The organism is Streptomyces sp. NPDC039423, from assembly GCF_055598725.1.
Genome location: NZ_JBVKAH010000005.1, coordinates 1 through 92,690 on the forward strand (window position 1 = coordinate 1; position 92,690 = coordinate 92,690).

The 92,690-nt window shown below is 73.4% G+C and carries 79 protein-coding genes and 1 pseudogene; 27 read left to right on the forward strand and 53 right to left on the reverse strand.

The window, feature by feature from the left end; translation table 11 throughout:
* From ACZ7LK_RS17285 to ACZ7LK_RS17355, 15 genes are all read right to left on the reverse strand, one after another.
* A partial coding sequence (locus ACZ7LK_RS17285) for a flavodoxin-dependent (E)-4-hydroxy-3-methylbut-2-enyl-diphosphate synthase (RefSeq protein ID WP_471141586.1) occupies positions 1-680 on the reverse strand: 680 nt, incomplete at its 3' end.
* Between the two features lie 4 nt (positions 681-684).
* Complete coding sequence (hpnH, locus tag ACZ7LK_RS17290; RefSeq protein WP_392273877.1) at positions 685-1,707, reverse strand: adenosyl-hopene transferase HpnH; 1,023 nt, start codon at positions 1,705-1,707, stop codon at positions 685-687.
* A gap of 5 nt (positions 1,708-1,712) precedes the next feature.
* Positions 1,713-2,414 (reverse strand): phosphorylase family protein, encoded by a 702-nt coding sequence (locus ACZ7LK_RS17295; RefSeq protein ID WP_471141589.1) that lies wholly within the window; start codon positions 2,412-2,414, stop codon positions 1,713-1,715.
* On the reverse strand, positions 2,414-4,423 hold the full coding sequence (shc, locus tag ACZ7LK_RS17300) for a squalene--hopene cyclase (protein ID WP_469464231.1): 2,010 nt from the start codon (positions 4,421-4,423) through the stop codon (positions 2,414-2,416). The genes ACZ7LK_RS17295 and shc overlap by 1 nt, the downstream gene beginning before the upstream one ends.
* A 117-nt stretch (positions 4,424-4,540) precedes the next feature.
* Positions 4,541-5,641: a polyprenyl synthetase family protein gene (locus ACZ7LK_RS17305; RefSeq protein WP_392273880.1), complete on the reverse strand. Its 1,101-nt coding sequence runs from the start codon at positions 5,639-5,641 to the stop codon at positions 4,541-4,543.
* Positions 5,638-7,038: a hydroxysqualene dehydroxylase HpnE gene (gene hpnE, locus ACZ7LK_RS17310; RefSeq protein WP_471141593.1), complete on the reverse strand. Its 1,401-nt coding sequence runs from the start codon at positions 7,036-7,038 to the stop codon at positions 5,638-5,640. The genes ACZ7LK_RS17305 and hpnE overlap by 4 nt, the downstream gene beginning before the upstream one ends.
* Positions 7,039-7,142: 104 nt before the next feature.
* Entirely contained in the window at positions 7,143-8,063 is a 921-nt protein-coding gene (hpnD, locus tag ACZ7LK_RS17315; RefSeq protein WP_392273882.1) for a presqualene diphosphate synthase HpnD, read from the reverse strand.
* Between the two features lie 26 nt (positions 8,064-8,089).
* Entirely contained in the window at positions 8,090-8,995 is a 906-nt protein-coding gene (gene hpnC, locus ACZ7LK_RS17320; protein WP_471141596.1) for a squalene synthase HpnC, read from the reverse strand.
* A 363-nt stretch (positions 8,996-9,358) separates the two neighbouring features.
* Entirely contained in the window at positions 9,359-10,171 is an 813-nt protein-coding gene (locus ACZ7LK_RS17325; protein WP_392273884.1) for an ABC transporter ATP-binding protein, read from the reverse strand.
* The gene (locus ACZ7LK_RS17330) at positions 10,164-11,093 is read right to left on the reverse strand and encodes an ABC transporter permease (RefSeq protein WP_392273885.1); all 930 of its coding nucleotides are present in this window, start codon (positions 11,091-11,093) and stop codon (positions 10,164-10,166) included. Before ACZ7LK_RS17330 ends, ACZ7LK_RS17325 begins: the two co-directional genes overlap by 8 nt.
* 116 nt (positions 11,094-11,209) lie before the next feature.
* Complete coding sequence (locus tag ACZ7LK_RS17335; protein WP_392273886.1) at positions 11,210-12,082, reverse strand: glycosyltransferase family 2 protein; 873 nt, start codon at positions 12,080-12,082, stop codon at positions 11,210-11,212.
* Positions 12,083-12,090: 8 nt separating this feature from the next.
* Entirely contained in the window at positions 12,091-12,870 is a 780-nt protein-coding gene (locus ACZ7LK_RS17340) for a CDP-alcohol phosphatidyltransferase family protein (protein WP_392273887.1), read from the reverse strand.
* The gene (locus ACZ7LK_RS17345; RefSeq protein WP_392273888.1) at positions 12,848-13,909 is read right to left on the reverse strand and encodes an iron-containing alcohol dehydrogenase family protein; all 1,062 of its coding nucleotides are present in this window, start codon (positions 13,907-13,909) and stop codon (positions 12,848-12,850) included. The genes ACZ7LK_RS17340 and ACZ7LK_RS17345 overlap by 23 nt, the downstream gene beginning before the upstream one ends.
* The gene (locus ACZ7LK_RS17350; RefSeq protein ID WP_392273889.1) at positions 13,897-14,646 is read right to left on the reverse strand and encodes a phosphocholine cytidylyltransferase family protein; all 750 of its coding nucleotides are present in this window, start codon (positions 14,644-14,646) and stop codon (positions 13,897-13,899) included. The genes ACZ7LK_RS17345 and ACZ7LK_RS17350 overlap by 13 nt, the downstream gene beginning before the upstream one ends.
* Positions 14,643-16,559: a DUF5941 domain-containing protein gene (locus tag ACZ7LK_RS17355; protein WP_471142208.1), complete on the reverse strand. Its 1,917-nt coding sequence runs from the start codon at positions 16,557-16,559 to the stop codon at positions 14,643-14,645. Before ACZ7LK_RS17355 ends, ACZ7LK_RS17350 begins: the two co-directional genes overlap by 4 nt.
* Before the next feature lie 272 nt (positions 16,560-16,831).
* On the opposite strand from ACZ7LK_RS17355, the gene galE reads away from it, so the two are divergent.
* From galE to idi, 4 genes are all read left to right on the forward strand, one after another.
* Positions 16,832-17,821: a UDP-glucose 4-epimerase GalE gene (gene galE, locus ACZ7LK_RS17360; RefSeq protein ID WP_392273890.1), complete on the forward strand. Its 990-nt coding sequence runs from the start codon at positions 16,832-16,834 to the stop codon at positions 17,819-17,821.
* Positions 17,822-17,985: 164 nt separating this feature from the next.
* On the forward strand, positions 17,986-18,927 hold the full coding sequence (locus ACZ7LK_RS17365; protein WP_471141605.1) for a cation diffusion facilitator family transporter: 942 nt from the start codon (positions 17,986-17,988) through the stop codon (positions 18,925-18,927).
* 208 nt (positions 18,928-19,135) lie between these two features.
* On the forward strand, positions 19,136-20,392 hold the full coding sequence (locus tag ACZ7LK_RS17370; RefSeq protein ID WP_471141608.1) for a GNAT family N-acetyltransferase: 1,257 nt from the start codon (positions 19,136-19,138) through the stop codon (positions 20,390-20,392).
* Positions 20,393-20,493: 101 nt separating this feature from the next.
* Positions 20,494-21,087 (forward strand): isopentenyl-diphosphate Delta-isomerase, encoded by a 594-nt coding sequence (gene idi, locus ACZ7LK_RS17375; protein WP_392273893.1) that lies wholly within the window; start codon positions 20,494-20,496, stop codon positions 21,085-21,087.
* Between the two features lie 121 nt (positions 21,088-21,208).
* Here the strand turns inward: idi and ACZ7LK_RS17380 are convergent.
* Positions 21,209-21,661, reverse strand: a pseudogene (locus tag ACZ7LK_RS17380) (ATP-binding protein); the annotation flags it as partial.
* Between the two features lie 197 nt (positions 21,662-21,858).
* Between ACZ7LK_RS17380 and ACZ7LK_RS17385 the strand changes: the two are divergent.
* Positions 21,859-22,605, forward strand: coding sequence for an enoyl-CoA hydratase/isomerase family protein (locus ACZ7LK_RS17385; protein WP_392273894.1), 747 nt, complete (start codon positions 21,859-21,861; stop codon positions 22,603-22,605).
* On the opposite strand, the gene ACZ7LK_RS17390 is transcribed toward ACZ7LK_RS17385, so the two are convergent.
* Both ACZ7LK_RS17390 and ACZ7LK_RS17395 read right to left on the reverse strand, forming a co-directional pair.
* Complete coding sequence (locus ACZ7LK_RS17390) at positions 22,589-23,266, reverse strand: DJ-1/PfpI family protein (protein WP_392273895.1); 678 nt, start codon at positions 23,264-23,266, stop codon at positions 22,589-22,591. The two genes, ACZ7LK_RS17385 and ACZ7LK_RS17390, sit on opposite strands and share 17 nt — an antisense overlap.
* Before the next feature lie 138 nt (positions 23,267-23,404).
* A complete protein-coding gene (locus ACZ7LK_RS17395; RefSeq protein ID WP_392273896.1) occupies positions 23,405-24,373 on the reverse strand; it encodes a GlxA family transcriptional regulator in 969 nt (322 codons plus the stop codon).
* A gap of 140 nt (positions 24,374-24,513) precedes the next feature.
* Between ACZ7LK_RS17395 and ACZ7LK_RS17400 the strand changes: the two genes are divergently transcribed.
* The 3 genes from ACZ7LK_RS17400 (at position 24,514) to ACZ7LK_RS17410 (ending at position 28,214) form a co-directional block, all read left to right on the forward strand.
* Positions 24,514-25,380 carry an SCO6745 family protein gene (locus ACZ7LK_RS17400; protein ID WP_471141613.1) on the forward strand — a complete coding sequence of 289 codons (867 nt, stop codon included), beginning with the start codon at positions 24,514-24,516 and terminating at the stop codon, positions 25,378-25,380.
* Positions 25,381-25,552: 172 nt separating this feature from the next.
* Positions 25,553-25,684 carry an LPFR motif small protein gene (locus ACZ7LK_RS17405; protein WP_471141616.1) on the forward strand — a complete coding sequence of 44 codons (132 nt, stop codon included), beginning with the start codon at positions 25,553-25,555 and terminating at the stop codon, positions 25,682-25,684.
* A gap of 85 nt (positions 25,685-25,769) precedes the next feature.
* Positions 25,770-28,214 carry a Tex family protein gene (locus tag ACZ7LK_RS17410; RefSeq protein WP_471141619.1) on the forward strand — a complete coding sequence of 815 codons (2,445 nt, stop codon included), beginning with the start codon at positions 25,770-25,772 and terminating at the stop codon, positions 28,212-28,214.
* A gap of 337 nt (positions 28,215-28,551) precedes the next feature.
* Here ACZ7LK_RS17410 and ACZ7LK_RS17415 read toward each other — a convergent pair whose 3' ends face one another.
* A complete protein-coding gene (locus tag ACZ7LK_RS17415) occupies positions 28,552-29,316 on the reverse strand; it encodes a GbsR/MarR family transcriptional regulator (RefSeq protein ID WP_471141621.1) in 765 nt (254 codons plus the stop codon).
* A 232-nt stretch (positions 29,317-29,548) separates the two neighbouring features.
* Between ACZ7LK_RS17415 and ACZ7LK_RS17420 the strand changes: the two genes are divergently transcribed.
* Entirely contained in the window at positions 29,549-30,220 is a 672-nt protein-coding gene (locus ACZ7LK_RS17420) for a DUF4097 family beta strand repeat-containing protein (RefSeq protein WP_392273900.1), read from the forward strand.
* Positions 30,221-30,229: 9 nt separating this feature from the next.
* On the opposite strand, the gene ACZ7LK_RS17425 is transcribed toward ACZ7LK_RS17420, so the two are convergent.
* Together ACZ7LK_RS17425 and ACZ7LK_RS17430 are read right to left on the reverse strand one after the other, a co-directional pair.
* Entirely contained in the window at positions 30,230-31,870 is a 1,641-nt protein-coding gene (locus ACZ7LK_RS17425) for an ABC-F family ATP-binding cassette domain-containing protein (RefSeq protein WP_392273901.1), read from the reverse strand.
* An 18-nt stretch (positions 31,871-31,888) separates the two neighbouring features.
* Positions 31,889-33,040: an oxidoreductase gene (locus tag ACZ7LK_RS17430; RefSeq protein WP_471141625.1), complete on the reverse strand. Its 1,152-nt coding sequence runs from the start codon at positions 33,038-33,040 to the stop codon at positions 31,889-31,891.
* Between the two features lie 44 nt (positions 33,041-33,084).
* Between ACZ7LK_RS17430 and ACZ7LK_RS17435 the strand changes: the two genes are divergently transcribed.
* A complete protein-coding gene (locus ACZ7LK_RS17435; protein ID WP_471141628.1) occupies positions 33,085-34,125 on the forward strand; it encodes an FAD-dependent oxidoreductase in 1,041 nt (346 codons plus the stop codon).
* Between the two features lie 97 nt (positions 34,126-34,222).
* On the opposite strand, the gene ACZ7LK_RS17440 is transcribed toward ACZ7LK_RS17435, so the two are convergent.
* The 3 genes from ACZ7LK_RS17440 to ACZ7LK_RS17450 form a co-directional block, all read right to left on the reverse strand.
* Entirely contained in the window at positions 34,223-35,968 is a 1,746-nt protein-coding gene (locus ACZ7LK_RS17440; RefSeq protein WP_471142211.1) for a BCCT family transporter, read from the reverse strand.
* 115 nt (positions 35,969-36,083) lie between these two features.
* Positions 36,084-37,490: a M14 family metallopeptidase gene (locus ACZ7LK_RS17445; protein ID WP_471141631.1), complete on the reverse strand. Its 1,407-nt coding sequence runs from the start codon at positions 37,488-37,490 to the stop codon at positions 36,084-36,086.
* Positions 37,487-39,517 carry a Xaa-Pro dipeptidyl-peptidase gene (locus ACZ7LK_RS17450; RefSeq protein ID WP_471141634.1) on the reverse strand — a complete coding sequence of 677 codons (2,031 nt, stop codon included), beginning with the start codon at positions 39,515-39,517 and terminating at the stop codon, positions 37,487-37,489. Before ACZ7LK_RS17450 ends, ACZ7LK_RS17445 begins: the two co-directional genes overlap by 4 nt.
* Positions 39,518-39,728: 211 nt before the next feature.
* On the opposite strand from ACZ7LK_RS17450, the gene ACZ7LK_RS17455 reads away from it, so the two are divergent.
* On the forward strand, positions 39,729-41,231 hold the full coding sequence (locus ACZ7LK_RS17455) for a M1 family metallopeptidase (protein ID WP_471141637.1): 1,503 nt from the start codon (positions 39,729-39,731) through the stop codon (positions 41,229-41,231).
* A gap of 213 nt (positions 41,232-41,444) precedes the next feature.
* On the opposite strand, the gene ACZ7LK_RS17460 is transcribed toward ACZ7LK_RS17455, so the two are convergent.
* Positions 41,445-41,876 (reverse strand): DUF3995 domain-containing protein, encoded by a 432-nt coding sequence (locus tag ACZ7LK_RS17460; protein ID WP_392273907.1) that lies wholly within the window; start codon positions 41,874-41,876, stop codon positions 41,445-41,447.
* Between the two features lie 313 nt (positions 41,877-42,189).
* Between ACZ7LK_RS17460 and ACZ7LK_RS17465 the strand changes: the two genes are divergently transcribed.
* A complete protein-coding gene (locus ACZ7LK_RS17465; RefSeq protein WP_392274359.1) occupies positions 42,190-43,239 on the forward strand; it encodes a LacI family DNA-binding transcriptional regulator in 1,050 nt (349 codons plus the stop codon).
* 10 nt (positions 43,240-43,249) lie between these two features.
* On the opposite strand, the gene ACZ7LK_RS17470 is transcribed toward ACZ7LK_RS17465, so the two are convergent.
* A complete protein-coding gene (locus ACZ7LK_RS17470) occupies positions 43,250-46,048 on the reverse strand; it encodes a glycosyl hydrolase (RefSeq protein ID WP_471141640.1) in 2,799 nt (932 codons plus the stop codon).
* A 269-nt stretch (positions 46,049-46,317) separates the two neighbouring features.
* Here ACZ7LK_RS17470 and ACZ7LK_RS17475 point away from each other — a divergent pair, with 269 nt between their 5' ends.
* The 4 genes from ACZ7LK_RS17475 (at position 46,318) to ACZ7LK_RS17490 (ending at position 51,002) form a co-directional block, all read left to right on the forward strand.
* Entirely contained in the window at positions 46,318-47,652 is a 1,335-nt protein-coding gene (locus tag ACZ7LK_RS17475) for an ABC transporter substrate-binding protein (protein ID WP_392273909.1), read from the forward strand.
* Positions 47,653-47,824: 172 nt separating this feature from the next.
* Entirely contained in the window at positions 47,825-48,751 is a 927-nt protein-coding gene (locus ACZ7LK_RS17480; protein WP_471141644.1) for a carbohydrate ABC transporter permease, read from the forward strand.
* Positions 48,748-49,587, forward strand: a complete 840-nt coding sequence (locus ACZ7LK_RS17485; RefSeq protein ID WP_469464214.1) for a carbohydrate ABC transporter permease — start codon at positions 48,748-48,750, stop codon at positions 49,585-49,587. The genes ACZ7LK_RS17480 and ACZ7LK_RS17485 overlap by 4 nt, the downstream gene beginning before the upstream one ends.
* 44 nt (positions 49,588-49,631) lie before the next feature.
* Entirely contained in the window at positions 49,632-51,002 is a 1,371-nt protein-coding gene (locus ACZ7LK_RS17490) for a GH1 family beta-glucosidase (RefSeq protein WP_469464213.1), read from the forward strand.
* On the opposite strand, the gene ACZ7LK_RS17495 is transcribed toward ACZ7LK_RS17490, so the two are convergent.
* Entirely contained in the window at positions 50,974-51,858 is an 885-nt protein-coding gene (locus ACZ7LK_RS17495; protein ID WP_471141648.1) for an oxygenase MpaB family protein, read from the reverse strand. The genes ACZ7LK_RS17490 and ACZ7LK_RS17495 overlap by 29 nt on opposite strands.
* A gap of 224 nt (positions 51,859-52,082) precedes the next feature.
* Between ACZ7LK_RS17495 and sph the strand changes: the two genes are divergently transcribed.
* Complete coding sequence (gene sph, locus ACZ7LK_RS17500; protein ID WP_469464234.1) at positions 52,083-53,093, forward strand: sphingomyelin phosphodiesterase; 1,011 nt, start codon at positions 52,083-52,085, stop codon at positions 53,091-53,093.
* A gap of 80 nt (positions 53,094-53,173) precedes the next feature.
* Positions 53,174-54,199, forward strand: a complete 1,026-nt coding sequence (locus tag ACZ7LK_RS17505) for a cation diffusion facilitator family transporter (protein WP_392273914.1) — start codon at positions 53,174-53,176, stop codon at positions 54,197-54,199.
* Between the two features lie 42 nt (positions 54,200-54,241).
* Here the strand turns inward: ACZ7LK_RS17505 and ACZ7LK_RS17510 are convergent, their stop codons facing one another.
* Positions 54,242-54,721 (reverse strand): macro domain-containing protein, encoded by a 480-nt coding sequence (locus tag ACZ7LK_RS17510; protein WP_392273915.1) that lies wholly within the window; start codon positions 54,719-54,721, stop codon positions 54,242-54,244.
* A gap of 112 nt (positions 54,722-54,833) precedes the next feature.
* Here ACZ7LK_RS17510 and ACZ7LK_RS17515 point away from each other — a divergent pair, with 112 nt between their 5' ends.
* On the forward strand, positions 54,834-55,586 hold the full coding sequence (locus ACZ7LK_RS17515) for a MerR family transcriptional regulator (protein ID WP_471141651.1): 753 nt from the start codon (positions 54,834-54,836) through the stop codon (positions 55,584-55,586).
* Between the two features lie 98 nt (positions 55,587-55,684).
* On the opposite strand, the gene ACZ7LK_RS17520 is transcribed toward ACZ7LK_RS17515, so the two are convergent.
* Genes ACZ7LK_RS17520 through ACZ7LK_RS17535 form a run of 4 tightly spaced genes read right to left on the reverse strand, consistent with a single transcriptional unit; the run spans position 55,685 to position 61,425 of the window.
* Positions 55,685-57,862, reverse strand: a complete 2,178-nt coding sequence (locus tag ACZ7LK_RS17520) for a 3-hydroxyacyl-CoA dehydrogenase NAD-binding domain-containing protein (protein ID WP_471141653.1) — start codon at positions 57,860-57,862, stop codon at positions 55,685-55,687.
* 43 nt (positions 57,863-57,905) lie between these two features.
* Positions 57,906-59,120, reverse strand: a complete 1,215-nt coding sequence (locus tag ACZ7LK_RS17525; RefSeq protein WP_469464209.1) for an acetyl-CoA C-acetyltransferase — start codon at positions 59,118-59,120, stop codon at positions 57,906-57,908.
* Positions 59,121-59,143: 23 nt separating this feature from the next.
* Positions 59,144-60,286 carry an acyl-CoA dehydrogenase family protein gene (locus ACZ7LK_RS17530; RefSeq protein WP_392273919.1) on the reverse strand — a complete coding sequence of 381 codons (1,143 nt, stop codon included), beginning with the start codon at positions 60,284-60,286 and terminating at the stop codon, positions 59,144-59,146.
* Positions 60,283-61,425 carry a CaiB/BaiF CoA transferase family protein gene (locus ACZ7LK_RS17535; RefSeq protein ID WP_392273920.1) on the reverse strand — a complete coding sequence of 381 codons (1,143 nt, stop codon included), beginning with the start codon at positions 61,423-61,425 and terminating at the stop codon, positions 60,283-60,285. Before ACZ7LK_RS17535 ends, ACZ7LK_RS17530 begins: the two co-directional genes overlap by 4 nt.
* A gap of 174 nt (positions 61,426-61,599) precedes the next feature.
* Here ACZ7LK_RS17535 and ACZ7LK_RS17540 point away from each other — a divergent pair, with 174 nt between their 5' ends.
* A complete protein-coding gene (locus ACZ7LK_RS17540; protein ID WP_392273921.1) occupies positions 61,600-62,790 on the forward strand; it encodes a saccharopine dehydrogenase family protein in 1,191 nt (396 codons plus the stop codon).
* 179 nt (positions 62,791-62,969) lie between these two features.
* On the opposite strand, the gene ACZ7LK_RS17545 is transcribed toward ACZ7LK_RS17540, so the two are convergent.
* The gene (locus ACZ7LK_RS17545; RefSeq protein WP_471141658.1) at positions 62,970-63,659 is read right to left on the reverse strand and encodes an endonuclease V; all 690 of its coding nucleotides are present in this window, start codon (positions 63,657-63,659) and stop codon (positions 62,970-62,972) included.
* A gap of 103 nt (positions 63,660-63,762) precedes the next feature.
* On the opposite strand from ACZ7LK_RS17545, the gene ACZ7LK_RS17550 reads away from it, so the two are divergent.
* Positions 63,763-64,062, forward strand: a complete 300-nt coding sequence (locus ACZ7LK_RS17550) for a YciI family protein (RefSeq protein WP_471141661.1) — start codon at positions 63,763-63,765, stop codon at positions 64,060-64,062.
* Positions 64,063-64,096: 34 nt separating this feature from the next.
* On the opposite strand, the gene ACZ7LK_RS17555 is transcribed toward ACZ7LK_RS17550, so the two are convergent.
* Positions 64,097-65,239, reverse strand: coding sequence for a WD40/YVTN/BNR-like repeat-containing protein (locus ACZ7LK_RS17555; protein WP_469464232.1), 1,143 nt, complete (start codon positions 65,237-65,239; stop codon positions 64,097-64,099).
* 159 nt (positions 65,240-65,398) lie between these two features.
* Here ACZ7LK_RS17555 and ssgD point away from each other — a divergent pair, with 159 nt between their 5' ends.
* The 5 genes from ssgD to ACZ7LK_RS17580 all read left to right on the forward strand — a co-directional run bounded on the left by ssgD (position 65,399) and on the right by ACZ7LK_RS17580 (position 72,495).
* Positions 65,399-65,815: a spore wall synthesis regulator SsgD gene (gene ssgD, locus ACZ7LK_RS17560; protein WP_392273924.1), complete on the forward strand. Its 417-nt coding sequence runs from the start codon at positions 65,399-65,401 to the stop codon at positions 65,813-65,815.
* A gap of 245 nt (positions 65,816-66,060) precedes the next feature.
* Positions 66,061-67,695, forward strand: a complete 1,635-nt coding sequence (locus tag ACZ7LK_RS17565) for an ABC-F family ATP-binding cassette domain-containing protein (RefSeq protein WP_471141665.1) — start codon at positions 66,061-66,063, stop codon at positions 67,693-67,695.
* Positions 67,696-67,867: 172 nt separating this feature from the next.
* A complete protein-coding gene (locus ACZ7LK_RS17570) occupies positions 67,868-70,150 on the forward strand; it encodes an ATP-binding cassette domain-containing protein (protein ID WP_471141668.1) in 2,283 nt (760 codons plus the stop codon).
* Positions 70,151-70,370: 220 nt separating this feature from the next.
* Positions 70,371-71,342, forward strand: a complete 972-nt coding sequence (locus tag ACZ7LK_RS17575) for an acyl-ACP desaturase (RefSeq protein WP_392273927.1) — start codon at positions 70,371-70,373, stop codon at positions 71,340-71,342.
* 211 nt (positions 71,343-71,553) lie between these two features.
* The gene (locus tag ACZ7LK_RS17580) at positions 71,554-72,495 is read left to right on the forward strand and encodes a chitosanase (protein ID WP_392274362.1); all 942 of its coding nucleotides are present in this window, start codon (positions 71,554-71,556) and stop codon (positions 72,493-72,495) included.
* Here the strand turns inward: ACZ7LK_RS17580 and ACZ7LK_RS17585 are convergent.
* The 4 genes from ACZ7LK_RS17585 to ligD all read right to left on the reverse strand — a co-directional run bounded on the left by ACZ7LK_RS17585 (position 72,467) and on the right by ligD (position 76,307).
* Entirely contained in the window at positions 72,467-73,819 is a 1,353-nt protein-coding gene (locus ACZ7LK_RS17585; RefSeq protein ID WP_471141672.1) for an SDR family NAD(P)-dependent oxidoreductase, read from the reverse strand. The genes ACZ7LK_RS17580 and ACZ7LK_RS17585 overlap by 29 nt on opposite strands.
* A gap of 83 nt (positions 73,820-73,902) precedes the next feature.
* On the reverse strand, positions 73,903-74,154 hold the full coding sequence (locus tag ACZ7LK_RS17590; RefSeq protein ID WP_392273929.1) for a WhiB family transcriptional regulator: 252 nt from the start codon (positions 74,152-74,154) through the stop codon (positions 73,903-73,905).
* A gap of 282 nt (positions 74,155-74,436) precedes the next feature.
* On the reverse strand, positions 74,437-75,234 hold the full coding sequence (locus ACZ7LK_RS17595; protein WP_392273930.1) for a VOC family protein: 798 nt from the start codon (positions 75,232-75,234) through the stop codon (positions 74,437-74,439).
* Positions 75,235-75,296: 62 nt separating this feature from the next.
* Positions 75,297-76,307, reverse strand: coding sequence for a non-homologous end-joining DNA ligase (gene ligD, locus ACZ7LK_RS17600; RefSeq protein ID WP_392273931.1), 1,011 nt, complete (start codon positions 76,305-76,307; stop codon positions 75,297-75,299).
* A gap of 74 nt (positions 76,308-76,381) precedes the next feature.
* Between ligD and ACZ7LK_RS17605 the strand changes: the two genes are divergently transcribed.
* Positions 76,382-77,458 carry an ATP-dependent DNA ligase gene (locus ACZ7LK_RS17605; RefSeq protein ID WP_392273932.1) on the forward strand — a complete coding sequence of 359 codons (1,077 nt, stop codon included), beginning with the start codon at positions 76,382-76,384 and terminating at the stop codon, positions 77,456-77,458.
* Here the strand turns inward: ACZ7LK_RS17605 and ACZ7LK_RS17610 are convergent.
* The 15 genes from ACZ7LK_RS17610 to ACZ7LK_RS17680 all read right to left on the reverse strand — a co-directional run bounded on the left by ACZ7LK_RS17610 (position 77,435) and on the right by ACZ7LK_RS17680 (position 92,543).
* Complete coding sequence (locus ACZ7LK_RS17610; protein WP_471141677.1) at positions 77,435-78,787, reverse strand: lytic transglycosylase domain-containing protein; 1,353 nt, start codon at positions 78,785-78,787, stop codon at positions 77,435-77,437. The two genes, ACZ7LK_RS17605 and ACZ7LK_RS17610, sit on opposite strands and share 24 nt — an antisense overlap.
* The gene (locus ACZ7LK_RS17615) at positions 78,784-79,521 is read right to left on the reverse strand and encodes a hypothetical protein (protein ID WP_392273934.1); all 738 of its coding nucleotides are present in this window, start codon (positions 79,519-79,521) and stop codon (positions 78,784-78,786) included. Before ACZ7LK_RS17615 ends, ACZ7LK_RS17610 begins: the two co-directional genes overlap by 4 nt.
* An 11-nt stretch (positions 79,522-79,532) precedes the next feature.
* A complete protein-coding gene (locus tag ACZ7LK_RS17620; RefSeq protein ID WP_392273935.1) occupies positions 79,533-80,057 on the reverse strand; it encodes a hypothetical protein in 525 nt (174 codons plus the stop codon).
* A gap of 27 nt (positions 80,058-80,084) precedes the next feature.
* Positions 80,085-80,753: a hypothetical protein gene (locus tag ACZ7LK_RS17625; RefSeq protein WP_471141680.1), complete on the reverse strand. Its 669-nt coding sequence runs from the start codon at positions 80,751-80,753 to the stop codon at positions 80,085-80,087.
* Between the two features lie 14 nt (positions 80,754-80,767).
* Entirely contained in the window at positions 80,768-81,259 is a 492-nt protein-coding gene (locus ACZ7LK_RS17630; protein WP_471141682.1) for a hypothetical protein, read from the reverse strand.
* Positions 81,256-82,452 carry an MCE family protein gene (locus tag ACZ7LK_RS17635; RefSeq protein WP_392273938.1) on the reverse strand — a complete coding sequence of 399 codons (1,197 nt, stop codon included), beginning with the start codon at positions 82,450-82,452 and terminating at the stop codon, positions 81,256-81,258. The genes ACZ7LK_RS17630 and ACZ7LK_RS17635 overlap by 4 nt, the downstream gene beginning before the upstream one ends.
* The gene (locus ACZ7LK_RS17640; protein ID WP_471141685.1) at positions 82,452-83,642 is read right to left on the reverse strand and encodes an MCE family protein; all 1,191 of its coding nucleotides are present in this window, start codon (positions 83,640-83,642) and stop codon (positions 82,452-82,454) included. Before ACZ7LK_RS17640 ends, ACZ7LK_RS17635 begins: the two co-directional genes overlap by 1 nt.
* On the reverse strand, positions 83,639-84,727 hold the full coding sequence (locus ACZ7LK_RS17645; RefSeq protein ID WP_392273940.1) for an MCE family protein: 1,089 nt from the start codon (positions 84,725-84,727) through the stop codon (positions 83,639-83,641). Before ACZ7LK_RS17645 ends, ACZ7LK_RS17640 begins: the two co-directional genes overlap by 4 nt.
* Positions 84,724-85,764 carry an MCE family protein gene (locus ACZ7LK_RS17650; protein ID WP_471141689.1) on the reverse strand — a complete coding sequence of 347 codons (1,041 nt, stop codon included), beginning with the start codon at positions 85,762-85,764 and terminating at the stop codon, positions 84,724-84,726. Before ACZ7LK_RS17650 ends, ACZ7LK_RS17645 begins: the two co-directional genes overlap by 4 nt.
* A complete protein-coding gene (locus ACZ7LK_RS17655; protein WP_469464196.1) occupies positions 85,761-86,792 on the reverse strand; it encodes an MCE family protein in 1,032 nt (343 codons plus the stop codon). The genes ACZ7LK_RS17650 and ACZ7LK_RS17655 overlap by 4 nt, the downstream gene beginning before the upstream one ends.
* Positions 86,789-88,027 (reverse strand): MCE family protein, encoded by a 1,239-nt coding sequence (locus ACZ7LK_RS17660; protein ID WP_471141692.1) that lies wholly within the window; start codon positions 88,025-88,027, stop codon positions 86,789-86,791. Before ACZ7LK_RS17660 ends, ACZ7LK_RS17655 begins: the two co-directional genes overlap by 4 nt.
* Positions 88,024-88,830 (reverse strand): MlaE family ABC transporter permease, encoded by an 807-nt coding sequence (locus ACZ7LK_RS17665; RefSeq protein ID WP_471141695.1) that lies wholly within the window; start codon positions 88,828-88,830, stop codon positions 88,024-88,026. The genes ACZ7LK_RS17660 and ACZ7LK_RS17665 overlap by 4 nt, the downstream gene beginning before the upstream one ends.
* Positions 88,831-88,832: 2 nt before the next feature.
* Positions 88,833-89,807, reverse strand: a complete 975-nt coding sequence (locus ACZ7LK_RS17670) for an MlaE family ABC transporter permease (RefSeq protein WP_471141698.1) — start codon at positions 89,805-89,807, stop codon at positions 88,833-88,835.
* Positions 89,804-90,787: an ABC transporter ATP-binding protein gene (locus ACZ7LK_RS17675; protein WP_392273946.1), complete on the reverse strand. Its 984-nt coding sequence runs from the start codon at positions 90,785-90,787 to the stop codon at positions 89,804-89,806. Before ACZ7LK_RS17675 ends, ACZ7LK_RS17670 begins: the two co-directional genes overlap by 4 nt.
* A 187-nt stretch (positions 90,788-90,974) precedes the next feature.
* The gene (locus ACZ7LK_RS17680; RefSeq protein WP_471141701.1) at positions 90,975-92,543 is read right to left on the reverse strand and encodes a DUF6801 domain-containing protein; all 1,569 of its coding nucleotides are present in this window, start codon (positions 92,541-92,543) and stop codon (positions 90,975-90,977) included.
* Between the last annotated feature and the right edge of the window lie 147 nt (positions 92,544-92,690).

Here is a 92,690-nt window from a genome sequence, read left to right on the forward strand (position 1 = left end):
CCCTGGAACGCCGGACCCGCCTCGGTGACCCCCAGATGCAGCGGATAGTCGCACCGCGCCGCGAGCTGCCGGTAGGCGTTGACCATCACCACCGGGTCGTTGTGCTTCACCGAGATCTTGATGTCCCGGAACCCGTGCTCCTCGAACAGCGACGCCTCCCACAGCGCCGACTCCACCAGCGCCTCCGGAGTGGCCTTGCCGTACTTCTCCAGCAGCCTCCGGTCCAGCGACCCGGCGTTCACCCCGATACGGATCGGGGTACCCGCCTCACCGGCCGCCTTCGCGATCTCCCTGACCTTGTCGTCGAACTGCTTGATGTTGCCCGGGTTCACCCGCACCGCCGCACACCCCGCGTCGATCGCGGCGAACACGTACTTCGGCTGGAAATGAATGTCCGCGATCACCGGGATCTGCGACTTCTTCGCGATGGTCGCCAGCGCGTCCGCGTCGTCCTGGGTCGGACACGCCACCCGCACGATCTGACAGCCCGACGCCGTCAGCTCGGCGATCTGCTGAAGCGTGGCACCGATGTCCGAGGTCCGCGTCGTCGTCATCGACTGCACCGACACCGGCGCGTCACCACCGACGGCCACCGAACCGACCTGGATCTTGCGACTGACACGGCGGTCGGCCGGCCGGGGCACCGGCACGGGCAGCCCGAGGTCCACGGGTTCCGGCATCACCTCACCCCCGGCTTCCGGAGACCGTCTCGCGGGCGGCGCGCAGGGACTCCTTCAGCGAGCCCATGGTGGCGAGGACGGCGGTCGGCTCGTAGCCGCAGTGCGCCATGCAGTTGGCGCAGCGCGGGTCCTTGCCGCGGCCGTACTTGTTCCAGTCGGTCTCCTCGATGAGCTGCCGGTACGTCGGTACGTAACCGTCGGCCATCAGGTAGCAGGGGCGCTGCCAGCCGAAGAGCGAGTAGTTGGGGATCGCCCAGGCGGTGCAGGCGAAGTCGGCCTTGCCCTCCAGGAAGTCCAGGAAGAGCGGGGAGTGGTTCAGCCGCCAGCGCCGGCGGTTGCCGCCGGCGAACGACTTCCGGAACAGTTCGCGGGTCTGCTCGACGCCCAGGAAGTGCTCCTGGTCGGGCGCCTTCTCGTAGGCGTAGGCGGGCGAGATCATCATCTCGTCGACCTTGAGGTCGTCGTTGAGGAAGTTGAGCACCTCGATGACGGTCTGCGGGGTGTCGGTGTTGAAGAAGGTGGAATTGGTGGTGACCCTGAAGCCGCGCCGCTGGGCCTCCTTGATGGCCTCCACCGCCTCGTCGAACACGCCCTCCTTGGCGACCGACTCGTCGTGCCGTTCGCGCAGGCCGTCGATGTGCACGGCGAAGGCGAAGTAGGGCGAGGGCGTGAACAGGTCGATCTTCTTGCGCAGCAGCACGGCGTTGGTGCACAGGAAGACGTACTTCCTCTTGGCGACGAGCTGGCGCACGATCTCGTCGATCTGGGGGTGCATCAGCGGTTCGCCGCCGGCGATGGACACCATCGGGGCGCCGGACTCCAGGACGGCGCCGACCGCCTGGGCGACCGGCATGCGCTGCTTCAGCACCCCGGCCGGGTGCTGGATCTTGCCGCAGCCCTCGCACGCGAGGTTGCAGGCGTAGAGCGGCTCCAGTTCGACGATGAGCGGGAACTTGTCACGCTTGCGCAGCTTCTGTTGGAAGAGATACGTCCCTACCCGGATGGTCTGGCGAAGCGGCATGGCCATCTGGCTCACCTCCTGGGGAGCAGCAAAGAACGGTGCCATTCGAAGAATGCGGGGAGCACGGAGCGAAGAACACGGAAGGCCGATATTCCCCCGCGCACCGTGCCGATGCGGACGAGTTCGTGCTCGGGGGCGTCCACGATCACCCGTACGGCCGCGACGGGGCGGGACCGCACCCCCGTGCTGAGCGCGCTGCGGAGGGTGGCGGCGGACTCCATGTCGACCGCGATCGCCCCCGTGCCGCGCAACTGGACGCGCTCCTGGCCGCGCACCACGTGGTCGGAGCCGGTCAGCGGGCCGGTGTGGACCGTGCGGCCGGGGACCGCCCGCTCCAGGGCCTCGACCAGCAGCTCGGTGCCCGTGCAGGGGGTGGTGCCACCGGGGCCGCGGGTCTCGTCGGCGACCACCAGGTCGCCCGGGTGCATGCCGGGCTCCAGTCCGGCGCAGAAGCCGGACGCGACGACCGCGGCGCCCCGCAGGTCGCCGCCCTCCAGCGCCCGGGTGACGGCCCGCTGGGCGTTCGCGGGGCCCATGCCCGTACGGAGCACGGTGACCGGGCCGGGTGACGCCGAGCCGTGGCGGCGGCGCCCGCTGCGCAGCGCGAGCTGCTCGATGCCGAGCGCGCAGGCGATGAGCATCGGCGCCCCGGCCGGGGCGGGTACGCGGCCGGGCGCGGAGGCGGAACCGGAGGGCTCCCGCCCAGCCGCCATCACGCCCCCTCGCCGAGCCGGCCGACCACCGGTCCGCCGTTGACGTACCGGCCGAGCGCGGTCAGCGGGAACACCTGCCGGTAGAGGTGGTAGTTGATGGAGAAGTCCCAGGGGAAGCCGGTGCCGGTGAAGTACGGCTCGTCCCAGGATCCGTCCTCCCGCTGCGTCGCGGTGAGCCACCGCACGCCGCGCTCCACGGCCCCGGACGCCCGCTCCCCGGCCGCCAGCAGGGCCAGCAGCGCCCACGCCGTCTGCGAGGCGGTGGAGGCGCCGTGCCCGATCCACTCCTGCTCCCGGTAGGACCGCAGGTCCTCGCCCCAGCCGCCGTCCTCGTTCTGGACCGATTCCAGCCAGGTGACGGCGCGCCGGATGGCGGGGTGCGTCGTGGGCAGCCCGGCGGCGGTGAGGGCGGGCACCACGGAGCCGGTGCCGTAGACGTGGTTGACGCCCCAGCGTCCGAACCAGGCGCCGCTGGGCTCCTGTTCGGCCAGCAGCCAGGCGACGCCGCGGCGGGTGCGCGGGTGGTGGGCCTTGCCTTCGTGCGCCAGCATCTCCACCACGTGCGCGGTCACGTCGGCGGACGGTGGGTCGATGACCTCGCCGAAGTCGCAGAACGGGAGCCGGTTGGGGAAGGGGCTGGTGTTGTCGGCGTCGAAGGCGGCCCAGCCGCCGTCCCGTGACTGCATCCCGGCGGTCCAGGTGGCGCCGCGCCGGACGGCGGCCTCGATCTGTTCCGGGTGGGGGTGGCGGACCCGGCGCAGGGCGAGGATGACCTCGGCGGTGTCGTCGATGTCGGGGTAGTTGTCGTTGTGGAACTCGAACGCCCAGCCGCCGGGGGCGAGTCCGGGCCGGCGGACGGCCCAGTCGCCCGGGCGGACGATCTCCTCGCCGAGCATCCAGTCGGCGGCCTTGACCAGGGCGGGGTGGTCGGGGCGCACCCCGGCGTCGGCGAGCGCGATCACGGCCAGGCAGGTGTCCCAGACGGGCGACTGGCAGGCCTCGACCATGCGGGCGCCGTCGTCGCGCCGTACGGCGAACCGGTCGAGCGACTCCAGGCCCGCCCGCATCACCGGGTGCTCCAGGTCGTAGCCGAGCAGGTGGAGGGCGATGAGGGAGTACACGGCGGGTGGCTGGATGCCGCCCCAGCAGCCGTCGTTCTCCTGCCGTTCGACGATCCAGCGGGCGGCGGTGTTCATCGCGGCGCCGCGCAGCCACCGGGGGGCGACGCGGCGGTAGGCGTGCAGTGCCTTGTCCAGCCGCTGGAAGGCCCCTTCCCAGGTACCCGCCGGGGCGAGCCGCCGGGGCGGGTTGGGGACGCCGGGGTCGGTGTGCAGTTCGTCCAGCGCGAAGGGCGCGGGGCGCACGGGGCGCTTGGCGGAGACGACGGTGAGCGGCACGATCGTCTGCCGGGCCCAGCAGCCGAAGTCGTAGATGTTGAGGGGGAACCACGGGGGCAGGAAGATCAGCTCGGGTGGCAGCTCGGGCAGGTCCTCCCACTTCCACCAGCCGAAGAGCGCCAGCCAGATGCGGGTGAAGACGCGGGCCGCCGCGATGCCGCCCCGCTCCCTGATCCAGGCGGCGGCGCGCGCCATGTGCGGCTCGTCGGGGCGGTCGCCGGCCAGGCGGAGGGCGACGTACGCCTCGACGGTGGCGGACAGGTCGCCGGGGCCGCCGTAGAAGGTGGCCCAGGTGCCGTCGCCGCGCTGCCGGCCGCGGATGTGCAGGGCGGCGGCGTGGGTGGTCGCCTCGTCCTCGATCCCGAGGAACTGCCGCAGCAGGAGGTCCTCGGCGTCCATGGTGACGTTGGTCTCCAGGTCGCCCTTCCACCAGCCCTCGTCGTCCTGGCGGGACAGGAGGTGGTCGATGGAGCGCTGGGCGGCCCGCGCGGCGGCTTCCCGGACGTCGCTCGCGCCGGGGGCGGTGGTGGTGGTCGTTCCGGTGGTGGTCCCGGTGGCCGAGGGTGCGTGGGGGCCCAGGGCCCCGGTGCTTCCGTCGGTCGTCGCTGTCATGGCTTCCCCTTCGTGCAGTGGGCGTGCTGCGGCTGCGGGTGGGCCGTCGGCCGGTGCGCGGAGGCACCGGCCGGCGACTAGCGATTCATATGGTGCGGGTGTGCTTCCTGATGGTGGTCATCGCTTTCGTACGACGACGAAGTCCGCGAGCGCGGTGAGCTGGGCGCGGATCCGTTCCGGCATGTCGACGTGGTGGAGCGCGTCGATCGCGACGCTGTGCTGGCGGCGGGCCTCCTCGGAGGTCCACTCGCGGCCGCCGGCCTCCTCGATGAGGGCGGCGCGCATGGCGAACTCCTCCTCGGAGAAGCTGTCGAGGTCGGGGTTCTTGGCGTCGGCCGCGAGCAGTTCGCCGAGGCGCTCGGAGGCCTCCCCGCCCGCGGCGAGCGCGGCGACGACCGGCAGGGACTTCTTGCGCTGGCGCAGGTCGCTCCAGGTCTGCTTGCCGGTGGTGACCGGGTCGCCCCAGATGCCGAGCAGGTCGTCGACGGCCTGGAAGGCCAGGCCCAGGTGGTAGCCGTAGGCCTCCAGGGCGTCGGCGGTGCGGTCGTCGGCGCCGCCGAGGACCGCGCCGATGGAACAGGCGCAGGCGATGAGGGCGCCGGTCTTGTTGCCCTCCATCATCAGGCACTCCTCGACGGTCACCCGCTCGCGGTGCTCGTAGGAGATGTCCTGGGCCTGGCCGTCGATGAGCTTGCGGGTGGCGGTGGTGAGCCGGCGGGTGGCGCGGCCGGCCTCCACGGTGCCGAGCTCCAGCAGCAGCTCGTTGGCGAGGGCGAACAGCGCGTCGCCGACGAGGATGGCCTGCGCCGGGCCGTGGACCTTCCACACGGTGTCGCGGTGGCGGCGCTGCTCGTCGCCGTCCATCAGGTCGTCGTGCAGCAGCGAGAAGTTGTGCACGAGCTCCACGGCGACCGCGCCGGGGATGCCGACCTCGGGGGCCGCTCCGGCCGCCTCCGCGGACAGCAGGGCGAGGGCGGGGCGGACGGCCTTGCCGCTGTCGCCGTCGGCGGGCCGGCCGTGGGCGTCGATCCAGCCGAAGTGGTAGGCGGCCACGGTGTCCATGGGCGGCGCGAGCCGCTGCACGGCCGTGCGCAGGACAGGGGTGGACATGGTCCGGCCCCGCTCCAGCAGTGCGGTCACGTCCGCGGTGTCGACGGCCGGGTTCGCCGGGGGCACAGTCGGCACGGTCTCTCCTCTGGTTCCAGTACTCAGGCTCATGCCGCCTCCTCGAGCGGATGTACATGGGGGCGGCCGAGGGCCGAGAGGGCCGCGCCCGCGGCGGTGAAGCCGCTGCGTACCGCGCCCTCCATGGTCGCGGGCCAGCCGGTGGCGGTCCACGCACCGGCCAGGTGGAGGCCCGGCGCGTTGGTGCGGGCGCCCGGCCGCAGCCGGCCGACGCCGGGGGCGGGGGCGAACGTCGCTGTCCGCTCCCGGGTGACGAAGAAGTCCCGGACCTTCGCGCCGCGTGCCGCGGGCAGCAGCCGCTCCAGTTCGGGCAGGTAGCGCTCGCGGAGCACGGAGACGGGCTCGTCGATCTCGTCGCCGGCGGCCGACTGGGACAGCGCGAGGTACTGGCCGTCGGTGTAGCCGGAGGCGTCGGTACGGTCGAAGACCCACTGGACCGGGGAGCCGAGCGCGGCGAAGAACGGGCGGCGCAGCACCGCGCGGTCGTAGAGGACGTGCACGTTGAGGATCGGGGCGGTGCCGATGTCCAGGAGCGCGCCGGGGTCGTCGAGCGCGCCGTGCGGCAGCAGGTCGTGCGCTTCGCGCTGGGGTACGGCGAGGACGACGGTGTCGGCCTCCAGCCGTTCGCCGGGCACGTCGACGGCCCAGCGGCCGTGGGCGCTGGGCAGGACGGCGGTGGCCTTGGCGCGCAGTTCGGTGCGGACGCCGGCGGCGTCGAGGGCCTTGCGGGCGAGGGTGTCGTGCAGGTCGCCCAGGGGGACGTGGGCCCAGCCGATGTCGGCGGCGCCGGGGTCGGTGAGCAGGGCGGTCTTGAAGACCATGGCGGCCAGGCCCATGGAGGAGTGCGGGGCGGTGGCGTTGAGGGTGGCGACGCCGATCAGGTCCCACAGGGCTTCGACGGAGCGCGCGGACTGGCCCTGGCGGGTGAGCCAGGTGGCGAAGTCGATGCCGTCGAGGGCGGGGTCGGCCGGGTCGAGCCTCTTGAGGGCGAGGGCGGCGCGGCCGACGGCGGCGCGCTCGGCGAGCGAGAGGTGCGGGTAGCCGGCGAGGCTGGCGGCGAGGTGGAGCGGTACGGGCAGGGCGGTGCGGCGCAGCCGGCCGAGGCGGGGGCCGCGGGGGTGGGCGACGTCGAGGACCGGGACGTCGAGGCGGTCCTGGAGGGGCGCGAGGTGGCTGCCGCCGACGCGGTCGAGGAACCAGCGGTAGGCGGTGCAGCAGCGGAGGTAGACGTGCTGGCCGTTGTCGACGGTGAGGTCGCCGCGCTTGAAGGAGAACGCGAGGCCGCCGAGGCGGGGCCGGCCTTCGAGGAGGGTGACGCGCAGTCCGGAGTCGGCCAGGCGCAGGGCGGCGGTGATGCCGGCGAGGCCGCCGCCGACGACCACGGCGTGCCGCCGCGCGGCAGCGCCCGGTGTCGGGTCGTCGTCGCTCATGCGGTCTCCCGTCGGGTCGTCGCAGTCCGGGACGCGGTGCGGTGGCGGAGGGTTGCGCGCCGATTGTGCCGGTTCGCGCGCCGGGTGTCCGGCATGGTGGCCATCTAGGCGCGCCTCCTGGTCCGCTGCCGGGAGGCGGTGCGGGCGTCGAGGCCGGAGAGGCCGCGGACGGCGACGTACGCCTTCTCGTGTCCGGGCAGGGAGACACGACCGCGCAGCACGGCCCGGGGGTCGCGTTCGATGCGGTCGAGGAGACGGTGGTAGATGCCGGCCATGGCGGCGACGCAGGCGCCGCTGCGCCGGTCGAGCATGGGCAGCAGCCGGTAGCCCTCGGCGAACAGGGCCCGGGCGCGCCGTACTTCGTAGTGGACGAGGCCGGTGAAGTCGGCGCCGGGGGGCGGGGTGGCGGTGCGGAAGCCGTCGGAGCAGCCGAACTTGGCGAGGTCGTCGGCGGGCAGGTAGGTGCGGCCGGTCCCGGCGTCCTCGCGGAGGTCGCGGAGGATGTTGGTGAGCTGGAGGGCGAGGCCGAGCGTATCGGCGTACTCGGGGGCGCGTTCGGCGCCGGGCGCGCCGGGTGTGGTGCCGAAAACGGCGAGGGAGAGGCGGCCGATGGCACCGGCGACGCAGCGGCAGTAGACCTTGAGGTCGTCCCAGGTCTCGTAGGTCTCGCCGCGCACGTCCATCAGGACGCCGTCGATGAGCTCGTCGAGGCTGTCGAGCGGCAGCGGGAAGCGGCGTGCGGCGTCGGCGAGGGCGACGGCGACCGGGTCGGTGTCGTCCTCGCCGACGGCTCCCTTGCGGATCCGGTCGAGCAGGTCGCGGGTGGTGCCGAGCCGGTCGGCCTTGGCCTCGGGGCCGAGGGCCCCGTCGCCGATGTCGTCGACCCGGCGGGAGAAGGCGTACAGCGCCGACATGGCCAGCCGCTTCTCGGCCGGCAGGAGCCGGATGCCGTAGGCGAAGTTGCGGGCCTGCCCGCCGGTGACGGCCTCGCAGTAGCTGTAGGCGGCGGCCACCGGCGCGGACATCCGCGCGTGTCCTTCCACGGTCCCGTTCACCCCTCTCCACGCGCTCTGCGCCATACGGCTCCCACCGCGCGCAGCAGGTTCGGTCCGCCGGCCCTGGGGGGTCCGGGGAGTACGTCGTGTCCGGCGGCCGTGATCGCGTCCAGGGCCGCGTGTCCGCCGCCGACGAAGCCGGCGAGGAGGAGCCGGAGCCTGCCGTGCACGCCGGCGACGAGGGGGATGCCCTCGTCGAGGAGCCGGCGGGCGCGTTCGGCCTCGTGGGCGATGAGGGAGCGGACCGGCGCGCCGGCGGCGGGGCGGGCGAGGTCGGCCTCGGTGACGCCGAACCGTTTCATGTCCTCGGCCGGGAGGTAGATCCGGTCGCGGGCCAGGTCCTCGGCGACGTCCTGGAGGTGCTCGACGATCTGAAGGGCGGTGCAGACGGCGTCGGAGCGGCGCACGCGTTGGGGGCTGGTGGTGCCGGTGACGGCCAGGACGAGGCGGCCGACGGGGTTGGCGGAAAGTTCGCAGTAGGCGACGAGGTCGTCGTAGGTCTCGTAGCGCCGTACGAGCTGGTCCTGGCGGTTGGCCGCGATCAGGCCGAGGAACGGCTCGGGGGTGAGCGCGTGGCGCCGCACGGTGGGTCGCAGGGCGCGCAGCAGCGGGTGGGACGGGGTGCCGTCGAAGACGCGCCGCAGGTCGGCCTCGAAGGCGTCGAGGAGGGCGAGGCGGTCGGTCTCGCCCTCGGCGCCCAGATGGCGGGCGTCGGCGCCGCCGGGGGCGAGGTCGCCGTCGCCGATGTCGTCGACGAGCCGTGCGAAGCCGTAAACGGCCATCAGGTCGCCGCGCCAGGCGCGGGGCAGGAAGAAGGGGGCCACGGGGAAGTTCTCGTGCGCGGCCTTGTCGAGTGTGGTGCGCGAGGAGGCGTCGCGGCGCACCTGCCGGGTACCTGTCACTGCGGACGACCCGGCGCGGGGACGGCGGGACCCTCGTGGACGCGGGGCTGGGGATTCACCGTCATTGCCGTCACGTCTCCCGTTCTACACTGCTGACCCAAAACATCCTATTTCGGACACGCCGCCGGTGCCGCGAGTGAGCCGCCGCCCCGGCCCGGGGGCCCCAGGGGGAAATCGCCCCACTTGCCGCGAATCAGCACCGGTACAGCTTACGTTGTACAACGTCCGGGGCCGTGCCGGGGTGTCACACGCACGCGAACTGTCCCGTTCGCGACGCCAACCGCCCCTTCGGGGGCGGTACTTGACCGGAACGGGACGTCCGGGAGCGCGGGTACGACCCGCGCGTGCCCGCGTGCGGCGGGGTTACCTGCCGGTCTCCTTCTCGTACGCCCGCAGGACCTCGTCCGTGGGGCCGTCCATCAGCAGCTCGCCCTTCTCCAGCCACAGGACGCGGTCACAGGTGTCCCTGATCGACTTGTTGCTGTGGCTGACCAGGAAGACCGTGCCGGCCTCCTTGCGCAGCTCGCGGATGCGCTCCTCGGAGCGGATCTGGAACTTGCGGTCACCCGTGGCCAGCGCCTCGTCGATCATCAGGACGTCGTGGTTCTTGGCGGCGGCGATGGCGAAGCGCAGCCGGGCGCCCATGCCGGAGGAGTACGTCCGCATCGGCAGGGTGATGAAGTCGCCCTTCTCGTTGATGCCGGAGAAGTCGACGATGTCCTGGTAGCGCTCCCGGATCTCCTCGCGCGACATGCCCATGGCCAGACCGCCCAGGATCACGTTGCGCTCACCGGTGAGGTCGCCCATCAGCGCCGCGTTGACCCCCAGCAGCGAGGGCTGGCCATCGGTGTAGACCTTGCCCGACTCGGTGGGCAGCAGGCCCGCGATGGCCCTCAGCAGGGTCGACTTGCCCGATCCGTTGGTGCCGATGAGGCCGATGGCCTCACCCCGGTACGCGGTGAAGGACACACCCCGGACGGCGTGCACCTTGCGCACCCCGCGGGACTCGCCCGTGTCGCGGCGCAGGATCCGGCTGAGCGCCGCGGTGGCGCTGCCCTTCCCGCCCCCGCCGCCGTTGACGCGGTACACGATGTGCACGTCGTCCGCGATGACGGTGGGGATCCGCGCGCCGCCGGCCACGGCCGCCGCGGTGACGTCCTCGGTGTGCTCAGCCACGGCCGTACCGCTCCTCTGCCTTCCAGAAGTACACGAAGCCCGCCGCGCCGACCAGGACGGCCCACAGCAGGGCGGCCGGCCAGACGTGCGCGGGCAGGTTCTCCGAGCCGTACCCGTCGATCAGCGCGAACCGGATGAGGTCCATGTAGATCGCCGCCGGGTTGTACATCAGGACGTCCGCGATCCAGGCCGGCTTGTCTTTGAGCATGATCGGGATGGAGAACATGACGCCCGAGCCGTACATCCAGGTGCGCATGATGAAGGGCATCAACTGCGCGAGGTCGGGCGTCCTGCTGCCGAGCCTGGCCATGATCAGCGACAGGCCGACGTTGAAGAGGAACTGGAGCGCCAGTGCCGGGACGATCAGCAGCCAGGCGAGCGAGGGGTAGCTGCCGAACACCGCCGCGATGACGAACAGCACGATCATCGAGAACAGGAGCTGCTGGAGCTGCTGGAGCGCGAAGGAGACGGGCAGGGAGGCGCGCGGGAAGTGCAGCGCCCGCACCAGCCCCAGGTTCCCGGAGATCGCCCGGACCCCGGACATCACGGAGGTCTGGGTGAACATGAACACGAAGACACCCGTCACCAGGAACGGGATGTAGACCTCCTTGTCCATGCCCCGGCCGGCGTTCAGGATCAGGCCGAAGATGAGGAAGTAGACCGCCGCGTTGAGCAGCGGGGTCGCCACCTGCCAGAGCTGGCCGAGCTTGGCCTGGCTGTACTGCGCCGTGAGCTTCGCCTGGGAGAACGCCAGGATGAAGTGCCGGCGGCCCCACAGCTGACGGACGTACTCGGCCAGGCCGGGCCGGGCACCACTGACCGACAGGCCGTACTTGGCGGCGAGCTCCGCCGGGGACAGGCCCGCGTCCACGGATGGCGGGGCGGTCACGGCGATCGCTCCGTCATGGGTTGTCTCACTCACAGGCTGAAACTTTCGTGTCCAGATGCGCGGCAGATGGGGGGCGGGCGGGTCAGGTGGCGGCCGGGCCCCGGGTGCCCCGTGCTCGTCGGTGACGAGCGTGTCGGATTCCGAGCTTGTCAGATGACGGGCGGGCGGCCCAGTCTCGTCAGGCGCCACACCGTACGCCACCTCATGGGCCGGCGCGGCCCGCACGGAGAGGTCCAGCCCTCCCGGAACCCGCCGAACCAGGCCTTGAGCGCCGGCACCGACGGGCGCCGGGCCAGCGTGAGCAGCAGCCAGACGCCCAGGTACACGGGTACCAGGGGCGCGGGCAGATTGCGGCGGGCCAGCCAGACGCGGTTGCGGGCGATCATGCGGTGGTAGACGGCGTGCCGGGAGGGGGCGGTCGTGGGGTGGAACAGGACCATGTCCGCCCGGTAGTCGATCAGCCAGCCGGCGTCGAGCGCCCGCCAGGCGAGATCGGTCTCCTCGTGCGCGTAGAAGAACTCGTCCGGCAGCCCGCCGACCTCGGCGAACACCTTCGTGCGGACGGCGTTCGCGCCGCCGAGGAACGTCGTCACCCGCGAGGAGCGCATCGGGTCGGAGGCACGCAGCCGCGGCACGTGCCGGCGCTGGGTGACACCGGTGTCCGGGTCGGCGATGCGGAAGCTGATGATCCCCAGCCGCGGGTCGGCGGTGAACGCCTGGCGGACCAGCTCGGCCGTGTCGGGGTTCGGCAGCAGACCGTCGTCGTCGAGGAACAGCAGGGCGTCCACGTCGGTGCCGCCGGGACCGAAGGCCTCGATGCCGGCGTTGCGGCCGCCGGGGATGCCCAGGTTCTCCGGGAGGTCGACGGTGCGCACGCCGTCGGGGACGCCCGTGACGGGGGCGCCGTTGCCGACGACGACGATCTCGACCGGGTCGCCGTCCTGCTCGCGGACGGACTCGATGAGCGCCCGGAGGTCGTCCGGGCGGTTGCCCATGGTGATGATGACGGCGCCCAGTTTCATCGGCGTCCTCACTTCAGCCTGCTCGACGCGAGGATGGACACGAGGTGCAGCACCGTCTGCAGCAGCGCGATGCCGGCCAGCACGGCGACGCCCAGGCGGGAGAAGTACAGGTCGCCCCGGACCGTGTCCAGGACCGCCAGGACCACGATGAGCAGCGACGCCTCGATGCCGAGGACGAGCCGGTGGAACTTCAGCGCCGCGGCGGCCTTGCGGGCCAGCGCCATGCCGGACGAGCGGGGCTCGGCGGCCGACTCCGCGACCGGCGGCAGGCCGCCCTGGTGCCGGGCGACACCGACCAGGTCGGTCTCGGCCTTGATCAGGATGGCGCCGAGCGCGGCGAGGGTGCCGAGGAAGGCCCACAGCCAGTCGATCCGGCCGCTGCCCCACAGGTCGGCGGCGCGCAGGCCGAAACCGGTCAGCACCGCCGCGTCGCACAGGTAGGCGCCCACCCGGTCCAGGTAGACCCCGCCCAGGGAGAACTGCTTCTTCCAGCGGGCGACCTCACCGTCGACGCAGTCGAGCAGCAGGTAGAGCTGGACCATGAGCGCGCCGAGCAGCGCCCCGGGGATGCCGGGGATCAGCAGGGCGGGGGCGGCGAGGACGCCCGCGAGCGTCATCACGTACGTGAGCTGGTTCGGGGTGACCCGGGTGGTGACCAGGAGACGGGTGATGCGCAGGGAGATCTCGCGCATGTACAGGCGGCCGCCCCAGTGTTCGCCGCTGCGACGGTCCTTCACTCCCGCCGGATGGACGACCGGGCGGAGTTCAGCTACGGATGGTCTGGGCATAGTCGGCGTACGCGTCCCTGATCTGGTCGGTGGACAGGTCGAGGTGCTCGAGGATGGTGAAGCGGCCGGGGCGGGTCTGCGGTGCGTACTCCACCGCCGCGACGAACTCCTCCGGGGTGAACCCGATCTCGTCGGGCAGGACCGGCAGGCCGTGCCGGCGGAGGACCTCGGCGAAGAGCCCGGACTCCTCGTGGGCGCCGCGCAGGTGCATCGCGAAGGCGGCGCCGAGTCCGACCTGCTCGCCGTGGAGCGCGGCGCGCGCCGGGTGCAGCAGGTCGAAGGCGTGGGAGATCTCGTGGCAGGCGCCGGACGCCGGCCGGGTGTCGCCGCTGATCGACATGGCGATACCGGTCAGGACGAGGGCCTCGGCCAGCACGATGAGGAACTCGTCGTCCGCCACGGACCCGGGGTGGCGCAGGACGGCCTCGCCCGCCGTACGGGCCATGGCGGCGGCCAGGCCGTCGACCTGCTCGCCCGTGTGCCGGTGGGAGAGCTCCCAGTCGGCGATGGCGGAGATGTTGGAGATCGCGTCGCCGATGCCGGAGCGGACGAACCGCGCGGGGGCCTCGCGGATCACGTCGAGGTCGATGACCATGGCGATCGGCGAGGGGACGCCGTAGGAGCCGCGGCCGTTGTCGTTGTCGAGGGTGGAGACCGGCGAGCAGATGCCGTCGTGCGACAGGTTGGTCGCGACCGACACCATGGGCACGCCGACCCGCGCCGCGGCGTACTTCGCCACGTCGATGATCTTGCCGCCGCCGAGGCCGACCACGGCGTCGTAGCGCTTGCCCTTTATGGCGTCGGCGAGGCGGACGGCGGAGTCGATGCTGCCGTCGGCGACCGGGTACCAGTCGGCGTCCGGCAGCAGCGGCGCGAGCTTCTCGCGCAGCGCCTGGCCGGAGCCGTTGCTGATCGCCATGGCCAGCTTGCCGGAGGCGGAGATCCGCTGGTCGGCCAGGAGGCCGGCCAGGTCGTCCATCGCCCCGCACGCGATGTCGACGACGACGGGTGAGGGGATGAGCCGGGTCAGTACAGGCACGCGATCTCACGGCCCTTCGCGAGGTCGTCGTGGTTGTCGATCTCGACCCACTTGACGTCGCCGATGGGTGCCACGTCGATCTGGAAGCCGCGGTGGACGAGCTCCTGGTAGCCGTCCTCGTAGTAGAGGTCCGGGTCGCGCTCGAAGGTGGCCTTCAGCGCGTCCGCGAGGGCCTCGGCGGCCTCGGGCTCGATGAGGGTGACGCCGATGTACTCGCCGGTGGCGGTGGCGGGGTCCATCAGCTTGGTGATCCGCCGGACACCCTGGCCGTCGGCGGTGATGACCTTCATCTCCTCGTCGGCGAGCTTCTTCACCGTGTCGAGGGCGAGGATGATCCGCCGGCCGTCGCCGCGGGCGGCGAGCAGGGTCCGCTCGACGGAGACCGGGTGCACGGTGTCGCCGTTGGCGAGGATCACGCCGCGCTTCAGCACGTCACGGGCGCACCACAGGGAGTAGGCGTTGTTCCACTCCTCGGCCTTGTCGTTGTCGATGAGCGTGAGCTTCAGCCCGTACGTGGCCTCCAGCTCGGCCTTGCGCGCGTAGACCGCTTCCTTGCGGTAGCCGACGACGACGGCGGCCTCGGTGAGGCCGACGGCGGCGAAGTTGGCGAGGGTGAGGTCGAGGACCGTCTTCTCGCCGGTCCCGGCGGGGTCCACCGGCACGAGGGCCTTCGGGAGCGTGTCGGTGTAGGGGCGCAGACGCCGTCCGGCACCGGCTGCCAGTACAAGGCCGATCATGCGGGTTCTCCTTCGTCGTGTACCGCGGGCGCTCCGGAGGACACCCAGAAGCGGATGGACTCCACGAGCACGACCAGTGCGACGGCCACCGCGAGGGCGGTGAGCGCGAGGGTGAAGCCGTTCCCGGACGCCAGGACCGCGGCGAGGACCGCCACCACCAGCGTGCGGCCCTCGTGGCCGCCGATCGTCCGCACCAGCCACGCGGGCGGCGCGCCGGTGCCCCCGCGGATGCGGTAGACCGTGTCGTAGTGATGGTAGGCGACGGCCGCCACCAGGCCGAATGCGGCGGGGAGGGCCTGCGGGGCGTCCGAGCGGGCGGCCAGGACCAGGACCGTGACGTACTCGGCGGCCCGGAAGACGGGCGGGACGAGCCAGTCGAGGGCGCCCTTGAGGGGGCGGGCGACGGCGATGCCGGACGTCAGCGCGTACCCGAGGGCGGCGACGACGGGCCAGGGGCCGCCGAACGGGGTGAGGGCGGCGGTGGCGACGACGGCCGCGGCGCCGGCCAGGGCGGTGACGGGCGCAAGGGTCCGGGGGGCGTTCCGGAACGCCGCGGCGAAGCCCTGGGCGAGCGGGCCCGAGTCGGCGAGGTCGGCCAGGGCGCGGGCGGCCCGGTCGGTGCGGCGGGCCTTGCGGGTGAGGGAGCGCAGCAGGCGGCCGGCGGTGGTGTAGCAGGCGGCGAAGGCGCAGCCGATCAGCAGGGCCCAGAAGACGACGCGGGGGGTGGTGACGGCCGTCAGGACGGCGATCATGGCCCAGCGTTCTCCGATGGGCAGGACTATCATCCGGCGCACCCAGACCGTCCAGCCCCGGCTGTCGAGCTTGTCCGACAGGGCGGCGGTGGGGCTGGTGTTCGCGGTGGCGTCGTGGTTGGCCTCGTTGAAGGAGAAGTCCACGACGTGGCGGCAGGTCTGGAGGACCATCGCGCCGAGGGCCAGGGCCCATACGTCGTCCCCGCCGCGTGCGGCGCCGAGGGCGAGGCCCGCGTAGTAGGCGTACTCCTTGGCCCGGTCGAACGTCGCGTCGAGCCAGGCACCCATGGTCGAGTACTGGAGCGAGTAGCGGGCGAGCTGCCCGTCGGTGCAGTCCAGGACGAAGGAGAAGAGGAGGAGCAGGCCGGCGGCGACGTACCCGCCGCGGGTGCCGGTCGCCGCGCATCCGGCCGCGACGAGCGCGGTGAGGAGGGAGGCGGTGGTGACCTGGTTGGGCGTGAGGCCCCGGCGGGCGCACCAGCGGGCGATGTAGCGCGAGTAGGGGCTGATGAAGAAGGTGGTGAAGAAGCCGTCGCGTGCCTTCACGGCGGAGCGGAGGCGCACGGCCTCGTCGTCGACGGCCGCGACGGCGTCCCGGGTCTCCTTGCGGCTCTGCGGGTCGGCCGGCACGGCGGCGACCAGCGACCCGAGCTCGGGCCGGTGCACGGCCACGCCCTCGGCGCTCAGGGCGTCGGCCAGGAGGTCGGGCAGCGGCCGCGGCTCCCCGCCGGCCGCCCGTACGGGCGCCGCCCCGGGGGCGGTGGCGCCGGGGGTGGCCTCCGGGCCGGTGGCGTCGGGGGCGGTGGTGCCGGGGGCGGCCTCCGGGCCGGTGGCGTCAGGGCCGGTGGCGGTCGCCGGGCCGGTTGCGGCGGTCGCGCCGGTGGCCGGGGTCGGGATCGGGGCGGACCGGTCCGGGGCGTCCGGGCCGGCCGTGAGCGCGCGGACCAGGGCGGGGCGTGCCTCCGGCTGGGCCGTGAGGGCGCCCGGGGCGGTCGCGGCGGGGAAGCGGGGGTCCGTCAGGGCGAGCCGCAGCGCGTGGACGTGGCCCACGAAGCGCGGGTCGACGACCGCGACGCGCTCTGCGGCCGGGACGGCGGCGAGCAGCGCGGCCGTCTCCCGCTCGTCGGCGGCGATCCGGACGTCGAAGCCCAGCGACCGCAGATCGCCCTCGAGCGGCGATCCGGGTACCGGAGGACCGGTGAGGATGGCGGTCGACAGACGAACTCACTCCTTGGAGCTGAACGGGGCTGGTGCACGGCGGCTCGGCCCGGTCACGGGCGGCGGCACGTCGGCAGAGGCTATCGGATGAACGGAAGCGCGAGTTCACTGAGGTTTCCCGGCACCCGGCGGCCGTCCGCCAGGACGCGATCATCATGGTCGATGGGCACCTCGCCCCACAAACCGCCCTCCGGCCACCGCATAGGCTGGCCGCCATGACGTGGTTGATCACAGGCGGTACGGGATACATCGGCGCCCATGTGGCACGGGCGATGACGGAGGCGGGCGAGCGGGTGGTCGTCCTGGACGACGTCTCCTCGGGCGTCCCGGAGCGGCTGCCGGCGGACGTCCCGCTGGTGCGGGGGTCGCTCGGCGACCGCGACCTGGTGGACCGGACGCTGGCCGGGCACGGGGTGACCGGTGTGGTGCATCTCGCGGCGAAGAAGCAGGTCGGGGAGTCGGTCGAGCAGCCGCTGCGCTACTACCGCGAGAACGTGCACGGGCTGACCGTGCTGCTGGAGGCCGTGGTCGCCGCCGGTGTCGAACGGTTCCTCTTCTCCTCCTCGGCCGCCGTCTACGGCGTACCGGACGTGGAGCTGATCGCCGAGGACGCTCCGGCGGTGCCGATCAATCCGTACGGCGAGACCAAGCTGGCCGGCGAGTGGCTGGTCCGGGCGACCGGCCGGGCGCACGGCATGGCGACGGCGTGCCTCCGTTACTTCAACGTGGCCGGGGCCGTGCGGCCGGAGCTGGCGGACGTCGGGGTGTTCAACATCATCCCGATGTTCTTCGACCGGATCACGCGCGGGGAGGCCCCCCGGATCTTCGGTGACGACTATCCGACGCCGGACGGCACCTGCGTACGCGACTACATCCATGTCGCCGACGTCGCGGACGCGCACCTCGCCGTCGCCCGCCGCCTGGGCGAGCGGCGGGGCGACCTGACGCTGAACGTCGGCCGGGGCGAGGGCGTGTCCGTGCGGCAGCTCGCCGACGTGGTGGCCGAGGTCACCGGCCACGGTCTGGAGCCGGTGGTGGAGGCGCGGCGGCCGGGGGACGCGGCGAAGGCGGTCGCGTCGGTCGGGCGGATCAACGGGGAGCTGGGCTGGCGGGCGTCGCTCGGCGTGCGCGAGATGGTGGAGTCGGCGTGGGAGGGCTGGTGCCTCCGCCACCCCGAGGCGCGGGCGGCCGCGGCGCGGCGCTGATCGACGGCTTCCTCCGGCCGACGGTGCCGGCTGTGGCCGCACCGGCCTGACCAGCGGGCATAACCCCAGGTCAGGGTATATGACAACGGTGTTCAGTGCCGGCTTGCGGGTACCCCCCTCCCGTAGTTCACTGGCCGGTGTCGTCGATCAGCGGGAGGCGTCCGATGGGGGCAGGGCACGATCATGGGCACACGCACGGAGGTCCGCCGCCGACCGGTACCGCGGCCGCCGCGTACCGGGGGCGGCTGCGGATCGCGCTCACGATCACTCTCGCGGTCATGGTGGCCGAGATCGTGGGCGGGGTCGTCGCCGACTCGCTCGCCCTGATCGCGGACGCCGCCCACATGGCGACCGACGCGGTGGGTCTGGCCATGGCCCTGCTCGCCATCCACTTCGCGGGCCGTCCGGCCGACCAGCGGCGGACGTTCGGGTTCGCGCGGGCCGAGATCCTGGCCGCGCTGGCGAACTGTGTGCTGCTCCTCGGCGTCGGCGGCTACCTGCTGTTCGAGGCGGTGCAGCGGTTCATCACCCCGGCCGACACCAGGGGCGGGGTGGCGATCGCGTTCGCCCTGTTCGGCCTGGTGGCCAACATGGTGTCGCTCTCCCTCCTGGTCCGCGGGCAGAAGGAGAGCCTGAACGTCCGGGGCGCGTACCTGGAGGTGCTGGCGGACGCGCTGGGTTCGGTGACGGTGCTGATCGCGGCCGGGATCATCCTGGCCACCGGGTGGCAGGCGGCCGACCCGATCGCGTCCCTGGTGATCGGGCTGATGATCGTGCCACGCACCCTGAAGCTCCTGCGCGAGACGCTCGACGTGCTGCTGGAGGCCGCCCCCAAGGGCGTGGACATGGCGGAGGTACGGGCCCACGTACTGGCGCTGCCGGGTGTGGAGGACGTCCATGACCTGCACGCGTGGACGATCACGTCCGGGATGCCGGTGCTGTCGGCCCATGTGGTGGTGCACCAGGAGGCGCTCGATTCGGTGGGGCACGAGAAGCTGCTGCACGAACTCCAGGGCTGCCTGGGCGACCACTTCGACGTCGAGCACTGCACGTTCCAGCTGGAGCCGAGCGGTCATGCCGCGCACGAGTCGAAGCTCTGCTACTGACCGCTGCTAGGGTGTTCGTCCGAACGCCGTACCCGCCGGAGCGCGGGACGGCGCGGGCAGCGGTGAGAGGAGCTGAGGTCGATGACCGTCGCGGTGACGGCCGCCCCGTGCGGCACCCGGTCCAGCATCGACTTCGGCTGCCGGGTTCTCGGCTGACCTCTTCGTACGCGTCGGCCGGAACCCGCCCACACCACAAGGGTTTCCCACGTTGTCCGACAACGACCTGTACGACGCTTTCTTCGCCCTGCACCACGGCCTTCCGCGGCAGGGCCCCGGTTCCGACGACACCACCCGCCGGCTCCTCGCCCTGGCGTCCCTCGCCGGTCCGCGGCCGCGGCGGCCGCGCGTGCTCGACCTGGGCTGCGGCCCCGGCCGGTCCGCGCTGCTGCTGGCCGCCGAGGCCGGGGCGGACGTGACGGCCGTCGACCTGCACGAGCCGTTCCTGGCCGAGCTGCGGGCCGCCGCCGGCGCCCGCGGGCTCGGTGACGCCGTCCGCACCCTCAACGCCGACATGGGCCGGCTCCCCCACCCCGACGGGTCGTTCGACCTGGTGTGGGCGGAGAGCTCGGCGTACTCGATCGGCTTCGACCGGGCGCTGCGCTCCTGGCGCCGGCTCCTCGCCCCCGGCGGGACGCTGGTCGTCACCGAGTGCGAGTGGACCACCGACGACCCGAGCCCGGCGGCACGGGCCTTCTGGGACCGGCACTACGCGCTGCGCACCACCGCGGCCAACACCCGGGCGGCCGTCGACGCCGGCTACCACGTCGTCGGGACGTACCCCCAGCCCGAGAGCGACTGGGACGCGTACTACGGTCCGCTCGGCGAACGGGCCGACGCGGCCGACCCCGCCGCACCCGGGATGGCGGAGGCCCTGGCCGCGACCCGGGCGGAGATCGCGGTGCGCCGCGAGCACGGGACCGAGTACGGCTACACCGGGTACGTGCTGCGGCCGGCCGACCCCCGGTGGCGCACCCGGCCGGAGACGGAGGCGGACACCGCCGCCGTACGGGCGGTCGTCGGGGCCGCGTTCGGGTCGGACGAGGAGGCCCGGCTGGTCGACCGGCTGCGCCGGGACCCGACCGCGTGGCTGCCGGGCCTGTCGTACGTCGCCGAGGCGCCGGACGGCACGGTCGCGGCCCACGCGCTGGTCACCCGGTGCCGGGTCGGGGACGCCCCGGCCGCCGCGCTGGCGCCGGTCTCGGTCGCGCCCGGGTACCAGCGGCGGGGCGCCGGGCAGGCGGTGGTGCGGGCGGTGCTGGACGCGGCGCGGCTCGGCGGCGAGCGGCTGGTCCTGGTGCTCGGTCATCCGGAGTACTACCCGAGGTTCGGTTTCGTGCCGGCCTCGCGGTGCGGGATCGAACCCTCCTTCGAGGTGCCGGACGAGGCGATGATGGCCCTCGACCTGGAAGGTTCCGGGCGAGTGCCGGTGGGCACGATCCACTACCCACCGGCGTTCGGCGTCTGACCCGACATGACGGGCGCGGGTCGTCGTGTGCCGACAAGCGGCTTTTGTACGGCAGACTGAACGTTGCCCCACAGGGCCGAGAACCGAAGCGAAGGATGGTTATGCCGACCACACCAGCCACCGCGGCGAACAGCTCGTCGAACGGGACCGCGCCGTCGATCATGCTCGAACTGGTCGACGAGAACGGCACCACCATCGGCACCGCGGAGAAGCTGGCCGCCCATCAGGCGCCCGGGCAACTGCACCGGGCGTTCTCGGTGTTCCTCTTCGACGAGGAGGGGCGGCTGCTGCTCCAGCGCCGGGCGCTGGGGAAGTACCACTCCCCCGGTGTCTGGTCGAACACGTGCTGCGGGCACCCCTATCCGGGCGAGGCGCCGTTCGCGGCGGCCGCGCGGCGGGTCCATGAGGAGCTGGGGGTCTCGCCGTCGCTGCTCGCCGAGGCGGGCACCGTCCGGTACAACCACCCGGACCCGGCGTCCGGGCTGGTGGAGCAGGAGTACAACCACCTCTTCGTGGGGATGGTGCAGGCCCCGCTGCGGCCGGACCCCTCGGAGGTGGAGGAGACGGCGTTCGTGACAGCGCGTGAGCTGACCGAGCGGCACGCCTCGAACCCGTTCTCCGCCTGGTTCATGACGGTCCTGGACGCGGCGCGTCCGGCGATCAAGGAGCTGACAGGGGAGACCGGGGGCTGGTGACCCCCGGCCCGCCGGGTCTCTCGTCCGGTCTCCCGTCCGGCCCTCCGGGCCCCGGGAGGCCGGACGGGACGGCGGTCGCGAGCGGTACGACGGAGGGGACGGGCACGGCGGGAGCGGGAGCCGCCGCGGGGCCCAGGGGCAGCGCCGCCCAGATGATCTTGCCGCCGGTCGCGGTGTGCTCGACGTCGCACTCCCCGCCGGCCTCCTTGGTCACCTCCCTCACCAGCAGCAGGCCGCGCCCTCCCGTACGGCCGCAGTCGGCCTCCAGCGCCTTGGGGCGGTACGGGTGGTTGTCCTCCACGGACACCCGGATCCACTCGGCGCCGATCGCGATCTCGACCGCGAGCTCGGGCGACAGCAGGGCCGCGTGCCGCACGGCGTTGGTCACCAGTTCGGACACGATCAGCAGGACGGCGTGCGTCACGTCCTCGCCCATCGGCACGCCTTGACGTTTCAGCAGATCCCGGACGGCACGCCTGGCCTGCGGTACGGAGACGTCGACGGCGGGAGCCGTGAACCGCCAGACCCCTTCGTACGAGGGAGGCCCGGCCGGGACGCTCCCGCGGCTCTCGATGGTCCGGTTTCCACCCTCGTGCTCGATTTTCGCCACGTCTCGAGTGTTGGTACCGCGAGGCAGCCGTCAGGCCTACTGACCAGAAGTCAACAGCTATTCGACGGGTTCCGACCGGATACTTACGGCAGGCCCCTGAGTTCGACCGTTACGGCCCCTTCTTGATCGGTCCTCCCACCCCGCCGGATAGCATCCGGCGCATGGAGCAGCCGCAGCTTGAGCAGTCCGTCGCGGACGGTGTCGCCACCGTCGTCATCAGCAACCCCGCCAAGCGCAACGCCATGACGGCCGGTATGTGGCGCGCGCTGCCCGGGCTGCTCGCCTCGCTGGCCGCCGACCGGAGCGTACGGGCCCTGGTGCTGACCGGCGCGGGGAACACGTTCTGCGCGGGGGCCGACATCGCGACGCTGCGCGAGCCGGGCGACGAACAGCAGTCCCTCGCCGTGCGCGCCGAGGAGGCGCTGGCCGCCTTCCCCAAGCCGACGCTGGCCGCCGTGCGCGGCTACTGCGTGGGGGGCGGCAGCCAGCTCGCCGCCGCCTGCGACCTGCGGTTCGCCGAGGAGGGCGCCCGGTTCGGCATCACCCCGGCGAAGCTCGGCATCGTCTACCCGTCGTCCTCCACCCGGCGGCTGGTGTCGCTGGTGGGCCCGTCGGCCGCGAAGTACCTGCTCTACTCCGGCGAGCTGATCGACAGCGGGCGGGCGTTGCGCACCGGGCTGGTGGACGAGGTCCTGCCGGCGGGCGAACTGGGGCGGCGGGTCGCGGAGTTCACCCGGGTGCTGGTCTCCCGCTCGCTGCTGACGCAGTCGGCGGCCAAGGAGTTCGCGGCGGGCCGGACCGACCGGGACGCGCACTGGACGGAGCAGGCGCGCGGCAGCGGCGACACCGCCGAGGGCATCGCCGCCTTCCTGGAACGGCGGGCACCGCGCTTCACCTACGGGGGGTGACGTCCCCGGCCGCCCCCGCCGGGGAGGTCACCGGCCTTCCCGCCGTCTCGGCGCGCCAGAATGCGACGATTTCGGCCGGGGCCTTGTCCGGGGAGCCGGCGTCGTACGGCGGCTGGGGGTCGTACTCGGTGAGGAGCTGGACGATCCGGGCGTGCCGGTCGCCGGCGATCCGGCCGACCAGGTGCAGGCCCATGTCGATGCCGGCCGAGACGCCGGCGGCCGTGACGTACTTGCCGTCGAAGACGACCCGCTCCCCCGTCGGGTCGGCCCCGTGCTTCTCGAGCTCGCCGAGGGCGAGCCAGTGACTGGTGGCGCGGCGGCCCTTCAGAAGGCCGGCGGCGGCCAGGATGAGTGAGCCGGTGCACACGGACGTGGTCCAGGTGCTGGTGGCGTCCGCCGTGCGGAGCCAGTCGAGGGTCTCCCGGTCCCGGGTCACCGGGCCCCAGTCGCCGGTGCCGGGGACGACGACGATGTCGGGCCGGGGCACCTCGGCGAGGGCGCGGTCGGCGACGAGGGCGAGGTTGCCCTGGTCGTTGCGGACGGGTCCGGCCTCCTTGGCGACGAACACGGTCTCGGCGCCGGGCAGCCGGCTGATGATCTCGAAGGGGCCCACGGCGTCGAGGGTGGTGAAGCCGGGGTAGAGCAGGATCGCGATCCGCATGGTGGCGGTGTCCTTCCGTCGGTGGGTGGGCATGACCGGTCGCGGGCGGGCGGGCAGGGCCGCCCGCCCGGCGGTGCGGGTGGGTGGATGGATGGATCGGGGCGCGTGCCCGGCCGCCGCGCGGGCCGGGGGTGGGCGTCAGCGGCCGGGGAGGGGGGCGTGGAAGCGCCGGCGGTAGTCGGCGGGCGAGGTGCCGAGGGCCTTGGCGAACGCCCGGCGCATCGCCTCCGGCGTGCCGTACCCGCACGCGCGGGCGACCTCGTGGACCCCGCCCCCGGTGTCCTCCAGCAGGCGGCGGGCGTGTTCGAGGCGGACCCGCTCGACGTAACGGCCGGGCGTGGTGCCCGTCTCCGCCCGGAAGGCGCGGGCGAAGTGCCGCGGCGAGAGCCGGGCGCGGGTGGCCAGGGCGTCGACGCTCAGATCGGCCCCGGGGTGCTCGGTGATGAACTGCTGCACCTCGCGCAGCGGTCGGCGCGAGGCGGTCTGGGCGGCGAGCTGGGCGCTGAACTGCGCCTGGTTGCCGGGCCGGCGGAGGAAGACCACGAGGTGCCGGGCGATGGTGAGCGCGGCGTCACGGCCGAGGTCCTCCTCCACCAGGGCGAGGGCGAGGTCGATGCCCGCGGTGACCCCGGCGGAGGTGGCGAGCCTGCCGTCCCTGACGAAGATCGGGTCCGGGTCGACCCGTACCTCGGGATGGTGGCGGGCGAGGTGGTCGCAGAACGCCCAGTGGGTGGTGACCCGGTGGCCGTCCAGCAGGCCGGCCGCGGCGAGGAGGACGGCGCCGGTGCAGACCGAGACCAGGCGTTCGACGCGCGGGGCGTGCTCGCGCAGCCACGCGACCAGCCGGGGATCGGGGTCGCGGGTGCCCTCGCCCCCGGGGACCAGCAGGGTGTGCGGCAGGGCCGCGTCGGCCAGCGCGCCGTCGGCGGCCAGCCGCAGGCCGCTCGGGGTGCGCACGGGCCGCCCGTCGAGCGAGGCGGTGCGGATCGGGTACGGGGCGGGACCGCCGCTGAGGTGGTCCGCCCCGGCGAACACCTCCACCGGTCCGGTGACGTCCAGGCTCTGCACGCCGTCGAAGAGGACGACGAGTACGGGTCGTTGCGTCATGTCCTCCATCCTTGGGGCCGCGGCGGATGGCCGCAATGACGAGGACCCCGCCTTTCCTGCCATCCGCGGCCCCGCCCCCCGGGCGAGGGACCGAGACCCCTCCCCCGGACGACGTACCAACCAGTCGGTAGCCTTCGGGCATGACGACGACTCTGCCGCCGCGCGCCGGCCGCCGCTGCCACAACGCCCTGAACCCGCTGCACTCGACCGTCTACTTCTCGCCGGACTTCGCGCAGGAGCTGGCCGCGCTCGGCGTCACCGACTCCAACGCCGCCTACTTCGCGGGCCGCGCCGCCGCCATGGGGGCGGTCGGGCCGGGGGCCGTCACGGCGTCCTTCTACAACTTCAACCACGAGCTCGTCGCCCAGCACCTGCCGGCCGTGTGGGACACCGCTTCCCCCGAAGCGGTCCTGGCGGCCCGCTGGCGCGCGGCCGACACCACGCTGCGGCGGCTACTGGGCGACGCGGCGGTCGCGTCCGACGAGATGGCGGAGGCGGCCCGGCTCGCCCTCCGCGCCGCCGAGGCCTGCACCCGGCACGCCCGCCCGCTCTACGCCGCACACGCCGACCTGCCGGTGCCCGAGGAGCCGCACCTCGCCTACTGGCACGCGGCGACCCTGCTGCGCGAGCACCGGGGCGACGGACACCTGGTCGCGCTGCTGTCCGCCGGGCTCGACCCGCTGGAGGCCCTCGTCAGCCACACGGCGACCGGCAAGGGCATGGCGCCCCGCTGGATCCTCGCCACCCGTGGCTGGCGGCGCGCCGACTGGGACGCGGCGGCCGGGCGGCTGCGCGGGCGCGGTCTGCTGGACGAGCGGGGCGAGCTGACGGACGCGGGCTCCGCCCTGCGCGCCGAGCTGGAGGAGCACACCGACCGCCTGGACGCGACCCCCTACGAGCACCTCGGCGCGGCGGGCGTCGAGCGGCTCACCGAGCTGGGGCGCGGCTTCCTGATGGCCGCCGTGGCGGCGGGCGCGTTCCCGCAGGACCTGGCCGGCAAGGGCTGAGGACCCGCGGCGGGACGGACACCCGGGGGCCGGCCGCCGGGCGGCCGCCGGCGGCGGGGGGCCGCCGGTGGTCGCCGGGGGCCACCGGCGGCACGGCCCGGGGGCACGGACGTTTCGGCGGGGGCGCGGCGGCAACCCGCACAGCGCAACCGACAGCACACGGAGGTTCCCCTTGCGTACCATCGCCGACTTCTTCCGCGTGATCGGCTCGGCCGTCGCCACCGTCGTCACCCTGCCGTTCCGGCTGCTGGCACGGCTCTTCGGCGGCGCCTCGCACGGCGGGGGCCGGGCACGCCGCGCCTGACGACGGGGCAGAGGGACACGTCCCACGGTGACCCGGCAGAATGCAACCTCAAGCTGGCAGGCACGAGAAGGCGAGTCGGGACACCGTGACGACGTCCATCGAAGGCAGGATCGCCGAGGAGCTCGGCGTACGCGAGCGGCAGGTGAAGGCGGCCGTCGAGCTGCTCGACGGCGGGTCGACCGTGCCGTTCATCGCGCGCTACCGCAAGGAAGCGACCGAGATGCTCGACGACGCGCAGCTGCGCACGCTCGAGGAGCGGCTGCGCTACCTGCGGGAGCTGGAGGACCGGCGGGCCGCCGTCCTCGACTCCGTACGCGAGCAGGGCAAGCTCACCGACGAGCTGCGGGAGCGGATCCTCGGCGCCGACACCAAGGCGCGGCTGGAGGACATCTACCTGCCGTTCAAGCCCAAGCGGCGAACCAAGGCCCAGATCGCCCGCGAGGCCGGACTCGAACCGCTGGCCGACGGGCTGCTCGGCGACCCGTCGGTGGACCCGCTCGCCGCGGCCGCCGCGTTCGTGGACGCGGACAAGGGGGTGGCCGATCCACAGGCCGCCCTCGACGGCGCCCGGGCGATCCTGACCGAGCGGTTCTCCGAGGACGCCGACCTCATCGGCGAGCTGCGCGAACGCATGTGGACGCGCGGGCGGCTGGCCGCGAAGGTGCGGGACGGCAAGCATGAGGCGGGCGCCAAGTTCGCCGACTACTTCGACTTCGCCGAACCGTTCACCGCCCTGCCCTCTCACCGGGTGCTGGCGATGCTGCGCGGCGAGAAGGAGGAGGTCCTCGACCTGACCCTGGAGCCGGAGGAGCCGCCGGCGGAGGGGCCGTCCTCGTACGAGGCGATCGTCGCCTCCCGGTTCGGGATCACGCAACGCGGGCGGCCCGGTGACAAGTGGCTGGCCGATACCGTCCGGTGGGCGTGGCGCACCCGGATCCTCGTCCACCTCGGGATCGACCTGCGGCTGCGGCTGCGCACGGCGGCGGAGGACGAGGCGGTACGGGTCTTCGCCGCGAACCTGCGCGACCTGCTGCTCGCGGCGCCCGCCGGGACGCGCGCGACGCTCGGGCTGGACCCCGGTTTCCGTACCGGGGTGAAGGTGGCGGTCGTGGACGCGACCGGCAAGGTCGTCGCCACCGACACGATCCACCCGCACGTCCCGGCCAACAAGTGGGACCAGTCGCTGGCGACCCTGGCGCGGCTGTGCCGCGAGCACGCCGTCGAACTGGTCGCCATCGGCAACGGCACGGCCTCGCGCGAGACGGACAGGCTGGCCGCCGACCTGATCGCCCGGCACCCGGAGCTGGAGCTCACCAAGGTGATGGTGTCGGAGGCGGGCGCGTCGGTGTACTCGGCGTCCGCGTTCGCCTCCCAGGAACTGCCGGAGCTGGACGTGTCGCTGCGCGGCGCCGTCTCGATCGCGCGCCGCCTCCAGGACCCGCTGGCCGAGCTCGTGAAGATCGACCCCAAGTCGATCGGCGTCGGCCAGTACCAGCACGACCTGTCCGAGGTGAAGCTGTCGCGGTCGCTGGACGCGGTGGTCGAGGACTGTGTGAACGGTGTCGGTGTCGACGTCAACACCGCGTCCGCGCCGCTGCTTTCGCGTGTGTCCGGCATCGGGGCGGGCCTCGCCGAGAACATCGTGGCGCACCGGGACGCCAACGGCCCGTTCCGGTCGCGCAAGGCGCTCAAGGAGGTGCCGCGCCTCGGCCCGAAGGCGTACGAGCAGTGTGCGGGCTTCCTGCGGATCCGGGGCGGTGACGACCCGCTGGACGCCTCCAGCGTGCACCCCGAGGCGTACCCGGTGGTGCGGCGGATGGTGAAGACGACGGGCGGTGAGGTCGCTTCACTGATCGGGAACACCTCGGTCCTGCGGTCGCTGCGCCCGGCCGACTTCGTGGACGGGACGTTCGGCCTGCCGACCGTGACCGACATCCTGCGCGAGCTGGAGAAGCCGGGCCGCGACCCGCGTCCGGCGTTCCGGACGGCCACCTTCAAGGAGGGCGTCGAGAAGATCGGCGACCTGGAGCAGGGCATGGTGCTGGAGGGCGTGGTCACGAACGTGGCCGCCTTCGGCGCCTTCGTGGACGTCGGCGTCCACCAGGACGGACTCGTCCACGTGTCGGCGATGTCGCGCACCTACGTCAAGGACCCGCGCGAGGTGGTGAAGCCGGGCGACGTGGTGAAGGTGAAGGTGCTGGACGTCGACGTCCCGCGCAAGCGGATCTCGCTGACCCTCCGGCTGGACGACGCCCCCGCCGACGCGGCCTCCGGCTCCGGCGCGCCGAAGCGCGAGCGGGGCGGGCGGCCGCCGCAGCAGCGGCAGGGCGGCGGTGGCGGTGGCGGTGGCCGTGGGGACCGGCGCGGTGCCGGGGCGGCGAAGGGCGGCGGCCGCCCGTCACAGGGCTCCGCGCCCGCTCCCGGCAACAGCGCCATGGCGGACGCGCTGCGGAAGGCGGGCCTCCTGGGCGGCGGCTCCGGCGGCCCCGGTTCCGGCGCTTCCGGCCGGAGCGGCCGCGGCGGCCGCTGAGGCGGTGTGGCGGCTGGGGCGGCCGGGGCGCTGTAACGCTCAGGCGCTGTGACGGCTGGGTACTCGTGGCCGGTGAGGCGCCGGGGCCGCCGAGGCACCCGTGGCCGGTGAGGCGCTGGGGCCGCCGAGGCCCCGTGGCCGGTGAGGCGCTGGGGCCGGTGAGGCGCTGGGGCCGGTGAGGCGCTGGAGCCGCCGACGCCCCAGCGCCGGTGAGGCCCGGCGGCGTGCGTTCGGCCCGGTGACCGGTCCGGCTCCTGAGAGGGGTGCGGCGGTCACCGGGCCGGGCGGTGCGGCGTGACGGCCCGGCGCCGAAGCCCGGGTGGGCGCCCGGCGGCGGTCACGCGCCCCCGGGGTCCGGGTCGGTGATGCCGTCCCGGGTGACCGGGGGTGACGTGGGAGCAACGTGGAGGACCTCGCGGGCCTGCTGCGCGGCGCGGGTGATGCTCTCGGAGACGAAGGCGACGAAGCGGGCGATGTTCTCCAGGCGGACGGCGGCCGGGGTACCGGGGCCGAGGATGCCGACGCCCTGGCGCGCGGTGTCGACGAGGTGGGCGGTGGCGCGGGCGCTGGCCATCATCGACTGGTACCAGATGTCGTCGTCGACGACGTAACGCTCGCGGCGGCGTTCGTCGCGTTCCCGGCGGACGAGGCCCTGGCTCTCCAGGAACGCGATCGCCTTGGATACGGAGGCCGGGCTGACCTGGAGGCGCTGGGCGAGTTCGGACGCCGTGAGGCTGCCGGTGTCCGTGAGGGTCAGGCAGGCCAGTACCCGGGACATCATCTTGGGCATGCCGGAGGCCATGAGGACGGTGGTGAACGTCTCCTCGTACGCCCGGACGGCCTCGGGGTCGCGCCCATGGGGCTGCGCGGGTGCCGCCGGCGCGCGGGGAGCGGTCTGCTTGCGCCGGTGGGCGCGTTGTTCGGTGGCGCGGTGGGCGAGGTCGGCGCGGTAGGCGGTGGGGCCGCCGTTGCGCATCACCTCACGGGTGACCGTGGAGGTCGGGCGGTCGAGCCGTCGGGCGATCTCCGCGTAGGCGAGGCCGTCGGCCAGCCCCAGCGCGATCTGCTGACGTTCCTGCTGGGTGAGCCTGCCTCCCGGCATCGCGGTCTCCTTCGGCTGTGCGTGGATGGCGTCACTGTAGCGTTCACCCGCACCCCGTTGCAACAGACGCACGCACCCTGTTGCGTTACCTTCTGGCCTGTTGCAACGATTTTACGCGCCTGAACTGCTCAAACGTTGCTTGTACGCAACGAACTCATTGCCGGAACCTCGAATGCAACGTAGCGTTTCTGTTGTTCGAAACGAAGAGTCCACGAGTTGCAGGAGAAACATCATGCTGACGTTCGACACCCCCGCCCCGGTCTCCGCCGTCCTGGACGTCCCGGCCGGCCACATCCGCTTCATCGCCGCCGACCGGACCGACACCACGGTGGAGATCCTGCCCGCGGACGCCTCCAGGAGCCGGGACGTCAAGGCCGCGGAGCGGACCACGGTCGACCATGCCGACGGGGTCCTGCGGATCACCGGCCCGACGGCCACGAAGCAGCTCCTGGGCCCCTCGGGAGCGGTGGAGATCACCGTCCGGCTGCCCGCCGGCTCCCGCGTCCGGGCCACGGCGTCCAGCGCCGAGTTCCGCGGCGTCGGCCGCCTGGGCACCGTCATCCTCGACGCCGCCCACGGCACCGTCACGCTCGACGAGACCGCCGACGCCACGCTCACCCTCATGGCCGGCGACATCACGGTCGGCCGCCTGGGCGGCCCCGCCGACATCTCCACCACCAAGGGCCACATCAGTGTCGCCGAGGCCACCCACGGCGCCCTCACCCTGCGCACCGAGCACGGCGACATCAGCGTCGGCGCCGCCCGCGGCACCTCCGCCACCCTGGACGCCGGCACCTCCTACGGCCGCGTCCACAACGCGCTCAGCAACACCGACGGCCCCGACGCCGGCCTGACCATCCACGCCACCACCGCCTACGGCGACATCACCGCCCGCAGCGTGTGAGGCCTCCGCTCACAGCTCGGTCACCTTGCCGCCGGCGACCTCGACGCGCCGGGTGGTGCGCACCGCGTCGAGCATCCGCCGGTCGTGGGTGACCAGCAGCAGCGTTCCGGTGTACGAGTCGAGGGCGGACTCGAGCTGTTCGATGGCCGGCAGGTCCAGGTGGTTGGTCGGCTCGTCCAGGACGAGCAGGTTCACGCCACGCCCCTGGAGCAGGGCGAGCGCGGCCCGGGTGCGCTCGCCCGGTGAGAGCGAGGTGGCCGAGCGGGTGACGTGCTGGGCCTTGAGGCCGAACTTGGCCAGCAGGGTGCGGACGTCGGCCGGCTCGGTGTCCGGTACGGCCGCGCAGAACGCGTCCAGCAGGGATTCCTGCCCGTGGAACAGCTTGCGCGCCTGGTCGACCTCCCCCACGACCACGCCCGAGCCGAGCGAGGCGTGCCCCGCGTCCAGCGGGAGGCGGCCGAGCAGGGCGGCCAGCAGGGTCGACTTGCCCGCGCCGTTCGCGCCGGTGATGGCGACCCGGTCGGCCCAGTCGATCTGGAGGGAGGCCGGGCCGAAGCGGAAGTCGCCGCGCACGGCTTCGGCGTCGCGCAGGGTCGCCACGACCGAGCCGGAGCGCGGAGCGGCGGCGATCTCCATCCGCAGCTCCCACTCCTTGCGGGGCTCCTCGACGGCGTCGAGCCGCTCGATCATGCGCTGGGTCTGGCGGGCCTTGGCGGCCTGCTTCTCGCTCGCCTCGCTGCGGAACTTGCGGCCGAGCTTGTCGTTGTCGTCGCCGGCCTTGCGGCGGGCGTTCTTGACGCCCTTGTCCATCCAGGAGCGCTGCATCTGGGCGCGGCCTTCGAGGGCGGCCTTCTTGTCGGCGTACTCCTCGAAGTCCTCGCGGGCGTGCCGGCGGGCGGTCTCCCGCTCCTCCAGGTACGCCTCGTAGCCGCCTCCGTAGAGCCGGATCCGCTGCTGGGCCAGGTCCAGTTCGAGGACCTTGGTGACGGTCCGGGCGAGGAACTCGCGGTCGTGGCTGATGACGACGGTCCCGGCGCGCAGGCCCTGGACGAAGCGCTCCAGTCGTTCGAGGCCGTCCAGGTCGAGGTCGTTGGTCGGCTCGTCGAGCAGGAAGACGTCGTAGCGGGACAGCAGCAGGGAGGCGAGCCCCGCGCGGGCGGCCTGGCCGCCGGACAGGGAGGTCATCGGCCGGTCGAGCCCGACGGTGAGGCCGAGGGTTCCGGCGACCTCCTCGGCGCGCTCGTCGAGGTCGGCGCCGCCGAGGCCGAGCCAGCGCTCCAGGGCGGTGGCGTACGCGTCGTCGGCGCCGGGAACACCGTCGACCAGGCCCTGGGTGGCGTCGTCCATCGCGGTCTGGGCGGCGGCCACACCGGTGCGGCGGGCGAGGAAGCCGCGCACGGTCTCGCCCTCGCGGCGCTCCGGCTCCTGCGGGAGGTGGCCGACGGTGGCGGTGGGCGGCGACAGCCGCAGCTCACCGTCCTCGGGGGTGTCGAGCCCGGCGAGCAGCCGCAGCAGGGTCGACTTGCCGGCCCCGTTGACGCCGACGAGGCCGATCACGTCACCGGGGGCGACGACGAGGTCCAGACCGGAGAAGAGGGAGCGTTCGCCGTGGCCGGCGGCGAGGTCCTTGGCGACGAGGGTTGCAGTCATCAGGGGGTCGATCCTAGGTCACGGCCGGTGCGGCGGTGGCCCCACCGGGACGACGAGCACGCCCCCCGAGGTGCGGGCCACGAGGCAGGAGCGTCCGGCCGCCGTCCGGGCGTCCAGCGGGACGCGGTGGGTGCCCGGTTCCAGCAGGCCGTCGTACAGCTCCCGGGCGCGGGTGCGGTGGAGGCGGTCCAGCCGGTACGCGACGACCTGGACCCGGCACGTGGAGGTGACCTCCACGATCGCCTCGCCGCCGGAGAGGGCCAGGCCGGTCAGACGTCGCCGCTCCGGCGGGGTACGGTCCAGGGCCTGCTCGACCTGGGCGACGAGCACGGGGACGACGGGCGCGAGCCCCTCGACGTACACGACGTCCGCGCCGGCCCGCTCGAACGCCTCCCGCACGGCCGCGCGCCGCTCCTCCCCCACCGCCCGGCCGAAGGCCACCGCCCCGTACGCGCGCAGTTCCTCGCCGGTCACGGTGGTGGTCTCCTCGGCGATGTCGGCGCCGACGCCGATGCCGCGCAGCGCGGCGGCCAGCCTGGCGAGGACGGCGACCCGGGCGCCGACGAGCAGGACGCGGCGGCGGGCGGGGGCGCTGGGGAGCAGGCGCTCCAGCTCGGCGCGGTACTCGGCGGCGCGGAAGCGGAACGGGCCTATGCCGTGGTAGCCGTTCAGGGCGAGGTCGGCGGACTCGTCGGTCTGCCAGGCGAAGTCGCGCCAGACGACGTCGTCGCCGTCCCGCTCGATCACGGCGGTGACGGCGCCGCAGCCCAGGCTCTCGCACTCGGGGCAGCCGTAGACGACGTACCGCCCGTCGGGCAGGGGCGGTTCGGCCTCCAGCAGCAGGCTGCGTACATGACCGGTGAAGACGGCGGGAGGTACGTCGGAGGCCAGCGGGGAGACGGCGTCGAGGTCGGACAGCCGGTGCAGCAGGGAGCGGCCGTCGACGACGAAGTCGACGTAGTCGCGGTGCGCCTGGTACGCGCCGTCGGCGAGGACGGCACCGGTCCGGGTCGCGGGCGCGAGGACGAAGGACACGTGGGCGGGGTGGCCGGGGCCGGCGGCGGGGTGGCCGGGACCGGCGGCGGGGTGGCCGGGACCGGCGGGAAGACCGGCGGGGTCGCGTACGGCGTCGTGCTCGGGCGCGGTCTCGGGCTCGGGCTCGGGAGGCATGTCGGGTGTATTCCCGTCCGTGGCGTCTCCGCTACCGTCCCGGCATGAGCGGTGACGTGATCGTGGTGGGCGGCGGGGTCATCGGGCTGACGACGGCGGTCACGCTGGCCGAGCGGGGCCGTCGCGTGCGCGTCTGGGCGCGGGACGCGCCGGGCCGCACCACATCGGCGGTGGCGGGCGCGCTCTGGTGGCCGTACCGCATCGAACCGGCGGAGCGGGTGGGCACGTGGGCGCTGGAGTCGCTGCGCGTGTACGAGCGGCTCGCCGCCGCTCCGGAAGCCACCGGCGTGCGGTTGGTGGCGGGTGTCCACGCGGGCACCGAGCGGGGGGCGCTGGGCGCGTGGGCCGGCGAGGTGCCGGGGCTGCGGCAGCTACCGTCGGGCGGCCTCGCGGCGGTGCTGCCGCTGATCGACATGCCCGTCCATCTGGAGTGGCTGGCTGCCCGCCTGGAGGCGGCGGGCGGGGTGATCGAGACGAGGACGGTGCGGTCCCTGGCGGAGGTGCCCGCGCCGGTGGTGGTCAGCTGCGCCGGGCTGGGCGCGCGGGACCTCGTGCCGGACGGGGCCGTGCGACCGGTGCGCGGCCAGTTGGTGCTGGTGGAGAACCCTGGCGTGGAGGAGTGGTTCACCGCGCCGGACACCCCGGGGAGCGGGTCGACCTACTTCTTCCCGCAGCCGGGGCGGTTGGTCCTGGGCGGTACGGCGGAGGAGGACGACTGGCGGACCGCGCCGGACGCGGGGACGGCCGCCGCGATCGTCGCCCGGTGCGCCCGGGTCCGGCCCGAGATCGGCCGCGCCCGCGTGCTCGGCCACCGGGTGGGCCTGCGCCCGGTGCGTACGGGCGGGGTGCGCCTGGCGGCGGAGCCGCTGCCGGGCGGCAGGCTGCTGGTCCACAACTACGGTCACGGAGGCGCGGGAGTGACCGTCGCCTGGGGTTGCGCCGGGGAAGTGGCCCGTGCGCTGCCGCCCGCATCCGCCTCCGGCCCGGGCGGCGGACCCGGCCCGAGTGACGGTCCCGGCCCCAGTGAGGGTCCCGGCCCCAGTGACGGTCCCGGCCCGGGCGGCGGCCGACCCGGGGCGGACTGAGCGGCGGCGCCTCCCGTAGCCGGGGCACGAGGGCCGGGGCGCACCCAGGGGGCGCGTGCCCCGGCGCCCGGGAAGCCCCGGGCGCCGGGGGGGGGCGTCAGCCGGCCGGCGGCGGGTTCCCGGGGTCGTCGCGGTACCGGTCGTCACGGTGCCGGTCGTCAGGGTCCCCGGCGTGTCCGGACGGTTCGTCCTGGGCCGGGCCGATGCGGATCTCGAACTCGCCCGCGTACTTCTCGTGGCCCGCGATCACCGCCTCCTCCACGGCCTCCTCGGCGAGTTCACCGCGCACGATCAGCGGGTCACGGCGGAGGTCCCGCATCAGGGACCAGCACATGCCGATCATCACCAGCACGAACGGCGCCGCGACCAGGATGGTCAGGTGCTGGAGGCCGGCGAGCGCGTCGCCCTTGCCCTCGCCGACCAGCAGCATCACGGCCGCCACGCCGCCGGTCACCACGCCCCAGAAGACGACCACGAACCGGGCCGGTTCGAAGGTGCCCTTCTGGGAGAGGGTGCCCATCACGATCGAGGCGGCGTCCGCACCGGAGACGAAGAAGATGCCGACCAGGATCATCACCAGCAGGCTCATCACGCCGGCGATCGGGAACTCCTGGAGCACTCCGAAGAGCTGGGCCTCGGGCGTGGTCGCGCCGCCGAGGTCGCCGCGCTCCTTCAGGTGCATGGCGGTGCCGCCGAAGACCGCGAACCAGATCAGGCTGACGGTGCTGGGCACGAGGATGACGCCGCCGATGAACTGGCGGATCGTCCGGCCCCGGCTGATGCGGGCGATGAACATGCCGACGAACGGCGTCCAGGAGATCCACCAGGCCCAGTAGAAGACCGTCCAGCTACTCAGCCAGTCGGCGACGTCACCGCCGCCGGTGGCCGCCTCGGTGCGGCCGGCGAGCTGCGGCAGCTCGTCGAGGTACGCGGCGAGCGAGGTCGGGACCAGGTCGAGGACGAGGATCGTGGGGCCGGCGACGAAGACGAAGACGGCGAGGACGACGGCCAGCACCATGTTGGTGTTGGACAGCCACTGGATGCCCCGCTCCACGCCGGAGACGGCGGAGAAGACGAAGCACACCGTCAGGACGCCGATGATGCTGACGAGCAGCCCGGTGCCGGCCTTGTCCAGCCAGCCGACCTCGTGCATGCCGCTGCCGATCTGGAGCGCGCCGAGCCCCAGGGACGTGGCGGAGCCGAAGAGCGTGGCGAAGATCGCCAGGATGTCGATCACCCGGCCGACGACTCCGTCGGCGTGCTTCTTGCCGATGAGCGGGATGAAGACGGCGCTGATCGTCTGCCGCCTGCGGCGGCGGAAGGTGCTGTACGCGATGGCCAGTCCGACCACCGCGTAGATCGCCCAGGGGTGCAGGGTCCAGTGGAAGAGGGTGGTGGCGAGCGCCGTCTGCATGGCGTCCGCCGAGTCGGCGGGGTCGGTGCCCGGCGGCGGGGTGGTGTAGTGCGCGAGCGGTTCGCTGACGCCGTAGAACATCAGGCCGATGCCCATGCCGGCGCTGAACATCATGGCGACCCAGGAGACGGTGCTGAACTCGGGCTTCTCGTGCTCCTGGCCCAGTTGGATCCGGCCGTAGCGGCTGACGGCCAGCCAGAGCGCGAAGACGACGAAGCCCGAGGCGGCCAGGACGAACGCCCAGCCGCCGTTGTGCATCAGGCCGTTCAGCATCGAGTCCGACACGCTCTCCAGCGAGTCGGTGGCGGTGGCGCCCCAGACCACGAAGGCGAGGGTGAGCACGGCCGTCACGCCGAACACCACCCGGTCGGTGACGGGCGGCTCGTTCTCGTACGGGTGGCGGCCCGGCAGAGCCGCCTTCACGGGCAGCCGCAGCCGTTGCCCCGGTTTCCGTTGCTCCTGAGACACAGGCGGCACCTTTCGCGATCATGGCCTGATTTCGCTTTTGATACCCCCTACCACGTCAGGCACACCTGCACCGGGATCAACAGGCGTCCACCGGCTCCCCGTCCGTGAGGCGGTACGCCGCGCGGGTGTCGAGCAGCAGCGGCACCAGCGCCCGCTGCGACTGCCGCAGCGGTACGAAGGCGGTGCCGTCGGCCTCCACCCGGGCGGCGACGCCGTGCAGCGCCAGCTCGTCGCGGACCCCGGCGTACCGGTCCGCGGTCAGGCGGTAGCCGCACGGCGGGTCCTGGAGGGTCTCGGCGGGCTCCGGCGGATCGTTGTCGGCGCCGCCCAGGAAGACCGGGCCCCGGTCGCGCAGGCCGGCCAGCCGGGCCGCCGTGGTGACCGCCCCGATGGTGCCGCGCCGGTCACCGACGTACCGGAAGAGTCCGTCCAGGGCGGCAAGCTGGGTGTCCACGCGGCGCCGGTTGTTGAGGGCCGGGTCCTTCTTCTCCTCCTCGGTGAGCGGGTCGACGCGGGTCTCGACGAGCAGGCCGACGGAGTGCTTGACGCCCACCGTGTTGCGGAGGATCCGCTCCTGGCCGTCGCCCGCGACCTGTTTGACGGGTTCCCCGGTGACCGGGTCGGTCCAGATGCCGTAGACGCCGCTGTCGAAGCCGGCCCGTGCGGCGGCGGGGCGGACGTACGCCTCGGAGAGGGTGTGCGCCTCGTCGTGCACGCGGGTGCCGGTGTTGGGGTTGCGCGGCCAGAGCGCGAGCAGGTCCTTGTCGTAGTAGGGCGGGGTGGCGCCGTACTCGTGCAGGTCCTGGACGACGTCGGGCCGGTGGTCGCGGATCACCGCGGCGAGGGCGCGGGCCTCGGGCGTCCGCAGGGCGATGTGGTCGCGGTTGACGTCCACCCCGTCGGCGTTGCCCCGGGTGCCGGCGGCGCGGCCGTCGGGGTTGGCGGTGGGGACGACGAGGACGGTCGTACGGGCGAGGAGGCGGAGGGTGTCGCGGTCCTTCGCGTGGGCGAGGTCGCGGACGGTGGACAGGCAGGCCTCCCGGCCGGACGGTTCGTCCCCGTGCTGGCTGCAGATCAGCAGCACGGTGGTGCGGGTGGTGCTCCTGGTGCCGGGCGGGGTGGCGGTGCCGGACGGGGACTCGGTGGCGGCTCCGGTGCCGGACGGGGACTCGGTGGCGGCTCCGGTGCCGGGCGGGGTGCCGGTTCCGGGCGCGGTGGAGATCCGTACGAGCCGCAGTGGGCGGCCCTGCCGGGTCGTGCCCACCCGGGTGACCGACACCCGGTCGCTCCCCCGGTCGACGGCGTCGAGGAAACGTTGCTCCTCGCGCTCGTCCGTCCAGCGGGCGCCGTCACTCGCCTCGAACCCGGTGCGCGGCGGCGGGGTGGGTGAGGCCTGGGCGGGTGCGGTGATCAGCGGGAGGCCGAGGGCGGCCGCGGTGACGGTCACGGCGAAGGCGCGGGCGCGTGCGGCGCGTGGGGTCATCGGGGCGTGCCTCCGGGGATCTGCGCGGCGGGGCGCGGGGCGGTGACGCCGGCCGGCGGGGCGGTGCGCGGGGCGGCGGGGTGCACGGTACCGGTGGTGGCGCGGAGGAACGCGGGGACCCCGCCGACGAGGGGCAGCCGGGCGGAGGCGCGGGCCAGGTCGAGGGTGAGGGTGGGCTTCGCCGCCGGAGGGTCGATCAGGTTCCGGTCGGTGCCGGCGACGAGGAGCGCCAGGCGGTGGCCGGCCGGGACGACGTGGTCGGTCGCGGCGAGGTCCACGGTGATGGTGTGGGGCCGGCCGGGGGTGAGGGGGCGTCCCTCCCGGGCGTCCGCCCAGGTGCCGAGGTCGGCCCAGCCCCGGCTGAACACGGTGGCGCCGACGTCGGTCGTCCTGGCCCGGGTCTCCTTGTAGCAGGCGCTGTCGCCGGTGGTGCTCGCGCCCCAGCAGGTGCGCTCGGCGAGGGTGGTGATGCCCTCTCCGGCGGCTCCGTAGTCCCGGATGGTGGCGGGACCGAGGTCGACCAGGACGGCGGTGAGGTGGGCGCTGGTGGCGTCCGGGGTGGCGGTGACGGTGACCCGGGAGGAGCCGGAGAGCCGCAGGTCCCGGGTGAGCGGGCGGGTGATGAAGCCCGCCTTGGCCGGGGTGGTGGTGCCGGCGGCCGACGCCCAGTCGAGCTCGCCGAGGGCGGGATCGTCGGTGAACGTCTCGGTGGCGCCCGGGCGGGCGGGGACGAGCCCCAGGGTGCCGACGCCGGGTGCCGCGCCCCGGCGGGGACGGAGCGTGGTGGGGGCGGTGGCGCGGGGCGGCCAGACGCGGTCGGTGGACCATTGGCCGGGGGCGCGCTCGACGTCGGCCATCGGCGCGCGGTCGACGCCGTTGTCGTAACCGAGGAGGTAGTGGTCGAACCAGTGGTGGAGGGTGGTGACCCACTCGGCGCGGCGGAAGTCGAAGGGGTCGACGTGGCCGGTCTGCGAGAGCCAGATCTTGCGTTCCACCCCGTGGGCGGCGAGCGCGTCCCACCACTGGCCGATGTGCTTGGCGCGGACGTTGAGGTCCTGCTGTCCGTGGACGAGGAAGACGCTGGCCCTCACCTTGTGGGCGTTGCGGACGTAGTCGCGCGTGTCCCACAGCGGCGTCATGTCGCCGGTCCGCGGGGCGCCGTCGACGAGGCGCTGCTGCACATGGGCGCAGCGGGCGCGGGCGTCGGGGCTGTTGACGTAGTCCGAGAGCCACTCGGGGCCGGAGTCGTACAGCGGGGCACCCTGGGCGAAGTAGTAGTCGTACCAGGAGGAGATGGCGCCGATGGGGACGATGGTCTTCAGTCCCTCGACGCCGGTGGCGGCGACGCCGTTGGCGATGGTGCCGTCCCAGCTCTTGCCGATCATGCCGGTGTCGCCGGTGGACCAGCCGGTGGCATGGGCGCGCCGGGTGCCGGTGCGGGTGGTGTAGCCGCGGCCCCGGCCGTTGAGCCAGTCGACGACGGCCTTGGCGGACTGGATGTCGGAGGGGCCGCCGACGTCGTCGCAGCCGTCCGAGCGATTGGTTCCGGCGAGGTCCACGGCGGCGAAGGCGTAGCCGCGCGGAACGAAGTAGTTGTCGTAGTACAGAGGGAACTGGACGGGGCGGCCGTCGGCGTCGTACGTCTTCTTCTGGCTCTCGTTGCCGCGCCCGCAGCAGGAGTAGTAGGGGCTGGCGTCCATGATGACCGGGACCTTGCGGCCCCGGGCGGCCGCCTCACGCGGCCGGACGATGTCGACGGCCACCCGGTCGGTACGGCCGTCGCGGTCGCCGTCGAGGCCGGTGTCGACCCAGACGGACTCACGGACGGCGTCGGCGTACGAGTGGACGGGCCGCGACTCGTGGACGGGGGCGGGTCGCGCCGTGGCGGGGGAAGCGGGTCGCGCTTCCCGGGCGGGGGCGGCCGGCGCCGCGCTCGCGGGCTGGACCAGTGCGGTCATCAGGGCGGCGGTGGCCGCCGTCACCAGGACTCTGCTCGACATGGGGGTTCTCCGCGCACGTATCGGCATGGGCGGAACGTACACGCGCCAACTGCCGGATGACAGAGGGCACTACGGGGGCGAAGCGGACGGAGGGGGCGGAGGGGACGGTGGGGCCGATCATCGTTCATGTCGGCCACATGGCCATCTCGTGACAGGTGGGGCCATGGACATGACGGGGGCGGGAGCGGCTGAATAGCCTTCAAGAGATCTTCCGTCCATACGACTTGGAGAGCTTGACGTGCACCGCAGACTGATCGTCCCGAGCGCACTCGCGGCCTCGCTGTTGCTGGCGATCCCGGCATCGGCGGCCGACTACCGGCCCGGGGCCCCGGGCATCGGCGACCCCTACTACCCGGCCAGCGGCAACGGTGGCTACGACGTGTCGCACTACGACCTGCGTCTGAAGTACCAGCCGAAGACCGACCTGCTGGAGGGCACGGCGACGCTCATCGCCACCACCACCCAGGACCTGTCCCGCTTCAACCTCGACCTCGGGCTCAAGGCGAGCGAGGTGCTGGTGAACGGCAAGAAGGCGCGCTTCGCCGCCACCGGCGACCACGAGCTGGAGATCACCCCGGCCGCACCGCTGGCGAAGAACCGGGCGATCTCGGTCGTCGTGCGGTACGCGGGCAAGCCCTCCGAGCTGAAGATCGGCGGCTGGACCGCCTGGCACCGCACGCCCGACGGCGGCGTCGCCGCGCAGGAGCCGGACTCCGCCGTCTGGTGGTTCCCGTCCAACGACCACCCGCGGGACAAGGCGACCTACGACATATCGGTCTCCGTGCCGGACGGCACCCAGGCCATCAGCAACGGCGTCCTCCAGTCGCAGTCGTCGCGCCTGGGCTGGACACGCTTCAACTGGCGCTCCAACAAGCCGCAGGCGTCCTACCTCGCCACGCTCGCGATCGGCAAGTTCGACATCACCACGGACAAGACCGACAAGGGGCTGCCCGTCCTCAACGCGTACAGCAAGGACCTCGGTGACAACGCGGGTGCGGCGCGGGCCAGCATCGAGCGCACCGGAGAGGTCGCGGAGTGGCTGGAGGAGGTCTTCGGACCGTACCCCTTCAACGCGCTCGGCGGCTACGTCCCCAACGTGACCAGCGGCTACGCGCTGGAGACCCAGACGCGGCCGTTCTACAGCCCGCGCCAGTTCGCCAACGGGGCCAACGTGTCGGTGGTCGTGCACGAGCTGGCGCACCAGTGGTACGGCGACAGCGTGTCGGTCGACGGGTGGAAGGACATCTGGGTCAACGAGGGCTTCGCCCGGTACAGCCAGTGGCTGTGGTCGGAGAAGGAGGGCGAGGGCACGGCTCAGGAGCTGGCGGACTACGTGTACGCGCAGCACCCGGCCGACGACCCGTTCTGGACGGTCGAGCCGGGCGACCCGGGCCCGGACAAGCAGTTCGACATCGCGGTGTACGACCGGGGCGCGCTCGCCCTCCAGGCGCTGCGCAACGCGATCGGCGACGAGGACTTCTTCGCCGTCCTGAAGGGCTGGCCGACGGAGCACGCGTACGGCAACGCCAAGGTGTCCGACTTCGTGAAGTACGCGGAGCGGGTCTCCGGCAAGCCGCTCGCCGGACTGTTGGACACCTGGCTCTACACGCCGTCCAAGCCGGCGGCCCCGGCGGCGGCCGGCGCGCGGATCGCCCGCTCGGCGGCGGGCACGGCGCAGCCGGTCCAGCCGAAGTCGTGGAAGAAGATCGCCGCGACGAACACGATCCACGACCACGACTGACCCGAGACGGTCGGCACGAGTCGTCACCACTCCCCCGTCCGCGGCCCGGCGCCGCGGGCGGGGGGTCCGGCCAGCGCCGTGGCCCCAGGCCGGCTTAGCGGCCCGGCCCCGCTGGAACCGGTCAAAGCCGTGGTGCCCATGGCCGGCGCACGGCCGCGGGCACCGGATCACCGGATGATCACCGAGCGCACGCTCCCCGCGACGTGGCAGCCCTCACCGCCGGACCGCTGCCACCGCCACGATCAGCGAGAGCAGGCAGAGCAGGAGGCACAGCGGCGAGTAGAGCACCGAGTTCCAGCGCTGGAACTCCGGTGGGGCGCCGGAGTTCATGAGGTAGCCGCCCGCTCCTCGGACGAACATGACCAGGGCGAATCCGAACATGCCGGTCAACTGGAGCCAGTCGGGCCCGACTCCGGGGATCGTGCCGTTGACCATGAGCGTCAGCACGCCGGCGCCGATCAGGGCCGCACCGACCAGCATGGAGTCCAGGGCGCGCGGCATCCGGCCGTCGTCCGTGCCACCGACGGTCCTGGTGAAGGTCACCGGGTCGCTCCACGGCCAGGGGGAGAAGGCCCAGACGAAGTGCAGAAGCCCTACGGCGATGACGACGAAGCAGAGCAGGCCTGGGGCCAGGGTACGGATCATTCGTCCACCTTTCGCTCCGGAGGGGCGTAGCCACTGTTGGGCTGAACGCCTTCTCAGCTCGTCATATACGGTGGCGTATATGACGGGTCCCGCTCATCGTACGGTCGGATGCGAGAGCGACGGGGGCGGGGGGTGTCGCCACCGACCGGCGGGGCCGGCGGGGGGACACGGGCGGCACGCATGGCGCTGCTGGTGGATCGTGGGCACCGATGGCTCTTCTGTGCAGAGAGCGCTCTCAACCGGCCGGGCCGACCGGCTACCCTGCTGCTGTACACAGCATTCGCCGCGCCGTCGAGGAGCACCCTTGTCCAGCATGTCCGAACCGGCCCCCGGCTCCCGTCCCACCCTGGAGGCCGTCGCGGCGCGTGCCGGGGTGTCGCGGGCGACGGTCTCGCGTGTCGTGAACGGGGGCGCGGGGGTCCGGCAGGCGCTGGTGGACAAGGTGCGGGAGGCGGTGGAGGAGCTGGGGTACGTGCCGAACCACGCGGCCCGCACCCTGGTGACGCGGCGGAACGGCGCGGTGGCGGTGATCATCGCGGAGCCGGAGTTCCGGGTGTTCTCCGACCCCTTCTTCGAGCAGCAGGTGCGGGGCATCAGCCGCGAGCTGACCGCGCACGACTCACAGCTCGTGCTGTTGTGGGTGGAGGGGCCGGGCGACTACGACCGGATCGGCCGGTACCTGGGCGGGGGCCATGTCGACGGCGCGCTGGCCTTCTCGGTGCACGACGACGACGAGCTGCCCGCCATCATCCGGCGGGCGCAGGTGCCGGCGGTGTTCGGGGGGCGGCCCGGGGGGCCGGGGACGGCGGGCGACCTGGCGGTGCCGTACGTGGACGCGGACAACCGGGGCGGGGCGCGGGAGGCCGTGCGGCACCTGCTGTCGCTGGGCCGGGAGCGGGTCGCGCACATCGCGGGCCCGCGTGACCAGACCTCCGCCACCGACCGGCTGGACGGCTACCGGGACGTCCTGCTGGACGCGGGCCCCGGGCTGATCGCGCAGGGCGACTTCACGGAGGGGAGCGGGGCCCGGGCGATGGCGGAGCTGCTGGAGCGGCGGCCCGACCTGGACGCCGTGTTCGCCGCCAACGACCTGATGGCCTCCGGCGCGCTGCGCGTGCTGCGGGAGCGCGGGCTGCGGGTGCCGGAGGACGTGGCGCTGGTCGGCTTCGACGACATGACGTCCATCGCGGAGGCCACCGATCCGCCCCTGACGACCGTCCGCCAGGACATCGAGGGCATGGGCCGGCTGATGGTGCGGCTGCTGATGCGGGTGCTGAACGCGCGGGAGACCGAGCCCGGGGCGGGCGGCGCCCCGGGCTCGGTGATCACCCCGACGGAACTGGTGCGGCGGGCGTCGGCGTAGCGCTCACCGCTCAGCCGTACGGGATGACCAGGACGGACCGGTCCGTGCCGGTCTGTACCCGGGCCGTGCCGTTGCCGATGGCGGGCCACACCTCCAGGCGTACGGTGCCGCCCCTGAGGTCCCCCAGCGCGCCGGTCGCCGACTTCAGGCCGCGCGTGTGGGCGTACTCCTCCCAGCCGGCCACCGGGTCGGTGGCGAAGTAGTGGTACGTCTCGGTCCGTTCGAAGGTCCCGTCACCCGTCAGGTCGTAGCTGACGCGGGCCTGCTGGCCGAGGCCCACCGTGGTGCCCGCGTCGACCTGGAGCCGGAAGGCGGTGGCGGCGCCGGGCTTCAGCGTGCCGGTGACGCCCCGGGCCTCGTACACCAGCGGCTGGTACGGGGTGCCGTCGTGGTTGGTGCCGCCCGCCGAGGCGATGGTGTCGCCGCCGGCCGTCCCGTTCGTGGCGGTGGTCAGCGTGCCGCCGGTGCGGAGCTGGAAGGTGTCCCCGGTGGACGGGCCCGGGTCGCCGGGGTCGCCCGGGTCGCCGCCCGTTCCGGTGCCGGTTGCCGTCGAGCGCGCGGGGACGGTGAGCCTGGCGCCGTCGGAGAAGGTCACCGTGCGGGCGGTGGGGCCGTGGTTGTGCGCCGCGTAGGTGCGTACCGTGCCCTTGGTGAAGACCGCCGAGGTGGGGAGGTCACCGGTGACGGTCGCGTCGGGCGCGCCGAGCGCGTCCAGGCCGGCGATCCAGTGGTAGGTGTGCGCCCTGGACTCCCCCGCTTCCGGGGTGTACGAGGCGTTGCCCGCGTCCCACCTGGCCTTGGCGGCGGCGGGGTCGGCGAGGGACTGGAACTCCCAGAGGATGTCGCGCCATTCGACGGCGGGGCCGCCGTTCTCGCGCTCCATCTCGGCGATGTTGCGGCGGACGGCCGCCTGTTCGCCGCCCAGGTGCAGTGAGCCTCCGGTGACGGGCAGGACGTTGATGCCGTGGATCTCCTCGGGGTTGGCGGTCCACCAGGTGGCGTAGGCGGCGCCGCTGCCCCACACCATGCCGGCGGTGTCATGGCCGAAGGAGGCGGGGAAGACCTGCTGGTCGGCGTCGAGCCAGTACTGGGCGATGGCCTCGGACTCGGTGGTCAGCAGGTACGTCCCCAGGTCGCGCAGCGCGGTGTCACCGGTGGCCGCGCCCCACAGGACCAGGCCCGCGCTGAGGTTGATGGACTCGGACGACGACTCCTGGTTGTTGCCGGCCGCGAAGCCCTGGTGGCCGGAGGCCCAGCTATGTCCGGCGTACACGTCGAAGCCCCGGAGGAAGGGGAAGGCGGTGTCGGTGCGGCTGGGGTTGGCGGCGTCGCGCACGAGCGTCTTCACCATGCCGCCCCAGGCGGAGTCGGCGGCCCAGGCGGGGTCGTACTGGGCGACGACGGCCGCCGCGTACACGTAGTAGGAGTAGTGGAAGTGGTGGTCGTTGAGTTCGGTGTCGCTGCCGTACGAGGCGGGGTAGCCGGTGAGGGTCTTCCAGGTGCGGTCGTAACTGAACTCGTTGGCCCCGCCGGCCGTGAACCAGTCCTGGAGCCGCCCCTTGAGCAGGCCGAGCAGTTTGTCACGGGTGGCGGTCTCACCGGTCTGGTCGGCCAGGGGCACGAGCTGGGCGAGGCGGCCGAGGGCCTTGCCGGTCCAGTAGGTGTCGGTGGCGCCGGCGAACGGGTCGGCGGCGTTCGCGGCCTCGTTCAGGTAGCCGCGCAGCCGGGCGGGGTCGACGCCCGAGGACTTCGGCAGCCCCGGCAGTACGGCGGCCGCGCGCTGGCTCGTGGTGAAGGTGGTGGACGCCCGGACCTTCATCGTGCCGCGCGGGGAGACGTAGGTGTACGGGGTCAGGGCGTCGGTGGTGTGCAGCCACTGATGCCGGTAGAGGGCCTGGAGCGTGCCGGTCTGAGTGCCCTCCTGAGGCTGGGTGGTGAGGGTGTAGGTGGCCCTGACCGTGCCTCCGGAGTAGCTCCAGTCGGCCTTGGATCCGGTGACGAAGCTGTAGGCGTAGGAGCGGTAGCCGGCCAGTGCGTCCGGGGAGGGCAGGACGGCCAGTGAGAAGTAGTCCTTGCCGCCCAGCCCGGCGGTCAGCGTGGAGCCGGAGACGGTCCAGTCGGTGCCGGTGGGGGCGAAGAGGCCGTAGTGGTGGCCGGCGACGGTGACGCCGAGGACGTTGCCCTGGTCGGCGAAGACGGTGGGGGCGGTGGCGGTGGTGATCCGGGCGTCGCCGCCGGTGCCCTTGGCGTACACGAAGGGCGAGCCGTGGCCGATGGTGGTGCGGAGGGTGCGGGTGCCGTCCGACCAGTAGGGGGTGACGGTCCAGTCGGACCAGGCGTCGGCCTTGGTGTCGGGCGAATCAAGGCCGGTCAGCCCGAGGGTGAGGTCGCGTGTGTGGGCGTACTCGTACTGTCTGCCGTCGCCGACGATCGCGGGGGTGGTGGGGTAGCCGACGTCGAGGCCGGCGGCGGTCGCCTGGTAGGTGAGCGGGTGGCCGTACATCGGGGTGGACCAGGGGTTGTCGCCGTAGCGCTGGAAGGCGAGTGAGGACCACCAGTCGTTGGTGGGCACCGGCTTGCCCTGGGCGGCGGGGGTGAGCTTGGGGGTGACGGGCGTGCCGGTGTCGGTGGTGGGGCCGGAGGTTCCGGGCGGACGGGTGTCGGAGTAACTCCCGGCTCCGACCGGGACGGTGGCGGCCTCGGCGGGGCCGGCGGTGGTCGCGGTGAGGCCGAGGGCGGCCAGGGCGGTGGCGAGGAACAGTGCGGCGGGGCGGCTGCGGGGGGATGGCCGGGTGCGGGGGGATGGCATGTCGGCACCTCGAATGGATGGCGGGAGAGCGGGTTCGAGAGCGCTCTCAGGTGCCCTGGAACGTAAAACTCCTGAAACGGGACTGTCAATACAGGTGACAACCCGGGGAGTTGCCGTGAGCGGCGGTCGTTATGCGTTCGAGTCTTGACGGGGACAGGGTGGGCGGGGCACGCTCCACAGCAACTTTATGAGAGCGCTCTCAACCGCTTGCTCATCCCCCGCACCTCGTCCCGCGTTCCGCGTCCCGCCGAAGCCAAGGGAGGCTTCCCATGCACATCGCCCGAGCCGCCACCGACCGGAGAGCCTCCGGCACCAGGACCACCGTCCGCAGGGGTCTGGTCCGCCTCGGGGCGGTCGCGCTGGCCGGGGCCCTCCTCGCCGCTTGCGGATCGGGCGCCTCGGACGGGGCCGCGTCCGACGGACGGGTCACGATCACCGTGGACCTCTTCGGCTCCTTCGGCTACAAGGAGGCGGGCCTCTACGCCGAGTACGAGAAGCTCCACCCCGGCGTCACCATCAAGCAGACCGACACCGAGGACGAGCAGGACTACTGGAAGTCCCTCCAGACCCGGCTCGCCGGTGGCGGCGGTCTCGCCGACGTCCAGGCCATCGAGGTCGGCCGCATCGCCTCGGTCACCCAGCAGCAGGCGGACAAGTTCGAGGACCTGACGCGGTACGGCGCCGACGGGCTGAAGGGGGCGTTCGCCGAGGCCAAGTGGTCCGCGGCGACGACCAAGGACGGCCGGGTGCTGGGGCTCGGCACGGACGTCGGGCCGGAGGCGATGTGCTACCGCACGGACCTCTTCCAGCAGGCCGGCCTGCCGACCGACCGCGACGAGCTGGCCCGGAAGTGGGCCACCTGGGACGGCTACCTGGAGCTCGGCAAGCAGTACAAGGCGAAGGCCCCCGCCAAGAGCGCCTGGCTGGACAGCGTGGGCAGCCTCTTCACCATCATGATCGGCCAGGAGGAGGAGCGGTACTACGACGCCTCCGGCAAGCTCGTCTACGAGTCGAACCCGGCCGTCAAGACCGCCTGGGACACCGCCACCGAGGCCGCTGCCGCGGGACTGAGCGCCAAGCTCGACCAGTGGTCCCCGCAGTGGAACCAGGCCTTCGCCGCCGGGTCGTTCGCCACGATCCCCTGCCCTGCCTGGATGCTCGGGTACATCAAGGGCCAGGCCGGTGAGTCCGGCAAGGGCAAGTGGGACATCGCCACCCTGCCCGGCGGCGCGGGGAACTGGGGCGGTTCGTATCTGAGCGTCCCCCGGGCGGCCGAGCACAAGAAGGAGGCGTACGAGCTCATCCAGTGGCTCACCGCGCCGGAGCAGCAGGCCAAGCTGTTCGAGAAGCAGGGCAACTTCCCCTCCTCCACCGGTGCCATCGCCAAGGTCGCCGGCGCCAAGGACCCGTACTTCTCCGACGCCCCCATCGGCCGCATCTTCGGCGACGCCGCCAAGGCGGCCCCGGTGCAGGTGCTGGGCGTGCACGACAAGAACGTCGCCGACCAGATCACCAACGCGCTGAGCGAGGTGGAGCGGAAGGGGACGTCACCGGACAAGGCGTGGTCGAACGCCCGCAAGGGCGTCGAGAACGTGACGGGCTGACCCTCGCGGGGCGGCCCGTCCGGGGCCGGCCCGGTGGGGCGGGTGCCCCGCGCGGGGCGGCTCTCCCGGGCGGTCCACCCGCCCCCGCCGGTCGCGGCGAGAACGCCCGGCACCGGGCCGGTCTACACACACACCACGTCCGTACCGCATCCGACCCCCGAAGGGCCGCACCGTGACCCTCACCGCACCCGCCGGGACGGCGGCGCGCCGTGTATGGCGGACCGTCTCGCCGTACGCGTACATCGCCCCGTTCTTCACGCTCTTCGCCGCGTTCGGCCTGTTCCCGCTGCTCTACACGGCGTTCGTCTCGCTCTACCGCGTGGAGCTCCAGACGCCCGGCGACATGGAGTGGCGCGGTCTCGGCAACTACGCCGCGCTGTTCACCGACGAGTTCTTCTGGCTCTCGTTGCGCAACACCTTCACCATCGGGGTGCTCTCCACCGTCCCGCAGCTCGTGATGGCCCTGGGGCTGGCGCACCTGCTGAACTACAAGCTGCGCGGGCGGACCTTCTTCCGTACGGCGATGCTGCTGCCGTACGCCACCTCGGTCGCTGCGGCGACGCTGGTCTTCGCGCAGCTCTTCGGCCGGGACTTCGGGCTGGTCAACTACACGCTGGGGCTTCTCGGCATCGACCCGGTCGACTGGCAGACCGGGACGGTCGCCTCCCAGATAGCCGTGTCGACCATCGTCATCTGGCGGTGGACCGGCTACAACGCGCTGATCTACCTCGCGGGCATGCAGTCCATCCCGGCCGAGCTGTACGAGGCCGCGGAGATGGACGGGGCGTCGCGGTGGCGGCAGTTCTTCCACGTCACGCTGCCGGGCCTGCGTCCGACGATCGTCTTCACCACCGTGGTGTCCACGATCGGCGCCACCCAGCTCTTCGGCGAACCGCTGCTGTTCGAGGGGTCGGTCTCGGGAGGGATCTCCCACCAGTACCAGACGCTCGGGCTCTACATGTACGAGCAGGGGTGGGGCTTCTTCCACCTCGGCCGTGCCGCCGCCATCGCCTGGGTGATGTTCCTGCTGATCCTGGTGTTCGTCGGGGCCAACGCCCTGGTCGTACGCCGCCGTTCCGCCAAGGAGGCCGGCCGATGAGCGCCCGCCGAGCCGGTCGTACCCTGCACGGCGGCAGGGTCGCGTACGCCGTCCTGATCCTCGCCGTCCTGGTGTCGGCCTTCCCCTTCTACTGGACGATCGTCGCCGCCAGCCGCTCCAACGCCGATCTGGCGCGGGTGCCCCCGTCCCTGCTGCCCGGCCCGAACCTGTTCCGGAACGTCGAGGCGGTGATGGAGGAGGCGGACATCGGCAAGGCCCTGCTGAACTCGCTGATCGTCTCGGGGTCGATCACGGTCGGCACGGTGCTGTGCTGCACGCTCGCCGGGTTCGCCTTCGCCAAGCTGCGCTTCCGCGGCCGGGGCGCGCTGCTCGCGATCACGGTGGGGACGATGATGATCCCGCCGCAGCTCGGGGTGATCCCGCTGTTCATGCTGGTCGCGGAGCTGGGGTGGGTGAACCAGCTCCAGTCGGTGGTCCTGCCCGGTCTGGTGTCGGCCTTCGGGGTCTTCTTCATGCGGCAGTTCCTGGTGCAGGCGCTGCCGGACGAGCTGATCGAGGCGGCGCGGGTGGACGGGGCCTCCTCCGCGCGGATCTTCTGGTCGATCGTGGTGCCGATCGCCCGGCCCGGTATGGCGGTGCTGGGTCTGCTGACCTTCATGGCCGCCTGGAACGACTTCTTCTGGCCGATCGTCGCGCTGTCCTCGCAGAACCCGACCGTGCAGGTCGCGTTGCGCCAGCTCGGCGGCGGCTATGTGCACGACCAGTCCGTGATCATGGCGGGCACGCTGCTCGGCACGCTCCCGGTGCTGCTGGTCTTCGGCCTGCTGGGCCGGCAGATCGTCGGCGGCATCATGCAGGGCGCCGTCAAGGGCTGACGGCCCTCCCCGTTCCTCCACTTCGTGTTGGGAGTCTTCCGCTCATGACCGAGCTCCTCTTCCCGGCCGGTTTCCGCTGGGGCACGGCCACGGCCGCGTACCAGATCGAGGGCGCCGCGACCGAGGACGGCCGGACGCCGTGCATCTGGGACACCTTCAGCAGGACGCCGGGCGCGGTCCGCAACGGCGACACCGGTGACATCGCGGCCGACCACTACCACCGGATGCGCGAGGACGTCGCGCTGATGAAGGACCTGGGGGTGACGGACTACCGGTTCTCGGTCGCCTGGCCTCGGGTGCAGCCGGCCGGGCGGGGCCCGGCCGTCGAGAGGGGCCTGGACTTCTACCGGCGGCTCACCGACGAACTGCTGAGCTCCGGCATCCGGCCGGTCGTCACGCTCTACCACTGGGACCTGCCGCAGGAGCTCGAGGACGCGGGCGGCTGGCCGCACCGGGAGACGGCCGAGCGGTTCGCCGAGTACGCCGGGCTGGTGGCCGGTGCGCTGGGCGACCGGGTGAGCACGTGGACGACGCTCAACGAGCCGTGGTGCGCGGCGTTCCTCGGGTACGCCTCCGGGGAGCACGCCCCGGGGCGCAGGGACCCGGTGGCGGCGCTGCGCGCGGCCCACCATCTGAACCTGGCGCACGGGCGTGCCGTCCAGGTGCTGCGTGCCGCGCTGCCGGCGGCCGCGGAGGTGTCCCTGACGCTCAACCTGCACGCGGTGCGGGCCCTGTCGGAGGCCGAGGAGGACCGTGAGGCCGCCCGGCGGGTGGACGCGCTGGGCAACCGGATCTTCCTGGACCCGGTCTTCCACGGGCGGCTGCCGGAGGACCTGGTGCGGGACACGGCGGGGCTGACGGACTGGTCGTTCGTGCGCGACGGGGACCTGGAGGCGATCGCCGCGCCGCTGGACTCGCTGGGCATCAACTACTACTCCCCCACGGTCGTCGGGGCGGGTACGTCCGGGTCGCCGTCGCCCTGGCCGGGTGCCGAGCCGCACGTGCGGTTCGTGCCGGCGCCGGGTCCCCGGACGGCGATGGACTGGCCGGTGGACGCGGACGGCCTGTACGAGCTGCTGGTCCGGCTGCGGGACGAGCTGCCGGGGGTTCCGCTGATGGTGACGGAGAACGGGGCGGCGTACGACGACTACGCCGACCCGTCGGGCGAGGTGCACGATCCGGAGCGGGTCGCCTACCTGCGGGACCACCTGGCGGCGGTGCACCGGGCGCTCGCCGACGGGGTGGACGTCCGGGGCTACTTCCTGTGGTCGCTGCTGGACAACTTCGAGTGGGCGTACGGCTACGGGAAGCGGTTCGGCATCGTGCACGTGGACTTCGCGTCGCAGCGCCGTACGCCGAAGGACAGCGCCCGCTGGTACGCGGACGTCATCGCCCGGGGCGGGCTGCGCGGGTGAGCCGGTCGCGGCGGCGGGCCTCCCGTGCGAGCGGGAGGTAGCGCAGCCGCTCGGGCAGTGCGGGGACGACGGCCCGGACGACCCGGCCGAAGCGGCGCAGCCGGCGTTCCTGCGCGTCCGTCCACTCCAGGCCGATGGCCTCCCTGGCGTCGGGCGGCATGAGTCCGACGGTGAGGAAGCGGCGGAAGCGGGCGAAGGGCGGGAGCAGGACGGGCCACAGGACGCGCAGCAGGAGCCGCAGCGGCAGGGGGCCCCGGTCGAACGGGGGCAACGGGACGTCCGCCGAGGCGAGTTCGCGCGCGACGGCGGTGGCCTCGATCTCGTCGGCGAGGACCTTGCGGTAGTAGGGCCAGAACTCCTCGATGGTCTGCGGCATGTCGCGGTCGTGGATGCCGAGGACGCGGCCGACCTGGAGCCACTCGGCATATAGCTGCCGCTCCTGTGCTTCGGTCAGCGGTCTGATCAGGTAGCGGGCCGCGTGCCGGTAGACCGGGAACCCGGTGGCGTGGACCCAGGCGTAGTTCGCGGGGGCGAGGGCGTGGTAGCGGCGGCCCCGGGTGTCGGTGCCCTGGACGGCGGAGTGGAGCCGGCGCAGCCGGCGGCCCTCCTCGGCGGCGGTCTCGCCGCCGTACACCCAGAGCTGGAGCGAGCGCAGGGAGCGCTCGCCCCGGCCCCACGGGTCGGTCCGGAAGACGGAGTGTTCGTCGACGCCGGCGCCGACGGCGGGGTGGGCGACCTGGAGGGTGAAGGCGGCGGGCAGCATGAGCAGGCCCCGGACGTCGCCGGCGAGGCTCCAGAGCACCCCGCCGGGCGGGGGTGGGGCGGGAGCGTCGTGCGGGGCGGGTGAGGTGCTCATGGTCCCAGTATCCGCGTATCCGCCATGGAGAAGTTGGCCCGGTGGTCCGGGGTCCGCAGGATTCCCGGCACCCGATGGCTACCGGAAAGTAACCGCGGCTGATTTGATGTGCCGCGCGAAGGTCCAACCCCCCACTTCCGTCAGGAGTTTCCGTGCCGCGATCCCCGCAGCGCCCGGCCCGTCCGACCGCTTCCCCCGCTTCCTCCACCGCCTCCTCCGGCGCCCTGCCCGCCGTCCTGTCGGCCGCGCTGTCCACCGTGCTCGCCGCCGCCGCGGTGACGGTGGCGGCGCCGGCCGCCACGGCGGTTACGGCGGCCGGGGTCTCCGCCGAGGCGGGGGCCTCCGCGGAGGCGGGGGCGCCGGCGCTCCGGGTGCTGACGTACAACTCGTTCCTGTTCAGCAAGACCCTCTACCCGAACTGGGGGCAGGACCACCGGGCGAAGGAGATACCGGCGGCGCCGTTCTTCCGCGGCCAGGACGTGGTGGTGCTCCAGGAGGCGTTCGACAACGCGTCCTCCGACGCGCTCCTGCGCAACGCCGCCGCCCAGTACCCGTACCAGACGCCGGTGATGGGCCGGAGCAAGAGCGGCTGGGACGCCACGAGCGGCGCCTATTCGGCGACCACGCCGGAGGACGGTGGGGTCGCCGTGCTCAGCAAGTGGCCGATCGTCCGCAAGGAGCAGTACGTCTACAAGGACGCCTGCGGCGCCGACTGGTACTCCAACAAGGGTTTCGTCTACACCGTGCTCGATGTGAACGGCTCCCGGGTGCACGTGGTGGGGACGCACGCCCAGTCGACGGACCCCGGGTGCTCGGCGGGTGAGGCGGCGCAGACGCGCAGCCGGCAGTTCAAGGCCCTGGACGCGTTCCTGGACGCCAAGAACATCCCGGCGTCCGAGCAGGTGATGGTGGCGGGCGACTTCAACGTCGACTCGCACAGCGGCGAGTACGCCACGATGCTGGCCGACGCGGGGCTGGCGGGCGCGGACGCCCGTACGGGCCACCCGTACTCCTTCGACACCCAGGACAACTCGATCGCCTCCGAGCGCTACCCGGACGACCCGCGCGAGGACCTGGATCACGTGCTGCACCGCGCCGGGCACGTGAAGCCGTCGGGCTGGACCAACGAGGTGGTCAAGGAGCGGAGCGCGCCCTGGACGGTGTCGAGCTGGGGCAAGCAGTACACCTACACGAACCTCAGCGACCACTACCCGGTCGTGGCGTCCGCGCAGTAGCCCCCGCCCCGCAGCCGCAACGGCTTCGCAGCTGGTCGGAGGCCGCTTTTCGGCAGTGGCCGCAAGGCGGTCCGGCTGTCATGGTGGTGTTCATGATGGGTCATGGACACCACCACGGGCGCCGTCGGCACCTTCCCGGCCACCACCATCACCATCATCACGGCGAACGGATCGACGCCGCCCTGGAGGGGTCGGCCGCCGGGCTGCGGACGCTGTGGTTCTCGTTCGCGGTGCTCGCCGCCACCACGGGCGTCCAGGCGGTGATCGCCGGGCTCTCGGGCTCGGTCGCGCTCCTCGGCGACACGGTGCACAACGCCACGGACGCCCTGACCGCGCTGCCGCTCGCGCTCGCCTTCGTGCTGGGCCGGCGGGCGGCGACCCGCCGCTACACCTACGGCTTCGGCCGGGCGGAGGACCTGGCGGGGGTGTTCGTGGTGCTGGTGATCGCCGCGTCGGCCGCCTTCGCCGGGTACGAGGCGGTGCGGCGGCTGCTGGACCCGCAGGAGGTGGGCCATCTGCCGGCCGTGGCGGCGGCCGGGCTGGTGGGGTTCGCCGGGAACGAGTGGGTGGCCCGGGCCCGGATCCGCACGGGCCGGGCGATCGGATCCGCCGCCCTGGTCGCCGACGGGCTGCACGCCCGCACCGACGGGTTCACCTCGCTGGCGGTGCTGCTGGGCGCGGGCGGCGCGGCGCTGGGCCGGTGGTGGGCGGACCCGCTGGTCGGGCTGGTCATCACGGGCGCGATCCTGCTGGTGCTGCGCGGGGCGGCGCGGGAGGTCTGGCACCGGCTGATGGACGCGGTGGACCCGGCGCTGGTGGACCGCGCGGAGCGGGTGCTGGCGGGGGTCGACGGCGTACGGGGCGTGGGGGCCGTGCGGATGCGGTGGCTGGGGCACGCGCTGCGCGCGGAGACCTCCGTGGTGGTGGACCCGGTTCTCACGGTCGTCCAGGCGCACGCGGTGGCGGTCGCGGCGGAGCACGCCCTGCTGCACGAGGTGCCGCGTCTGACCGAGGTCACCGTGCACGTCGACCACGCCGCCACGGCGGGCCCGGACCCCCACGAAGCGCTGGCCCACCACCGTCCCGCTCAGGGCACGTACGTATAGGCGGGCACGGCACGGGGCGGGCGGTCGTGGCCGGGCGGGCGCTCAGTCGCCGTGGTCGTACACCGTGACCGGTACGCCCCGGGCGAGCAGGCGCTCGGTGATCAGGGGCTCCACCCTGGACCACTTGCCGCCGGCGAGCCCGCAGCCGATGCGGGGCATGTGGACGGAGGCGCCCAGCCCGGCCGCCCGGTCGGCGAGCCGGCCCAGCGCGGTGTCGATCGCCTCGTACCGCACGGGCACGCCCTTGCTGCCCGTCCGTGTCCCCCGCTGGCCCACCATGTTGGCCACCCACAGGTACGGACCGACCTGGACGAACTGCACGGCGCCCAGGCCGAAGTCATTGCCCGCGCGGCCGCGGTGCCAGCGCCGGTAGGCGGCCTCGGGCTCGGGCCAGCGGCGGGAGAGGGCCAGGACGAAACCCTTGCCCCAGCCTCCCAGGTCGTTGCAGACATGCGCGATGATCTTGACGCCCTTACCGGCCGGCGCGGTGGCGTCCCCCCGTACGTACGCGATCCCCGTCATACGCACCACCGTACGGGCCGCCACCGACAACAGCCCGTGACTTTCACAGCGTTGGTGAGACAGCAATACTGTTGTACCGATGCAGCGCACCAGCCGGAAATGAGGCCCCCGCATGGCGACCGAGGCGACCGAGCCGACCGAGGCCGAGGAGCGGCAGCCGACGCTGACCGTCGACGAGCTGGCCGCCCGGGCGGGGGTCACCGTGCGCACCATCCGTTTCTACAGCACCCGTGGCCTGCTGCCGCCGCCGGTGATCGGACCGCGCCGGGTGGGGCACTACGGGCCCGAGCACCTGTCCCGGCTGGCGCTCATCGAGGAGCTCCAGCACCAGGGCATGACGCTCGCCGCGATCGAACGGTACCTGGAACAGCTCCCGCCCGATCTGAGCGCCCACGACCTGGCCATCCACCGGGCTCTGGTGGCGACCTGGGCGCCGGACGCACCGGAGGAGATGCCCCGGGCCGAGCTGGAGCGGCGCGCCGGCCGCACGCTCGGCGACGAGGACCTGGAACGGCTCGCCGCGATGGACGTGCTGGCCCGCACGGACGTGGACGACACCTACCGGGTCGACCCGGGGCTGCTGCGGCTCGGGCTGCGGCTGCTGGACGTGCCCATCGCGCACGAGACGATCCTGGCGTCCCGCACGGTCCTGGTGGAGCACACCCGGTCGGCGGCGCAGGAGCTGACGCGGCTGTTCCGCGACGAGGTGTGGGGCCCGTACCGGGAGCGGGAGTCGGACCCGGAGCACGTGGCGGCGATGAAGTCGCTGTCCGCGCACATGCAGCCGCTGGTGGTGCAGGCCCTGGTCACCGCGTTCCAGCGGTCGCTGAAGGAGGAGCTGGGCGCCGCCTTCCGCGCGGAGTGAGCCCGCACGGTGTCCCGCCGTTCCGGGCGGGCGCCGGGCCGCCACCGGAAGGGCCGCCGTGCCGGTGACGGCCCTCCCGGTGACACCGCCAGGTGGCGTCAGTCGCCGAACGTCTCGCCCCGCTCGGCCTTCTCCACCAGCAGCGCCGGGGGCTGGAACCGCTCCCCGTACCGCTCGGCCAGCTCCCGCGCCCGTGCCACGAAGCCGGGCAGTCCGCCTTCGTAGCCGTTGATGTACTGGAGCACGCCGCCGGTCCACGCCGGGAAGCCGATGCCCATGACGGAGCCGATGTTGGCGTCGGCGACCGAGGTCAGCACGCCCTCCTCGAGGCAGCGGACGGTGTCCAGCGCCTCGGAGAAGAGCATCCGCTCCTTCATGTCCTCGAACGGGACGGCCGCGCCGCCGTCGCCGGCACCGAAGTGCTCGCGCAGTCCGGGCCACAGGCCCTGCCGCTTGCCCTCCGCGTCGTAGTCGTAGAAGCCCGCGCCGCCGCTGCGGCCGGTCCGGCCGAACTCGTCGACCAGCCGGTCGATCACCGCGTCCGCCGGGTGCTCCTGCCAGGTGCCGCCCGCCTCCTCGACGGCGCGCCGGGTCTCGTTGCGGATCTTGCGCGGGAGGGTGAGGGTGAGTTCGTCCATCAGGGACAGCACCTTGGCCGGGTAGCCGGCCTGGGCCGCCGCCTGCTCGATGGAGGCGGGCTCCACGCCCTCGCCGACCATCGCCACGCCCTCGTTGATGAACTGGCCGATGACCCGTGAGGTGAAGAAGCCGCGCGAGTCGTTGACGACGATCGGCGTCTTGTTGATCTGCCGCACGAGGTCGAAGGCGCGTGCGAGGGCTTCGTCGCCGGACCGCTCGCCCTTGATGATCTCGACGAGCGGCATCTTGTCGACCGGCGAGAAGAAGTGCAGACCGATGAAGTCGGCCGGGCGCTCGACGCCCTCGGCGAGGAGGGTGATCGGCAGGGTCGAGGTGTTGGAGCACAGCAGCGCGTCGGGCTCGACGACGTCCTGGATCTCCTGGAACACCTTGTGCTTGAGCGCGGTGTCCTCGAAGACGGCTTCGATGACCGCGTCGCAGCCGGCCAGGTCGGCCGGGTCGGCGGTCGGGGTGATGCGGGCCAGCAGCGCGTCGCGCTCGGCCTCGGTGGTGCGGCCGCGGGACAGCGCCTTGTCGAGGAGCCCGGCGGAGTACGCCTTGCCCTTCTCCGCCGCCTCGGCCGACACGTCCTTCAGGACGACGTCGATGCCGGCCCTGGCGCAGGAGTAGGCGATGCCGGCGCCCATCATCCCGGCGCCGAGGACGGCGACCTTGCGGACCGTGCGGGGTTCGGTGCCCCGCGGGCGGCCGGCGCCGGAGTTGACCGCCTGGAGGTCGAAGAAGAACGCCTGGATCATGTTCTTGGCGGTCCGGCCGGTGACCAGCTCGGTGAAGTACCGGCTCTCGATGGTCAGCGCGGTCTCGAAGTCGACCTGGGAGCCCTCGACGGCGGCCGCGAGGATGTTGCGGGGCGCCGGGTAGGGCGCTCCGTTGAGCTGCTTCTTCAGGTTCGCCGGGAAGGCGGGCAGGTTGGCGGCGAACTTGGGGTGGGCCGGGGTGCCGCCGGGGATCCTGTGACCGGGGACGTCCCAGGGCTGCCGCGACTCGGGGTGGGCGTCGATGAACGCCCGTGCCCTGGCGAGCATGTCCTCGCGGGTGGCGGCCAGTTCGTGCACCAGGCCGTTGTCCAGGGCCCGCCGCGGGGAGTACTGGGTGCCCTGGAGGAGCACCTTCAGCAGGGCGTCGGCGACGCCCATCAGACGGACCGTGCGGGCGACACCGCCGCCGCCGGGCAGCAGGCCGAGGGTGACCTCGGGCAGGCCGATCTTGGAGCCGGGAGCGTCGAGGGCGATCCGGTGGTGCGAGGCGAGCGCGATCTCGTACCCGCCGCCCAGGGCGGCGCCGTTGATGGCGGCGACGACGGGCTTGCCGAGGGTTTCGATGCGACGCAGGGCGCGCTTCATCTCCATGCCGGCCGCGAAGATCCGCGGGGCGTCGGCGGGCCCGGCCTTCATCATGTCCTTGAGGTCGCCGCCCGCGAAGAAGGTCTTCTTGGCGGAGGTGTAGATGAAACCGCGGATGGAGTCCTTCTCGGCCTCGGCGCGGTCGGCGACAGCCGCGATCGAGGTCCGGAAGGCCTGGTTCATGGTGTTGGCGGACTGGTCGGGGTCGTCGAGGACGAGGGTGACGACGCCGGTCTCGTCCTGTTCCCAGCGGATGGTGGTGGACTGGCTCATGGTTCTGGCTGCTCCGTAAGGCCGGGTGCGGGAAAGGACGGGGTCAGACGCGCTCGACGACGGTGGCGATGCCCATGCCTCCGCCCACGCAGAGCGTGGCGAGGCCGTAGCGCTTGTCCTGGTGCTCCAGTTCGTCGACGAGGGTGCCCAGGATCATCGCGCCGGTCGCGCCGAGCGGGTGGCCCAGGGCGATAGCGCCGCCGTTGACGTTGACCTTGTCCAGGGACAGGCCCATGTCCTTGACGAAGCGCAGCACGACCGCCGCGAACGCCTCGTTGATCTCGACGAGGTCGATGTCGTCGATGGTCAGCCCGGCCTTGGCGAGGGCCTTCTTGGAGGCGGGGGCGGGGCCGGTGAGCATGATGGTCGGTTCGGAGCCGGAGACGGCCACGGAGACGATCCTGGCGCGGGGCGTCAGTCCGTACCGCTCGCCGACCTCCTTGTTGCCGATGGCGACGAGGGCCGCGCCGTCGACGATGCCGGAGGAGTTGCCGGCGTGGTGGACGTGGTCGATCTTCTCGATCCAGTGGTACTTCTGGAGCGCCACGGCGTCGAAGCCGCCCATCTCGCCGATGGCCGCGAAGGACGGCTTCAGGGCGGCCAGGGTGTCGGCGGTGGTGCCGGGCCGCATGTGCTCGTCGTGGTCGAGGACGGTCAGGCCGGCGCGGTCCACGACGGGGACGACGGACCGGCCGAAGCGGCCTTCCTTCCAGGCGGTGGCGGCCCGCTCCTGCGACAGCGCGGCGTACTCGTCGACGTCCCGCCGCCCGTAGCCCTCGATGGTGGCGATGAGGTCGGCGCCGATGCCCTGGGGGACGAAGTTGGTGTCCCAGTTGGTCATGGGGTCGTTGAACCACGCGCCTCCGTCGGAGGCCATCGGCACGCGCGACATCGATTCCACGCCGCCGGCGAGGACCAGGTCCTCCCAGCCGGAGCGGACCTTCATCGCGGCCATGTTGACGGCTTCGAGGCCGGAGGCACAGAAGCGGTTCTCCTGGACACCGGCGACGGTGTCGGGGAGCCCGGCGGCGATGGCGGCGATGCGCGCGATGTCGGAGCCCTGGTCGCCGACCGGTCCGACGACGCCGAGGACGATGTCGTCGATGGCGGCGGGGTCGAGGCCGGGGAAGCGGCCGCGCAGTTCGTGGATCAGGCCGACCACCAGGTCGACCGGCTTGGTGCCGTGCAGGGCGCCGCCGGCCTTTCCGCGTCCGCGCGGGGTGCGGATCGCGTCGTACACATACGCTTCGGTGCTCACTGGTCAAGCCTTTCGGGGAGGGGTCAGCCGAGCAGGGAACGGCCGATGATTTCCTTCATGATTTCGGTCGTACCGCCGTAAATGGTTTGGATCCGGCCATCGGTGAACGCCTTGGCGACCGGGTATTCGGCCATGTAGCCGTAGCCGCCGTGCAGCTGGAGGCACCGGTCGGCGACGCGTTTTTGCAGTTCGGTGGCCCACCACTTGGCCATCGACGCGTGCACCGCGTCCAGCTCCCCCTGGGAGTGGTCGACGATGCAGCGGTCGAGGAACGCGCGGGTGACGGCGCATTCGGTGGCCATCTCGGCGATCTCGAAGCGGATGTGCTGAAGCCGGGCCAGCGGCCGCCCGAACGCCTCGCGCTCCTTGACGTACGCCGTGGTGATCTCCAGCAGGTGCTCGGCGGCGGCGATCCCGGCGACAGCGATGTTGAGCCGCTCCTGGGCGAGGTTGTTCATCAGGTGGACGAACGCGCCGTTGAGCTCGCCGAGCAGGTTCTCCTTGGGGACGCGCACGTCGTGGAAGAACAGCTCGGCCGTGTCCTGCGCCTTCTGGCCGATCTTGTCCAGGTTGCGGCCCCGCTCGAAGCCCTCGGCGCCGCGCTCGACGACAAGGAGGGACAGGCCGTGCGCCCCGCCCTCGGGGGTGGTCTTCGCGACGACGATCACCAGGTCGGCGAGGACGCCGTTGGAGATGAACGTCTTGGAGCCGTTGAGCAGCCAGTGGTCGCCCTTGTCCTCGGCGGTGGTGCGGATGCCCTGGAGGTCGGACCCGGCGCCGGGTTCGGTCATGGCGATGGCGGTGATGGTCTCGCCGGTGCAGAAGCCGGGCAGCCAGCGCCGCTTCTGCTCGTCGGTGCCGAGCGAGGTGAGGTAGGGGCCGATGATGTCGTTGTGCAGGCCGATCGCCAGCCCGGGGGCGCCGGCGCGGGTGAACTCCTCGGCGAGGACGGCGCTGTAGCGGAAGTCGGGGTTGCCCCCGCCCCCGTACTCCTCGGGGACGGCGATGCCGAGCAGGCCCTGGCGGCCGGCGGCGAGCCAGGCGTCGCGCGAGACGATGCCGTCCTTCTCCCACTGCTCGTAGTGCGGGAGGACCTCCTTGGTGAGGAAGGTCCGTACGGTCTCGCGGAAGGCGTCGTGCTCGGCGCTGAAGAGGTGGCGCTTCACCCGGTCCCCCTGGTGTCGTCGGTGAGGATGCTCGGTACGTCCCAGTCGTGGGCGACCTCGTGCGTGCCGCTGCCCGGCAAAGCGGGCGGGCGGGTCACCGCGCCCGGGGTGGCGGAGAAGCGGGGCGCGGGGGCCGGCTGGGTGATCCCGCCGTGCTCGGTGAAGGTGGAGCGGGCGGCGAGGTGCGGGTGGGCGGGCGCCTCGCGGAGGGACAGCACCGGCGCGACACAGGCGTCGGAGCCCTCGAAGACAGCCGTCCACTCGGCGCGGGTCCTCGTCCTGAAGCGCTCCGCGACGGCGGCGCGCAGCTCGCCCCACCGGCCGGGGTCGTCGCGGGCGGCCGCCGTGGCCCCGAGGCCGAGCAGCCGCGCGAACTCGTCGTAGAACCGCTGCTCCAGCGCGCCCACGGCCATGTACTGGCCGTCCGCCGTCTCGTAGGTGCCGTAGAAGGGACAGCCGCCGTCCAGGAGGTTGGCGCCGCGCCGGTCCTGCCAGCCGCCGGCGGCCAGCATGCCGTGGATCATCATGGCGAGGTGGGCGGTGCCGTCGGTGATGGCGGCGTCGACGACCTGGCCGCTCCCGCCCCCGGCGCGCGCGTGGTGCAGGGCGGCGAGGACGCCGACGACGAGGTAGAGCGCGCCGCCCGCGTAGTCGCCGACGAGGTTGGCGGGCACGGCCGGCGGCTCACCGGGCCGGCCGATCATGGAGAGGGTGCCGGTGACGGCGATGTACCCGATGTCGTGCCCGGCCCGCCGGGCCAGCGGGCCGTCCTGTCCCCAGCCGGTCATCCGCCCGTACACCAGCTTCGGGTTGCGGGCCAGGCACTCCTCCGGTCCGACGCCGAGCCGCTCGGCGACCCCTGGGCGGTACCCCTCGATGAGGACGTCGGCGCGCTCGACGAGGTCCAGCACGCGCCCGGCGCCGCCGTCCGCCTTGAGGTCGACGAGCACGGAGCGCTTGTTGCGATTGGTCAGGTCGTACGCGGGATCGATCCCGATCCCGGCGCCGCCGGGCCGGTCGACCCGCACCACGTCGGCGCCCAGGTCGCCCAGGAGCATGGCCGCGAACGGGCCCGGCCCGATGCCTGCCAGCTCGACCACGCGCACCCCGGCGAGCGGGCCGCCGCCTGTTCCTGCCATCCGACCCCCAGGCCCGTGACTGTGACACAACCGCTGTAACAGCAATGATGCTAAGAACGTGTTCCACTCCGCACAAGACCTGTGGACAACCGCCCGGCGGACACCCGGGTGAGGGGCTCCCCACCCGCACGCTAGCCTCTGCCTCCGACAACGGCGCGGACGGCGGAGGGCTGCATGGGGACACGCAACGGCACGGAACGGGCGTACGACGTCGTGCTCTTCGGAGCGACCGGGTTCGTCGGGGAGCTGACCGCCCGCTACCTGGCCGCACACGCCCCCGCCGGCTGCCGGTGGGCGCTCGCCGGGCGCAGCCGCGACAAGCTGGAGGCACTGCGGGAGCGGCTGGCCGCCGAGGATCCCCGGTGCGCCGACCTGCCGCTGCTCACCGCCGACGCCGCCGATCCGGCATCGGTGCGCGAGCTGGCCGGGTCGGCCCGGGTCGTGGCCACCACCGTCGGGCCCTATGTCTGGTACGGCGAGCCGCTGGTGGCCGCCTGCGCCGAGGCGGGGACGGACTACGTGGACCTGACCGGCGAGCCCGAGTTCGTCGACCTGATGTACGTGCGGCACGACGCGCGGGCCCGTGAGACGGGGGCGCGGATCGTGCACGCCTGCGGCTTCGACTCGGTCCCGCACGATCTGGGCGTGTACTTCACGGTGGCGCAGCTCCCCGAGGGCGTGCCGCTGGCCGTGGACGGGTTCGTCCGCTCCAACGCCTTCTTCTCGGGCGGTACGTTCGCCTCGGCGATGACCGCGATGGGGCGGGGCCGGCAGACGCTGCGGGCGGCCCACGAGCGGCGGCTGCACGAGCCGCGGCTGATGGGGCGGCGGGCGCGGGCACCGCTCGGGGCGCCGCGCTTCAGCCGGGAGACCGGGACGTGGGCGCTGCCGCTGCCGACCCTGGACGCGGGTGTCGTGGCGCGCTCGGCGGCGGCCCTGCCCCGGTACGGGCCGGACTTCCGCTACCGCCACTACGCGGCCGTCAAGGCGCTGCCCGTGGCCGTGGGCGGGGTGGCGGCCGTCAGCGCGTTGTTCGCGCTGGCCCAGGTGCCGCCCGCCCGGCGGTGGCTGATGGACCGCTACGAGGCGGGCCAGGGGCCGGACGCGGAGCGCCGGGCGCGGAGCTGGTTCACGGTGCGGTTCGTCGGCGAGGGCGGCGGGCGGCGGGTGTTCACCGAGGTGTCGGGCGGTGACCCCGGGTACGACGAGACGGCGAAGATGCTCGCCGAGTCGGCCCTGTCGCTGGCCTTCGACGAGCTGCCCGAAACGGCCGGGCAGGTCACCACGGCGGCCGCGATGGGCGACGCGCTGCTGGAGCGGCTGGACCGGGCCGGGATCCGCTTCCGGGTCGCCCACGCGGGCTGAGCCGCCCGGCCGGCCACGGGCCGGTGCCGCCCGGCGGGCGCCCCGCCGGCCGGTGGTGGGCGGCGCGGTGGCGGGCCGGTGCGCCGCGCCCCTGGCCCGCCGGCCGGTGCCGGATCAGTCCCGTACCGGTTAGAAGGGGTGCCCCGCCGGGTCGGCGTGGACGCACCGGAGCCGGCCGGTCAGGCCGTCACCTCCTTGAGGGCCTGCCTGCACAGGGAGTCCGCGAGGCGGGTGGTCTCCGGGAGGCGGTAGCGGGGCGTCAGGTGCAGGGTGTGGGCGCAGGCGTTCTCCAGGGTGACCCGGTGGCCCGCCGAGACGAACACCGGCTTGACGGCCTCCCGGGTACGCAGCGCCCGGCCGACCTCCTCGCCGTCCGCGACCAGGGGGGTGGACGCCCCGCGTGCGGGTGCGGGCTGCTCGTAGGTGAAGGTGAACGGGTTCTTGGCCACGCCGATCACCGGCAGGCCGGTGAGCACGCCGAGGTGGCTGGCGAGGCCGAAGCGCCGGGGATGGGCCCGGCCGTAGCCGTCGCACACCACCAGCCCGGGGTCCCGCCGCAGCGCGGCCAGGGCGGCCAGCACGGTCGGCACCTCCCGGAAGGCCAGGAGCCCGGGGATGTACGGGAACGACACCCGGCCCACCGCCGTGGCCTCCTCGACGACGGTCAGGGTGCGGGCGTCCAGGACGACGGCCGCCGCGGCGACGAGGTCCCGCTCGTCGTCGTAGGCCACGTCGACGCCGGTGACCACTCCGGTGCCGGAGGGCGGGCCGGGCTCGTCCAGGACGACGCGGCCGCGCAGTTCGTCCTGGACGGCCAGGGCCTCCGCCTCGTCGGACGGCCAGTCGGCGGGCTTCTCGATGATCGTCATAGTGACGGCCACCTTAACGGCGGCGCGCCCCACGGGGGCGGGCAAGGAGCCGAGGAGACCTCCGCCGCCGGGACCGCCGGCGGGGCCCGATAGCCTCGCCACCATGTTCGTACTGGAACTGACCTACACCGGCCCCCTCGAGCGGGTGGACGCGCTCCTTGCGGAGCATGTCGCCTGGCTGGACTCCCATTACGCGTCCGGGGTGTTCATCGCCTCGGGCCGCAAGAACCCGCGGGACGGCGGGATCATCCTGGCCGCCGGGGACGACCGGGCGGAGATCGAGCGGATCACCGCCACCGACCCCTTCGTCACCGCGGGCGTGTGCGCGTACCGCGTCACCGAGTTCCTGGCGACCAGGACCGCGCCCGAACTCGCCGCCTACCGCCAGCAACTGCCGTCGTAGCCACCGGGGAACGGCCGGCGTACGGCCGCTGGTCTCACCGCTCCAGCCGTGCCACCCGGCCCTTCTCGCCGGAGGCCCAGCACCCGTGGTCCGCGGCGCAGTCGACCGTGTCGTACGAGCCGGTGTCGACGGTCCGCCAGGTGCGGCCGCCGTCCGTGGTGAGGTCCGTCCCGGTGGGCCCCACGGCCAGGGCGGCCGTCCTGCTGTGCGGGAGCCAGGCCACGCCCGAGCGGTAGGCGGGCGGCGGAGTGGCGGCCTGCCGCCAGGTGCGGCCGCCGTCCCGGCTGAGGGCGCCCGCGAGGGGCGAGGGCTGCCCGGTCCGGTAGTCGCCGCCGACGGCCAGGCCGTGCGCGCGGTCGCGGAACGCCAGCGCGAAGACCCCGCGCGCCGGGTCACCGGCAGGGATGGTCGACCCGGCGGCCGTCCAGGTCAGGCCCCGGTCGGCGGAGTGCAGCACGCGCGCGGTGGCACCGCCGCCGGTGGCCAGCCACACGTCCCTCGGGCCGGCGCCGACGAGGCACTGGCCGCTCGCCGCGAACCCGGCCTCCCCGGGCAGGGCGGGGGGCATGCCGGTGTCCGGCAGCACCTTCCAGGAGCGCCCGCCGTCACCGGTGGACAGAACCCGGTACTTGCCGTCGACCGGGTCGCTCACGGCGAGGCCGTGGCGGCGGTCGAGGAAGGTGACGCAGTCGTAGAAGGCCCGGGGGTCGGTGTTGCGGAACGACTCGGTCCAGCTCTGCCCTCCGTCGTCGGTGCGCAGGATCCGGGACGCCTCGCCCTCCCCGATGGCGAGCACGACCGCGCGGCGGCCGTCGAACGCCTCGACGTCCCGGAACTCCAGGTCGCCCGCGCCGGGCGGCGAGACGTTCCGCCAGCTCCGGCCACCGTCCGAGGTGCGCAGCACGGTGCCCTTGGAGCCGGCCACCCAGGCGCTGGAACGGCTGACGGCCGCCAGGCCCCGGAAACGCACCTCCGTCCCGGTCGGCTTCAGCCGCCAGGCGGCCCCGGACGGGCCGGCTCCCGACGCGCCGGCCCCGGGGGCGCCCGCCCCGGACGCATCGGCCCGCCCCGCTGCCGCCCCCGCCGGTGCCGGGGCGGCGGCCAGGGTGGCCGCCAGCGCCACCCCGCACAGCCCCAGCGACACCACGCGTCCCGTCTTCCCCATCGACTTCCCCATCGGCGTCATGGCGCGGGAACGTAGCCCACCCGCTCCGGCCCGTCCAGGGCGCCTCGGTGACGCACGTCACACCCGGAGCCAGTGCACGCGACGCCGGAATTCGTCGTCCTTCCCGGTGCAGGAGTCGTACCGCCGCAGCCGCGTGTGAGGGAGCAGGCCTTGTCCACCGTCATCGAGCAGGCCGTACAGGCCCGGCTGGTCGCGTCCGCGCCCCGTACGGAAACCGTCGCCGCCACCCTGCGCTACGACCGGGGGAACCCCTTCGCCGTCCAGATGGCCTTCCCCGCGCGGGCGACCCTGGAAGGCGTCGACGTGGCCTGGGAGTTCTCCCGGGAGCTGCTCGCGGCGGGCGTCGAGGAGCCGGCCGGGCTCGGCGACGTGCGCGTACGCCCCTACGGCTACGACCGTACGGTCGTGGAGTTCCACGCCCCGGAGGGCGTCGCCATGGTGCATGTGCGCACCTCCGAGGTGCGCCGGTTCCTCCGGCGCGCCCAGCACCTGGTGCCGGCCGGCTGCGAGCACCGGTACCTGGACCTGGACCAGGACCTGACCGAACTGCTGCGCGACGCCCGCTGATCCGCGCTCGGCGCACCGCGCCGCCGATATTCCGTTGCCGCCCCGGACGCGCCGGGCGTAGCGTCGTTCCCGGCCCTTGTCGTCGTCGAACGGAGTAGGACGTTGCTCGTCTGAGGTCTCGAGACACCGTGTCGCACAGCCGCGTTCGGCGCTGTGCGCGCTGATGTGTGCGACCTCGGCCCGCGAGCCGTCCTGGTGTCTCACCCGTTGCCCTTCTTCTTCCCCGACGCAACAGGGAGACCCGTATGTCTACCTTCCCCACCTCCATCACCTGCACCGACCTGTCCTTCTCGTGGCCGGACGGCACCGAGGTCCTCGACCGCTTCCAGCTCGCGGTCGGCCCCGGCAGGACCGGCCTGATCGGCGTCAACGGGTCCGGCAAGTCGACCCTGCTGAAGCTGATCGCCGGTGAACTCACCCCCGCCGAGGGCACGGTGCGCACGGCGGGCGAGATCGGCTACCTGCCGCAGAACGCCACGCTGGACACCTCGCTCCGGGTAGACCAGGCGCTCGGCATCGCCGCCACCCGCGCCGCTCTGCACGCCGTCGAGGGCGGTGACGCGAGCGAGGAGCACTTCACGGCGATCGGCGACGACTGGGACGTGGAGGAGCGGGCGCGCGCCACCCTCGACCAGCTCGGCCTCGGCCACATCGGCCTGGACCGCACCATCGGCGAGGTGTCGGGCGGCGAGTGCGTACTGCTGCGGCTGGCCGCCCTGCTGCTGGCACGGCCCGGTGTCCTGCTGCTCGACGAGCCGACCAACAATCTGGACCTGCACGCCCGGCGCCGTCTGTACGCGGCCGTCGAGGCCTGGTCCGGCGTCCTGGTGGTGGTCAGCCACGACCGTGAACTGCTGGAGCTGGTGGACCGGATCGCCGACCTCCGGGACGGCGAGGTGACCTGGTACGGCGGCGCCTACTCGGACTACGAGGAGGCGGTGGCCGCCGAGCAGGAGGCGGCCGAGCGCATGGTGCGGGTCGCCGAGGCCGACGTGCAGCGGCAGAAGCGGGAGCTGGCCGACGCACAGGTGAAGCTGGCGCGGCGAAAGCGGTACGGACAGAAGATGTACGACAACAAGCGCGAGCCGAAGATCGTGATGGGTGCCCGCAAGCGGGCGGCGCAGGAGTCGGCCGGCAAGCACCGCATCATGCACGCGCAGAAGCTCGCCGAGGCGAGGGAGCGGCTCGACGAGGCGGTGGACGCGGTGCGGGACGACGACGAGATCCGTATCGAGCTGCCGCACACCCTGGTGCCGCCGGGCCGGGGCGTGCTGCTGCTGCGCGACCTGGAGCTGCGGTACGGGGCCCGGGTCGGCGGTGAGTGGGAGCTGCGCGGCCCGGAGCGGATCGCGCTCGTCGGACGCAACGGGGCGGGCAAGACGACCCTGCTGCGCACGATCGCGGGCGATCTGGAGCCGGTGTCGGGCGAGGTGGTGACGCACGTTCCGCTGCGCTTCCTGCCGCAGCGGCTCGACGTCCTGGACGACGCCCTGAGCGTGGTCGAGAACGTGGCGCGGTTCGCGCCCGAGGCGACCAACAACCGGATCCGGGCGCGGCTGGCCCGCTTCCTCTTCCGGGGCGCCCGTGCCGACCAGCCGGCCGGGACGCTCTCGGGCGGCGAGCGGTTCCGTGCGGCGCTCGCCGCGCTGCTGCTCGCCGAGCCGGCGCCGCAGCTCCTGATGCTGGACGAGCCGACGAACAACCTCGACATGGCGAGCGTGCGGAAGCTGACGGCGGCGCTGGACGCGTACGAGGGGGCGCTGATCGTGGCGAGTCACGACGTGCCGTTCCTGGAGTCGATCGGCATCACCCGCTGGCTGCTGCTGGAGGACGGCGAGCTGCGCCCGACAACGGAGGAGGAGGTGCTGGCCGGCCTCTGACGGCCGGGCAGCCGGCCGGCGCGCGCGGACCGGCGCGGCCGCGCACGACCCGCGCGGGTCGGCACCCGCCCGGACTCGGCGCGGACTCGGCGCGGAACGGCTGGGAACGGCTGGGAACGGCTGGGGCGAATACCCGACAGAAGGTGTCGGGTATTCGCCTTAGCGTCGTCGTATGGCTTCCACGGCATCGCACATCGTGATCGAGGGCGCCCGCGAGAACAACCTGCGGGGCGTCTCCCTCTCCCTCCCGAAGAACCGCATCACCGTCTTCACCGGCGTGTCCGGCTCCGGCAAGTCGTCGGTGGTCTTCGACACCATCGCCGTCGAGTCGCAGCGGCAGCTCAACGAGACGTTCACCTCGTTCCTCAGGAACCGGCTGCCGAAGTACGAGCGGCCGCAGGTCGACGCGATCGACGACCTGTCGGTGGCGGTCGTGGTGGACCAGAAGCCCATCGGCGGCAGCGTCCGCTCGACGGTCGGCACGATGACGGACATCTTCCCGGTGCTCCGGGTGCTCTTCTCCCGGTACGGCACGCCCAGCGCCGGCCCCGCGACCGCGTACTCCTTCAACGACCCGTCGGGGATGTGCCCGGAGTGCGACGGGGTGGGGCGCACGGTGCGGCTGGACCTCGACAAGGCGGTCGACTGGTCGCGGTCCCTCAACGGCGGCGCCCTGCGGCTGCCGGGCACGTCCGTCGGGAGCTGGCAGTGGAAGCTGTACGCCGGTTCGGGCCTGTTCGACCCGGACAAGCCGCTGGCCGAGTACACCGAGGCGGAGCGCCGGACGCTGCTGTACGGGGCGGGCGCGGGCGCCGGGCCGACGGTGCGGCTGACGATGAAGTCCGGTGCGGCCGACGTGCGGTTCGAGGGGCTGGTGGACCGGTTCGACCGGCTGTACCTGAAGCGGGACACCGCGGGACTCTCGGACACGTACAAGGAGACCGTGCGGGCGGTCACGACCCAGGGGCCGTGCGGGGCGTGCGGCGGGGCGCGGCTGAACGAGGCGGCGCTGGCGACCCGCATCGACGGGCTGAACATCGCCGACTACGCGCGGATCGAGGTCGCCGACCTGGTCGGCGTCCTGGCGGGGATCGACGACCCGGTGGCCACGCCGATCGCGGCGGCCGCCCGTGAGCGGCTGGAGCGGCTGGTGGGGATCGGGCTCGGGTACCTGAGCCTGGACCGGGAGACCACGACCCTGTCGGGCGGCGAGGGCCAGCGGCTGAAGGTGGTGCGGCACCTCGGAAGTTCGCTGACCGGGCTGACCTTCGTGTTCGACGAGCCGAGCGTGGGGCTGCACCCGCGCGACGTGGGGCGGCTGAACGACCTGCTGGTGCGGCTGCGGGACCGGGGCAACACGGTGCTGGTGGTGGAGCACGACCCGGACGTGATGGCCGTCGCCGACCATGTCGTCGACATGGGGCCGCGGGCCGGCGCGGAGGGCGGGGAGGTGGTGTACGCGGGACCGTTCGCGGGCCTGCGGGAGGCGGACACGCTCACCGGACGGTGTTTGCGGCGGCGTACGGCGCTCAAGGAGACCTTCCGTACGCCCACCGGGGCGCTGCCGGTGATTGGGGCGGACCTGCACAACCTGCGGGGCATAGACGTCCGCTTCCCGACGGGGGTGCTGACGGCGGTGACGGGGGTGGCCGGGTCGGGCAAGTCGACCCTGGTGTCGGAGGTGTTCACCGCGGCCCATCCGGAGGCGGTGGTCATCGACCAGAGCGCGATCACGGCGTCCTCGCGGTCGACCCCGGCGTCGTACCTGGGGATCATGGACACCGTACGGAAGGTGTTCGCAAAGGAGAACGGCGTCCCGGCGTCCCTCTTCAGTTTCAACTCGGCGGGCGCCTGCGCCGGGTGCGGGGGCCGGGGTGTGATCCACACGGACCTGGCATTCATGGACCCGGTCACCACGACGTGCGAGGCGTGCGGAGGGCGGCGCTTCCATGAGGACGTGCTGGAGCACCGGGTGCGGGGCCGGTCGATCGTGGACGTCCTGGAGATGACGGCGGCGGAGGCGATCGCGTTCTTCGACGACCGGGCGCTCAGGCGCACCCTGCGCACGCTTGTGGACGTGGGCCTGACCTACCTCACGCTCGGCCGGCCGCTCAGCTCCCTGTCGGGCGGCGAACGGCAGCGCATCAAGCTGGCGACGCGGCTGCACCGCACGGGGAGCGTGTACGTGCTGGACGAGCCCACCACCGGGCTGCACATGGCCGATGTGGACACGCTGGTCGGACTGCTGGACCGGCTGGTCGACGCGGGCAACACGGTGGTGTGCGTGGAGCACGACCTGGACGTGGTCAAGCGGGCGGACTGGGTGATCGACCTGGGCCCGGACGGTGGCAAGCAGGGCGGCGAGCTGGTCTTCGAGGGCACGCCCGCGGAGCTGCTCCGGGACCGGAAGTCGGTCACGGCCGCGTACCTGCGCCGGGATCTGGGCGTCGAATGACCGGGTGCGGACGGGGTAGGGGGCGGTCACCGGTTTCCGGGGCCGCCGTGCGGGACGGCCGCGTGACGTGCCTCTCGGTGCGGCTCCGCGACCTGGGCGCATAACGGAACGTAAGCCTCCATTCGGGGGCCCGGGGTTGGCTCAGGCTTACGGCCCCCTTAACCTACGGTCTCGTAACCTACGAAGCCGTAAGTAATCTCCCGTCCCCAGGAGCACCCGTATGACCCTCACCTCTCCCTCCCTCGGCAGTTCGGAAGCGTGGACCGACGCCCGGCTGCTGTACGCCCTGGAGGAGGTGGTCGAGAAGGAGCTCAACCGCCATCTCAAGGTCGTCAAGGACTGGATGCCCCACGAGTACGTCCCGTGGTCGGACGGCCGCAACTTCCCCGGCCTGTTCGAGGACGGCGAGGCCTGGGAGCCGCAGCAGTCCAAGGTCACCGACATCGGGAAGATCGCCCTCGTCGTCAACCTGCTGACCGAGGACAACCTGCCCAGCTACCACCACGAGATCGCCTCGCTCTTCGGGCGGGACGGCGCGTGGGGCACCTGGGTGCACCGCTGGACGGCCGAGGAGGGCCGGCACGGCATCGTCATGCGCGACTACCTGCTCGCCTCGCGCGCCGTGGACCCGGACAAGCTGGAGCAGTTCCGGATGTCCCACATGAGTGAGGGCTTCGAGTCGGACAACCGCCACTCGATGCTGCACTCGGTGGCGTACGTCGCCTTCCAGGAGCTTGCCACCCGCATCTCGCACCGCAACACCGGCCACCAGTCGGGCGACCCCGTCTGCGACCGGATGCTGGCGCGCATCGCGACCGACGAGAACCTGCACATGGTCTTCTACCGGAACCTGCTGGGCGCGGCCTTCGAGCTGGCCCCGGACCTGACCATGCAGGCGGTGCGGGACGTGGTCGTGAACTTCCGCATGCCGGGCCACGGCATGCCGGGCTTCGAGCGGGCGGCCGCGCAGATGGCGATCGGCGAGATCTACAACCTGCGCATCCACCACGACGACGTGCTCCAGCCGGTGCTGCGCTTCCTGAAGGTCCTGGAGATCGACGGACTGGGCCCCGAGGGCCTGAAGGCGCAGGAGGAGCTGGGCCTGTACATGGGCGGGCTGGACGCGGAGGCGAGCAAGTTCGACGAGAAGCTCGCGGCCCGCAAGGCACGCATGGCGGCCCGCGGCCGCTGACCCGTGCCCGGCGCGCCGCCCGGTGCGCCCCGGAGCGCTCCAGCCGCTGCCGGCGGCCGGCCCCTCCCCCGGCCCGCGGGCGGGGGGAGGGACCGGCGCCGGGCGCGCGCCGGGCCGGGGCCATCGGCGCGCGGAGGCGGAGCGGCGTGGGGCGCACAGGGCGCTCACAGGGACCGTGCGGCCGCGTCGTACGCTGTGCCGCGTGAAGCCTGTGACCCGCTTTTTCCTGATCGGCGCCCCGATAGCCATCGGCGCCTCCCTCGTCTTCGGCGGAGGCGACGGTTCCGTACGCCCCGCCGACGCCGCCGACCAGAGCCCCGCACCGCAGGCGGCCACGGCTTCGGGCGCGCCGAACCCGCTCAAGGCGGGCACACCGGACGAGCGGAAGGCTCTGGAGGCGCGCATCGCCGCGATGCCGGCCGGCCTGGCCGCGCCCGGCAAGAAGGAGCTCGCCGCCCGGCTGGTGGCGAGCGCGGACAACTCGACCCTCGACTGGCGGGGCCAGTACGACGACATCGAGGACATCCACGACGGAAACGGCTACACCGCCGGTGTCATCGGGTTCTGCTCCGGCACCAACGACATGCTCCAGCTCGTCGAGTACTTCACCAAGGAGCACCCGGACAATCCGCTGGCCCGGTACCTCCCGGCGCTGCGCGCCGTCGACGGCACCGACTCGCACGAGGGCCTCGACCCCGGCTTCACCGCCGCGTGGAAGGAGGCCGCCGAGGACCCGGCGTTCCGCCGGGCGCAGGACGTGATGAGGGACCGGATCTACTTCGACCCGGCCGTCCGGCTGGCGAAGATGGACGGCCTGTCCACGCTGGGCCAGTTCATCTACTTCGACGCGATGGTGCTGCACGGCCCCGGCGTGGGCCCGCAGGCGTTCTACGGCATCCGCGCCGCGGCCATGAAGAAGGCCCCGACGGCGGCGGAGGGCGGCGACGAGAAGGCGTACCTCAACGCGTTCCTGGACGAGAGCCGCGCCGTGATGAAGCTCCAGAAGACCGAGCGCGAGCGCGACACGTCCCGCATCGACACCGCCCAGCGGGTGTTCCTGCGGGACGGGAACATGGACCTCCGGGTGCCGCTGACCTGGCAGACCTACGGCGAGACGTACCGCATCACCACGCAGCCCGCCGGTAGTCCTTGAGGAACACCCCGGCGACCGGCGCGCCCGCCTCGCCCTGGACGATCGGGTCGTAGACGCGGGCCGCGCCGTCCACCACGTCCAGCGGCGTGCGGATGCCGGCGGCGGCGATCCGCGCCTTGCGGGGGGCCGGGTTCTCGTCGGTGATCCAGCCGGTGTCGACGCTGCACATGTGCACGCCCCGCGCGGCCAGGTGCTCGCCGCTGGTGCGGGTGAGCATGTTGAGCGCGGCCTTGGCCATGTTGGTGTGCGGGTGACCGGCCGTCTTGTTGCGCACGGCGAACCGTCCCTCCACCGCGCTGACGTTGACGATGTAGCGGCGCGGGTGCGGGGAGGCCAGCAGCAGCGGCAGCAGGCGGTCGCACAGCAGCGCGGGCGCGAGCGCGTTGACGAGCTGGGTCTCCAGCACCTCGGCGGGGTCGAGCTCGCCGAGCCGCGCGGACCAGGAGTTGCGCGGAGCCGGGTCGGGGAGCAGACCCGCCTCGTCCGTCTCGCGGCCGAGTACGAGGGCGAGGGCGCCGTCACCGGTGGCCGGCAGGTCCGGGGCGTACCCCGGGGCCACGACGACCCCGCCCGGCAGCTCGCCGCGCTCCCCCGCGTGCAGCGCGGCGTACGACTCGGGCGGGCGGCGTATCGTCTGGGCGGCGTTGTTGACGAGGATGTCGAGGGGCCGGCCCTCGGCGAGGAGCCGCTCGCACAGTCCGAGGACCTGGCGCGGGTCGCGCAGGTCGATGGCCACGACGGTGAGCCGCTCCAGCCAGTCGCCGCTGCCCTCGGCGGCGCGGAAGCGGCGCAGGGTGTCCTGGGGGAAGCGGCTGGTGACGAGGAGTTCGGCGCCGTCGCGGAGCATCATCAGCGCGAGCTGGAACCCTATCTTCACGCGGCCGCCGGTGAGCAGCGCCCGGCGCCCCGTCAGGTCGGTCGACAGGGTGCGGCGTGCGGTGTTGTCGGCGGCGCAGGCGGGGCAGAGCCGGTGGTAGAAGGCATCGGCCTGTCGATAGAGCGCTTTGCAGACGTAGCAGTGCCGCGGCTTGAGGAACTCCCCCACGCTGCCGCGCCGGTCCGGCGGGGGCGTCGGCAGGGGCGCGTCCTCACGCCGGTCGAGGGCACCGGTCGCGGTGGCGGCGCTGAGCAGGGCGTCGGCCCGCGACCGCGCCCGCTGCCTGGCCTTGCGGCGCTTGTTGCGGCTCTCGCGGGCGAAGGAGGCGGCCAGTTCCTCGGCCCGCATCCGCCGGGGGTCGTCGAGCGGCAGGGCCCGGAGGCGCTCCACCGTGCGGCCGTACGCGGCCAGCTCGTCGTCCGTCACTGCGCTGTGCTGCTGCTCCATGCGCATGTGATCTTACGGGCGGTCCGCCGGGACCGGCACCCGGATATCGGGCCCGCGGCTCCCCCGGTGCCGGCCGGCCGCGCTCAGCGCTCACGGCGGCGCAGCGCGTATCGCTCCTTCTCCGAGAGGCCGCCCCAGACGCCGAAGCGTTCATCGTGGGTGAGGGCGTACTCCAGGCAGGCCTCGCGGCCCTCACAGGCGCCGCAGAGACGCTTGGCCTCGCGGGTGGAGGAGCCCGGGTCGGGGAAGAAGAAGTCGGCGCCCGTCTGGGCGCACAGGGCGGTTTCCCGCCAGGCGAGTTCGTGGTCGTCGAGAGCGGTGCGGTTGATCGGCATGCCGGACACGCTGCCCGGCCCCGATAAACGGCTCGTCAACGAACGATCAACGCGGCACCGGCGGGCGGTCCGCCGGTTCGCTCCGTAATCATGGGCCTGCGGGACGTGATCGGCAAGGCGTTGGGCCGGGGTGTCCCGTGTCGGGCCGGGGTGTCCCGTGTCGGGCCGGGGTGTTCCCGGGACGGCCGGGGTGTTCCCGGGACGGGCCGAGTGCCCCCGTGTCGGGCCGAGTGCCCCCGTGTCGGGCCGGGGTGTTTCCTGGTCGGCCGGGGTCTTTCGGCGTCAGGCCCGTGTCGCGAGGCCGGTGACGACCGCGAACCGGGCTCCCTGGGGGTCGGTCAGCTTGGCGAAACGGCCCAGGCCGGGCCTTTCCTCCGGGGCCAGCCGGACGGTGCCGCCCAGGCGGGCCGCCCCGGCGGCCGTCGCGTCGGCGTCGGGGACCTCGAACACGGGCGTCCAGTACGGGGCTTCGGCCGTCTCCACCGGATCGGTGCGCAGCGGCACCAGGCTGCCGAAGGAGGCGTCGTCACCGCCGTCCGCCGGGGCGAGGACGAGGGGCGAGCGGGTGTCGCCGGGCCGGGTCGAGCAGGATGACTCCAGGCCGAGCACCGACCCGTAGAAGGCCATCGCGGCGGCCGGGTCGCGGGTGTACAGCTCCGCCCAGCACAGTGCGTACGGGACGCCGACCCGTTCCAGGCCCCCGTCGGCGCCGGGCTGCCGGACGGCGAAGCGGGCGCCGGCCGGGTCGGCGAGGAGCGCCGTCCGGCCGAGGCCGGGGACGTCCGCGGGGCCGGACAGCACCGTCCCGCCGCCGTCGCGCGCGGCGGTGGCGGTGGCGTCGGCGTCGGCCGTGCGGAAGTGGAGGGTCCAGGCGGGTGCGGCCCGGCCGGGGGTGAGGGCCGGGCCGCCCGCGACGGTCCGGCCGTCGAGCTGGAACAGGCCGTGGCCGCCGGTGCCGGGACCGGCCGGCCGGAAGTCCCAGCCGAACAGGGCGCCGTAGAAGGCGAGCGCGGCCGCCGGGTCGGGGGTGCCGAGGTCGAGCCAGTCCGGGGAACCGGTCGGATGACGGGTGGTCAGCATGGTGCCGAGTGTGGCGCCGCCGGCGGACCGCCGCATCAGGAGGGGGCCGCCCGTATGACCGGCTAGCCGGTCTTCTTGGCGCGGCTCGGCTGCACCCGCTTGGGCTCACCCGGCATCTTCGGGTAGTCCGGCGGGTACGGCAGGTCGGCCAGCCCGTGGTCGCGCTCGTCCTTCGTGGCCAGTTCCAGCAGGCTGTCGAGGGTGAAGGCGTGGTCGTCCATGTCCGCGTGGACGTCCCCGTGGTCGGCGTACCGCACCGGCATGGTCGCCAGGTCGAAGTCGCGCGGGTCGACGTCGTCCAGTTCGTCCCACCGCAGGGGGGCGGAGACCGGGGCGTGCGGCCGGGGGCGGATGGAGTAGGCGGAGGCGATGGTCCGGTCCCTGGCCGTCTGGTTGTAGTCGACGAAGATCTTCTCGCCGCGCTCCTCCTTCCACCAGGCGGTGGTGACCCGGCCCTCCATGCGCCGCTCCAGTTCGCGGCCGACGGCGATGGCGGCGCGGCGAACCCGGGTGAAGTCCCAGCGCGGCTCGATCGGCACGTAGACGTGGAGGCCGCGGCCGCCGGAGGTCTTCGGCCAGCCCCGCAGTCCGTGCTCGTCGAGCAGGGCGCGCAGTTCGTGCGCGGCGGCGACCGCGTCGGAGAAGCCGGTGCCGGGCTGCGGGTCGAGGTCGATGCGCAGCTCGTCGGGGTGATCGGTCGCGTCGCCCCGGACGGGCCACGGGTGGAAGGTGAGCGTGCCCAGGTTGGCGGCCCAGATGACGGCGGCGATCTCGGTGGGGCGGATCTCGTCGGCGAAGCGCCCGCTGGGGAAGGTGATGTGGGCGGTGGGGATCCACTCGGGGAGGTTCTTGGGAGCGCGCTTCTGGAAGAAGGACTCGCCCTCCACGCCGTCGACGAAGCGTTCCAGGGTGGTGGGGCGGTCACGCAGGGCGCGGGTGATGCCGTCGCCCACGGCGAGGAAGTAGCGCGCCACGTCCAGCTTCGTGAAGCCGCGCTCCGGGAAGTAGACCTTGTCCGGGTTGGACAGGCGTACGGTCCGCCCGCCTGCCTCCAGCTCCACCGCGTTTCCCATGGGCGCCACAGTAGGACCCACGAGCAGACATCGCATATCGGGCATATCGCTGCACGGTCGGGCAGAATCGAGCCATGGACCTGCCGGTGATGCCGCCCGTGAAGCCGATGCTGGCCAAGTCCGTGAAGAAGATCCCGCCCGGAATGCAGTACGAGGCCAAATGGGACGGCTTCCGGGCCGTCGTCCACCGGGACGGGCCGGAACTGATCATCGGCAGCCGGACCGGCAAGCCGCTGACCCGCTACTTCCCCGAGCTGGTCACCGGCCTGCCGCCCCGGCTCCCGGAGCGCTGCGTCGTCGACGGCGAGATCGTGATCGCCCACGAGGGACGGCTCGACTTCGACCGGCTCACCGAGCGCATCCACCCCGCCGCGTCCCGGGTGACGATGCTGTCCGAGCGGACCCCGGCGCGGTTCATCGCCTTCGACCTGCTGGCGCTGGGGGACGCCTCGCTGATGGACCTCCCGCTCGTCGAGCGCCGGGCGGCCCTGGAGGAGGCCCTGCGCGGGGCCGGCCCACCCGTCCACCTCGCCCCGTGCACCACCGACATCGAGGTGGCGCGCGGCTGGTTCGAGCAGTACGAGGGCGCCGGGCTCGACGGAGTGATCGCCAAGCCCCTGGACCTGCGCTACCGGCCCGACGCCCGGCTGATGTACAAGATCAAGCACGAGCGGACTGCCGATGTCGTCGTGGCCGGCTACCGCTTCCACAAGAGCGGCCCGGTCGTCGGCTCCCTCCTCCTCGGCCTGTACGACGACCACGGCGCTCTCCAGCACGTCGGCGTGTGCGCCGCGTTCACCGCGAAACGGCGCGCGGAGCTGATCGACGAGCTGGAACCGCTGCGCATGGACCCGCCCGAGGGACACCCCTGGGCCGCGTGGACGGACGGGGCCGCGCACGAGACCGCCCGGCTGCCGGGCGCGCCGAGCCGCTGGTCCGGCAAGAAGGACCTGTCATGGGTGGCGTTGCGGCCCGAGCTGGTGTGCGAGGTGGGGTACGACCACATGGAGGGCAGCCGGTTCCGGCACACCGCCCAGTTCCGCCGGTGGCGGCCGGACCGTGCGCCGGAGAGCTGCGGGTACGGCCAGCTCGAGGAACCCGTCTCCTACGACCTCGGTGAGGTGCTGTCAGGGGGCGGGAGCGGCGGGTGAGCAGGGCGCCCCGGCGGGTTCCCCGGCCCGCACGTGAGCGCCCGGCGAGGGCGGGCCGCCCGGGTCCGGTGACGGCGACGCGGTCGGGGTCGGGGACGGGGGCAGGCTCGGTGACGGGGTCGGCACCGGGGTCGGGGTCGGGGTAGGTGACGGACAGGTGGGGTCCGGGGACGGGCCCGGCGGATCCGTGGGCCCCGGGGTCGGCGTGGGCGGGGTGGACGGGGACGGAGCCGGGGCGGGCGTCGGAGAGGGGGCGGGCGTCGGAGAGGGGGCGGGCGTCGGAGAGGGGGCGGGCGTCGGAGAGGGGGCGGGCGTCGTGGACGGGGACGGGGCAGGGCCGGCGGGGGGCCGGGACGGGCGCGCCGGCGGACGGACGACCGGCGGGCCGGACGGGGGCCGCGGGCCGACCACGATCCCGCCACCCGCGCCCGCGCCCGGCCCGGTCACCCGCCCGCCGCCGGCCGGACGCCCCGCGCCGGGGCTCGCCGGGAGCACGCCGGTGGTGTCCGGCACCGGGTGCGCCCCGTGCCGGTAGAAGGCCAGCCAGGCCAGCACCGTCCGGAGATAGGCGTCCGAGTGGTTGTAGCTCAGGACCGCCCGGTCCAGGTCGGCCTTGACGCTCAGGTTCCGCTCCCCCGCGCACAGGTAGCGCCCGGCGGCGAGGGCGGCGTCGTACACGTTGCCGGGGTCCCGGCGCCCGTCGCCGTTGCCGTCCGCGCGCCAGCGGGCCCAGGTCGAGGGGATGAACTGCATGGGGCCGACCGCCCGGTCGAACACCGGGTCCCCGTCGTACGCCCCGCCGTCCGTGTCCGTGATCCGGGCGAACCCTGCGCCGTTGAGCACCGGACCGAGGATCGGCTCCAGCGTGGTGCCACGGGCGTCGACCCGCCCGCCGCGCGCCTGGCCCGACTCGACCCTGCCGATCGCGGAGAGCAGGTGCCAGGGCAGCCGGCAGCCCGGGTCGGTGCGGGCGACGGCGGCCTCGGCGCGCCGGTAGGCCGCGAGGACGGTGGCCGGGATCCCGGACTGGACGGTGACCGGCCCGGCGGCGGGGCGGGCGCTCCCCGGCCGGGGTGCCCGCAGTGGCGCGGGCGAGGCCAACGGGGGCAGTTCCGTGTGGTACGCCCCGTCGCCCGGTGGCCGTGGCACGGCGGCCCCGGCGCGGTCCCCCGCCGGGGCCCGTTCCGCGGCCGGCACCGGCGCCGGGGGCCGGGCGAACCCGGGTGCCTGCGACGCGGTCAGCGCGGCCATCGCCGTCACGGCCGCGGCCGTTCCGGTGACCCCCCGGCGGACCCGCAGCCGCCCCCGTACCCTCCCGCGGATCCTCATGAGCCCGCTCCCAGGGTGTCGATGACGGCGATGCGCCAGGTGCCGTCCTCGCGCACCGCGTCCACCGCGAACACGGCGGCGCCGTACGTCGTCTCGGGCTTCTTCGCCGCCGTACGGGTGTTGCTCTGGTCCGCGTAGATCAGCACGCGCGCGCGGTCGCCGTCGATCAGCTCCACGCCGCTGTGGGTGACGGTGGTGGTGAGGACGAGTCCGTGCTTCGCGGCCTGCGCCCGGACCGGGGCGAGCATGGCGCGGTGCTGCCCGACCGCCTTGCCGGTGAGGTGGGCGCGGACGGCCTTGTCGGCGGTGGCGGTGGCGGCGTGGTCGTACGAGAAGAGCTCGTTCACCGCCTTGGTGACCTGGCCCTTGACCTCGGTGGTGCGGGCGGTGTCGGTGAGCGCGGCGTTGCGGGCGGCGGGCGTGTCGCGCAGGGCGGCCGCCTCCCCGGTCGACCAGGCGGCGAAACCGCCCAGGAGGACGGTGAGGACGCCCAGGGCCACGGGCAGCCGGTGGCGCCGGCGGGTCCGGGGCGGGGAGCCGGCCCCGGCGTCCCCGGGGCGTGGCGGGGAGCCGGACCGCGTACGCCCGGCGCGCGGCGGGGCGGGCGGTTCGGTGCGCCGGGTCCGGGACGTGGGGTCGGTGCGCCGCGTCCGGGGCGGGGGCGGGGCCGTGCGGGGCGCGTCCGCGGCGGCCAGGCGGCGCTGCCGTTCAATGAGGTGACGTGTCGTCGACATGGCGGGTCCTCTCAGTCGGCGGCGGGCGTCGTGGTGCCGACCGGTGCCTGGCCGAGGGCGCTGAGCTTCCAGCCCTCGGGCGTCCGGGTGAGCTCGCCGAGCATCCGGCTCTCCTTGGCGGCGGGCTTGCCCTTGGGCGGGGTCACGGTGATCCGGAGGGCGACCATCACGCCGGCCCGCCCGGCCCGGGCGTCCAGCTCGGTAACCGCGCCGGCCAGCACCTTCGCGCTGGTCACCGTCCTGGCCTGCTGGATCTGCCGCTCGAACTGCGGGCGCCCTTGGGTGAGCTGGTCCAGCAGGCCGCCGGTGGCCGAGTCCTGCCAGCGGTCCAGTCCGCGCCGCAGGTCCCGGTGGTCGAGCGTGTTCATGTTCTGCACGGCCTGTTCGCCCGCGGCGAGCACCTCGTCGCGGGTCGTGGCGTACGCGGCGGACTCGTCGTGCGCCGCCGTGTACCAGGACCAGCCGCCCCAGCCGGCGCCGCCGGCCGCGAGCAGGACCAGTGCGGCCGCGGTCGCCTGGAGCGGGTTGCCTCTCATCGTGCGGGCCATCGGTACGGGAGCCCCCTATCGCGCTCGGATGTCGACGATCTGCCAGTGGTCACCGCGCTGTTCGGCGGTGACGGAGAGCTGCGCGGCGACCGTGGTGGCGGGTTTGCCGGCGCGCCGGGCCACCTGGTCGAGGAAGACCAGGAGGTGCGCGCCGCGGTCGTCGAGCCGGGTCACCCCGGCGCGTACGACATGGGTGGTGAGCGTGAGTCCCTGCTGGGCGGCCCGTTGCTCGACCTGGCCGAACAGGGCCTCGTACTGGCGGGCCGCCCGGCCCGCCAGGACCCGGCGCGCCGCCTCGCGGGTCCGGGCGGTGTCGCCGGGGCCGTACGAGAAGACCTGGGCGAGCCCTTCGCCGACCTCCTCCAGGACCCGGTCGGTGGCCGCGGTGTCGGTCAGCGCCCGGTCGTCCAGGGCGGGCGCGCCGTTCAGCTCCTGGGCGCGGAGGAGGAGTGCGGCGGCGCAGGCGAGCAGCGCAAGGGCGAGCACAGCGGGCACCCGGGGCCGGAAGGGCATGCGCCACCGGCCGCCCCGGACGGTCCCGGGGACGTCCGGGGCCCCGGTGGCGTCCGGGGCCTCGGGCACCGCAGGGGGCTCGGGCGCCTCGGGCGCCTCGGGGGACGAGCGGGGCGCGGGGGTCTGGGGCGCCTCGGGGGACGAGCGGGGCGCGGGGATCAGGGCATCCACCCTGCGGCCTCCTTTCATGGTCCGGCCACCGGTACCGCGGTGAGGGCGGCGACCTTCCAGCCGTCGCCCGTGCGGACGAGCCCGGCCTCCAGGCGTTCGCGGTCCGTGGCGGCGGGCCCGCCATCGGCGGGCGTGGTCTCGACCCGTACGGTCGCGATGAGCCGCGCCGTTCCGGCCCGGTCGTCCAGGGCGGTGAGCGCGGCGTCCGTGACGGTGGCGCGGGCGGAGGCGCCGGGGTCGGCGTCCTTCCGGGGGGCGGCCGTCCGCACCTGTTCGTGGAGGTCACCGGTGGTGGCGTCGAGCCACTGCGCGCGGGCCGCCGCGGGATGTGCGGCGTCCAGGCCGCGGAGCCGGGCGAGGTGGCCGCGCCCGTCGGCCAGGGCGTGGTCCCTGGCCTCGGCGAGGGCGCGGGTGGCGTCGCCGGCCGCCCCGGCGTACGACCGGCCGGCGAGCGCGCACAGCAGGGCCGCCACGGCGACGGCCGCCCACCACCCGTACCGCCTCACCGGCCGTCCCCCAGCCCGAGCAGGTCGCCCATGCTCCCGGCGGGGAGGGTGGCGCCGGGCGCCGTGGCCGGGGGCGGCAGCGGGCCGCCGGAGGGCGCGTTGGCGGAGCCGCGCACGTTGGTGCCGCCGGCGGGCGGGGCGGTGCAGCGGGCCCCGGTGTTGAGGGCCGGCGGGGAGGTGAGGTCGAGGCCGTTGCGGTACGTCGTCCCCTCGTACCCCGCCGTGCAGGGCAGGGGTTCGAAGAAGGTCACCGACATACCGAGGCCGACCCCGCGGGGGGTCACGGCGGTGGACCCGGCGGCGACGAGCGCCGGCATGGTCACCAGGAACTCCCGGATGCCGCGCTCCCGGGTCACCGCCACCTCCGAGGTGGTGAGCAGGTTGGCCAGCACGACCCCGAACTCGGGGTCGAGGTCCCGGAGCAGCGCGCTGATCCGGCCGGCGGCGTCTGGGGCTGCGGCGATCAGGGTGCGGAGGTCGGTGTCGGAGGCTTTGAGCCGCGCGGCCAGTTCCCTGGCCCCGGTGGCGAAGGAGGCGAGGGCCTCGCCCTCCTCCGCCTGGGTGCGCAGCACCGTCTCGGCGTCGCTGATCAGCCGGGTGGTGGCGGGCAGTGCCCGGTCGGCGGCCCGGACGACGTCGTCGCCCGCGTCCATCAGGGCCTGGAGGTCGTCGCCGCGGCCGCTCAGCGCCGTGCCGAGTTCGTCGACGACGGTGCGCAGCGCCTCCAGGTCGATGGAGGAGGCGAGGTCGCCGACGCCGCTCAGTACGGTGGTGACCGGCGCCGGGGTGCGGGTGTCGGCACGGGCGACGACCGCGCCGTCGCGCAGGTACGGGCCGCCGTCGGAGACGGGGCGGAGGTCGATGTACTGCTCGCCGACGGCGGAGAGGTTGGCGACGACGGCTTCCAGGTCGGCGGGGATGTCGGGGGCCGACCTGGCGATGCGCAGTTCGGCCTCCACACCGTCCTCGGTGAGCCGGATCGGCCCGACACGGCCGACGGAGACGCCCCGGTAGGTGACGTTGGAGTGGGTGAACAGCCCGCCGGTGGTGTCCAGCCGGACCCGGACCGTGTAGTGGTCGCGGATGCCGACGAGGTGGCCAACGTCGGCGTAGCGGACTCCGAGGAAGCCGAGGACGAGGACGCCGATGAGGAGGAAGGCGAGATTCTTCAGCCGGATGGCGGGGGTCAGCATCAGTCGCTCCCGGCGGACGGCAGGGGCAGGGGCAGGGGCAGGGGCAGGGGAACGTGCGGGGGCGGCGCCCCGGTGCGCGCGGGCGGGCCGGCGGTGCCGCCGGGCGCGGTGCCGCCGGGCGCGGTTTCGTCGGGTGGGGTGTCGTCCGGTGGGGTGAGCGCGGGGATGATCTGCGTTCCGGGGGCGGCGGTGACGTCCAGGTAGACATTGAGGTAGTCGCCCTTGACGCCGCGCAGCACCTCGTCGGTGAACGGGTAGGTGAGCAGCACCTGGAGCGAGTCGGGCAGCGCCTTGCCCGAGTCGGCCAGCGCCCGGAGGGTGGGGCCGAGGGCCTTGAGGTCGGCGATCAGGTCGGCCTTGCTCCGGTTGACGGTGTCGACGGCGACACCGGAGAGGGTGTCGAGCGCGCCGAGCATGGTGAGGAGCGAGGCACGCTGCTTCTCCAGGACCTTGAGGCCGGGGCTCAGGCCGGTGAGGACCTTGTCGACGTCCCGTTCGCGGGCGGCGAGGGTGGCGGAGAGCCGGTTGACGCCGTCGAGGGCGGCGGTGATGTTGCTCCGGTTGCCGTCCAGGGTTCCGACGAGGGTGTCGAGCCGTGCCAGCAGGGAGCGGACCTCGGTCTCGTTGCCGCGCAGGGCCGTGCCCAGTTCGGTGGTGATGGTGCGGAGCTGCTGGATGCCGCCGCCGTTGAGGAGCATCGACAGGGCGCCGAAGACCTCCTCCACCTCCGGGTTGCGGTTGGTGCGGCTCATGGGGATGCGGGCGCCGTCGCCGAGGGTGCCGTGGCCCTTGGGGGGTGCGGTGAGCTGGACGTACTTCTCACCGAGCAGGCTGGACTGTTCGAGGTGGGCATAGGCGTTGGCCGGGAGCCGCACGTCGCCGTTGACCCGCATGGTGACGGTGGCGGACCAGTCGGAACGGTCGAGGGCGATGCGGGTGACGCGGCCGACGGCCACGTCGTTGACCTTGACCGCGGACTGCGGGACGAGGCTGAGGACGTCGGCGAACTCGGCGGTGACCTCGTACGGGTGGTCCCCGAGGTCCGCGCCGCCGGGCAGCGGCAGTTGCTCGATGCCGGACAGTCGCAGGCCGCCCGCCGGTACGTCGCAGCTCGCGACGGTCGCGGCGAACCCGACGGCGAGGGCGAGCGCGGCGCCCACCGTGGTGGCGGTACGGGAGGGCCGGGTCACCGCGCGGCCCCCTTCCCCGGGGTCCCGTACACGGTGCCGACGGCGGGCAGCGGGAGGGCGGGCAGGTCCTTGCGGCGGGCGGCGTCGACGGGGACGAGGCCGCCCGGTGTCGCCGCCGTCCCGGTGCCGAAGCTCAGTTCGTTGATGTCGGCGCGGCCGTTGAGGGTGCGGTGGGAGGGGTCGTACGCCTTGAGGGCGTTGCCGGCGGCGAGGGGCGCGGTGTCGAGGGCCTCGGCGAGCGAGGCGCGCCGGTCGGCGAGGGTGCGGGTGAGCGGTAGGAGGACGTCGACGTTCTTCTTCAGGCTCGCGCGGTTGTCCTCGATGAAGGTCTTGACTTGGCTGAGGGCGGTGCCGAGTTCCTTGAGGGCGGCGCCCAGGTTCTCCTTGTCCTCGGCGAGGAAGGTGGTGACGGTGGCGAGCCGCCGCTCGGCCCGGCGGACCTCGCTGTCGTTGTTCTTCAGCATGGTGGTGAAGGACTGGAGGTGGGTGAGGGTGGCGAACAGGTCGCCGCTGCTGCGGTCCAGGGTCCTGGCGGCCTTGCCGAACTGCTCCACGGAGTCGCCGATGGCCTTGCCGTTGCCCTTGAGGTTGGCGGCGCCGGTGCCGATCAGGCCGGCCAGCGCCCCGTCGGCGTTGGCGCCCTTCGGGCCGAGTGCCTCGCTGAGTTCGGTGAGGGACGCGTAGAGCTGGTCGACCTCCAGGGGGGTGGCGTTGCGGGCGGCGGGCAGGACCGCGCCGTCGCGGATCTCGGGGCCGCCGGTGTAGGCGGGGGCGAGCTGGACGTAGCGGTCGGAGACGACGCTGGGCGCGACGATGACGGCGTGGGCGCCGGCGGGCACGCGGACGCCCTCGTCGATCAGCAGGGTCACCTCGACCTCGGTGCCCCGGGGGCGTACGGGGCCGACGGTGCCGACCTTCACGCCGAGGACGCGGAGGTCGGAGCCCTCGTACACGCCGGTGGCCCGGTCGAAGCGGGCGGTGATGCGGGTGGTCCGGGACTCGTCGAGGGCCAGGACGCCGGAGGTTCCGGCCACGGCCACCAGGGCGAGCCCGGCGGTGATGCCGAGGGCGCGTCGGAGGTTCACCGGGCATCGCCTCCCTCGGGGCGCGGCGGCATGCACCCGGTGGCGGGTGGCGTGCCGGGGGTCAGGTAGGTCCGGGGGACGAGGCCGCAGACGTAGGTGTCGAACCAGCGCCCGTTGCCGAGGGTGTTGCCGACGAGGCGGTAGTACGGGCCGGCCAGGGCGAGGGTCCGGTCGAGGCTGTCGCGGTTCTTCAGCAGCACCCCGGTGACCCGGCCGAGGGCGGCCAGGGTGGGTCCGAGCTGGTCCTTGTTGTCCTGGACGAGTCCGGTGAGCTGGGTGCCGAGGTCCCGGGCGCCGGTGAGCAGGAGGTGGATGGCGTCACGGCGGGCCTGGAGTTCGCCGAGGAGCAGGCCGCCGTCCTCCAGGAGGGTCTCGAAGCGGCTGTTCTTGCCCGCCAGGGTACGGGTGAGCCGCTTGCTGCCCTTGAGGAGTTCGGCGAGCTGGGCGTCGCGCGAGGAGACGGACCTGGAGAGGGCGGACAGGCCGGTGGCGGCGCTGCGCACATCGGGCGGGGAGTCGGCGAAGGTGGCGGAGATGGCCCGGAAGCTCTCGGCGAGCTGCCGGGTGTCGATCGCGTCGATGGTGTCGCCGAGGCCGGTGAGGGCCTGGGTGACGTCGTAGGGGGAGGTGGTGCGTGCGGTGGGGATGCGGGTGGCGGGGTCCTGGGGGCGGGTGCCGAGGGGGTCCACGGCGAGGTACTTCGCGCCGAGCAGGGTCTTGATGGCGATGGCGGCGGTCGTGGAGTCGCCGATCCAGGTGGTGTCGTCGACCTCGAAGCGGACGCGGACCTTCGCCCCGTCCAGGGCGATGCCGGTGACCTCGCCGACCTTGACGCCGGCGACGCGGACCTCGTCGCCCTCGTCGAGTCCGGCGGCCTCGGTGAAGTCGGCGGTGTAGGTGGTGGTGCCGCCGGTCAGGGCGTCCGCCTTCCACGCGCCGAGGGCGAGGAGCGCGAGGAGGAGCAGGCCGACGACGCCGACGGTGACGGGGTCGCGTTCGCGTACGGGGGTGAGGCGCTTCGGGGAGGGGAGTCTCATGCGCGGCACCTCGGTTCGGTGATCGGGACGCCGGTGGGCGGCGGGGATCCGTCGTCGGTGCCGACGCCGGTCACCGTGGCCTCGCACAGGTAGAGGTTGAGCCACGATCCGTAGGAGGCGAGGCGTCCGACGGCCTGCATCTTGGCGGGGGTGGTGCGGAGGAAGGTCTCGATCCGGTCGGTGCTCTTCGCCAGCTCCCCGGAGAGGCGGCCGAGTTGGCGGATGTCGTCCTTGAGCGGGGCGCGGCCGTCCTCCAGGAGGCCGGCGGTGACGGTGGTGAGCGATCCCATGGCGGTAATGGCCTCGCCGAGCGGTTCGCGGTCCCGGGCGAAGCCGCTGACGAGTTCCTGGAGGGTGACGACGAGGTCGTCGAAGCCGGCCTCGCGGTCGTTGACCGTCTTGAGCACCGTGTTGAGGTTCTTGATGACCTCGCCGATGACCTCGTCCTTGCCCGCGACGGTGGTGGTGAGCGACCCGACGTGTTCGAGGAGGGAGTCGACGGTGCCGCCGTCGCCCTGAAGGACCCGCACGATCGACCCGGCGAGGCTGTTGACCTCGTTCGGCGACAGGCCCTGGAAGAGCGGCCGGAAGCCGTTGAAGAGCTGGGTGAGGTCGAGGGCGGGGGTGGTGCGTTCCAGCGGGATGACGGCCCCGGCGGGCAGGGTCCGGCCGACGGGGCCGGCACCCCGGTCGAGGTCGATGTAGCGCTGGCCGACCATGTTGAGGTACTTGATCGACGCGGTGGCCGAGGCGGGCAGGGAGCGGCCCCGCCGGACCGCGAAGGCGACTTCGGCGATCCGGCGGTCGACCACTCCGACCGACTCGACCTGCCCCACCTTCACTCCGGCGATGCGGACGCTGTCGCCCTCGACGAGGCCGGTGACGTCGGTGAAGCGGGCCTTGTACGTGACGGTGTCGCCGACGCCCTCGTTGGCGACGGACAACGCCAGGACGGTGGTGGCGAGGACGGTCACCACGATGAACACCAGTGATTTGACGAGCGGTCCGGCGAGGGAGCGGCGTTTCACCGGAGGGTCACCTCCGCTCCGCGGAAGACGGGGCCGGTCAGGACGGTGCTCCAGTCGGGCAGGGCCTCGGGGCCGGTCCTGAGGCCGGGGGCGATGAGTTCGTTGACGAGCCGGTTCTCCTGCGGCGAGTTGGGCAGGCCGAGGCCGCGGCCGCCGGCGCGGGGGGTGGCGGCGGGCTTCCCGGTGTAGGGGACCGCGTAGCAGTGCGGTCCGCCGGTGGCGTCGTACACGGGCCGGTCCTTGCCGGGGACGTACTTCCCGAGGGAGGGCACGGTGCGGACGTTCACATGCAGGCCGGGTTCGTCGGTGCCCTTGCCGAGCGCCTTGTCCATGGCGGGCACGAAGCCGGCGAGGGTACGCAGGGTGCAGGGGAAGGACGGCGAGTGGCGGGCGAGGGCCTCCAGGGTGGGGCGGGAGGCGGCGGACAGCCGGATGATGTTGCTCCGGTTGCCGCGCAGGAAGGCCGTCAGGTCCTTCGCGGAGGTGGTGGTGGCCCCGTACAGGCCGGCGAGCCGGGCCTGCTGGTCGGCGATGGTGCCACTGGTGGTGGTGAAGTCGGTGAGGGCGTCGAGGACGTCGGGGGCGGCGTCGGCGTACACCCGGCTCACCTCGACGAGGTGGGCGATGTCGCGGTTGAGGGCGGGCAGGTGGGGGTTGAGCCGCTCGAGGTGGGCTTCCAGGGTGACGAGGGTGCGGCCGAGCTGCTGTCCCCGTCCGTCGAGCGCCTGGGCGACGGCGGTGAGGGTGGCGGACAGCTTCTCCGGTTTGACGGCGGTCAGCAGCGGGAGCAGCCGGTCGAGGACCTGCTCCAGTTCGACGGCGTTGGCGGAACGGTCCTGCGGGATGACCGCCCCGGCCGCGAGGGCGCGGGGCGACGGGTTGGCGGTGGGCGGGACGAGGGCCACGAACCGTTCGCCGAAGAGGGTGGTGGGCAGCATCTGGGCGGTGACGTCGGCGGGGACGCGGTGGAGGTGGTCCGGGTCGACGGCGAGGGTGAGGCGGGCACCGGTGCCGTCGGCGCGGATGTCGCGCACCTCGCCGATGACGACGCCGCGCAGTTTGACCTCCGCGCCGCGGTGCATCTCGTTGCCGGCGCTGGTGGTGAGGACGGTCACCGTGACGTCCCGGGTGAACCGCTTGTCGTAGACGGCCACCGACAGCCAGGCCAGGAGGACGGGGACCAGCAGGAACACCACTCCGGCGAGGCGTCTGCGTACGGTCGGCATACGGCTCATCCGGCCACCTTCACGGTCGTCGTCGCGCCCCAGATCGCGAGGGACAGGAAGAAGTCGGTCACGCTGATCAGCACGATGGCGTTGCGCACGGAGCGGCCGACGGCGACGCCCACGCCGGCCGGTCCGCCGGAGGCGCGGAAGCCGTAGTAGCAGTGGGCGAGGATCACCAGGACGCTGAAGACCAGCACTTTCAGGACGGAGAGCAGGACGTCGTCCGGGGAGAGGAAGAGCGTGAAGTAGTGGTCGTAGGTGCCGGCCGACTGGCCGTTGAAGAGGACGGTGACGGTGCGGGAGGCCAGGTAGGAGGAGAGCAGCCCGATCGCGTAGAGCGGGACGATGGCGACGACGCCGGCGATGATGCGGGTGGTGACGAGGTAGGGCAGGGAGCGCACGCCCATCGCTTCGAGGGCGTCGACCTCCTCGTTGATGCGCATGGCGCCGAGCTGGGCGGTGAAGCCGGCGCCGACGGTGGCGGAGAGGGCTAGTCCGGCGACGAGCGGGGCGATCTCGCGGGTGTTGAAGTAGGCGGAGATGAACCCGGTGAAGGCGGAGGTGCCGATCTGGTTGAGGGCGGCGTAGCCCTGGAGGCCGACGACCGTGCCGGTGAACAGGGTCATCGCGATCATCACGCCGATGGTGCCGCCGATGACGCCGAGGCCGCCGCTGCCGAAGGCGACCTCGGCGAGCAGGCGTTGCACTTCCCGGGAGTAGCGGCGCAGCGTGCGCGGGATCCAGGCGAGGGCCTTGAGGTAGAAGACGAGGTGGTCGCCGGAGCGGTCGAGCCAGGCGAGCGGGGATGCCATCCTCAGGCTCCCTTCGCGGGGACGACCTGGAGGTAGATCGCGGTGAGGACCATGTTGACGAAGAAGAGGAGGAGGAAGGTGATGACGACGGACTGGTTGACCGCGTCGCCGACCCCCTTCGGTCCGCCGCGGGGGTTGAGGCCCCGGTGGGCGGCGACGATGCCGGCGAGGAAGCCGAAGATCAGCGCCTTGATCTCGCTGATCCACAGGTCGGGTAGCTGGGCGAGGGCGGAGAAGCTGGCGAGGTAGGCGCCGGGGGTGCCGTCCTGCATGATCACGTTGAAGAAGTAGCCGCCCAGGGTGCCGACGACGGAGACCATGCCGTTGAGCAGCACGGCGACCAGCATGGTGGCGAGGACGCGCGGGACGACCAGGCGCTGGACGGGCGACACGCCCATGACCTCCATGGCGTCCAGTTCCTCGCGGATCTTGCGGGAGCCGAGGTCGGCGCAGATGGCGGACCCTCCGGCGCCGGAGATCAGCAGCGCGACGATCAGGGGGCTGGCCTGCTGGATGACGGCCAGCACGCTGGCACCGCCGGTGAACGACTGGGCGCCGAGCTGCTGGGTGAGCGAGCCGACCTGGAGGGCGATGACCGCGCCGAACGGGATCGAGACCAGCGCCGCGGGCAGGATCGTGACGCCGGCGACGAACCAGAACTGCTCGACGAACTCGCGGAACTGGAACGGCCGGCGGAAGGTGTCGCGGGCCACGGTGGCCGCGAGGGCGAACAGCCGCCCCGTTTCCCGCAGCGGCGCCAGTGCCCGCGAGGGCGGCCGGTGGGCGTCCCCGCCCCGGTGCGGGCGCTGCCGGCCGGTGGAGGGGCGGGTGGCCGGGCCGGTGGAGGGGCCGGGCACCGGATCGGCCGGTGGGGCGGTCCGGATGTCCGGGAGGGTGGCGGTGTCCGGGGTGGCGGTGTCCGGGGTGGCGGTGTCCGGGGTAGTGGGGCGGGGGGTGCCCGGGTGGTCGGTGGTCATGAGGCGGCACCGCCCCCCGTGCCGGCGGGGGCGTAGCTGCGGAGGATCGCGGTCCTGGCGGCCTCCGGCAGGCGGGGCAGCATGGCGAGGACCCGTTCGCGACGGCGCTGGACGGCGGCGCGGGGCGGCAGGCCGGGCGAGGGTTCCAGTTGCGGGGCGACGACCCGGGGCGCGTGGGTGGTGGGGGTCCGCTGTTCGCGCGCCAGCGTCGCGGCGTCCTTCTCCTCCGACATCCCGATGGGGCCTTCGCGCCGCCCGCTCAGGAACTGCGCCACCACCGGCTCGTCGCTGGTGAGCAGGACCTCACGGGGTCCGAAGGTGACGAGATTGCGCCGGAACAGCATGCCCATGTTGTCCGGAACCGTGGCCGCGATGTCGAGGTTGTGCGTGACGATCAGCATCGTGGCGTCGATCTGCGCGTTGAGGTCGATCAGCAGTTGGGAGAGGTAGGCGGTGCGGACGGGGTCCAGTCCGGAGTCGGGCTCGTCGCAGAGGACGATCTGCGGGTCGAGGACGAGGGCGCGGGCCAGCCCGGCGCGTTTGCGCATACCGCCGGATATCTCGCCGGGCAGTTTCCCCTCCGCCCCGACGAGGCCGACCATCTCCATCCGCTCCATCACGGTGCGGCGGATCTCGGACTCCTTCTTGCGGGTGTGTTCCCGCAGCGGAAAGGCGACGTTGTCGAACAGCGACATCGAGCCGAAGAGCGCCCCGTCCTGGAACATGAGGCCGAAGAGTTTCCGCGTTTCGTAGATGTCGCGCTCGGGGCTGTTCACCATGTCGACGCCGTTGATGAGCACGCGCCCGCGCTCGGGTTTCAGCAGCCCTATGAGTGATTTCAGGAATACGGTCTTGCCGGTGCCGGAGGGGCCGAGCATCACACTGACCTCACCGGCCGGCAGGGTGAGCGTGACGTCCTGCCAGATGTTCTGTTTGCCGAAGGATTTGGTGAGTCCTTCGACGACCACTTCTGTTCCCACCACAACTCCCAGGTCCCGCTCTTGCTGAGGAAGTGACAAAAGTGCGTCGGGAGGCGCACGTTACGGTCACCCGAAGGTCCCGGACAAGCGCCGCACACGACGTCTTCGCGGCCGCCGGGCCATTTGTCACCGCATGACAAACCGGCGGGGATTCTTTGTCGCTCCGTGCGTACCGCGCGCGGCCGGGTCACCGCTCGGGCTTCGGCCTCGGCGGGTCCGGGCAGAACTCCGGCTGGCCCGGTGAGCACAGCACGCCCTGCGTCAGCCTGGTGTGGTTGCCGCTCCCGGACAGGGAGGCGGTGAACAGCGGGTCCAGGTCCTCCGTGGCGCCGCAGCCGCTGAACTCGGGGATGGTGGCGGAGCCGGTCAGCGGGCCGCCGGTGACCACCGTGTAGCCGTGGGGCCTGCCCTCGGCGTCGTACCAGCCGCGCCCGGTCAGTGTCAGCCTCATGGGCCGGGCGGTGCGGCAGGCGGGGCCGACGTCGAGGGGGGTGCCGTTCACCTTCACGTCGGAGAGCCGCACCCACAGCTCGGCGGTCGCCTTCGTGACCTCGGAGAACTGCCCGTCGGGTGAGAAGTAGCTGCCGGTCGCGATGTCCATGGGACCGGCCAGCGTGAGTTCCGCCGTGGCCGTCGTCGGCATGAAGCCGAAGGTGAGGAACGTCGACCGGACGGGCGGCAATTGCGGTTTCCCCCGGTGGTCGAGGGTGGCGTCGCTGTACATGGTGAAGACGAGCCCGTCGTCGCGCGGGCACTGGTAGGTCTGCGTGGCCTTGGCCATGTTCACCCTCATCAGGCCGGGGTCCTTGAGGAACATGGCGGAGCCGAGCTTCAGGACGTTGGCGTAGCCGGCGATGTAGCCGTGGCTCGGTACGGGATCCTGGCTCACCGGTGGGGCCTCCACGCAGTCGTCGGCCCGGCCGGCCCCGTGACCCCGTGCCGGACCCGGGCGCGGGCCGGGGCCCGGGGGCGGCGTGCCGGGCGGCGTGCCGGGCGGCGTGCCCGCCGGACCGTCCGGTACCGGGTCCGGGCCCTCCGGTACCGGTACCGGGCCGTCCGGGCCGTCCGGGCCGGGGGACGGCCCGTCGACGACCGGCGGGCGGTCACCGGTGCCGGGCCCGGGGAGCACCGCGACCCGGCCCATCGTGATGTCCTGGCCCGGTTCGGGCGCGCAGGTGAGGGAGGGGACGGGCGGGACGAGCGGGGTGTCGTCGGCCTTGCGCAGCAGCAGGTCCAGGGTGACGGGCCCGGTCGAGAAGACGAGGTCGCCCGCCGCGGAGGCGGTCACCGAGGGCACGGCGCCCGCGCCCTCCACCGTGTACGGCCCCGTGACCGGCAGGGCGCCGTCCGGGACGGTGAGCTGTGTCCAGGGCAGGTCGGCGGTGTCGTCGCCCTGCGCCACCCGCCCGGCCAGACGGACGGCTCCGCTCGCGGACGCGGCGCCCAGGGCGGCCAGTTCGGCCACCGCCTCCGCGGGCAGCCGCACGGCGACCCGCACGTCCGAGGGGCGCACCGGCCGGCCGGCCGCGACCTGGCGCGGCAGCGTGGCCGAGACCCGTACCTCCGCCGGGTGTTCCCCGCCCGGCAGCCGGCAGGCGTAGCCGAAGACCCCGCCGGCGGGCTGCGCGCCCTCGTCCACCGCGACCCCGGTACCGGTGCCGGGCACGAGCCCCGCCACCAGCACCACGGCCCCCACGGACGCGGTGCGCGCCCAGGTGCGCCGGCGGCCCGGCCCGCCGGTCGTGCTGCTGCCCATCGGTCAACCCCCACATCGCCCGCTGCTGTCCGTCCCACGGTGGGCGCCCCGGGGGTGGGGGTTTTGTGGGGGTGGGGTCGGTAACGAGCACCGAGCGGGGGGGGTACCACCCATCCCTTTCTGTTTTTTTCTCTTTTGAACCCTTGA

Coding starts and splice junctions, on each gene's coding strand:
- ACZ7LK_RS17335 (WP_392273886.1), bottom strand. CDS start 12,082: ATGAAACTGGGCGCCGTCATCATCACCATGGGCAACCGCCCGGACGAC.
- ACZ7LK_RS17435 (WP_471141628.1), top strand. CDS start 33,085: ATGAGCGGTGACGTGATCGTGGTGGGCGGCGGGGTCATCGGGCTGACG.
- ACZ7LK_RS17680 (WP_471141701.1), bottom strand. CDS start 92,543: ATGGGCAGCAGCACGACCGGCGGGCCGGGCCGCCGGCGCACCTGGGCG.
- ACZ7LK_RS17590 (WP_392273929.1), bottom strand. CDS start 74,154: ATGCCGATCAACCGCACCGCTCTCGACGACCACGAACTCGCCTGGCGG.
- ACZ7LK_RS17475 (WP_392273909.1), top strand. CDS start 46,318: ATGCACATCGCCCGAGCCGCCACCGACCGGAGAGCCTCCGGCACCAGG.
- ACZ7LK_RS17295 (WP_471141589.1), bottom strand. CDS start 2,414: ATGGCGGCTGGGCGGGAGCCCTCCGGTTCCGCCTCCGCGCCCGGCCGC.
- ACZ7LK_RS17430 (WP_471141625.1), bottom strand. CDS start 33,040: ATGCCTCCCGAGCCCGAGCCCGAGACCGCGCCCGAGCACGACGCCGTA.
- galE (WP_392273890.1), top strand. CDS start 16,832: ATGACGTGGTTGATCACAGGCGGTACGGGATACATCGGCGCCCATGTG.
- ACZ7LK_RS17510 (WP_392273915.1), bottom strand. CDS start 54,721: ATGACGGGGATCGCGTACGTACGGGGGGACGCCACCGCGCCGGCCGGT.
- ligD (WP_392273931.1), bottom strand. CDS start 76,307: ATGGGAAACGCGGTGGAGCTGGAGGCAGGCGGGCGGACCGTACGCCTG.
- ACZ7LK_RS17595 (WP_392273930.1), bottom strand. CDS start 75,234: ATGCTGACCACCCGTCATCCGACCGGTTCCCCGGACTGGCTCGACCTC.
- ACZ7LK_RS17420 (WP_392273900.1), top strand. CDS start 29,549: ATGCTGACGTTCGACACCCCCGCCCCGGTCTCCGCCGTCCTGGACGTC.
- ACZ7LK_RS17585 (WP_471141672.1), bottom strand. CDS start 73,819: ATGGAGCAGCAGCACAGCGCAGTGACGGACGACGAGCTGGCCGCGTAC.
- ACZ7LK_RS17665 (WP_471141695.1), bottom strand. CDS start 88,830: ATGGCATCCCCGCTCGCCTGGCTCGACCGCTCCGGCGACCACCTCGTC.
- ACZ7LK_RS17460 (WP_392273907.1), bottom strand. CDS start 41,876: ATGATCCGTACCCTGGCCCCAGGCCTGCTCTGCTTCGTCGTCATCGCC.
- ACZ7LK_RS17515 (WP_471141651.1), top strand. CDS start 54,834: ATGGCGACCGAGGCGACCGAGCCGACCGAGGCCGAGGAGCGGCAGCCG.
- ACZ7LK_RS17490 (WP_469464213.1), top strand. CDS start 49,632: ATGACCGAGCTCCTCTTCCCGGCCGGTTTCCGCTGGGGCACGGCCACG.
- ACZ7LK_RS17575 (WP_392273927.1), top strand. CDS start 70,371: ATGACCCTCACCTCTCCCTCCCTCGGCAGTTCGGAAGCGTGGACCGAC.
- ACZ7LK_RS17610 (WP_471141677.1), bottom strand. CDS start 78,787: ATGAGGATCCGCGGGAGGGTACGGGGGCGGCTGCGGGTCCGCCGGGGG.
- ACZ7LK_RS17620 (WP_392273935.1), bottom strand. CDS start 80,057: ATGAGAGGCAACCCGCTCCAGGCGACCGCGGCCGCACTGGTCCTGCTC.
- ACZ7LK_RS17340 (WP_392273887.1), bottom strand. CDS start 12,870: ATGCCCAGACCATCCGTAGCTGAACTCCGCCCGGTCGTCCATCCGGCG.
- ACZ7LK_RS17535 (WP_392273920.1), bottom strand. CDS start 61,425: ATGGCAGGAACAGGCGGCGGCCCGCTCGCCGGGGTGCGCGTGGTCGAG.
- hpnH (WP_392273877.1), bottom strand. CDS start 1,707: ATGGCCATGCCGCTTCGCCAGACCATCCGGGTAGGGACGTATCTCTTC.
- ACZ7LK_RS17395 (WP_392273896.1), bottom strand. CDS start 24,373: ATGACGCAACGACCCGTACTCGTCGTCCTCTTCGACGGCGTGCAGAGC.
- ACZ7LK_RS17470 (WP_471141640.1), bottom strand. CDS start 46,048: ATGCCATCCCCCCGCACCCGGCCATCCCCCCGCAGCCGCCCCGCCGCA.
- ACZ7LK_RS17605 (WP_392273932.1), top strand. CDS start 76,382: ATGGACCTGCCGGTGATGCCGCCCGTGAAGCCGATGCTGGCCAAGTCC.
- ACZ7LK_RS17400 (WP_471141613.1), top strand. CDS start 24,514: ATGACGACGACTCTGCCGCCGCGCGCCGGCCGCCGCTGCCACAACGCC.
- idi (WP_392273893.1), top strand. CDS start 20,494: ATGCCGACCACACCAGCCACCGCGGCGAACAGCTCGTCGAACGGGACC.
- ACZ7LK_RS17505 (WP_392273914.1), top strand. CDS start 53,174: ATGGTGGTGTTCATGATGGGTCATGGACACCACCACGGGCGCCGTCGG.
- ACZ7LK_RS17555 (WP_469464232.1), bottom strand. CDS start 65,239: ATGGGGAAGTCGATGGGGAAGACGGGACGCGTGGTGTCGCTGGGGCTG.
- ACZ7LK_RS17660 (WP_471141692.1), bottom strand. CDS start 88,027: ATGAGCCGTATGCCGACCGTACGCAGACGCCTCGCCGGAGTGGTGTTC.
- ACZ7LK_RS17390 (WP_392273895.1), bottom strand. CDS start 23,266: ATGCGGATCGCGATCCTGCTCTACCCCGGCTTCACCACCCTCGACGCC.
- ACZ7LK_RS17415 (WP_471141621.1), bottom strand. CDS start 29,316: ATGCCGGGAGGCAGGCTCACCCAGCAGGAACGTCAGCAGATCGCGCTG.
- ACZ7LK_RS17445 (WP_471141631.1), bottom strand. CDS start 37,490: ATGACCCCACGCGCCGCACGCGCCCGCGCCTTCGCCGTGACCGTCACC.
- ACZ7LK_RS17650 (WP_471141689.1), bottom strand. CDS start 85,764: ATGAGACTCCCCTCCCCGAAGCGCCTCACCCCCGTACGCGAACGCGAC.
- ACZ7LK_RS17670 (WP_471141698.1), bottom strand. CDS start 89,807: ATGACCACCGACCACCCGGGCACCCCCCGCCCCACTACCCCGGACACC.
- ACZ7LK_RS17495 (WP_471141648.1), bottom strand. CDS start 51,858: ATGAGCACCTCACCCGCCCCGCACGACGCTCCCGCCCCACCCCCGCCC.
- hpnD (WP_392273882.1), bottom strand. CDS start 8,063: ATGTCCGCGCCGGTGGCCGCCGCCTACAGCTACTGCGAGGCCGTCACC.
- ACZ7LK_RS17365 (WP_471141605.1), top strand. CDS start 17,986: ATGGGGGCAGGGCACGATCATGGGCACACGCACGGAGGTCCGCCGCCG.
- ACZ7LK_RS17450 (WP_471141634.1), bottom strand. CDS start 39,517: ATGCCGATACGTGCGCGGAGAACCCCCATGTCGAGCAGAGTCCTGGTG.
- ACZ7LK_RS17520 (WP_471141653.1), bottom strand. CDS start 57,862: ATGAGCCAGTCCACCACCATCCGCTGGGAACAGGACGAGACCGGCGTC.
- ACZ7LK_RS17570 (WP_471141668.1), top strand. CDS start 67,868: ATGGCTTCCACGGCATCGCACATCGTGATCGAGGGCGCCCGCGAGAAC.
- ACZ7LK_RS17485 (WP_469464214.1), top strand. CDS start 48,748: ATGAGCGCCCGCCGAGCCGGTCGTACCCTGCACGGCGGCAGGGTCGCG.
- ACZ7LK_RS17540 (WP_392273921.1), top strand. CDS start 61,600: ATGGGGACACGCAACGGCACGGAACGGGCGTACGACGTCGTGCTCTTC.
- ACZ7LK_RS17545 (WP_471141658.1), bottom strand. CDS start 63,659: ATGACGATCATCGAGAAGCCCGCCGACTGGCCGTCCGACGAGGCGGAG.
- hpnE (WP_471141593.1), bottom strand. CDS start 7,038: ATGAGCGACGACGACCCGACACCGGGCGCTGCCGCGCGGCGGCACGCC.
- shc (WP_469464231.1), bottom strand. CDS start 4,423: ATGACAGCGACGACCGACGGAAGCACCGGGGCCCTGGGCCCCCACGCA.
- ACZ7LK_RS17550 (WP_471141661.1), top strand. CDS start 63,763: ATGTTCGTACTGGAACTGACCTACACCGGCCCCCTCGAGCGGGTGGAC.
- ACZ7LK_RS17305 (WP_392273880.1), bottom strand. CDS start 5,641: ATGAGCCTGAGTACTGGAACCAGAGGAGAGACCGTGCCGACTGTGCCC.
- ACZ7LK_RS17385 (WP_392273894.1), top strand. CDS start 21,859: ATGGAGCAGCCGCAGCTTGAGCAGTCCGTCGCGGACGGTGTCGCCACC.
- ACZ7LK_RS17350 (WP_392273889.1), bottom strand. CDS start 14,646: ATGATCGGCCTTGTACTGGCAGCCGGTGCCGGACGGCGTCTGCGCCCC.
- ACZ7LK_RS17425 (WP_392273901.1), bottom strand. CDS start 31,870: ATGACTGCAACCCTCGTCGCCAAGGACCTCGCCGCCGGCCACGGCGAA.
- ACZ7LK_RS17635 (WP_392273938.1), bottom strand. CDS start 82,452: ATGCTGACCCCCGCCATCCGGCTGAAGAATCTCGCCTTCCTCCTCATC.
- ACZ7LK_RS17465 (WP_392274359.1), top strand. CDS start 42,190: ATGTCCGAACCGGCCCCCGGCTCCCGTCCCACCCTGGAGGCCGTCGCG.
- ACZ7LK_RS17565 (WP_471141665.1), top strand. CDS start 66,061: ATGTCTACCTTCCCCACCTCCATCACCTGCACCGACCTGTCCTTCTCG.
- ACZ7LK_RS17615 (WP_392273934.1), bottom strand. CDS start 79,521: ATGTCGACGACACGTCACCTCATTGAACGGCAGCGCCGCCTGGCCGCC.